Genomic DNA, 115343 nt, shown 5'->3' with positions numbered 1-115343 from the left:
TGTGCGCCTGCGTGCGCTGCTCAAGGAAATCCGCACCGAGAACCGCGGCCCGCAGCTGATCCTGTCGCGTACCGCGCCGGAAATGCTGATCGAGTTGTTCCGCATCGAAGTGCCGGAAATTGCCGAAGGCCTGATCGAAGTGATGGCTGCGTCCCGTGATCCGGGTTCGCGCGCCAAGATCGCCGTTCGCTCCAAGGACAAACGCATCGACCCGCAAGGCGCTTGCATCGGTATGCGCGGTTCGCGCGTCCAGGCAGTGTCGGGTGAGTTGGGCGGTGAGCGTGTTGATATCGTCCTGTGGGACGACAACCCGGCTCAGTTCGTGATCAACGCCATGTCCCCGGCCGAGGTTGCGGCAATTATCGTTGACGAAGATGCCCACGCAATGGACATCGCCGTTGGCGCAGACAATCTGGCTCAGGCCATCGGTCGCGGTGGTCAGAACGTGCGTCTGGCCAGCCAGTTGACTGGCTGGACCCTGAACGTGATGACCGAATCGGACATCCAGGCTAAGCAGCAAGCAGAAACCGGCGACATCCTGCGCAACTTCATCGACGAGCTGGAAGTCGACGAAGAGCTGGCTCAGGTGCTGGTTGATGAAGGCTTCACCAGCCTGGAAGAGATTGCCTACGTACCGTTGGAAGAAATGCTCAACATCGACGGCTTTGACGAAGACATCGTCAACGAGCTTCGCGCTCGTGCCAAGGATCGCTTGTTGACCAAAGCCATCGCTACTGAGGAAAAGCTGGCAGACGCCCATCCGGCCGAAGACCTGCTCTCGCTTGAGGGTATGGACAAGGATTTGGCGATGGAACTGGCGGTGCGCGGCGTAATTACCCGCGAAGACCTGGCCGAGCAGTCTATTGACGACCTGCTCGACATCGACGGCATTGACGATGATCGTGCCGGCAAGTTGATCATGGCCGCCCGAGCCCACTGGTTCGAGTAATTAGGCGCGGCCTGAGGAGAGAAGTGCATGACGCAAGTCACGGTGAAACAACTGGCCGATGAGGTCAAAACACCGGTAGAGCGCCTGTTGCAGCAGATGCGTGAGGCAGGTCTGCCGCACACCGCCGCCGAAGAAAGTGTGACTGACAGTGAGAAGCAATCGTTGCTGACTCACTTGAAAAGCAGCCACAAGGCGAAAGTGGAAGAACCACGCAAGATTACGCTGCAGCGTAAAACCACCAGCACCCTGCGTGTTGCTGGCAGCAAGAGCATCAGTGTTGAAGTACGCAAGAAGAAAGTCTTCGTACAACGCAGCCCGGAAGAAATCGAAGCCGAGCGCAAGCGTGAACTGGATGAACGTCGCGCAGTAGAAAATGCTGCACGTCAGAAGGCTGAAGAAGAAGCCAAGCGTCGCGCCGAAGAAGAAGCGCGTCGCCAGCCTGCTGCTGCGCCGACCGCTCCTGTTGACGCCGTTGCAGCGCCTGTTGCGGTTGCCGAGCCTGTGCGCGAAAGCGCTCCGGTTGTTGCGGCTGCCCCGGCTCCTGCCGCGGACACTCGCAAGCGTGACGAACAGCGTCGTCCGGACAAACCACGTGCCGACGACAACAATCGTCGCGGTGGCGGCGATGGCGAGCGCAAAAACGCTCCGCATCGTGCTTCGGTCAAGGAAAAGGCGCCAGCTCCACGCGTTGCCCCACGTACTACCGACGAAGAAAGCGATGGCTTCCGTCGTGGTGGTCGCGGCAAGGCCAAGCTGAAGAAGCGCAACGCCCACGGTTTCCAGAGCCCTACCGGCCCTGTCGTGCGCGAAGTGAAGATCGGCGAGACCATCACTGTTGGCGATCTCGCCCAGCAGATGTCGGTCAAGGCTGCTGAAATCATCAAGTTCATGTTCAAACTGGGTACCCCAGCGACCATCAACCAGGTACTGGACCAGGAAACTGCCCAGCTTGTGGCTGAGGAATTGGGCCACAAAGTGACCCTGGTCAGCGACACCGCCCTGGAAGATTCCCTGGCCGAGTCCCTGAAGTTTGAAGGTGAAGCGGTTTCCCGTGCGCCGGTCGTGACCGTAATGGGCCACGTTGACCACGGTAAGACCTCCCTGCTCGACTACATCCGTCGTGCCAAGGTGGCTGCTGGCGAAGCCGGTGGCATCACCCAGCACATCGGTGCGTACCACGTTGAAACCGACCGTGGCATGGTGACGTTCCTCGACACCCCTGGTCACGCCGCGTTTACCGCGATGCGTGCCCGTGGTGCCAAGGCGACCGACATCGTGATCCTGGTGGTTGCAGCGGACGACGGCGTAATGCCGCAAACCATCGAAGCTGTTCAGCACGCCCAGGCTGCTGGCGTTCCGCTGGTTGTCGCGGTGAACAAGATCGACAAGCCAGGCGCTGACCTCGATCGCATCCGTAGCGAACTGTCGGTACACGGCGTGACGTCGGAAGAGTGGGGTGGCGACACTCCATTCGTACCGGTTTCGGCGAAAATGGGTACTGGCGTCGACGAATTGCTCGAAGCGGTACTGCTGCAAGCCGAGGTCCTGGAACTGACTGCAACTCCGTCGGCTCCTGGCCGTGGTGTCGTGGTTGAGTCTCGTCTCGACAAGGGCCGCGGCCCGGTGGCTACCGTTCTGGTTCAGGACGGTACCCTGCGTCAGGGCGACATGGTCCTGGTCGGTTCGAACTATGGCCGCGTTCGCGCCATGCTCGACGAGAACGGCAAGCCAATCAAGGAAGCCGGTCCGGCCATCCCTGTCGAGATCCTCGGCCTGGACGGTACCCCGGACGCTGGCGACGAGATGAGCGTGGTTGCCGACGAGAAGAAGGCCCGTGAAGTGGCTCTGTTCCGTCAAGGCAAGTTCCGCGAAGTCAAGTTGGCTCGCGCTCACGCCGGCAAGCTGGAAAACATCTTCGAAAGCATGGGTCAGGAAGAGAAGAAGACGCTCAACATCGTCCTCAAATCCGACGTCCGTGGTTCGCTGGAAGCGTTGAACGGTGCCTTGAACGGCCTGGGTAACGACGAAGTGCAAGTGCGTGTGGTCGGTGGCGGTGTCGGTGGTATCACCGAGTCCGACGCCAACCTGGCACTGGCCTCCAACGCTGTACTGTTCGGCTTCAACGTGCGTGCCGATGCTGGTGCGCGCAAGATCGTCGAGCAGGAAGGTCTGGACATGCGTTACTACAACGTGATCTACGACATCATCGAAGACGTCAAGAAAGCCCTGACCGGTATGCTCGGCAGCGATGTTCGCGAGAACATCCTGGGTATCGCCGAAGTGCGTGACGTGTTCCGTTCGCCGAAGTTTGGCGCGATCGCCGGTTGCATGGTCATCGAAGGTGTTGTTCACCGTAACCGTCCAATCCGTGTACTGCGTGAAGACATCGTTATCTTCGAAGGCGAGCTGGAATCCCTGCGCCGCTTCAAGGATGACGCTTCCGAAGTGCGTGCCGGCATGGAATGCGGTATCGGCGTGAAGAGCTACAACGACGTCAAGGTCGGTGACAAGATCGAAGTCTTCGAGAAGGTGCAGGTTGCTCGCAGCCTCTAATTCGCGCACTTCAAGAGCCGTGACGGGTAGCCGCATGCAAGTGCGCCGCTCGTCACCCGGACTCTAAACGCAACGCCCGGTCTGGCTTTTGTCAGGCCGGGCGTTTGCCGCTTTCAGACCTTACGGGTTTCACCGTGAGGCAGTAACAGGTAACAATACATGGCAAAAGAATACAGCCGTACCCAACGTATCGGCGATCAGATGCAGCGCGAGCTGGCACAACTGATCCGTCGTGAAGTCAAAGACCCGCGCGTCGGCCTGGTCACCATTACCGCAGTGGAAGTCAGCCGTGACGTCGGTCACGCCAAGATCTTCATCACCGTGATGGGCCAGGACAGCGCCGAAGAAATCGCACAAAGCATCAAGGTGCTGAACTCTGCCGCCGGTTTCCTGCGCATGCAGCTGGCTCGCGAGATGAAGCTGCGCAGCGTTCCACAGCTGCACTTCCACTACGACGAAAGCGTCGTGCGTGGTGCGCATCTGTCGGCATTGATCGAGCGCGCAGTGGCTGAAGACAATCAGCATCCGGTTGCGGCAGAAGCCGAAGACACCAAGGAGTAATCGGTGGCTCAGGTCAAACGTATCCGTCGTAACGTCAGCGGCATTATCCTGCTCGACAAGCCGCTGGGGTTTACCTCCAATGCGGCCCTGCAGAAGGTTCGCTGGTTGCTGAACGCCGAAAAGGCCGGTCATACCGGTAGTCTCGACCCCTTGGCCACCGGCGTTTTGCCGTTGTGCTTCGGCGAGGCGACCAAGTTCTCGCAGTACCTGCTCGATTCCGACAAGGGTTATGAAACCCTGGCGCAGCTGGGCAAGACGACCACCACGGCGGATGCCGAAGGTGAAGTTTTGCAGGAGCGCCCGGTGACCGTTGGTCGCACCGATATCGAGGCTGTACTGCCGAAATTTCGTGGGCAAATCAGTCAGATACCGCCGATGTACTCGGCACTCAAGCGTGATGGCCAGCCGCTGTACAAGCTGGCTCGTGCAGGCGAAGTAGTGGAGCGCGAACCGCGTTCTGTTACTATTACGCGCTTGGAATTGCTGGCCTTCGAAGGCGATACTGTGCGGCTGGCGGTGGATTGCAGCAAAGGCACCTATATCCGTACCCTGGTGGAGGATATCGGTGAGCAACTCGGTTGTGGCGCTTACGTTGCAGAACTGCGACGTACCCAGGCCGGGCCATTCACCCTAGCGCAGACGGTTACCCTGGAAGAGCTGGAAGCGGTACATGCCGAAGGCGGCAACGAAGCGGTCGATCGCTTCCTGATGCCATCGGACAGCGGCCTGCTGGATTGGCCACTGTTGCAGTTCTCGGAAGCGAGCGCGTTCTACTGGCTCAACGGCCAGCCGGTACGTGCCCCGGAAGCTCCGAAGTTCGGCATGGTGCGGGTACAGGATCACAATGGTCGCTTCATCGGTATCGGTGAAGTGAGCGAAGACGGGCGTATCGCGCCGCGTCGACTGATTCGGTCAGAATGACCGGACGAGGGTGGCTGTTAACAGGCACGGTCACTACTCATTTTTAGATACAGGGATTTGTCCCTGGCCTGTTGAAACTGTTTTTTTGAAACAGTTTCCTGATAAAAGGATTGCCTCATGGCTCTCGACGTTCAAGAAAAAGCTCAAATCGTAGCTGACTACCAGCAAGCTGTTGGTGACACTGGTTCGCCAGAAGTGCAAGTTGCACTGCTGACCGCCAACATCAACAAACTGCAAGGTCACTTCAAGGCCAACGGTAAAGACCACCACTCCCGTCGTGGTCTGATCCGCATGGTTAACCAGCGTCGTAAGCTGCTGGACTACCTGAAAGGCAAGGACGTGAGCCGTTACAGCGCTCTGATCGCTCGCCTGGGTCTGCGTCGCTAATAAGCGATTGCGCTAGAGGTTGGTTGTCTGTCGTGCGTCAGCGGGTTTCCCGCCAGCGCATGGCAGGCGTCCAGCCTCAAGTTTTATCTGGATACCTGCTTTACCTGTGTGTACACCCCGGACAACCGGTCGGGCCGATTCCCGGCGTTGCCCAAGAATTTCGCAAGAAACCAGTTCCCCCAAGAGCCACAAAGAAGGTAGGACACCGTGAACCCGGTAATCAAAAAATTCCAGTTCGGTCAGTCGACCGTTACCCTCGAGACTGGCCGTATCGCCCGTCAGGCCTCCGGCGCAGTATTGGTCACCGTTGACGACGACGTCAGCGTATTGGTGACCGTAGTCGGTGCCAAGCAAGCCGATCCAGGCAAGGGCTTCTTCCCTCTGTCTGTTCACTACCAGGAAAAGACTTACGCTGCCGGTAAGATCCCTGGCGGTTTCTTCAAGCGCGAAGGCCGTCCTTCCGAGAAAGAAACCCTGACTTCCCGACTGATCGACCGTCCGATCCGTCCGCTGTTCCCTGAAGGTTTCATGAACGAAGTGCAGGTTGTCTGCACCGTCGTTTCCACCAGCAAGAAGACCGATCCGGACATCGCTGCGATGATCGGTACCTCGGCAGCCCTGGCTATCTCCGGCATTCCTTTCGATGGCCCGATCGGCGCTGCCCGCGTTGCGTTCCACGAAAGCACCGGCTACCTGCTGAACCCGACTTACGAGCAACTGGCTGCCTCGAGCCTGGACATGGTCGTCGCCGGTACTTCGGAAGCCGTCCTGATGGTTGAATCGGAAGCCAAAGAGCTGACCGAAGACCAGATGCTGGGCGCCGTACTGTTCGCCCACGACGAGTTCCAGGCTGTTATCCAGGCCGTCAAGGAGCTGGCTGCAGAAGCTGCCAAGCCAACCTGGACCTGGGCTCCACAAGCTGAAGCCACCGAACTGCTGGGCGCCATCCGTGCCGAATTCGGTGAAGCGATCTCCCAGGCCTACACCATCACCGTCAAGGCCGACCGTTACGCTCGCCTGGGCGAGTTGAAGGATCAGGTCGTTGCCAAGCTGTCCGGTGAAGAAGGCCAGCCTTCCGCCTCTGACGTCAAAGCGGCTTTCGGCGAAATCGAATACCGCACCGTTCGCGAAAACATCGTAAACGGCAAGCCACGTATCGACGGTCGCGACACTCGCACCGTGCGTCCGTTGAACATCGAAGTCGGCGTTCTGCCAAAAACCCACGGTTCGGCGCTGTTCACCCGTGGCGAAACCCAGGCTCTGGTAGTCGCGACACTGGGCACCGCCCGTGACGCACAGCTGCTGGACACCCTGGAAGGCGAGAAAAAAGACCCGTTCATGCTGCACTACAACTTCCCTCCGTTCTCGGTGGGCGAGTGTGGTCGCATGGGTGGCGCTGGTCGTCGCGAAATCGGTCACGGCCGTCTGGCCCGTCGTTCGGTTCAGGCCATGCTGCCTGCCGCTGACGTGTTCCCGTACACCATCCGTGTCGTGTCGGAAATCACCGAATCCAACGGCTCGAGCTCGATGGCTTCCGTTTGCGGTGCTTCCCTGGCCCTGATGGACGCTGGCGTTCCAATGAAGGCACCGGTTGCCGGTATCGCCATGGGTCTGGTTAAAGAAGGCGAGAAGTTCGCCGTCCTGACCGACATCCTGGGTGACGAAGACCACCTGGGCGACATGGACTTCAAGGTAGCCGGTACCGCCAAAGGCGTCACCGCGCTGCAGATGGACATCAAGATCAAGGGCATCACCGAAGAGATCATGGAAATCGCTCTGGGCCAAGCCCTGGAAGCGCGCCTGAACATCCTCGGCCAGATGAACCAGATCATCGGCCAGTCGCGTACCGAACTGTCGGCCAACGCTCCGACCATGATCGCGATGAAAATCGACACCGACAAAATCCGTGATGTCATCGGTAAAGGCGGCGCGACCATTCGTGCGATCTGTGAAGAGACCAAGGCTTCGATCGACATCGAAGACGACGGTTCGATCAAGATCTTCGGCGAAACCAAGGAAGCGGCTGAAGCAGCACGTCAGCGCGTTCTGGGCATCACCGCTGAGGCCGAAATCGGCAAGATCTACGTGGGCAAGGTTGAGCGCATCGTCGACTTCGGCGCATTCGTCAACATCCTGCCGGGCAAGGACGGTCTGGTTCACATCTCCATGCTGAGCGATGCTCGCGTCGAGAAAGTGACCGACATCCTGAAAGAAGGCCAGGAAGTGGAAGTGCTGGTACTGGACGTGGACAACCGCGGCCGTATCAAACTGTCCATCAAGGACGTGGCCGCGGCCAAGGCTTCGGGCGTTTAATCACCCCAAGGCTTTTGCGCAATGAAAATGCCCCGCCGTGAAAACGGCGGGGCATTTTTTTTGCTCGCGAACGATCAAGACATTGGGCAGAGTTGCCGACCTTCGAGACCAATGCTAGGTTTAGCCCACCGCCCGTGTAGCTCAGCCGGTAGAGCAGCGCACTCGTAACGCGAAGGTCGCAGGTTCGATTCCTGTCTCGGGCACCAGATCCCTTGGTTATTTCACCTTTCTGCTCAAATCCTCGACGGTACGCTTGAGGTTATCGAGTTCGCGGTCCTGATCGCTGACTTCCCGCTTCAAGCTGGAAATCTCGCTGCTGTTTGAACTGGAACTGGAGCCGCTATTGCGCTTGAGTTCTTCAACCTGCTTGCCGAGGTTGCTGATGTCGCGTTCCTGTTCGGCCACCGTGCGCTTGAGTTCGTCGATTTCCTTGCTGCTGGAGCTTGAGCTGGACCCGCTGCTGCGCTTGAGCTCTTCGATCTGCCGGGTCTGATTGTTGATCGTCTCCTTCATTTCTTTCAGATCTTCGACGCTGTATTCGCTTCTGATGAGTACCTCTTTGCCGTATTCATTGTGTATGACCGTGAACTTGTCTCCAGAGGACGCGTAGCCGCTACTCAATTCAACACTGGCCATTGCGGTTCCCGGCAGCGCCAGGGCCCCCAGCAAGGCTGTCATCACCGTTGCGGACAGAACAGACGAAACTTTCGAAAAGCTGCGCATCACCAGAATTCCTTGTGAAGTGCCGACATGGCACATTGCTATGACTTGGGGTTTGAATTTTTGTTCCCGCCGCCATCAGCGTGTCGTGTGCACAACTTTTTGTAGGGAGATGTAAAGAGTCGTGTAAAACGTCCGACAAACATCCTATATTCGGAGCCTGCATGAGCTTCGCCCAGCAGTTTTCAGATGATCCCGAATGGTTCTGAAGGCCAGACAGACCGGGCTACAGGCGGTTTTTCTGCGTCAGAGAGATCCTTGATGATCCAGATCCATCTTCCATTCCCCAGATCAGCGAGAACAACATGACCGTTAAAGAATTGAGCCAAGAAGCCCGACACGAAGAAGCCCTCAAGAAGTACGTGCTGGACGCCCCCGAATTGATGGATGAGATCAAGGACTTGAGTCCTGATGATCAGAAAGACCAGATCCAGTGGGCGTTCGAGGATGAAGCCGAAGCCCAGGGCCTGCAGCCGTGGGAGTTGACGCTCAAGTACACCTCCACCCCGGAAGAGTACGAGACTGAGCGCCTGAAGCTGCACAAAGAAGCAGCCGAAGTGCTGGGCGTCGAGTGGGAAGAGTACTGCGAGATGAACAATCTGGTGGTTTGACACTCATGCAGGAGCGAGCAAGCTCGCTCCTGCAGTTCGGCAACTCACATGCGTGTGATCAGAGACTCAGGCGCATCGACAGGTCGACCGCCTTCACATCCTTGGTCATTGCACCGATCGAAATGTAATCCACCCCGGTCTGCGCAATTGGCAGCAACGTGCTTTCGTTGATCCCGCCGCTGGCTTCCAGTTTGGCCTTGCCGGCATTCAGGCGCACGGCTTCGCGCATGTCGTCCAGGCTCAGTTCGTCAAGCATGATGATGTCGGCACCGGCTGCCAGCGCTTCTTTCAGTTCCTCCAGACTTTCCACTTCAATCTCGACCGGCTTGCCCGGGGCGATCCTGTGCGCGGCGGCAATGGCCTGCGCGATGCCGCCGCTGGCGGCGATGTGGTTTTCCTTGATCAGGAAGGCGTCATACAGGCCGATGCGGTGGTTGTGGCAACCGCCGCAGGTCACTGCGTACTTTTGCGCCAGGCGCAGCCCCGGCAGCGTTTTGCGGGTGTCGAGCAGCTTGACCTGAGTCTCGGCCACGAAGTCTGCCAGGGATTGCGCGCGGGTCGCCACGCCGGAAAGCATCTGCAGGAAGTTCAGGGCGCTGCGTTCGCCGGTCAGCAGCGAGCGTGCAGGGCCTTCGAGGTGGAACAGGATCTGGTTGGGCGTCACCCGTTCGCCGTCGGCAACTTGCCAGTGCACCGCCACCCGTGGGTCCAGTTGCCGAAACACGGCATCTACCCAGGCGGTGCCGCTGATGACGGCTGCGTCGCGGGTAATGATGGTGGCTTTGGCCAGGCGTTCGGCCGGGATCAGCTGCGCGGTGATGTCGCCGCTGCCGATGTCTTCACGCAACGCACGGCGCACGTTGGCTTCGATTTCGGCGGTCAGATCGGCGAGATGTAGGTTCGGCATAACGGACTCCACAAACAAAGTGGCTCGATTATAGGGCCATGGCACGGACCAACCCAAGGCATCGGAGCGCTACGTTGGCGTTGAAGTCTGTATTTGGTCGAATCCCTGGTGTTTCAGTCGTTGACCACCGTTGCCGAGCAAACGCCTGTTTGAGGGCGGATGCAGAGTCTTCTGGCGCAAAGGTGAGCTTTTACAAGATAATTCGCCTTGTATTTGACGTCATCACTTTGACGAGTCGAAGCATCACCGTTCCAGGGAGGCCGAATGCACAACGACGGGAATGTAGTGCCTTTGCACAAGGCAACTACCGACCAGGTGGCTCGCTCGCCACTCGCCCGACTGCCGGCGACTCTTCTCCAGGTTCGCGACAAGGCCGCGCAACAGCTGCGGCACGGATTGCAGGCGCTGTTCGATAACGCCGACAACTCGCTCTTCGAAATGGCTGACCGCGCTCGCTGCGACGTCGAGCAGAACATCTTCTTTCAAGCGATGCGCGATTTGCGCCTCAAGCGTAAAAGCATCGAGCGGGTGTTTCTCGAACAGCTATTCGACGCGTTTATCCGGCTTGCCCAATACGACACCGCGCTTGCGGCATTGCCCCTGGCCTTGGTGGCCGATGTCTCTTCGGCGCAATCGGAGGATGAGCGCGAGCGCACGGTCGCGGTGCAAGCAATGGTCAGCCGTGTACTGGACCGCGACGGTTTTTCCCTGGATCAACTGACGGCCCGATTCTGCGTCTTGCTGGGCAAGGAGTTGGGCGACCTGCGCAACCCCTTGGGCCCGGCGATGCTCTGCGAGTACTTTTTACAGGCCGCGCGCCAGTTGGGGCTGGAGATCAAGGTCAAGCTGATTGTCCTCAGGTTGTTCGAGCGTTATGTCCTCAGCGAAGTCGGCCAGCTTTACGCCGAAGCCAATCAGCTGCTGCTCGCCACCGGTGTGTTGCCCCACCTTAGGCCGATCCCGGCAGCCGTGGACGAATTCGACCTGCGCAACCAGCTCGAACAGTTACTGACCCGGGTCAGCGCCACAAGCGGCAGGTCGCGGGTTTTCGGGGCAGCCGATGAAGATGTGATCAACCTGGTTGTCTTGCTTTTCGAATCCATGCTGGGTGATCGCAACCTGCCGGACTCCCTCAAGGCACTGATCGGCAATCTCAAACGCGGCAAGTGATCGCGCCCCGGTGGATTATCGCGGCATACTGTGCCAACACAGTCGACGTTGAAGGATTCGGTATGCAGTTGGACCCCGCGAGCGGTTGGATTCAGGGCGTGCATGTCTGCCCCTCACCTAACTTCAATGCGCGCCCCACAGGCGAAATTTCCTTGTTGGTGATCCACAACATCAGCCTGCCGCCGGCACAATTCGCCACCGGCAAGGTGCAGGAATTTTTCCAGAATCGCCTGGATGTCACCGAACACCCCTATTTTGAGGGGATTGCGGATTTGCGGGTGTCCGCGCACTTTCTGATCGAGCGTGACGGTACCGTCACCCAATTTGTTTCATGCCTTGAACGTGCGTGGCATGCGGGGGTTTCCAGCTTCGAGGGACGGGAAACCTGTAACGATTTTTCCGTGGGCATCGAGCTCGAAGGCACGGATGATCTACCGTTCACCGACGCGCAATACAGCGCGTTGACGGCCCTGACCCGCCAGTTGCAACAGGCGTTCACGGCAATCACCACAGAGCGTATCTGCGGGCACAGCGACATTGCACCCGGGCGCAAAACCGATCCGGGTCCGGCGTTCGACTGGGCTCGCTATCGGGCCGCTCTGGCACAAGAGGAAGGGCAATGAGTTTTCTGGTGTTGCTGTTGGCGGTGTGGATCGAGAAGTTCTCGGCCCTGCGTCATCGGGTTCAGCGTGACAGTGGATGGATACACGAGCTGAACAAGCTTGAGTCCGGCCCGCGACTTTCGGATCGGCCATGGCTGGTGTTGGCGGTGCTGGTCTTGTTGCCGGTGGCGTTGCTGGGTTTGTTGCTGGTCGTCATCGAGCCGGTGGCCTACGGGTTGCTGGCGTTGCCGATCCATTTGCTGGTCGTGATCTACAGCCTGGGGCGCGGTGACCTGCTGGGCGATCTCGGGCCGTTCCGCGATGCCTGGCGTCGGGAGGACTTGCAAGCCGCGGCCCATGTCGCCAAGCGCGACCTGGATATCTGCGCAGACAGTGGCGAGCAACTGCTGGAACGGGTCGAAGGGCATTTGCTGTGGGAGGCGTACCACAGCTTTTTCGCGGTGATTTTCTGGTACTTCCTGCTGGGGCCGGTCGCGGCGCTGAGCTATCGGCTGCTGGCGCTGGCCGAAGAACACGGGAAAAATCCTGCAGTGGTCGAGCGCGCCGGGCAACTGCGTCATGCCTTCGACTGGGTGCCGGTGCGTCTGCTGGCGGCGAGCCTGGCGTTGGTCGGCAATTTTGTCGCGGTCAGCCGGGTCATGCTGCATGAGCTGCTGAACTGGAACATCAGCGCCGCGCAATTGATCGAGAAAGTCGGGCTGGTGGCCGGTGAAATTCCGGCACCGGTAGCCGGCGCAGAAGGGATCAACAACCTGGATCGCATCTGGGAACTGCTGCTGCGGGCCGCGGTGCTCTGGTATGCCAGTTTTGCGCTGTGGACGGTGCTGTCTTAGTCCAGCAGTTAATGCCCTTGTGGCGAGGGGGCTTGCCCCCGTTGGGTGGCGAAGCCGCCCTATGCGATTTGACAGTTGAGTCGGGGATCTACGACCTACGACTGCTGCGCAGCCGAACGGGGGCAAGCCCCCTCGCCACAATGTTTCATTTCACCCACGCAGGCGAAGTCTGTCGTTAACCTTAAGTTACAAAACCTCCTGCCGATTTAAGTTATACAGAGATAGCGCCGAATAGTGGCTATCTGCTCTCGGTCTGCGCCTGCCAATAAAAAAAATAAAAATCGAAGGGAGACATCCAGTGAAGAGCTTGCTCTATCCCGCTGTCGCACTGATGAACCGCCTGAGCTTCGGCATGAAGTTCAGTCTGATCAGCGTATTGTTCCTGGTGCCGATGCTGGTGACCAACTTCTATCTGGTGCGTGACTCCTACCGTGAATTCCAGGGCACGCGAATCGAACTGCAAAGTCTCGACCTGTTGGGCAGCAGCCTGACGCTACGGCGTGATCTGGAAACCCTGAACAACCTGGTGCAGATCAATGTCAGCCTCGGCCAATCCGGCAAGGCCGGCAATGTCGAATCGAAAATCAGCACCCTTGAGCAGAGTATTCTGACTCGCTTGCAAGGGCTGACGGCGATGACCAGCGACCCGGAGCAGGTCGCGGTGTTTGATGGCAAGCGTGATGAAATGATCGCCGCGTTCAAGGCCCAGCAATCGGAAACCTCCCTGCAAAGCAAAAGCGCCTTGATCGGCAAGCTGGTGGGTAGCGCGCAGATTTTCAGCCAGCTCATCACCAGTCAGGCCGGCCTCAGTCGCGACAATCAGAGTGACATGCGCCAGTTGAGCGAACTCGTCACTCTCGTCACACCACGTGTCACCCAGCTCCTGGGCGAAGGTCGGGCAATGGGCTCCTACTCGTTGGGGCAGGGGTTCATCAACTCGGCTTCGAGTACCCGTTTCGATGAATTGCTGGCGCAGATTGAAAAGCTCCAGGCCGAATATGGCTTGAAGTTGCAGGATGCCCTGGGTTCCAGCAAAGCCGCGCGCGATACCTTGGCCGCTCAGGCAGACAGCAGCCGGGCGTCCTTGAAGAAGGCCAGCGAGCTGTTCGAAGAACAAGTGGTCATGGCCGACACCCTCGATGCGCCGTGGCAGGGTTTTTACGATCAAGTCAGCGCCCTGATGGACCAGACTTACCAACTCAACGAAGCAACCCTGAAATATCTGGGCCCGCAGTTGCAGCAACGCCTGGAGCAGAACCGCACGCACATGGTCTTGCAGGCGGTGGCGTTGTCAGTCGTGTTTGTGTTGATCTTTTATCTCTACGGCGCTTTCTATGCCTCGACCCGCACCACGCTCAAGCGCCTGGGGGCGGTGATGGACAAGGTGGCCGCGGGGGATATGACCGTGACCTTCAGCGCCCACAGCCGCGATGAGCTGGGCGAGTTGGGCGAGGTGTTCAACGGCACGGTAAAAAAAATCCATGACCTGATCGAGCGCGTGGGGCAGACCGTCAGCGAAGTCGAGCGTCAGGCCGGGCAAGTGGAAAACGTGTCCGCGCAAAGCAACCAGGCCGTCGCCGGGCAGCGCACGCAGATCGAACAAGTGGCCACGGCCATGAACCAGATGTCGGCCACTTCCCAGGAAGTGGCGCGCAGTGCCGCGGCGGCGGTGAGCAGTGCCCACAGTGTCAACGATGAGACCATCAGTGGTCGCGGTCTGGTGGAGTCGCAGCAGGGCAGCATTGCCGCGCTGGCCAGCGAGATCGATCAGTCGGTGCTGGTGATCAATCAACTGGCCAGCGACAGCCAGTCCATCAGCCGCGTGCTCGAAGTGATCAAGAGCATCGCCGAACAGACCAACCTGCTGGCGCTCAATGCCGCCATCGAGGCGGCACGGGCCGGTGAGCAGGGCCGTGGTTTCGCCGTGGTGGCCGATGAAGTCCGCACCCTGGCCAAGCGAACCCAGCAATCGACCGAAGAAATCGAGCAGATGATCGCCAAGCTCCATGGCGGTGTCGGCGCGGCGGTCAAGGCCATGGGCACCAGCCATGAAATGGCCAACGGCACGGTGGGGCAGTCGGAGAAGGTCCAGCGGGCACTGGAAAACATTCTGGGCGCGGTCGGCATGATCGTCGACCAGAACCAGCAGATCGCCGCCGCGGTGGAGCAGCAGACTGCCGTGGCCCACGACATCGACCAGAACATCGTCGAGATCAATCGCGCCGGCGAGCGCACCGCTGAAGGTGCGCATCAGACTGAGGATGCCAGCCGGGCGTTGTCGGCTCAGGTCGTGGAGTTGAAACAATTGATCAGCGCATTCCGCGTCTGAAGGACTGTTCGGAAAACCTGTAGGACCAAGCCCTACAGGTTTGCTGTGCTGTCGGAAAATTTCGTAATACTTTTTCCCTTCTCATGTGGGGGGTTTCCTGATTCTCTCCGTGCGCTGGCTTTTGCATTTCAATCAAGGAAGATGTAACCGCTTAGTGCAAGGAGGAAACCCGCTTATGTCTGTTGCAGCAACAGGAGTCCAGGGACGCTGTGCGCATTGTCAGCGCACATTGCGGCTGCAACCCTGGCAACTCAATGCCATTGCGATCAATGAAGCGTTTGCCTGTGCCCACTGCCAGAAACAGGTTCAGTTACGTTGCCCGGAACAGATCAGGCGCTTCAAGTCGCTCGACTCGTTTTCACTCCTGCGCGCCAGCCTGCGGATGATGGTCTGCATCGCCTTGCTGGTGGCGTTGGTGATGGAGTGGGTCGGGATGCTCAGCGTCATTGAACAGCTGAATGCGTCGCTGATTGCCATATTCGTGTATTTCGCGGCGGTTCGTTACTTCCGCAGGCGCCAGCACCTGACGCTGATCCTCGAAGCCGCCAGGGCTCACGCCGACTGACTACCAGCCGAACACCTGGCAGCTGTTGGCGGTGCTGGCAGCCGCCAGTTGTTCCGGGCTGATTGCCATCCATTGCGCCAGCGCCGCGCAGATCGCCGGCAAATGTGCCGGGCTGTTGCGCTGGCCGGGGAACATGGCGGGCGCCATGTCCGGCGAGTCGGTTTCAAGCACCACCGAATCCAGCGGTAACTGCGCCAGCACGCGGTGCATGCGCAGCGCCTGGGGCCAGGTCGGGGCGCCGCCGAGGCCGAGCTTGAAGCCGAGCTTGATGTATTCGCGGGCCTCTTCCTGGCTCCCGGCGAAGGCGTGGATGATGCCGGCCCGTTTCAGGCGAAATCGCTTGAGCGTGGCAATCACCGCCGCATGGCTACGCCGCACGTGGATCAATGCCGGCAGATCGAAATCCGCCGCCAGTTGCAATTGCGCTTCGAACAACGCCTGCTGACGGTCGCGGTCCAGGGCTTCGATGAAGTAGTCCAGGCCGATCTCGCCCACCGCACACAGTTGCCGATGGCCGGCCAGGCGTGTCAGCCAGTCACCGAGCTCGCTCAAGTGTTGCGGTCGATGATCCTCCAGGTACACCGGATGCAACCCGAACGCCGCGTGCAGGTCGGGGTCGCTCTGCACCAGCTCCCAGACCCGCTGCCAATTGGCCTGATAAACCCCCAGCACCACGATCCGCCGCACCCCGAGGGCGCGGCTGTCAGCCAGCAGCGCCTGGCGGTCGGTGTCGAAGTCCGGAAAATCCAGATGGGTGTGGGTGTCGATCAGCTCCACGGTTCAATCCTGGCGAATACGCTGCTTGAACGTCCGCGCGATGGCTTGCACGCCGGGCCGGTAATCCGACTGCTCGATGGCTGCCAGGGCCAGTTCGAGGGCCTTGTCGGCGATCAGCTGGTGTTGCTGGGCCATGGCGTTTACCGGTAGTGGCAGGAAGTCCAGCAACTGGGTGTCGCCGAACGTGCCGAGGCGCAGCGGACGGTTTTTCAGCGGGAAGTCGTGCAGCGCATCGAACACGCCCTGTAGCAGCACGTAGGATGTGGTCACCAGGGCGTCGGGCAAATGCCCCAGGCGCTGCAGCAACTCTTCCATCAATTGTTTACCGCACTCGCGGCTGAAGGACTCACCTTCTTCGATCAGCACCTCACCATTGAACCCGGCGAGAGCCTCTTTGAAGCCAGCGGCACGTTCCCGGCTGATGCTCAGCTCCGGGCGGGCGCCGATCAACGCGATCTGCCTGGGCTGCGGCTCCAGCAGGCTGTGGGTCAGTTGCAGGCTGGCCTCGCGGTCGTCGCTGATCACCGAACAGAAATGCTCGGGCTCCATGACCCTGTCGATGGCGATGATCGGAATGCCCTTGGCCTGCAGTTGGCGATAACTGTCGTCGCCGGCCGGCAGGCAACTGGCAACGATCAGTGCGTCGCAACGCCGGGCGCGGAACAGTTGCAGCAATTGCCGCTCGCTGTCCGGTGCATCGTCGGAACTGGCGATCAGCAACTGATAACCCCGGGCCCGTGCGCCTTGCTCCAGCAATTTGGCGATTCGCGCGTAACTGGGGTTTTCCAGATCCGGCAGAATGAACCCCAGCGTGCGAGTGTGTCGGCTGCGCAAGCCAGCGGCCTGTGGGTTAGGCGTGAAGCCATGTTGTTCGACGACCGCGCGCACGCGTTCGACGGTGGCGCTGCTGATGCGCTGTTGTTCGGCCTTGCCATTGATGACATAGCTGGCGGTGGTGACGGACACACCGGCCAACTGGGCGATATCACTGAGTTTCAACCCGTTTTTTCCTTGTTTTTTCGAGATGGCCTCGACATTTTCGTCAATCCTAACCGATTAAGGCAGGTGACCATTGTCGCAACGCATCCGACAAGTTGAGCTTCAAGGATGGGACATTATCGAGTAACGTGCCATTCATTCTAGATTAAACGTTTCAGCAGGCGTATTTTCTACGTTATAGGTGCCTTTGGCCGGTCTGCCGTGAAACCGCCAAAAGTGACGACCAAGCGCCTGAGCTGGCTCAATCAAAACAATACCTGGCGCCCCGATGCGCCAAAAAGGAGAAAGCATGCTCGAGCTCACTGTAGAGCAGATTTCCATGGGCCAGTCGGCCGTGGACAAGTGCGCAGCACTGCAGCTGCTGGCCCGGCACCTGGTTGCCGACGGCCTGGTGGCCGAGGGTTATCTCGCCGGATTGCAGGCGCGGGAAGCCCAGGGCTCGACCTTTCTCGGTCAAGGTATTGCCATCCCCCACGGTACACCCGAAACCCGTGAGCAGGTGTTCACCACCGGTGTGCGCCTGATGCAGTTTCCTGACGGTGTCGACTGGGGTGACGGTCATGTCGTTTACCTGGCGATCGGTATCGCCGCCAAATCCGATGAGCATCTGCGCCTGTTGCAATTGCTGACCCGCGCGCTCGGCGAGACTGATCTGGGCCAGGCCCTGCGTCGTGCCGGTTCCGCCGAGGCATTGCTGAAGTTGCTGCAAGGCGCACCGCAGGAGCTGGCGCTGGATGCGCAGATGATCGGCCTTGGTGTCGCGGCCGAAGATTTCGAAGAGTTGGTCTGGCGCGGCGCACGGTTGTTGCGCCAGGCCGACTGCGTGAGCAACGGTTTCTCCGCCGTGCTGCAACAGGTTGAAGCGCTGCCGTTGGGCGATGGCCTGTGGTGGCTTCACAGCGAACAAACGGTGAAGCGCCCCGGCCTGGCCTTCGTAACCCCGGACAAGCCGTTGCGCTATCTCGGCCAGCCGCTCAATGGTCTGTTTTGCCTGGCCAGCCTCGGTGAGGCCCATCAAGCCCTGCTCGAGCGCCTGTGTGCGTTGTTGATCGAAGGGCGTGGCCATGAATTGGGGCGCGCCACCAGCAGTCGAAAAGTCCTCGAGGTGCTCGGCGGTGAAGTGCCCGCCGACTGGCCCAGCGCGCGAATAGCGCTGGCCAACGCCCACGGTTTGCATGCGCGGCCGGCGAAAATCCTCGCGCAACTGGCAAAGAGTTTTGAAGGAGACATCCGCGTGCGGATCGTCGATGGCCACGACAGCGCGGTGTCGGTAAAGAGCTTGAGCAAGTTGCTCAGCCTCGGCGCCCGTCGGGGACAGGTCCTGGAGTTCATCGCCGAGCCAGTCATTGCCGCCGATGCGTTGCCGGCCTTGTTGGCCGCCATCGAAGAAGGCCTCGGTGAGGAAGTCGAAGCGCTGCCGCCGGTAAGCCAGGCGCGCGAAGTCATTGCCGAGATGGCCGAAGTGGTCCTCGCCCCGGTGTCGGGCAGCGTGGTCCAGGCGATTGCCGCCGCGCCGGGGATCGCCATCGGGCCGGCCCATATTCAGGTGCTGCAAACCATCGACTACCCGTTGCGTGGTGAGTCCGCCGCCATCGAGCGTGAACGACTGCAGCACGCCCTGGCGCAGGTACGCCGCGACATTCAGGGCTTGATCGAGCGCAGCAAAAGCAAAGCCATACGCGAAATCTTCATCACCCACCAAGAGATGCTCGACGACCCGGAACTGACCGATGAGGTCGATACGCGCCTCAAGCAGGGCGAAAGCGCCGAGGCAGCGTGGATGGCTGTAATTGAAGCCGCGGCCCGACAGCAGGAAGCGTTGCAGGATGCCTTGCTCGCCGAGCGGGCAGCTGACTTGCGTGACATCGGGCGTCGGGTGTTGATGCAACTCAGCGGCATCGAGACCCCAAGCGAACCGGATCAACCGTACATTCTGGTGATGGACGAGGTCGGACCGTCCGATGTCGCACGTCTTGATCCGGCTCGCGTGGCGGGGATTCTCACCGCCCGGGGTGGCGCTACGGCGCACAGTGCGATTGTTGCCCGGGCGCTGGGCATCCCGGCACTGGTTGGTGCCGGCCCCGGCGTATTGCTGCTGGCACCGGGTACGCCGTTGCTGCTCGATGGCCAGCGTGGTCGTCTGCATGTGGACGCTGACGCGGCGACCTTGCAGCGCGCCACGGCTGAACGCGATACCCGCGAACAGCGCCTGAAGGCAGCCGCCGAACAGCGTCACCAACCGGCATTGACCACCGATGGTCACGCCGTCGAAGTGTTCGCCAATCTCGGTGAAAGCGCCGGCGTGGTGGGCGCGGTGGAGCAGGGTGCCGAAGGCATCGGCCTGTTGCGCACCGAACTGATCTTCATGGCCCACCCGCAAGCGCCCGACGAGGCAACCCAGGAAGCCGAGTACCGCCGCGTCCTTGATGGTTTGGCCGGGCGACCGCTGGTGGTGCGCACCCTCGATGTCGGTGGCGACAAACCGCTGCCGTACTGGCCGATCGCGAAGGAAGAAAACCCGTTTCTCGGCGTGCGCGGTATCCGCCTGACCCTGCAGCGCCCGCAGATCATGGAAGCGCAGTTGCGCGCCTTGCTGCGCGCGGCCGACAACCGGCCGCTGCGGATCATGTTCCCGATGGTGGGCAGCGTTGACGAGTGGCGCCAGGCCCGTGACATGACCGAACGTCTGCGTGAGGAAATTCCGGTTGCCGATCTGCAACTGGGGATCATGATTGAAGTGCCCTCGGCGGCATTGCTGGCGCCGGTGCTGGCCAGGGAAGTCGATTTTTTCAGCGTCGGCACCAATGACCTGACGCAATACACCCTGGCCATCGACCGTGGTCATCCGACGCTTTCGGCCCAGGCCGACGGCTTGCATCCGGCGGTGCTGCAACTGATCGACATCACCGTGCGCGCGGCCCATGCCCACGGCAAATGGGTCGGTGTGTGCGGCGAACTGGCGGCCGACCCGCTGGCGGTGCCGGTACTGATCGGCCTCGGCGTGGACGAACTCAGTGTCGGGGCGCGCAGCATTGCCGAGGTCAAGGCGCGAATTCGCGAACTGGGCTTCACTCAGACTCAAACCCTTGCCCGACAGGCCCTGGCCGTGGGCAGCGCCAATGAAGTGCGCGCACTCGTGGAGGCCCTGTAATGGCCCGGATTCTCACCCTGACCCTCAACCCGGCGCTGGACCTGACCGTCCAGCTGCCGCGCCTTGAAGCCGGCCAGGTCAACCGCAGCGATGTGATGCACACCCACGCCGCCGGCAAAGGCGTAAACGTGGCGCAAGTGCTGGCGGACCTCGGGCATCAGTTGACCGTCAGTGGTTTTCTCGGCGCGGACAATCAGCAGGCGTTTGAAACGCTGTTCGCCAGGCGCGGTTTTGTCGATGCCTTCATCCGCGTGCCGGGCGAGACCCGCAGCAACATCAAACTGGCGGAAAGTAACGGCCGCATCACCGACATCAATGGGCCGGGGCCGCAGGTCAGCGAGGCGGCGCAGCAGGCCTTGCTGGCGCGACTGGAGCAGATCGCGCCGGGGCACGATGCGGTGGTGGTCGCCGGCAGTTTGCCGTTGGGCGTCAGCGCGCAGTGGTTGCAGGCGTTGATTGTGCGCTTGAAGAACCTGGGCCTGAACGTCGCCCTCGACACCAGCGGCGAGGCGTTGCGCGAGGCACTCAAGGCCGGCCCGTGGCTGATCAAACCCAACACCGAAGAGCTGGCCGAGGTGCTGGACTGCGAGGTCGTCTCGGTCAGCGCCCAGGCCATAGCGGCAGAGCGTTTGCACACCCAGGGCATCGAGCATGTGGTGATCTCCCACGGAGCCGAAGGCGTGAACTGGTTCAGCGTCGGCTCGGCACTGCATGCCACGCCACCCAGGGTCAGCGTCGCCAGCACGGTGGGTGCGGGCGATTCATTGCTGGCGGGGATGCTCCACGGTTTGCTCAGTGCCGATACGCCGGAGCACACCTTGCGCACCGCCACGGCGATTGCCGCGATGGCAGTGACCCAGATCGGTTTCGGCATCGACGATGCAGCGCAACTGGCGCAGCTTGAACAGGGTGTGCGCGTGCGTCCCCTGACAGAACAATAAGAGGGTTTGTCATGAAGTTAGCCATTGTTACGGCCTGCCCGAACGGCATGGTCACCAGTGTGCTGTGTGCCCGGTTGCTCGATGCCGCGGCCCAGCGTCAGGGCTGGAGCACCAGTGTCGAAATCACCGATGCCGCGCATCCGGAAAAACAATTGTCGGCGGCCACCCTCGAAGCGGCCGAGTGGGTGCTGCTGGTGACCAGCGCACCTGTGGACAGGTCGCGGTTTGCCGGTAAGCGATTGTTCCAGAGCACCCCGGCCCAGGCCTTGCAAGACGTGGAGGCCGTGCTGCGGCGGGGTGCGCAGGAGGCTCAGGTTTACGTCGCTGAAGAAGCGGTCGTCGAACCTGTGGCCGTTAAACAAGACACGCCGCGACTGGTGGCCGTCACCGCGTGCCCGACGGGCGTAGCTCACACCTTCATGGCCGCCGAGGCCTTGCAGCAAGCGGCCAAGCGCCTGGGCTATGACCTGCAGGTGGAAACCCAGGGCTCGGTCGGCGCGCGAAATCCATTGAGCGCACAAGCGATTGCCGAGGCCGATGTGGTGCTGCTGGCGGCCGATATCGAAGTCGCCACCGAGCGTTTCGCCGGCAAGAAAATCTATCGCTGTGGTACAGGTATTGCCCTCAAGCAAGCGGAAGCGACCTTGGATAAAGCCTTGGCCGAAGGCCAGCAGGAAAGCACTGCGAGCGCTGCCAATACAACGGCCAAACAGGAAAAGACCGGTGTCTACAAACACCTGCTGACGGGCGTGTCGTTCATGTTGCCGATGGTGGTGGCTGGTGGCCTGATGATCGCCCTTTCGTTCGTGTTCGGCATCACCGCCTTCAAGGAGCAGGGCACACTGGCGGCGGCGTTGATGCAGATCGGTGGCGACACAGCATTCAAGCTGATGGTGCCACTGCTGGCAGGCTATATCGCCTATTCCATCGCTGATCGTCCGGGCCTCGCGCCGGGGATGATCGGTGGTTTGCTGGCGAGCACCCTGGGTGCCGGTTTCATCGGCGGGATCATTGCAGGTTTCCTCGCCGGCTATGCGGCCAGGGCGATCAACCGTTATGCGCGTTTGCCGCAAAGTCTCGAGGCGCTGAAGCCGATCCTGATCATCCCGCTGCTGGCGAGCCTGTTCACCGGACTGGTGATGATCTACGTGGTCGGCAAACCGGTCGCCGGGATGCTTGCGGGGCTCACGCATTTTCTCGACAGCATGGGCACCACCAACGCGATCCTGTTGGGGGTGTTGCTGGGGGGGATGATGTGCGTCGACCTTGGCGGGCCGATCAACAAGGCGGCCTATGCGTTCTCGGTCGGGTTGCTGGCGTCGCAGAGTTACGCGCCGATGGCGGCGACCATGGCGGCGGGCATGGTGCCGCCGATTGGCCTGGGTATCGCCACGTTCATTGCGCGGCGCAAGTTTGCCCAGACTGAGCGCGAAGCCGGCAAGGCAGCGCTGGTGCTGGGGCTGTGCTTCATTTCCGAAGGGGCGATTCCGTTTGCCGCGAAAGATCCGTTGCGGGTGATTCCGGCGAGCATCGCCGGCGGTGCGCTGACCGGTGCGCTGTCGATGTATTTCGGCTGCAAATTGATGGCGCCCCACGGAGGCTTGTTTGTGCTGGCGATCCCGAATGCGATCAACCATGCGCTGCTTTATTTGCTGGCGATTGTGGCGGGGAGCCTGTTGACGGCGGTGGCGTATGCGCTGGTGAAACGACCAGAGGTGGTGGAGTTGGCGGTAGAACCCGTCACCGCCTGACACCTGTCCCCTGTAGGAGCGAGCTCGCTCGCGATGGTCGCGAACGATAACGCGTCAAACCAGATGCCCAGCGGCGCCTATTGGTTTTTCGCGAGCGGGCTCGCTCCTGCAAGGTGGGGATGTCATGCCGGCTTCATCCAGCCATGCTTAAGTTTTTCCTTTTTCAGGGAGAACACCATGAGCGATTTCAACCTGGGGCGCCGTCGTGTCATGCAAGCGGTTGGTGCCGGGCTGCTGTTGCCAGGGCTGGCACCGGCGGTGATCGCTTCGGTCAAGGACCGGCCGCAACTCACTGACGGTGTGCAGTCCGGCGACCTGCTGGGCGACCGGGCGATCGTCTGGAGCCGCTGCGATCGCCCCGCACGGATGGTGGTGGAGTGGGACACCCGCAGCCTGTTTCCCAACCCGCGGCGATTCGTCTCGCCCCTGGCCGATGCGCGTACCGATTTCACCGCCCGGGTCGAACTTACCGGCCTGCCTGCCGACCAGGCAATTTTCTATCGGGTGCAGTTTGAAGACGCCCAGAGTGGCGTTGCCAGTGAACCCTGGTTCGGTCACTTGCGCAGCGTGCCGCAGACCCGGCGCGACCTGCGTTTTGTCTGGAGCGGCGACACTGTTGGCCAGGGCTTCGGCATCAACCCGGACATTGGCGGCATGCGCATCTACGAGGCGATGCGTCGACGCCTGCCGGACTTCTTTATCCACAGCGGCGACACCATTTACGCCGACAGCCCGATCCCGGCGCAGCTCATCACGGAAGGTGGCCGGGTGTGGCGCAACATCACCACCGAGGCCAAAAGCAAAGTCGCCGAGACCCTCGATGAGTACCGTGGCAATTACCGCTACAACCTGATGGACGAAAACCTCCGCCGTTTCAACGCCGAAGTCCCGCAGATCTGGCAGTGGGACGACCACGAAGTGGTGAACAACTGGTCGCCCGGCAAGCAGCTGGATGCGCGCTACCAGGACAAAGATATCCACAGCCTGGTGGGCCGCGCACGCCAGGCCTGGCTCGAATATGCACCGATGCGCTTGCAGAGCGCCGATGGCGGCGGGCGGATCTATCGCAAGCTCGGCTACGGGCCGCTGCTCGATGTGTTCGTGCTGGACATGCGCAGTTATCGCGGGGCCAATGACGACAATCTGGGCGAGGCCAAGCCGTTCCTCGGCCGTGAGCAGCTGGACTGGCTCAAGCGCGAAATGCAGGCCTCGAACGCGCAATGGAAAGTGATTGCCGCCGACATGCCCATCGGCCTTGGCGTACCCGACGGCGAGGCCAGCCCCGGTGTCACGCGGTGGGAAGCGGTGGCCAACGGTGACCCCGGCCCGGCTCAGGGGCGTGAGCTGGAAATCGCCGAGTTGCTTGGCTTTCTGCGGGCGCGGCAGGTGCGCAATTTCCTGTTCCTGACCGCGGATGTGCATTACTGCGCCGCCCATCACTACCACCCGGATCGGGCGGCGTTCCAGGATTTCGAACCGTTCTGGGAGTTTGTCGCGGGGCCGTTGAATGCCGGGAGTTTTGGACCCAATCCACTGGACATGACCTTTGGCCCGCAAGTGGTGTTCCAGAAGGCAGCGCCGGCGCAGAACGCGTCGCCGTTTGCCGGGTTTCAGTTTTTTGGCGAGGTGAATATCGACGGGCAGAGCGGGGAGATGAGTGTGGTGTTGCGCGATCTGGATGGAGTGGCGGTATTCGAGCAAAAACTGGCTCCATGTGATCCTGCAGTTGCTCGCTGTCTGGGAGGTGACTTTCGAGAAAAAACCTGATGCTGGAAGTTACTGCGGTTTTGTCTTTTGTTGGGCGTAAGTGCAAGCGGTAGGGTATTGGGTGTATGTGTTTGCTGGCAGTTTCAGCGGCTCCTGCGAGTCGCTGGCATTTAATAATCTGCCGGATTTTTTCTGAGATTGTAATTATCACATATTCATATATTTAATCGCTTGATTGATATAGGTGGGCGCCTTACTTTTTTGGTGCCACAGGGCTGGCTACCAAGCTAATAAATTTTGATGGTTTGGTGATAAGTTAAAAACTTTAGAAAGGAATCACTATGTCCACTGCATTGTGGGAAAAAAGTCTGGAAGGCAAAAACTACGATGAAGTTGCAACTCTTGCAGCTACTGTTCCCCAGTCACTGATGTCTTTGTCGACCGGGGCTGCGAATGAAGTAACTCGCGCCAACGGCTTGATACTGACCAAAGACCAAATCATATCCCTGCGAAGATACGAAGCCACCGGGCTGGCACTTCCGACCAACGAGCGAGCGCTTGAGACTTACCTGAATTTTGGTGACGAAGAAGGCGGGGAGGGTTTCACAAAAAAAGACTTTCTCATGTCTTTTACCAAGGTAAATGCCCACGCCAGTCTATGGTCGCCCCTGCGCTCGCGGATCATGCTGACGGGGACCCATTTGAAGCTGTTCGGTTCGAGCATGGGTGTATACCTTACTTCGGTCGAGGAAATTTTCGCTGACGTCAAGGCGGCGAATGCGCTGGACAGACACAAGATTACCAACTACGAGCAATTGCGCGAATGGGAAGTGAAAGAAGGCAAGCCGTTCCCGGATCTGGCGTTGGAAACGGACACCATCCCGGATCTGGGCGATGTTCTGGATCTGATCTTCGAACAGGTCAAGGACCATCTGCGCACTGCCGCTGAAATAAAATCCGATCTCGACTATTTTAGTCGGCAGCTGACCAACGATGTCATTCCAACTATCAAGTTGCTGTCACTGGCACTCGATAATAATACATACGCATCAGACATCGAGGTTCTGAATAACGAGATCAAGGGGCGAGCCAATCAAATTGATGAGTTGAATAAAGAGTACAAGGCACTGGTTTACAAGTCGCTTGAGTCGGTCACCTATCTTTCGCTTATAGGTTTGGGTATTGCCATCTATATCGGTGTTGAAGCTGAAGGGGTCCGATCCCGACGCAATGATCTCACCCGTGTTCAGGAAGCGGCCGTCAAGAGCCTCGAGAGCAAGTCCAAGGTCCTGGGGTCAATCGCACGGATCAGGAGTGACATGCAGAATATGCAGACCGTCGCGCTGGATGCTGAAGTGGCGACAAACAACGTGGTGCATACCTGGAATGTGCTCCATGCCTACATCGAGAGCTCCGAAAAAGCGGTATTGAAAATCGAAGACGGCGTCCGTTTACGGGCATTCCTCACTCAGTTTCGTTTGGTGGCGGCGCCTTGGGTTGCGATCGAGAAAAGCGCCGATGCGCTTGTTGAATTGTTCCACGAAGCGGAACAGCAATACCTGCTGGAATACGGTGTTCAAGGAAGAAAACCAATGAGGTCTCTGATGCAAATCGATAGTTATCCTGCAGTGAAAGCCCAAGTCCTTCGGGCCAGCAGTTCGGAACTGCGTAACCGTGCGGTGGAAGCAAAGCTGCTGTTCATGAAGACGGATTTTTTTCCGGACTTGAGTGAAAAATTTCAGGCGTTGCCGGTTAACGCCGTGAATGCTTCCAGGGAGGCTCAAGAGAAGGCACTGAAAACCGAGCTATCACTCAAGAGCGCGCTACAGCAGTTGCTGGCGCTCGATGAAGAGTTGAGCGAAGGCTCCGATGAGATTGAAGAAATTCATGACGAGCAGACGGCGCTTTTGCAGGAGGCAACGACGGCCGTCAGCGAGATGTCCATCTCCTTGGGAGAGAGTCTGAAACGGGTGAACATCGGTTACGACGAGACGGCCACGCAGGGATTCAAAAGCGAGCTGATGGTCGAAACGTCAACACATGAAGCGCAGCTGGAACGATTGAATTCCAGCCTGACAGATCTTGAAAAAAAGCGTGCAGTCATCAACCAGGCCGTAGATGAGCTCAATAAACTCGGCATTTCCGGTATTGCAAAGAGTGTCGAATTGAATCTCGAGGCGGTCAAAAAGCTCGGCGCCAAGCCATCTCAGATTGAACTGGTGCTGGCAGCGATCGAAAAAGTGAAACAGGATCTGCAGGGCGCGGTAAAGAGCGTTTCCTTTGTCTTGATGGTAAAGCAGAACCAGGTACTTCGAGACAAGACCCTGGAAGTGCAGACGCAAATCGCAGTTGAGAACCGCGCCGTGCAGATCACTGCAGACAAGATCAAGCTGATTGAGGTTTTTGCCCAAATGCATGAGCAACGCAAACTCTACGTGGCGGCGTTCGCGGAGATCGATGAAACAGTGGCCCGTATTTTGAACTCGATGAAGTCTGATTCTTCCTCGCCTTTGAACAAGCAGGTTTCAGACTTCATTGCTAGCGCCAATGGTTTTGTCGGTTACCTGAATCAGCTTTCGTATTTATAAACATTGTTTTTCATACCGTGTTTGACCGGTCGTGCGTCGAGTCTCTCGATGCACGGCTTTTCAATGGGTGTTTAGCACGGAATGGATATCTGCAGGAGGCAGGCATGAACGAAGAGAACAGGGACTTCATATTTTTTCAGGAAGATGACTTTATTTCGTTACGCGCCTACGAATTATTTTTGAACGAGGTGCTTCACAAGGATTTCATCACGCACTCCACCCCGGTTACCTCAGAGGTGTTGGGCGCCTATGCACAGGGCTTGAGCGAAGCGGCCGAGAGCAATCTCACCAGATTTTGGTCCCTGGTGGATGATGTGGAGGGTATACGTGCGCAAGTACGCATCTATGACAATCAGGTCCGCACCTTTCAGTACATATTCCTTGAGGCAAAGCCAACCGTGCCCCTCTACCGACGGGCGGCTGTTGATACGCTGGAGTGCGATCTGTTCGATTTAAATCAGAAAAACCTTGCGATTTGTAACACGTACAAGGTTTCCGGACTCGTGTCCGATCTCCTTGACAATTGCAAGGTCACCCTGAAAAACGTTGAACAGTACAGTTTCAATGTCAACTCAATGGAGCGAGAGGTCCACCCAATGTTCTACCGGATCCTCGCAGCAAGAAAGCAGCAGATAGAAGCCAATGGTTTTTCACCAGAAAAGCCTCCTGCAGGTTCCGGAACTTCCCCCTTCGATTTCAGGACACCCTTCCGAGCAGACCCTACCCCGCAAACGCTGGAGTTGTATCGGTTGACCCGGGTCTACGCTTGCGCTTCTTCCGCACTCTTCAATTTTGGCCATTTCCTGAACAGGGTTCAGCAGTTGTTCAGGGTGATGATTGACAGGCTTTCCCTGATCACGGCTTCGTCAACGTATTCGACTTTGCTACTGACGCTGAATCTGGTGGCCAGCCAGCTGACCCCACTGCAACTGCGAATGAACAGGTTGCAGGACTGGTCAGACTTCATACGTTACAGGGGTAAATATGCTGTAGAAGATTCATGAGCAAAGCGTGGGTGCAGCCGGATGAGATCCGGCTGCACGTCAATAGACGTCGCGCCGGTATCGATTTTGTTCGATCAGCTTTTCTACCTGCGCCGCTCCGAGGACTTCCTTGAGCACCTGATCCACTCCGCTTGCCATGCCCTGCAAACTGCCGCAAATAAAAATCACCGCACCCTCGGCCAGCCACTTTTTCAACTCTTCGGCGGACTCTCGCAACCGATCCTGCACGTAAACCTTCTCTGCCTGATCTCGCGAAAACGCCAGGTCCAGTCGCGCCAGATCGCCATTGATCAACCACTCTTCCAGCTCCGCCCGGCAGAGGAAATCGTGTTCACGATTACGTTCGCCGAACAGCAGCCAGTGACGCTGCTGACCGTCGGCGATCCGCGCCTTGAGCAGGCTGCGCAACCCGGCAAGGCCAGTGCCGTTGCCGAGCAAAATCATCGGCACCGGTTCGTTCGGCAAGTGGAATCCACTGTTGCGGCGTACGCGCAGGCTGATGCTGCCGCCTACCGGCGCATGCTCGGTCAGCCAGCCGGAACCGATGCCGAGGTTGCCATCGGCATGCACTTCCTGGCGCACGATCAGTTCGAGCATGCCATCGGCCGGGATCGACGCAATGGAGTACTCGCGCATGGCCAGCGGCACCAGGGCCTCTGCCAGCGCCTGTGCGTGCAGGCCGACCAGATGGGCGCGGTTCTGCGGCAGTTGGCGGCTGGCCAGGGCCTGTTCGAGGGTTTCCTCCAGGCCGTTGAGCTGCACCTTGGTCGCACCGTGAATCCCCAGGCCATCGAGGAAATGCTCGATGGCCCACGGGCAATTGCGCGGCAACACCTCCACCAGGTCACCGGCCAGCCAACTGCTGGTGGTTGGTGCACTGAGGCCCAGCAAGTACACAGGAGATCCGCTGCTGTCCGGGTTCAGCAGTTCACGACGGGCCAGGGTCCAGTTGTCGTAGCTGGGCGCTTGCCAGGTGTCGACGGGCGCGTGACCGGTCAGCAGGCCCAGTTGCTGTTGCCAGTGGCGCAAGGCGTAAGGATCGCCGCTATCGACTTCCACCGGGGCGAACAGGGTCTTGCCGCCGTGTTCGCCGAGCCAGGTGTGCAGGCGCTTGGCGAATCCGCAGAAGTGTTGATACTGCCGGTCACCGAGACCGAGGACTGCGTAGTTCAGGCGCTCAAGGCTCGGCGTGCGACCCAGTACCTTGCGTTCGAAGCCCCGGGTACTGTCCGGCGCTTCGCCGTCGCCGAAGGTGCTGACAACGAACAATGCGTTGTTCGAGTCCTGCAAGTCCTGCTCGCTGACGTCGGCCAGCGGCTGCACTTTCACCGACAGGCCAGCGGCCTGTAATTGCCCGGCAGTCTGCCACGCCAGCTGCTCGGCAAACCCGCTCTGGCTGGCGAAGCCGATCAGCCATCCGGGCGCGTTGCCGGCCGGTTGTTCGAGACCTTTGCGTGCGTCCTGAATCCGCTTTTTCTTGCGGCGACGATCCAGGTACAGCAGCCACCCGGTGATGAAAAACAGCGGCATGCACACGGCTGCGAGGGTGACGATGATCCGTCCAGCGAGGCCGAAATAGCTGCCGACATGCAGCGCATAGATGCTGGTCAGCAGTTGCGCCTTGAGGCTCTTGTCGCTGTAGCGGTCAACCCGTTTGACTACGCCTGTGGCCGGGTCGAGGGTGATCTGGTTCAGGGCCCGGTCGTGGGGCGAGGTTTTCAACAGGAAGTTGACGGTCGCTGGTTGGCCGGCCACTGGCGGCATGCGCACGTTATAGGCACTGAGTTGCGGGCCCGCCGCGCTGTAGATGCTGCTCCACATGGCCGCGTAATCGGCTGTCGGTGCCGGCCCTGCCGGCGCCGGGCCGCGTCCGCCGCGAACGCGTTCGTTCTGCGGTGAGTCGGAGAGCAACCGGGTCAGGCTCTTGTTGTACCACTCGTAGGACCATGACAACCCGGTCAGCGCCGCCAGGAGGTAAAACACCAGGCACCAGGTACCGGCCACCGAGTGCAGGTCCCAGTTGAAGCTGCGGCCCTTTTTCTTCCAGTCCAGGGTCAGCCAGGCGCGCCAGCTTTGCCACTGGCGAGGCCAGCGCAGGTACAGGCCGGACAGGCAGAAGAACACCAGGATCAGCGTGCACGCACCGGTGATCTGCCGACCCGTGTCGCCCATGGCGAGAAAACGGTGCAGTTGCAGCATCAGGCCGAAGAAGTCCTGGCCGGTGGCGTCGCCCAGGAACTCTCCTGTGTACGGGTCGAAGTAGCGCATCTCGCCACGGCGCTCACCCGGCGGCGGGGTGAACCACACTTTGGCGGCGTTGCCGCTGTCGGTTTCCACGGTGAGCATCGAGACCTTTTTGCCCGCCGCGGCTTCGATTCGCTCCACCAGTTCGGCGGGCGGCAGCACACCGGCGACCTGTTTTTCGACTTGCAACACGGACGGGTTGAGCGCGCTCAGGATTTCATCCTGAAACGACACCGTCGCCCCGGTGATGCCCATCAGGGCCAGGACCAGCCCGGCGCTGATGCCGAAAAACCAGTGCAACTGGAACAGGGTTTTCTTCAACACGTCGCTCGCCTTGTTCGTTCAAGTTGATTCATCACGGCGCGCATTATGCCGTGGGGTTGTCGAGAAGCATTCTTTTTTACACACGAAAGCCCCGTTCACCTGGATGAACGGGGCCGGGCCCAATGCCAACAATGTAGGAGCGAGCTCGCTCGCGATGGTCGTCAACGATAACGCGCAAAACCTGACACCCCGCGTCGTTCTCCGGTCCATCGCGAGCGAGCTCACTCCTACAGAAGGTTGTTGGTCACATTTCCATCAGAAGTGGAAGTTGGTGCTCAGCAATGCGGTACGACCGGCCGCCTGGTTGGCGAAGTGAGTCGAGAACGCCTTGTCGTAGTAGGTTTCGTCGGTCAGGTTCTGCACGTTCAGTTGCAGGTCGACGTTTTTGCTCAGCTTGTAGGCTGCCATTGCGTCGTAACGAACGTAGGAATCAACCATGGTGGTGTTGGCGGCACTGCCGAACACGTCATCGACATAGAACGCACCGCCACCGATGGTCAGCTTCGGCGTGACCTGGTAGGTCGTCCACAGGCTGGCGCTGTTTTTCGGCGTGTTAGGCAGTTCGTTGCCGTTGTTGGCCTTGTTTGCCGGCAGGTCACCACCGTCGATCTGCTCGCTGTCCATGTAGGCGTAACCGGCAAACACTTGCCATTTGTCGGTGAGCTTGCCGCTGGCCGACAGTTCGATACCTTGAACACGGGTTTTACCGATGTTTTCAAAGGTGGTGGTGTTGGTTTGCACACGAGCGTTTTCTTTCTCGGTGCGGAAGATGTCGGCGGTCAACGACAGGCGATCGTTCAGCAGATCCCACTTGGTACCGATTTCGTAGTTCTTGGTGGTTTCCGGCTCCATGTCGCTTTTGAGCAGGTTGCCGTTGCGATCCGGCGTGCCGCCCAGCGGGTTGCCTTCCGAACCTTCGCCCAGGGTGTTGCCCGGCGGAGTGGCAGACGTCGCGTAGGAGGCATAGATGCTGCCGTTTTCCGCGGGTTTGTACACCACACCGAACTGACCGGTGACGAATTCGCTGGTGTCATCGCCCTTGGCCGTGGTCACGCTGGAGCCGTCGAAGGTTTTGTATTTGGTATCGAAATGGTCGTAGCGCAGGCCCATGTTCACCAGCCACTGCTCGGACAACGTCAGGGTGTCGAACACATACAGCGCGTAGGTGTCGGCCTTGGTGTCGGTGCCAGCATAGTTGCGCGAGATGGCGCCGCTCCACGGATCATTCGGGTTCGGGTTGGACAGCGAGGTGCAGTTGTAGCCGCTTGGCGCGCCGATCAGTGCCGGCGAGCAGTTGGTGGTCGCCGCAGCTGTTCTCGGGGTGGTGTCCGTATTGACGTTGTACGAGGACTTTTCGCTTTCCTCGTGGGTGTATTCGACACCGGTGGAGAAGCTGTTCTTGAACCCGGCGATGTAGATATCACCAAACAGGTCGGTCTGGTTGGTGGTGGTCTCGGTGTTGCTCACGCGGGTGTTCGCGCGGCGCCAGACGCTGCCGTTGTTGACGTTGCCTTTACTGTCGTCCGGCTGGGTGAGGATGTAATCCTGCATGCTGGTGCCGTGACGCAGGGTGTTCTTGATGGTCAGCGAGTCGCTCAGGTCGTGCTCGATGGCGAAGGTCGCCGTGTCGGTGCGAGTCTTGCGGAAGTCGCGATTGTCCAGGCCATAGAAGTTGCTGCTGTCGCCACCGTCATTCGGCTTGTCCGGGTTGGCCTTGGTACGCGCCGCCGAGCCTGCGGTCGGGATGCTGTACGGAATGCCCGAGTCCGGCAGGTCGTTGCTTTCGAGATGGTAGTAGTCGAGGTTGACGCGGGTGTCGGTGCCCAGGCCGAAGGCCAGGGACGGTGCAACACCCCAACGGTCGTAGTTGACGCTGTCGCGCCCGGCGACGTTGCTCTCGTGGCTCAACAGGTTCAGACGGCCGGCAGCGGTGTCGGTGAACTGGTAGTTGCCGTCGAAGGTGTAGCGCTGGGTCTGGTCGGAACCCCAGGTGAAACCACCGTCGAGCGAGTCGCCCAGGTGCGCTTTCTTGCTGACCAGGTTGATGCTGCCGCCAGCAGCGCCACGGCCACCGATGGCGGAGTTCGGGCCTTTGCTGACTTCGATCGATTCAACAGCGAAGATCTCGCGGCTCTGGGAGCCGGTATCGCGCACGCCGTCCAGGTAGGTGTCGCCCTGGGCGTCGAAGCCGCGGATGAACGGGCGGTCGCCCTGCGGGTTGCCGCCTTCACCGGCACCGAAGGTGATGCCCGGAACGGTGCGCAGCGCATCCTGCAAGTTGAGCGAGCCGGTGTCTTTCAGGACTTGTTGCGGAACAACGGTCACCGAGCGCGGCGTGTCGATCAGCGGTGCGGTGTACTTGGGCGAGGAGGCTTTCTCGACGTTGTAGGTCGTCTCGTCATGGGCTTCACCGGTGATGGCGGTGGCGCCCAGCGAAATCACATTGTCCGGTGCTTTTTCGCCAGTTTTTTCCGCTGCGAAAACCATGTGGCCCGCGGAGCCGGCGGTAATCGCCATGCCGATGGCCGATGCGAGCAAACGTGGTGAACTGACCGGTACTTGTGGTTGTTGACGCGACATTTGAATTCCCCTCCCCAAGGATTTGAGGCGGCGGAATATAGGGTAAATACGTATTCGTAACAATTGCGAAACATTACTATTCGCACTGAATTTACATTCTTTACAATTTAACCTTACGGTTTTTGCTGACTCATTCGTCAGATGTGTTTTACACCGGCAATAAGAATCAATACCATTGGCGCCCCTTTGTTTTCAGGTGCCTTTGTCATGCTGCTGCACATTCCCGGCCTGTTCGAAAAAGACGAGGTGCAGCGCATTCGCGAGGCTCTGGAACAAGCCGATTGGGCTGATGGCAAGATCACCGCCGGCTACCAGTCGGCCAAGGCCAAGCACAATTTGCAGCTGCCTGAAGGGCATCCGCTGGCCAAGGAGATCGGTGCGGCGATGCTGGAGCGGCTGTGGAAAAACCCGCTGTTCATGTCGGCTGCACTGCCGCACAAAGTCTTTCCTCCGTTGGTGAACTGTTACACCGCCGGTGGCAGTTTCGACTTTCATATAGACAACGCGGTGCGTCAGCCCAAAGGCAGCATCGAGCGGGTGCGTACGGATTTGTCCGCCACGCTGTTCTTCAGCGAGCCGGAGGATTACGACGGCGGCGAACTGGAAATCCAGGACACCTTCGGCACCCAACGGGTAAAGCTGCCCGCCGGCGACATGGTGCTGTACCCCGGCACCAGCCTGCACAAGGTCAACGCGGTGACGCGCGGAACGCGACTCGCCTCGTTTTTCTGGACCCAGAGCCTGGTGCGCGAAGACAGCCAGCGCGCCCTGCTGTTCGAGATGGACGGGGCCATCCAGCAATTGACTCGCGACATGCCGGATCATCCATCGCTGGTCCGCCTGACCGGCACTTATCACAACCTGTTGCGTCGCTGGGTCGAGGTGTAAGTGGCGGACTTTCGTTTACGCCGTGAGGAAGTCCTCGACGGCGAACGTCTCAAATCCATGCTCGACGAAAGCCCGGCCCGTGCGGCCCAGGCGATCCTGATGGCCGCCCGCGAAGGTGAAATCGAGGCGCAAGCCTTGCTCGGGCAGATCCTGCTGGACGGGCAAGGTATCGCCCAGGACCCATCGCTGGCGCTGCGCTGGTTCGGGATCGCCGCCCGACAAGGGCACCTGATGGCGCGCAACATGCTTGGCCGCTGTCATGAGCATGGCTGGGGTTGCAGCGCGGATGCTTCGCTCGCGGCGCGGCATTATCGAATCGCCGCAGAGTCAGGGCTGGATTGGGCGATGTACAACTATGCCAACCTGCTCGCGACCGGTCGTGGGGTAAACAAGGATCAGGCACTGGCGCTCAGCTTCTATCAACGCGCGGCACACTTGGGCCATGCCAAGTCGATGAACCTGCTGGGGCGATACCTGGAAGAAGGGCGGGTGTGTCCCATGGATTTGCGCGCGGCGCGCGACTGGTATCGGCGTTCGGCCGAGGGTGGGGATTTTCGCGGGCAGTTCAGTTATGCCGCGGTATTGGCCCACACCGGTCATATCGACGAAGCGCTGGGCTGGCTGCGCAAGGCGCTGGCCGACGGCAACCCGAAGTTCCTGCGAGTGGCATGCAAGGCATTGTCAGCCGCCGATCATCCGCAGATTCAGGCTATGGCTGCGGATTACAAAGGTCGTGCCGACCAGTTGGAAACCTTGTAGGAGCAGCCGGTCGACGCTCGATTGCTCGCGATGGTCGTTAACGATGACGCGTTCATACAGGATGTGCGCGTTATCCTCAGGTTCATCGCGAGCAAGCTCGCTCCTACAGGGTGGGGTTACACGTAGAAAGACTTCAGCGGCGGGAAGCCATTGAACTCGACGGCACTGTAGCTGGTGGTGTACGCACCGGTCGACAGCCAGTACAGGCGATCACCGATGGCCAGGTTCAGCGGCAGGCCGTACTTGTAGTTTTCGTACATGATGTCGGCGCTGTCGCAGGTCGGGCCGGCGATGACCACTTCTTCCATCTCGCCTTTCTTCTCGGTCCAGATCGGGAACTTGATGGCTTCGTCCATGGTTTCGATCAGGCCGGAGAACTTGCCCACATCGGTGTACACCCAACGCTCTACCGCGGTACGGGATTTACGCGCGACCAGTACTACTTCACTGACCAGGATGCCGGCGTTGGCGATCAGCGAACGGCCCGGCTCCAGGATGATTTCCGGCAAGTCATCACCGAAGTCTTCTTTGAGGAAGCGGATGATTTCCTCGGCGTAGGTTTCCAGGCTGTTGGTGCGGGTGATGTAGTTGGCCGGGAAGCCGCCGCCCATGTTGATCAGCTTCAGGTGAATGCCGTCTTCTTCCTTCAGGCGTTCGAAGATCACCTTGACCTTGGCGATGGCTGCGTCCCAGACGCTGATGTCGCGCTGTTGCGAGCCGACGTGGAACGAGATGCCGTAAGGCACCAGGCCCAGGTCGCGGGCGAGGATCAGCAGGTCCATGGCCATGTCGGTCTGGCAGCCGAATTTGCGCGACAGTGGCCAGTCGGCAGTGGTCGAGCCTTCGGTCAGGATGCGGACGTAGACTTTTGCACCCGGTGCCGCCTTGGCGATGTTGCGCAGGTCGGCTTCGGAGTCGGTGGCGAACAGGCGCACGCCCTTCTCGTAGAAGTAGCGGATGTCCTTGGATTTCTTGATGGTGTTGCCGTAGCTGATGTGGTCCGGGCTGACGCCACGGCCCAGCACTTTGTCCAGCTCATAGATGGAGGCGATGTCGAAGCTCGAGCCTTTCTCCTTGAGCAGGTCGATGATCTCGACGGCCGGGTTGGCCTTGACCGCGTAGTAGACCTTGGCGAATTCGAAACCGGCGCGCAGGTCGTCATAGGCCTGGCTGATCATCGCGGTGTCGATCACCACGAACGGGGTTTCCTGCTTGTCGGCGAACGCCTTCATTTTCTGAAAGGTTTCGCGCGCGAAATAGTCTTCGACCTGGATCGACATACCTGGGAGCTCCTAAAGGCAAACGTTGTTAATCAATGGGTGCAAATGAACGTCCTCCGTATCCCCACTTTGGTTCGCCTACTTCCCAAGGCATGTCGCCGAAAGCAAAAAGGCCATGGGTCGCAGCCCTTGGCCTTGCTGTCTCGTCGTCAGTACTTGAGCCGGATGGATCGTTTCCAGCATGGACGTTCGGCGCGAACTTTAGGGCGTGAGGGGCCTGAGATCAACTAAAAATGTCGCGTTTTTGCACTCTTCTGACGTGCGTTGCGGACATCTCTCTTTGTAGCCGACCGAGATGACGGGCAGATGTTCCCCGATAATTTTCAGGTGTTAAAAATACCTGCACGTTCGACGCTTTTGTGTGCCAAGTCGTCGATAAGTACGATGGCTTCAACATCGGCGACGTTGGCCGCGAGAAGGTAGTCTGAAAGAGATTTAGGTTGTTTTGCGGGCTATTTATGACGGTGTTTCAGGCAGTCAGGTGTTGATATTCTTTTCCGCCTTGTAACAGATGAAAAAAACACTCGGATCCCGTGGGAGCGAGCCTGCTCGCGAAGGCATTTTCACAATCAATATCGTTGTTGACTGATATTGCGCATTCGCGAGCAGGCTCGCTCCCACAGGTTTTGCATTTTTACGCCACTACAGCCTCGGCAGGCGACACGATATTGGTCTTCATCCCTCGCGAGCGACCGGAGCTCAGGTAAGCCGCAATCGACTCCTGGGTGACTTCGCCGAGGAACACCCGCTCGGCATCCATCACCGGCAGCCACGCACGATTGAACTCGTACATGCGCGACAGCAGGATGCGCAAATGCTCGTCGTAGGCCGCCGTGGCGTTGAACTCGCGCAGGAATTGGCCGCATGTGCCGGTCTGGCGGTGCAGGTCGCGGCGGCGTACGTAACCCAGGGCTTTATTCTCGGTACAAGTGACCACCACATAACGCCGGTCATGCTCGTCCATCAACTCCAGCGCTTCGGCCACCGGGGTTTGCGGGCCTACGGAGGGTGCGTTGTCCGCCGCGTCTTCGGCTTTTACCAGCAGCAAGCGCTTGAGTGTGCTGTCCTGGCCAACGAAGTTGCTGACAAACTCGTCCACGGGATGGGCGAGCAGCGTGTCCGGGTGATCGATCTGCAACAGCTTGCCGGCGCGGAAGATCGCGATCTTGTCGCCGAGCTTGATCGCCTCGTCGATGTCGTGGCTGACCATGATCACGGTCTTGTTCAGCGCCCGTTGCATCTCGAAGAACTCGTTCTGGATCATTTCGCGGTTGATCGGGTCGACCGCGCCGAACGGTTCGTCCATCAGCAGCAGCGGCGCATCCGCCGCCAGTGCGCGAATCACGCCGATCCGCTGCTGCTGGCCACCGGACAACTCCCGTGGATAACGATGCAGGTATTGCTTGGGTTCGAGCTTGATCATGCTCATCAACTCGCGGGCGCGGTCGTGGCATTTCTGTTTGTCCCAGCCGAGCAACTTCGGTACGACCACGATGTTCTCTTCGATGGTCATGTTCGGGAACAGGCCGATCTGCTGGATCACGTAGCCAATGTTACGGCGCAGGGTCACTGCGTCGAGGCCGGTGGTGTCTTCGCCATTGATCAGGATCTTGCCCGAGGTCGGCTTGATCAGGCGATTGATCATTTTCAGCGTGGTGCTTTTGCCGCAACCCGACGGCCCGAGGAACACGCAGATTTCGCCTTCATTGACGGTCAGGCTCACCGAGTCCACGGCCTTGACGTCTTTGCCGTTGCTTTGGAAGGTCTTGCCGAGGTTTTGAAGTTCGATCATTTCAGGAGTCCTTTTGGAGTCAACGAGCGTTGCAGCCATTGCAAAAACAGGTCGGCGAAAATCGCCAGAAGACTGACCAGCAGCGCGCCGACGATCAGCATCGACATGTCGCTGCGGCTGATGGAGGCGAGGATGAGCACACCGAGGCCACCGGCGCCGATGGTCGCGGCGATGGTCATGACGCCGATGTTCATGACCACGGCGGTGCGCACACCGGCGAGGATCACCGGCACGGCGATGGGCAGTTCGACCATGCGCAGGCGCTGGCCGAAGGTCATGCCGATGCCGCGTGCGGCTTCACGGATGCCCGGCTCCACTCCGGTCAGCGCCAGATAGGTGTTGCGCATGATCGGCAGCAGTGAATAAAGGAACACGGCGGTGATCGCCGGCATCGGCCCCAGACCCTGGCCGAATGTCGAATAGAACGGCAACAGCAGGCCGAACAGTGCAATCGACGGCACGGTCAACAGCACCGTGGCGCTGGCCTGCAAGGGACCGGCGAGGCTCGGGAAGCGCGTCATCAATATGCCCAGCGGCACACCGGTGAGGATCGCCAGGCTGACGGCAATACCGACCAGCGTGATGTGTTGCCAGGTCAGGTGCAGTACCTGCTGCCAGTCGAGGTGGGAAAAGGCGTTCAGCAATTCCATGACTTTCCTCCTTAGTTCAGTGGATGCTGACGCAGGAAATCCGCGGCAACTTTCGACGGGCTTTGGTGATCGACATCGACCCGGGCGTTGAGCTGGCGCATGGTTTCGTCGTCGAACAGCTCGGCCAATGGCTTGAGTTGTTCGGCGAGTTTCGGATGGGCATCCAGGTACGCCTGACGCACCACCGGCGCGGCGGTGTAGTCGGGGAAGTAGTGCTTGTCGTCTTCCAGCAGCTTCAGGCCAAACGCATTGAGGCGACCGTCGGTGGTGTAGACCAGGCCGGTAAATACCTGGCCGTTGCGCAGCGCGGTATAGACGAGGCCCGCGTCCATCTGGCGGATGTTCTTGCGGGTCAGGTTCATGTCGTAGAGCTTGACCATGCCGTCCAGACCGTCGGAGCGGTTGGCGAACTCGGTGTCCAGCGCCACCAGGTGATGGGGCCTGGCTTCAGCGCGCAGGACCTCGTTCAACTGACTGATGTTGGTGACTTGCGGGTATTGCTCGGCCACGTTTTTCGGCAGGGCGAGGGCGTAGGTGTTGCTGAATTTCGACGGGGTCAGCCAGATCAGGCCTTTTTTACCGTCGAGCTCTTTCACCCGGGTGTAGGACTGTTCGCTGTCGAGTTTCTCGGTGACATGGTTGTAGGCCACCAGCGATACGCCGGTGTATTCCCAGAGCATGTCCAGTTGTCCGCTTTCATGGGCACTGCGGGCGAGATTGCTGCCCAGGCCACCGGTGACCTGGACGTCGTAGCCCTTGGTGCGCAAGTATTGGGAAGTGATTTCCGCCAGCAGGGTCTGTTCGGTGAACACCCGGGCGCCGATGCGCAGCAGTGGTTTTTCTGCGGCTTGGGCAAATCCTGCGAACAGCAGGACGCAGCCTAGTAAAAAGCTTGATGTCTTCATGAATATTCCTTTGCCGAAGGCTTAAGACGGGCGCAAACCGCGTTCCAGCCAGAGACGGCTGGCGAGGGTGACCACGCCATCGAGCAGCAGGGCCAGCAGCGCAGTGCACGCGGCGCCGAGCAGCAGTTGCGGCTGATTGTTCAGGGCGATGCCGGGGAAAATCAGGCTGCCGAGGCTGTTGGCGCCGATCAGGAACGCCAGTGGCGCCGTGCCGACATTGATCGCCAGTGCCACCCGTACGCCGCCGACGATGATCGGCACGGCGTTGGGCAGTTCGACTTTGCACAGCATCTGGCGCGGGGTCATGCCGATGCCGACGGCCGCTTCCTTGAGCGAGCCCTGGACGTTTTTCAGGCCTTCGTAGGTGTTGCGCACGATCGGCAGCAACGAAGCGAGGAACAAAGCGAAGATCGCCGGCCCACTGCCGATGCCGAGGATGCCCAGGGCAATGGCGAGCACGGCCAACGGTGGCACGGTATTGCCGATGTTGAAGATCTGCATGAAGCGTTCGGCGCGGCCGACCATGGTCGGGCGGCTCAGGAAGATGCCGGCGGGGAGGCCCACGACAAGGGCGGCCAGCATTGAAGCGAGGACGAGAATCAGATGAGCTTGCAGGTAAAACAACAAATCGTCGCGGTAGTGTTCGATCGTGTTGATGCCGATCCATTGGATCAGCAGGGCCAGGAGAGCGATTACCAGCGCGCCTCCCATCAGCCCTTTGCCATAGCGGATAGCCACAGGCGGACTCCTTTTTTTCAGTCGGCGAACACTTTTTCGTGTGGCAATGCCTTGCTTGGCTGCCGAAAAGTGATCGCGAGAAGCAGCTCGGCCGAACGTATTTCTCTGTAGGAGCGAGCTTGCTCGCGATGGGCGTCAACGATGACGCGTGCTGTCTGGATGCACACGTTGTCTGGACATTTCTCGCGAGCGAGCTCGCTCCTACAGAGGTGAATCCGTACGGCTTGTCGAGCCATGAGCACAGCCTCGTCAGGCTGAATTGCAGGTGTTTCAGGCCCCCGACGAGTGGTCGTTACGGGGGAGTGGACGTCTCCGTGCTTTAAAAGGTTCCCATCCGGGGCAGCATTTGGCCACCCCTAATGTGCTCAACGGTTCGGTTCTTCGATCAACTTGGGCTATAATCTGCGCCCTTTTTTGAATCACCTGCCAGGCGATTTCCCATGACCAACCAGGCCGCCGAAGTCGCGAAACGCCGCACTTTCGCCATTATTTCCCACCCCGATGCCGGTAAAACCACCATCACCGAGAAGCTCCTGCTGATGGGCAAGGCGATTGCGGTAGCCGGTACGGTGAAATCCCGTAAATCCGACCGCCATGCGACGTCCGACTGGATGGAGATGGAGAAACAACGGGGTATTTCCATTACCACGTCGGTCATGCAGTTCCCGTATCGCGAACACATGATCAACCTGCTCGACACCCCGGGCCACGAAGACTTCTCCGAAGACACCTACCGCACCCTGACCGCGGTGGACTCGGCCTTGATGGTTCTCGACGGCGGTAAAGGCGTCGAGCCTCGTACCATCGCGCTGATGGACGTCTGCCGTCTGCGTGACACGCCGATCGTCAGCTTCATCAACAAACTCGACCGTGACATCCGCGATCCGATCGAACTGCTCGACGAGATCGAAGCCGTCCTGAAGATCAAGGCTGCGCCGATCACCTGGCCGATCGGTTGCTACCGCGATTTCAAGGGCGTGTACCACCTGGCCGATGACTACATCATCGTCTACACCGCCGGTCACGGCCATGAGCGCACCGAAACCAAAATCATCGAGAAACTCGACTCCGACGAGGCGCGCGCGCACCTGGGCGATGAGTACGAGCGCTTCCTCGAACAGCTGGAACTGGTTCAAGGCGCTTGCCACGAGTTCAATCAGCAGGAGTTCCTCGACGGTCAACTGACCCCGGTGTTCTTCGGTACGGCACTGGGCAACTTCGGTGTCGACCATGTTCTCGACGCTGTGGTGGACTGGGCTCCACGCCCGCTGGCACGCGTGGCCAACGAGCGCACCGTGGAGCCGGTGGAAGAGAAGTTCTCGGGCTTCATCTTCAAGATCCAGGCGAACATGGACCCTAAACACCGCGACCGCATCGCCTTCATGCGCATTTGCTCCGGCAAGTACGAAAAAGGCATGAAGATGCGCCACGTGCGCACCGGCAAGGACGTGCGCATCGGCGACGCGCTGACTTTCTTCTCCTCCGAGCGTGAGCAGCTGGAAGAAGCCTTTGCCGGCGACATCATCGGCCTGCACAACCACGGCACCATCCAGATCGGCGATACCTTCAGCGAAGGCGAAGTCCTGGGCTTCACCGGCATCCCGCACTTCGCCCCGGAACTGTTCCGTCGCGTACGCCTGCGCGATCCGCTGAAATCCAAGCAACTGCGCCAGGGCCTGCAGCAACTGGCCGAAGAAGGCGCGACCCAGGTGTTCTTCCCGGAGCGCAGCAACGACATCATCCTCGGCGCCGTCGGTGTGCTGCAGTTCGATGTGGTCGCCAGCCGCTTGAAAGAGGAATACAAGGTCGAATGCTCCTACGAGCCGATCACCGTTTATTCCGCGCGCTGGATCGAATGCAGCGACAAGAAGAAGCTTGAGGAATTCTCCAACAAGGCTGTGGAAAACCTGGCACTGGACGGCGGCGGTCACCTGACCTACCTCGCGCCGACGCGGGTCAACCTGGCGTTGATGGAAGAGCGCTGGCCGGACGTGAAATTCCGCGCGACCCGTGAACATCACTAAGCGCTGAATGGCCACACCGCAAAGCCCACTGTGAAAGCAGTGGGCTTTTTTTTTGTGGATTGAAAGGGTGGTCGAGGTGATTGCGTAGGTCTTTTCCTGCGCACTTGTAGCTTGCTTCTGGTTTTGACCCATGGGGAGTTTGGCCGGCGACAAGTCTGTCGTTGGTGTTTAGTGTCCAAAGGACATTTCGCAAACTGTGGCCTTTTGATGATCAAGGGAGTGACGCGTCGGCTGACCCATCTGTTACGGCTGGATGGCTATTTCTGCATGATGGCCTGGGTGCTCGCGGCGCTGTTGTTCATCAATCGGCTAAGCAGCATGGTCAAGCTGTTCATGGCGCTGTACTTGCGTCAGGAGCTGGGGTTGGCGATTGAAACCGTCGGCTGGCTGCTGTCGGCCTACGGTGCCGGTCTGCTGGCCGGTTCGATGCTCGGCGGGTTGCTCAGCGATCATCTGCCCACGGCGCGGCTGACCGCGGTGCTGTTCTTCATTTCGGTGTGGGTGCTGATCTTGCTGGGGGGGGTCACGCAGGTGCCGCTGCTGGCCGGGTTGCTCTTGCTCAGCGGGGCAGTCGACGGGGCGATCCGAACGCTGCATCAACGGCTGATCATGGAGTATTGCGACGTTGCGCAGCGTTCCCGGGCACAGGCCTTGAGCCGGGTGGCTCGCAACCTCGGGATGGCCGCTGCCGGGGTGGCGGGCGGCGTGTTGGCGCAGACGGATTTCCGTTGGGTTTTCTTCGCCAGCGCGGTGATGACGTTGCTGGCCTTGCTGTGGTTTGTCCACACCACGTGGCGTCGACCGGTGCTGATCCCTGACGAGAAACCCGATACCACCCCAGGCTCAGGCCAGCCATATCGCGACAAACCATTCCTCTGGTTGCTGGCGGCAACGGTTCTGCTGGGTATGGCGTTCGACATGGTCTACAGCACTCTGGGCAACTATCTGCGTGATTACTATCGCTTGAGCACCGAGGCGATCGGCTGGCAGTTCGGGCTCAATGCGCTGCTGGTGGTGTCGTTGCAGATTCCATTGTCGCACTGGGGCGAACGCTGGGGAATGCGCCGGCAACTGGTGGCCGGCAGTCTGTTGCTGGCCTGCGGGCTCGGCATGTTGCCGTTGGGGGCCGGGCTGTTTTACGCCTGCCTGTCGACGGTGATCTGGACGTTGGGCGAAGCGCTGTTCATGCCGCCGCTGAATATGCTGGTCATGCGGCACGCGCAAAGCGGAAAGAGCGGGCAGTACTTTGGCCTGTTTTTTATGAGCTGGAGCGCGAGCGCGCTGTTGTCGCCAGTGCTTGGCGGTCAGTTATACGGTCATTTTGGCGGGCACAGTGTGTGGCTGCTTGGCGCGACGCTGGCGCTGATGTCCATACCGCTGATTTATCAGGCTACCCGCTCGCGTGAGCCGGGTGCACTTTGCGAGCAAACACGCAAAGCCGACTCGCTTAGTTGATCCGGTAATCGGGCTTATTCGAAACCAGTCTTTCCATCCATGGCATTTCCGGCCGCTCGTTAGCGTCCTATCTGGTGAACCCGGCTGATCGGAACTAGATTTCACAGAGCGCCAGCCAGGCACTTGGGTTCACCTGAAAGAGGATGGAATCGATCATGAAAAACAGGTTGCTACGCGTTTTACTGCTGTTGAAAGTGATGGTGATGCTGTCCCTCGGCACCGCAACGGCCTGGGCCGAATGTGAGAATCACGATACTCAGGCATTCAGCGGGCAGGTGGGGCATAGCGGATTGATGCTCGCCAAGTCCGAGTCCGAGCCGGGCGATCAGGGGCAGGGTGGGGCTGACAATGGCGATGACTCGACCACTGACGAGCCGGACTCCGATGATGAAGAAGAGGGCGACAGCCAGACCTGATCGATGAATGGCCGGCAAAAGAAAACCCCTTCTGCCTCGACTGATGCGCAATCGAAGTGGAAGGGGTTGGGTTGATTCGTGAATCCCCGCAGGAGCGAGCAAGCCCGCTCCTGCGGTTTTTTATGCCGCGCCGTCGAGGAACTGCTCGGCGTGATGGCAAGCCACCTGGCGGCTGTCGAGCAGGCGCAGGGCTGGCTCCTCAGTGCTGCAACGCGCGGTGGCGTACGGGCAGCGCTTGTGGAACGCGCAGCCGGGTGGCGGGTTCAGCGGGTTGGGCAACTCGCCGACGATCTTGATTTTCGGCTTGTTCGGGTCCGGGTGAATCGTCGGCGTGGCCGACAACAGTGCCTGGGTGTAAGGGTGCAGAGGACGTTCGTAGATGTCGTTCTTCGGACCCATTTCGACCGGGCGCCCGAGGTACATCACCATCACGTCATCGGCAACGTGCTGCACCACCGCCAGGTTGTGGGAAATGAACACATAGGCGGTGTTGAACTCTTGCTGCAGATCCATGAACAGGTTGAGCACCTGAGCCTGGATCGACACGTCCAGTGCCGATGTCGGTTCGTCCGCCACCAGCACTTTCGGTTGCAGCATCATGGCGCGGGCCAGGGCGATCCGCTGGCGCTGACCGCCGGAGAACATGTGCGGATAACGCTGGTAGTGCTCGGGACGCAAGCCCACCTGCTTCATCATCGCCTGGACTTTCTCACGGCGTTCCGCGGCGCTCAGGTTGGTGTTGATCAATAATGGCTCTGCAAGCTGATCACCGACTTTCTGCCGTGGGTTCAACGAGGCGTACGGGCTCTGGAACACCATCTGCACGTCTTTGCGCAGTTGCTTGCGCTGGGCCTTGTCGGCACCGGCGACTTCCTGTCCGGCAATTTTCAGGGAGCCGGAGGACGGCTCTTCGATCAGGGTCAGGGCACGGGCCAGGGTGGATTTGCCGCAGCCCGATTCACCAACGACGGCTAGGGTCTTGCCGGCTTCCAGTTCGAACGATACGCCATTGAGGGCGCGCACGGTGGCGTGTCCCTTGAACAGTCCTCGGGACACATCGTAGTGACGGGTCAGGTCGCGGGCGGTAAGAACGACGGCCATTACGCCACCTCCTGGTTCAGCGGGTAGAAGCAGCGAGCGAGGCTGTTGCTTTTCGGGTCAAGCGCGGGACGTTGTTGACGGCAGTTGTCTTTCACGTAGGGGCAGCGTGGCGACAGCAGGCAACCCTGCGGACGGTCGTAGCGACCGGGAACGATGCCCGGCAGGGTCGACAGGCGCGAGGCACCCAGGCTGTGTTCCGGAATCGCCTTGAGCAGCGCTTCGCTGTACGGGTGTGCCGGAATGTCGAACAGTTGCGGCACCTGACCGACTTCGACTGCTTGCCCTGCGTACATTACGCACACGCGCTGGGCGGTTTCGGCCACGACGGCGAGGTCGTGGGTGATCAGTACCAGGCCCATGTTCTGCTCTTTCTGCAACGCCAGCAGCAGATCCATGATCTGCGCCTGAATCGTCACGTCCAGCGCCGTGGTCGGTTCGTCGGCGATCAGCAGTTTTGGCTCGCCGGCAATCGCCATGGCGATCGCGACACGCTGGCTCATACCACCGGACAGTTGATGCGGGTAGGCGTCCATACGGCTGGCGGCACCCGGGATTTCAACTTTTTCCAGCAGTTCGATGGCGCGCTTGCGGGCAGCCTTGCCGGACATTTTCAGGTGCAGGCGCAGGACTTCTTCGATCTGGAAGCCGACGGTGTAGCTCGGGTTCAGCGCGGTCATCGGATCCTGGAAGACCATGGACAGGTCTTTGCCGACGATCTGCCGACGCTGGCGATTGTTGAGCTTGAGCATGTCCTTGCCGTCAAAGATGAGCGAGTCGGCGGTGACGATGCCTGGATGCTCGATCAGCCCCATCAGCGCCATCATGGTCACGGATTTGCCGGAACCGGACTCGCCAACGATGGCCAGTACTTCGCCCTTGTCCACTTTCAGGTCGAGGCCGTCGACGACTGGCGTGGCGTTTTTGTCGCCGAAGCGAACGTTGAGATTCTTGATTTCTAACAGTGACATGGGAATCTCCTCAGGCGGCATTCTTGAGTTTCGGGTCCAGCGCATCGCGCAGGCCGTCGCCCATCAGGTTGATTGCCAGCACGCTGAGCAAAATGGTCAGACCAGGCAGGCTCACCACCCACCAGGCGCGTTCGATGTAGTCGCGGGCCGAAGCCAGCATGGTGCCCCACTCAGGGGTTGGCGGTTGTACGCCAAGGCCGAGGAAGCCCAGTGCGGCGGCATCGAGGATCGCCGAAGAAAAGCTCAGGGTGGCCTGGACGATCAGCGGCGCCATGCAGTTGGGCAGCACGGTGACGAACATCAGACGCGGCAGGCCGGCACCGGCCAGGCGCGCGGCGGTCACGTAGTCGCGGTTCAGCTCGCCCATTACCGCAGCGCGGGTCAGACGAACATAGGACGGCAGGGATACCACGGCGATGGCGATCACGGTGTTGATCAGGCCAGGGCCGAGGATGGCGACGATCGCCACGGCCAGCAGCAGGGACGGCAGGGCCAGCATGATGTCCATCAGACGCATGATGGTCGGGCCGACTACGCGCGGGAAGAACCCGGCGAACAGACCCAGCAGGATCCCCGGGATCAGCGACATGACAACCGACGACAGGCCGATCATCAAGGACAGGCGCGAACCGGAGATCAGGCGCGACAGCAGGTCGCGGCCCAGTTCGTCGGTGCCGAGCAGGAACTGGATCTGCCCACCTTCCAGCCAGGCCGGCGGGGTCAGCAGGAAATCACGGTACTGCTCGCTCGGGTTGTGAGGCGCAACCCACGGGGCAAAGATGGCGCAGAAAATCACCAGCAGCATGAACATCAGGCCGGCGACGGCACCTTTGTTCTTGGAGAACGCTTGCCAGAATTCTTTGTACGGGGACGGGTACAGCAGGCTTTGATCGACTGCTACCGATGGAATTGGAGTGGTCATGGTCATGATCTCAGCGCTGATGACGGATGCGTGGGTTGGCAAAGCCGTAGAGGATGTCCACTACGAAGTTGACCACAATCACCAGGCAGGCGATTAACAGGATGCCGTTTTGCACGACGGGATAGTCTCGGGCACCAATGGCTTCGATCAGCCATTTGCCGATGCCGGGCCACGAGAAGATGGTTTCGGTCAGGACCGCACCGGCCAGCAGGGTGCCGACTTGCAGGCCGACCACTGTCAGTACCGGAATCAGCGCGTTACGCAGACCGTGCACGAACACCACGCGCGACGGCGACAGGCCCTTGGCCTTGGCGGTGCGAATGTAGTCTTCACGCAGCACTTCGAGCATCGAAGAGCGGGTCATCCGCGCGATTACCGCCAACGGGATGGTACCCAGCACGATGGCTGGCAGGATCAGGTGGTGCAGGGCATCGAGGAACGCGCCGACGTCATCGGCCAGCAGCGTGTCGATCAGCATGAAGCCGGTGCGTGGCTCGATGTCGTAGAGCAGGTCGATCCGCCCGGACACCGGGGTCCAGCCCAGGCTCACCGAGAAGAACATGATCAGGATCAGGCCCCACCAGAAGATCGGCATCGAGTATCCCGCCAGGGAGACCCCCATCACCCCATGGTCGAACAGGGACCCTCGCTTGAGTGCCGCGATCACCCCGGCCAGAAGGCCCAGGACGCCGGCGAACAACAGGGCGGCCATGGACAGTTCCAGGGTCGCGGGGAACAGGGAGGTGAATTCGGTCCAGACGCTTTCACGGGTTCGCAGGGACTCACCGAGGTCGCCGTGGGCCAGTTTGCCGATGTAATCCAGGTACTGGGCATACAGGGGTTTGTTCAGACCTAGGCGTTCCATTGCCTGAGCGTGCATTTCCGGGTCGACTCTGCGTTCGCCCATCATGACTTCCACGGGGTCGCCAGGGATCATGCGAATCAACGCGAATGTCAGCAAGGTGATGCCGAAAAACGTGGGGATCAGTAACCCCAGTCGGCGGGCAATAAAACTAAACATCGTAAGGTGTACCTCATCAGCCGGTTAGGCGTGCCCGGCATACCTGGGTCAGGCATGCCGGGAGTTTTCTTATCTACTTCACCTGGGTGGTGGCGAAGTTATTCGTGGTGAGGGGGCTAATGTTATAGCCCTCTACGTTGTTGCGCATTGCGGTAAACATTCTAGTGTGTGCCATGCTGATCCATGGCTGGTCCTGGTTGAAAATAACCTGGGCCTGCTCGTAGAGCGCTGCACGCTCGGCTGGATCGGTTTTTTCCCGGGCCTGGTCGATCAGCGCCTGGAACTTGTCACTGCACCAGCGGGCGTAGTTTTCTCCGTTCTTGGCCGCTTCACAACTGAGCATAGGCGTCAGGAAGTTATCCGGGTCGCCGTTATCGCCCGCCCATCCGGCGGAAACCATGTCGTGCTCGCCGTTTTTCGCGCGTTTGAGCATTTCGCCCCATTCCATCACGCGGATGTCGATCTTGATCCCGACCTTGGCCAGGTCGGCTTGCATCATCTGCGCGCCGAGCATCGGGTTGGGGTTGGTCGGACCGCCACCGTTGCGGGTGAACAGGGTGAACGTGGTGCCTTCCGGTACGCCGGCTTCCTTGAGCAGGGCGCGAGCCTTGTCCAGGTCACGTGGCGGGTTTTTCAGGCTGTGGTTAAAGCCCAGCAGGGTATCCGGGAACGGGTTGACGCCCACCGTGGCATTGCCCTTGCCGAACAGTGCGTTGACATAGGCTTCTTTGTCGAAGGCGATGTCGATGGCTTTGCGCACGCGCACGTCGCTCATGTACTTGTGCTGGGTGTTCATGGCGATATACGAAACGGTCATGGCATTGAGTTCATCGACCTTCAGCTTCTGGTCTTTCTTGATGCTCGGGATGTCATCCGGCTTCGGATACAGCGCGACCTGGCACTCGTTGGCCTTGAGTTTCTGCAAGCGCACGTTGTTGTCGGTCGCGATGGCCAGGATCAGCGAGTCGGCCGGTGGCTTGCCACGGAAGTAGTCCGGGTTGGCCTTGAAACGAACCTGGGCATCCTTGTTGTAACGCTGGAAGACAAAGGGGCCGGTGCCGATCGGCTTGCTGTTGAGGTCGCCGGTCTTGTTGGCCTTGAGCAACTGGTCGGCGTATTCGGCCGGGTAGATCGAGGAGAAGGCCATGGCGATGTCGGCCAGGAACGGCGCTTCGCGACGGGTCAGGGTGAACTTGACCGTGTTGTCGTCGACTTTCTCTACGCTCTTGAGCAGCTCTTTGAAGCCCATGCTTTCAAAGTACGGGAAGCCCACGCTCGACAGCTTGTGCCACGGGTGATTCGGGTCCAGCTGACGCTGGAAGCTCCAGACCACGTCGTCGGCGTTCATGTCGCGGGTCGGCTTGAAGTATTCGGTGGTGTGGAACTTGACGCCTTTACGCAGATGGAAGGTGTAGTTCAGGCCGTCTTCGCTGATGTCCCAGGATTCGGCCAGCGCCGGAATCACTTCGGTGGTACCGGGCTTGAAGTCCGCCAGGCGATTGAAGATGGTTTCGGCCACGGCATCGGCGGTGACTGCAGTCGTGTACTGGACCATGTCGAAGCCTTCGGGGCTGGCTTCGGTGCAAACCACCAGGGGTTTGGCCGAGACACCGACAGCGACACTGAGCAAAGCAGCCGCGATGGCCGCACGTAGGGGAAGCATTTTCATCAAGAACCCTCTGCAATCAGTTTAAGGAAAAGAGCCGAACGGCCGATTCATCGCTGAACCTGCCGTTCGGCAGCGGTATTACAGGATGTTGAACGGAACCGTGGTCACGAGACGGAACTCGTTGATGCTGCCGTCAGCCTGGTTTTCGCTGGCACGGTGAGCGGTGTAGGTGCCGCGGATCGTGGTGGCCTTGAGCGGGCCGCTCTGCACGGCGTAGGTCGCGCCGATGCCGTATTCATAATGGGTTTCGCCATCCTGGATCTGGATGCCGTCGTAACCCTTGCCTGCCACGCCACCGTTGCCGGTGTAGTGAGTACCGTCGATGCCCCAGCCGCGAGCCTGGTAGATGTTGAACTTCAGGCCCGGTACGCCGTATTCAGCCATGTTCAGACCGTAGGCAACCTGGAACGATTTTTCGTTCGGGCCGTTGAAGTCCGACAGCAGGGAGTTGGCCAGGTAGATGCCGTTGGTTTCGTGCAGGTAGTCGAAGTACTCGTTACCGTTCACTTCCTGGTACGAGAAGGTCAGGCTGTGCGCCTGGTGGGTCAGGCCCAGCGAAAGCGAGTAGGTATCGTTGTCGATGTCACCGATCAGGGCCTTGCCGGTTTCCTTGGTTTTGTAGTAGTTCAGGCCGGTGGTCAGGCTCAGTACCTGGCTATCGCCCAGTACGTGAGAGGCGCCGAAGTAGTACTGGTTCCAGATGTCTTCAGCCTGGGTCGCCCAGAGGCTGGTGGTCAGGCTGGCGAGCGGGTTGTAGGTGATACCGCCGGTGTAGACGTGGTCGGTTTCAACGATGCCATTGGCATATTCGGTGCGGAATTTGCGCTGGCTTTCTTCGGTACGCGGTGAGTTGCGGTCGAAGGTGGCCAGGTCGAAGGCCAGGTTGTTCAGCTCTTCGCTGTGGATGGCCACACCTTCGAAGCTCGAAGGCAGAGCACGGTTGCCGATCACGTCGACCATCGGGCTGCTGAAGTTCATGCGGCCGGCGGTCAGGGTGGTGTTGGAGACACGGGCCTTGACGTTGGCCAGGCCCAGTTTGCTCCACTGGCCTTGAGCGTCGCCGCCTTCCTTGGTCAGGGTACGGTTGTTGCCCGCGCCCGGGCGAGTGCCCGGTGCGCCACCGTTGTTGGACGCCAGGTCCTTGCGGTCGCGATCCAGGGCGATCGCGTTGTAGGCCGCCACTTCAGTGCTGAAGCCGACAGTGCCTTCGGTGAAGCCCGAGTTGTACTTGAGGATGGTGCCCTGGACCCAGTTGATCCGGCGATCGGTCGGGGTCGAAACGCCGTCCTTCTTGTAGGCGAACTTGGCGCCGCGTTGCAGTTGCTCGTTGGCGTACCAGTTACGCGTAGTGCCGGTGAGCGACTGGCCTTCGACAAAGCCGGTGGCTTCGCTCTGGGCGTTTTTCTCGTTCACGGTAACCGGGGAGAAAGCCTGGCTTTGGGTTTCTGCGTAAGCCGTGGCGGTTACGCTGCTGATGGCCAGGGCCAATAACGCGGTGCTGCTCAGTTTCATGGGTAAAGCTCCTTACTTTCTTTTTTTATGCCGGTCTTTTTTTGTGATCCGGCTATTGGTTTAGAACTCGTTCATGGCTTCGCAAACGTTTGCTGTCGGCCAAATTGGCGAAAGACGGCAAAGCGTCTGCGTGAGGGCGGAAAAATCCGCCCCCTGGCATTTCTGGCTAATCGGTTATTTTTCTATGCTGACACCCGAGAAAACATTGCGGCCGAACGGGCTCACCTTGAACCCTTCGATTTTTGCGCTCAGCGGCTGGTTGACCGTTGAGTGGGCGACTGGCGTGATCGGCACTTGCTGTTTGAGCAACTGCTGCGCCTGTTTGTAGAGCAGGGTGCGCTGGTCACGGTCGGTGACGACCTTGGCCTGCTTGACCAGCTTGTCATAAGCCGGATCACACCACATCGAGTAGTTGTTGCCGCCAATGGCGTCGCAGCTGTAGAGCGTGCCCAGCCAGTTGTCCGGATCACCATTGTCACCGGTCCAGCCGATCAGGCTGATGTCGTGTTCGCCATTCTTGGTGCGCTTGATGTACTCGCCCCACTCATAGCTGACGATCTTGACCTTGAGGCCGATCTTCGCCCAGTCGGCCTGGAGCATTTCGGCCATCAACTTGGCGTTGGGGTTGTACGGGCGCTGCACCGGCATGGCCCAGAGGGTGATTTCAGTGCCTTCCTTGACGCCGGCAGCCTTGAGCAATTCCCGGGCTTTTTCCGGGTTGTAGGCGGCGTCCTTGATGGTGTCGTCGTAGGACCACTGGGTCGGTGGCATGGCGTTGACCGCCAGTTGTCCCGCGCCCTGGTAAACGGCATTGAGAATGCCTTGCTTGTTCACCGCCATGTCCAGCGCCTGACGCACTTCGAGCTGGTCGAACGGCTTGTGGCGCACGTTGTAGGCGATGTAGCCGAGGTTGAAACCCGGCTTCTCGATCAATTGCAGGGCCGGGTCGTTCTTCAGCGCGGTCACGTCGGCAGGGCGCGGATGCAGGGTGATCTGGCACTCGCCGGCCTTGAGTTTCTGCACGCGCACCGAGGCGTCGGTGTTGATGGCGAAAATCAGGTTGTCGAGCTTGACCCGGCTCGGGTCCCAGTACTGCTTGTTGCCGGTGTAACGGATGTTCGAGTCTTTCTGGTAGCTCTTGAACACGAACGGCCCGGTGCCGATCGGCTTCTGGTTGATGTCGCTCGGTTTGCCTTGCGCCAGCAGCTTGTCGGCGTATTCGGCCGAAAGGATGGCGGCAAAGCTCATGGCGATATTCTGGATGAACGCGGCGTCCACGCTATTGAGCGTAAAGACCACGGTCAGCGGTCCGGTCTTTTCAACCTTGGCGATATTCTTGTTCAGGCTCATGCCGTTGAAGTACGGAAACTCTGTCGGATAAGCCTTACGAAAGGGTTGTTGCGGGTCGAGCATGCGGTTGAACGTGAACAGCACGTCATCGGCATTGAAATCACGGGTCGGCGTGAAGTATTTGGTGGTATGAAACTTCACCCCTTCGCGCAGGTGGAAGGTGTACTTGAGGCCGTCCTCGGAAATATCCCAGCTCGTGGCCAGGCCCGGTACGACGTTGGTCGCGCCTTTCTCAAACTCTGCCAACCGGTTGTACAGCGGCTCGGCGGCGTCGTTGTCGGTCGCAGTGGTGTACTGCGCCGTATCGAAACCGGCGGGGCTGCCTTCGGAGCAGAACACCAGGCTGTTGTTGGCGGCCTGGCTGATGGAAGTGGCGGCCAACAGACCGGTGCCCAGCAATGCGGATAAAACCAAGGTATGGCGCATAACGCTCCCTTTCTCTCAAAGTGTTGTCAATGAGCCGCCGTCCTGTCAGCAGACGTAGAGGCATCACTGATTTCAAGCCATGCACGCAGCAGTAACCGATGACCCACGCGTGCACTGGTCGGATCCCGACGGTATGAGTCACGGGTCCGGCAGTAAATGCGTAGAGTCCTAAAGACTCGTAGGAAATGGCAACGCGTCCTCGCCCGATGCTGTAGTCAGCTGCGGATCTGGATGTAGGCGAATTCCTGCTTTTCGGTAGATAAAGCAACGGCGACGTCAAAAACGTCGCCGTTGCAAAACCTTATTTGCTGACGCTGACACCGTAGAAGGAGTTCAAGCCAAACGGGCTGATCTTGAAGTCCTGTACTTCGGCACGCATGGGTTGGAACACCGTCGAGTGAGCGATAGGTGTGTATGGCACTGCATCTTTGAGGACGTGTTGCGCCTCTTTGTACAGCTCGGTGCGCTTGGCCTGGTCCGGAGTGCGTTTGGCTTGCTTGACGATGCCGTCAAACTTCTTGTCGCACCACTTGGAGAAGTTATTGCCTTCCAGCGAGTCGCAGCCGAACAGCACGTTCAGCCAGTTGTCGGGATCACCATTGTCACCGCTCCAGCCAATCAGCATCGCCTGGTTCTCGCCACCTTTGGAGCGCTTGATGTACTCGCCCCACTCGTAGCTCTGGATCTTGACCTTGAGGCCGATCTTGGACCAGTCGGACTGCAGCATTTCTGCCATCAGCTTGGCGTTCGGGTTGTACGGACGCTGTACCGGCATCGCCCAGAGAACGATTTCGGTGCCTTCCTTCACGCCAGCTTCCTTGAGCAGCTCCTTGGCTTTCTCAGGGTCGTACTTGGCGTCCTTGATGGTGGTGTCGTAGGACCACTGGGTCGGCGGCATGGCGTTGACGGCCAGTTGACCGGCGCCCTGGTACACGGAGTCGATGATCTGCTGCTTGTTGACCGCCATGTCCAGCGCCTGGCGAACCTTCAGGTCGGCCAGCGGGTTGGCATCGGTTTGCCCCTTGACCTTGGGCATCACGTTGTAGGCGATGTAGCCGAGGTTGAAACCAGCCTGGTCAGGCACCTTCAGGGTCTTGTCTTCCTTCAGCGCCTTCAGGTCGGCCGGACGCGGGAACAGCGTGATCTGGCACTCGCCCTTTTTCAGCTTCTGGATACGTACCGACGGGTCGGTGGTGATGGCGAAGATCAGGTTGTCGATCTTCACGTCATCCGGCTTCCAGTAGTCCTTGTTCCCGGTGTAGCGGATGTTGGAGTCTTTCTGGTAGCTCTTGAACACGAACGGACCAGTGCCGACCGGCTTCTGGTTGATGTCGGCGGCCTTGCCTTCCTTGAGCAGCTGGGCGGCGTACTCGGCGGACTGGATCGAGGCGAAGCTCATGGCCATGTTCTGGATGAACGCGGCATCCACGTCCTTGAGGGTGAACTTGACGGTGTGGTCGTCGACTTTGTCGATCTTGGTGATGTTGGTGTCCATCCCCATGTCGGTGAAGTACGGGAATTCGGTCGGGTACGCCTTACGGAACGGATCATCCTTGTTGATCATGCGATTGAAGGTGAACAGTACGTCGTCGGCGTTGAACTCACGAGTCGGCTTGAAGTACGGGGTGGTGTGGAACTTGACGCCTTCACGCAGGTGGAAGGTGTAGGTCAGGCCGTCATCGGAGACGTCCCACTTGGTTGCCAGGCCAGGAATAACGGCGGTACCGCCGCGCTCGAACTGGGTGAGGCGGTTGAACATGGTTTCTGCAGAGGCGTCGAAGTCGGTTCCGGTGGTGTATTGACCTGGATCGAAACCGGCCGGGCTCCCTTCGGAGCAGAACACCAGGTTAGTCGCTGCTTGGGCGAACGGTGCGCTGGCTAACAAGCTTGCGCCAACTAAAAACGGAATGACCGCGTGTTTAAGCATGGTGGCCTCATGATTTGTTGTCATTTTTGGAATTAGAGGACGACCTCGTGAGTCGTGCCTGCGGATACTTATGCAGGGGCCATACCCATTGCAAGATCCAGAGTGACTACAAGCCTTAAACGGTGGCACGAACGTACCTTAATGTCGCATTTGTATAAATCCTGACGCATTTGACCGTTTGCGTGGCTTTTTTATGGTGCAAGCGACGCACTTTTAGGGTGCGTCCTGAACGCTGGGTGCTCCCGATCAGGGCGGGGTGTTACTTATTTATACCCCGTTCTGTGCGGTGGGTATGGCGTGAATAAGAGTGGTTATTGTTGCACCGATAGTGGCCAATCAATCTCAGTTGCACCCGGTGCAACTGCCGGCTTTTCTCGGTGGACAATTCATTTATAGCTCATGCCTGAAAACTGCCCAAAAAAAACGGCGATCACGTGAGTGACCACCGTTTTTTGTTTACGGGCTATCGACTCAAGGCATCAGCACTTCAATCGAACCATCGGCGGTCATGCTGACCTGGCTGGTGCCGGCTTCGACATCCGGTGTCACCGGTGCGGCGTCCATTGCGGCGGCTTTCATCATCATCGGCGCGCGCAGGTAAGGTTGTGGGTAACCGTTGCTGTTGAGGTTCAGGTTGACGATCTTGTAGCCCTTGCCGCCCAGAGCATCAGTCGCAAGCTGGGCGCGGGCCTTGAAGGCGGTCACGGCGTCCTTGAGCAGGGCGTCTTCGCTGGCTTTGCGGGTCGGGGTGGCGATGGCGAAGTCCATGCCGCCCATTTTCAGGTCGGTGAGCAGTTCGCCGGTCAGCTTCGACAGCGCGGCGAAGTCCGGGCTTTCCAGGCGCAGTTCGGCGCGCTCGCGCCAGCCGGTGATTTTCTGGCCCTTGGTGTCGTAGATCGGGTAACTGTTGCGACTGCCCTGGCGCAGGGTGACGTCCTTGACTTGCCTGGCCTGGGCCAGCGCCTTGTTCATGGTGGTGCTGACGTCGGCGGCAAGTTTGGCCGGGTCGCTGTTCTGTTCTTCGGTGTAGAGCGTCACGATCATCAGGTCGCGGGCCACTTCCTGGCTGACTTCGGCGCGCAGGGAAATCTGGTTGTAATGAAGCTCGTCGGCGGCCAGGGCCGGGAGGCTGGCGACGGTGCCAACGCTCAGGGCGAGGAGGGCGGCGCTGCGGCGGAATGTGTGCATGAAGGCTCCTTGAAAGGTGCGCAGGGGTTCGGTCCTAGCCTGCGTGAAACCATCAGACTCTAGCTTTTATGCGCTGGTTCGCACAGTTACAACTTCTATACAGATGGCATGCGGTGGCCGCTTCGCGAGCAGGCTCGCTCCCACTGGAGCGCGCATTCCAAAGGTGGGAGCGAGCCTGCTCGCGAAGGCGGCGGTACTGTCGCAGTAGAACCGACAGCCATGTGGCCGTTTGCCGCAGTTTTGCCTGCCGGCCCCCGTGCTTGGTTATACTCCCGGTGATCCGCCTGGAGCGCTCATCAGGAGAGCTCATGCTCGCCCCCGTTCAAATCACTTCCGCTACTCGCCAGAACCTCTGGCGGCTGACGTTCATCCGCACGTTGGTGCTGGCCGCCCAGGCCGGTTCCGTGGGCCTGGCCTACTGGCTCGAATTGCTGCCGTTGCCCTGGTTTCAACTGGCAGCGACCCTCGGCTGTTCGATGCTGTTGTGCGTGTTCACGGCGATCCGCCTGCGCACCTCGTGGCCGGTGACCGAGCTTGAATACGCCGTGCAACTGGCCTGCGACCTGTTTATCCACAGCGCATTGCTGTATTTCTCCGGTGGCTCGACCAACCCCTTCGTTTCCTATTACCTGGTGCCGCTGACCATTGCCGCGGTGACGTTGCCATGGCGTTATTCGGTGATCCTGTCGGGTATCGCGCTGACGATGTACACGCTGTTGCTGGCACAGTTCTACCCGCTGCAAACCTTCCCGATCGCTCGGGAAAACCTGCAGGTATACGGAATGTGGTTGAGCTTCGCCCTCGCTGCCGCCGTGATCACGTTCTTCGCTGCGCGCATGGCCGAAGAGCTGCGCCGTCAGGAAGAACTGCGCGCCATTCGTCGCGAAGAAGGCCTGCGCGACCAGCAACTGTTGGCCGTCGCCACCCAGGCCGCCGGTGCGGCCCATGAGCTGGGCACGCCACTGGCGACCATGAGTGTGCTGCTCAAGGAAATGCGTCAGGACCACCCTGATCCGATGTTGCAGGACGACCTGAGCGTATTGCAGGATCAGGTCAAGCTGTGCAAGGAAACCCTGCAGCACCTGGTGCGCGCCGCAGAGGCCAATCGCCGATTGGCGGTGGAGATGCAGGACGTCACCGACTGGCTGGATGAGGCCCTCAATCGCTGGCACCTGATGCGCCCGGAAGCCAGTTATCGCTTCCAGCGCCTGGGCCAGGGCGCAGTACCGCGCATGGCGCCGCCGCCGGACTTGACCCAGGCGTTGCTGAATCTGTTGAACAACGCCGCCGACGCCTGCCCCGAAGGGCTGCAAGTGACGCTGGACTGGGATTGGGAAAACCTCACCATCAGCATTCGTGACCATGGTGCCGGCGTGCCGCTGGCCATCGCCGAGCAAATCGGCAAACCGTTTTTTACCACCAAGGGCAAAGGCTTCGGCCTGGGCCTGTTTTTGAGCAAGGCCAGCGTGACACGCGCCGGCGGCTCAGTGAAACTCTACAGTCATGAGGAAGGCGGTACGCTCACCGAGCTGCGCCTGCCCCGTGTCGCCCGAGGAGACGAACATGAGTGACGAGATCCAAGTCGAAGGCGAAGAACTGCCGCATTTGTTGCTGGTCGATGACGACGCCACATTCACCCGCGTCATGGCTCGCGCCATGGCCCGCCGCGGTTTTCGCGTCAGCACTGCCGGTTCCGCCGAAGAAGGCCTGGAGCTGGCCAAGGCCGACCTGCCGGATTACGCCGCCCTGGACCTGAAGATGGACGGCGATTCGGGCCTGGTGCTGCTGCCCAAGTTGCTGGAAATGGACCCGGAAATGCGCGTGGTGATCCTCACCGGTTATTCGAGCATTGCCACTGCCGTCGAGGCGATCAAGCGTGGTGCCTGCAACTACCTGTGCAAACCGGCGGACGCCGACGACGTGCTGGCGGCGCTGCTGTCCGAACACGCCGACCTCGACAGCCTGGTGCCGGAAAACCCGATGTCCGTGGACCGCCTGCAGTGGGAACACATCCAGCGCGTGCTGACCGAGCACGAAGGCAATATCTCCGCCACGGCCCGCGCCCTGGGCATGCACCGCCGCACCCTGCAGCGCAAACTGCAGAAGCGTCCTGTTCGCCGCTGAACCGGTGCTGAACGAATGCGGGCCGTCTGTCGCGACAAACCGAACCGATCATCTATGATCGGTTCGTGCGTGTTCTTTTCTTTATCGAGCCTTATCCATGAATCAGAACGCTGAGTATTCCGCGGTCAACGACGCCGTGCGCGGGCAGTTTTTTCGCAAAGTGTGGGCGATGATCACGCCTTACTGGCGCAGTGAAGAGAAGGTCAAGGCCTGGACACTGCTGATCGCGGTGATTGCGTTGTCGCTGATCAGCGTGGGCATCTCGGTGTGGTTCAACACCTGGTACAAGGACTTCTACAACGCCCTGCAAAAGAAGGACGAGGCCGCGTTCTGGCAACTGATCCTGTATTTCTGCGCGATTGCGGCGGTGGCGATCGTCGGCGCGGTGTATCGGCTCTACCTGACGCAGATGCTGACGATCCGCTGGCGGGCATGGCTCACCGAAAAGCATTTCACCCGCTGGCTGGGTGAGAAAAACTACTACCAGCTGGAGCAGGGCGGTTACACCGATAACCCGGACCAGCGGATTTCCGAAGACCTCAACAACTTCACCTCCAACACCCTTGAACTGGGTATCGGGTTGCTGCGCAATATCGTCAGCCTGGTGTCGTTCTCGATCATTCTGTGGGGCGTGTCGGGCAGCATTGAAGTATTTGGCATCACCATCCCCGGCTACATGTTCTGGTGCGTGCTGGTTTACGCCGTAGTGGGCAGTTGGCTGACACATTTGATCGGTCGTCGCCTGATCGGCCTGAACAACCAACAACAACGCTTCGAAGCCGACCTGCGTTTCTCCATGGTGCGGATTCGTGAAAACGCCGAAAGCATTGCGTTGTACAACGGCGAGCCAAACGAAAATCGCCGCTTGAGCAATCGCTTCGGGATGGTCTGGCATAATTTCTGGGACATCATGAAGGTGTCCAAACGCCTGACGTTCTTCACCGCCGGCTACAGCCAGGCCGCCATCATCTTCCCGTTCATCGTTGCCTCGCCGCGCTACCTTGCCGGCAAGATCGAGCTCGGCGAACTGATGCAGATCAGCTCGGCATTCGGCAATGTGCAGGAAAGCTTCAGCTGGTTTATCAGTGCGTACCAGAACCTCGCTTCCTGGCGCGCTACCTGCGATCGTTTGCTGAGCTTCCACCAGGCCATGAGTGACAACGAAGGGCGTGCGCCGGCCATCGACGTACAGAATTCGGGCTCAGCGCTGAAGGTGCACAACCTGGGCCTCGACCTGGCTGAAGGGCGTCACCTGCTGAGCAACGCCGACATGACCGTGGAGGAGGGTGACCGTGTGATGCTCAGCGGTCGTTCCGGCAGTGGCAAGTCGACTTTGCTGCGGGCGATGGGGCATCTGTGGCCGACCGGCCATGGCAGTATTCGCCTGCCTTCGGCGCGCTATCTGTTCCTGCCGCAAAAGCCGTATTTGCCGATTGGCACCCTGCGTGATGCGCTCAGTTATCCACAGCCCGGCGATACCTATCCGAAGGAGCGCTACGTGCATGTGCTGGAAACCTGTCGCCTGCCGCACCTGATTGCCCGTCTCGACGAAGCCAACCACTGGCAGCGCATGCTGTCGCCGGGGGAGCAGCAGCGCCTGGCCTTTGCCCGCGCGCTGCTGTATGCACCGCAATGGCTGTATATGGACGAAGCGACCTCGGCGATGGACGAAGAAGACGAGGCCACGCTGTATCAGGCGCTGATCGATGAGTTGCCGGGGCTGAGCATTGTCAGCGTCGGCCATCGCAGCAGTCTGAAGCGCTTCCATCCACGGCACATTCGTATCGAGAATGGCCATCTGGTGGACCAGACCGTGACCGCATAAGCACCACCGCTCCTACAGGGGTAAGGTGATCGTACAACCGTGTTGCGCTATGATGCGCGTTACAGCAGCCGAACTTTTCGAGACAGATGTTCACCATGGAAAACCCGAACGACGCACCACGCCTCCCACGCAAGCGCCGCAGCCTCGCTCAGGAACTGGTGACGGTGCTGTCCGAACAGATCCGCGATGGTCATCTCAAGCGTGGTGACAAACTGCCCACGGAGTCGGCCATCATGGATGCCCATGGTGTCAGCCGCACGGTGGTGCGCGAAGCGATTTCCCGTTTGCAGGCGGCAGGCCAGGTGGAAACCCGCCATGGTATCGGCACCTTTGTGCTCGACACGCCGAGCCCGAGCGGCTTTCGGATCGACCCGGCCACCGTGGTGACCTTGCGCGATGTACTGGCGATCCTGGAACTGCGCATCAGTCTCGAAGTGGAGTCGGCCGGGCTGGCGGCGCAACGTCGCAGTCCGGAGCAACTGGCCAACATGCGCGCCGCCCTCGATGCGTTGAATGAAAGCGCCGCTCACGCCAGTGATGCCGTGGCGTCGGACTTCGCCTTCCACCTCGAGATCGCGCTGTCCACCGGTAACCGCTACTTCACCGACATCATGACCCACCTGGGCACCAGCATCATTCCGCGCACACGGCTGAACTCCGCGCGCCTGGCCCATGACGACCAGCAGCACTACATGGGGCGCCTGAGTCGTGAGCACGAGGAAATCTACGACGCCATTGCTCGTCAGGATTCCGATGCGGCCCGAGCGGCGATGCGCCTGCACCTGACCAACAGCCGCGAGCGGTTGCGTCATGCCCATGAAGAGGCTGAGGCGCAGCGAGGGTAGGTAGTCTGCCCTTGTTCTCCATCGACTGAACTACCGCTATCGCGAGCCTGCTCGCGATAGGGCCGTAACCTATAAAACAAATCCAGTAGTTTTCTCGCATCTTCCGACAACGTATCTCTTAAGTGACCGTTTATCACGGTTCTCGCAACTGTCCTTCCTCCGCTGAAACCCGCTAAAAATCAGGCCAACAGCCTTTCTTGTCGAACAATTTTCACCCTGCGCGATGAAATGCAGTTGACGGTTGTATTTTAAGTTGTACGATGACCTACAACTTCAGCGCAGGCTGAACGGTTTTCTCACACAACGTCGCTATCCAGGGTGTTCGAATAATGAATCCACAAGAACTGAAGTCCATCCTCTCTGCCGGTCTGCTGTCTTTCCCGGTCACCGATTTCAATGCTCAGGGCGACTTCAATCGCGCGGGTTACATCAAGCGTCTCGAATGGCTGGCCCCATACGGCGCCTCGGCGTTGTTCGCCGCGGGTGGCACCGGTGAGTTCTTCTCCCTGGCGGCCAGTGAATATTCGGAAATCATCAAGACCGCCGTCGACACCTGTGCCACCAGCGTGCCGATCCTGGCCGGCGTGGGCGGTTCGACCCGCCAGGCTATCGAATACGCACAGGAAGCCGAGCGTCTGGGTGCCAAAGGCCTGCTGCTGCTGCCGCACTACCTGACCGAAGCCAGCCAGGACGGCGTTGCCGCCCACGTTGAAGCCGTGTGCAAATCGGTCAACATCGGCGTGGTGGTCTACAACCGTAACGTTTGCCGCCTGACCGCACCGCTGCTGGAACGTCTGGCCGAACGCTGCCCGAACCTGATCGGCTACAAGGATGGCCTGGGTGATATCGAGTTGATGGTGTCGATTCGTCGCCGCCTCGGTGATCGCTTCAGCTACCTGGGTGGCTTGCCGACCGCCGAAGTCTATGCCGCGGCCTACAAGGCCCTGGGCGTACCGGTCTACTCCTCGGCGGTGTTCAACTTCATCCCGAAAACCGCGATGGACTTCTACCACGCCATCGCTCGTGAAGATCACGCCACCGTTGGCAAGATCATCGATGACTTCTTCCTGCCGTACCTGGACATCCGTAACCGCAAGGCCGGTTATGCGGTGAGCATCGTCAAGGCCGGGGCAAAAATTGCCGGCTACGACGCAGGTCCCGTGCGTGCGCCGCTGACCGACCTGACCGGCGAAGAGTACGAAATGCTCGCCGCGCTGATCGACAAGCAGGGCGCGCAATAACAACGATCAAACCGGAGCCGCTGAGCGATCAGCGGCTTTTTGCATGAGGAGAACGACTCGTGACAAAGCGCTACGACAACTACATCAACGGTGAATGGGTCGCCGGTGCCGATTACTCGGCCAACATCAACCCGTCCGAACTGAGCGACACCATCGGCGATTACGCCAAGGCTGACCTGGCTCAGGTCCACGCTGCCATCGATGCCGCCCGTGCCGCATTCCCGGCGTGGTCGGTTTCGGGCATTCAGGCCCGTCACGATTCGCTGGATAAAATCGGTACCGAGATCCTCGCCCGTCGCGAAGAGCTCGGCACCCTGCTGGCCAGGGAAGAGGGCAAGACCCTGCCTGAAGCCATTGGTGAAGTGACCCGTGCCGGCAACATCTTCAAATTCTTCGCCGGCGAGTGCCTGCGTCTGTCCGGCGACTATCTGCCGTCGGTGCGTCCGGGCGTCAACGTTGAAGTCACTCGCGAAGCCTTGGGCGTGGTCGGTCTGATCACCCCGTGGAACTTCCCGATTGCCATCCCGGCATGGAAAATCGCCCCGGCCCTGGCCTACGGCAACTGTGTCGTGCTCAAGCCTGCCGACCTCGTACCGGGCTGCGCCTGGGCCCTGGCCGAAATCATCTCTCGTGCCGGCTTCCCGGCCGGTGTGTTCAACCTGGTGATGGGCAGCGGTCGCGTGGTAGGCGATGCACTGGTCAACAGCCCGAAGGTCGATGGCATCAGCTTCACCGGTTCCGTCGGTGTGGGCCGTCAGATCGCGGTCAGCTGTGTGTCGCGCCAGGCCAAGGTCCAGCTGGAAATGGGCGGCAAGAACCCGCAGATCATTCTCGACGACGCCGACCTCAAGCAAGCGGTCGAGTTGTCGGTGCAGAGCGCGTTCTATTCCACTGGCCAGCGTTGCACCGCATCGAGCCGCTTCATCGTTACCGCCGGCATCCACGACAAATTCGTCGAAGCCATGGCCGAGCGCATGAAGTCGATCAAGGTCGGCCATGCCTTGAAGTCAGGTACCGACATCGGTCCGGTGGTCTCGCAAGCCCAGCTTGAACAGGACATGAAATACATCGACATCGGCCAGTCCGAAGGTGCGCGCCTGGTCAGCGGCGGCGGTTTGGTGACCTGCGACACCGAAGGCTACTTCCTCGCGCCAACCCTGTTTGCCGACAGTGAAGCTGCGATGCGCATCAGTCGTGAAGAGATCTTCGGTCCGGTGGCCAACATCGTTCGCGTAGCCGATTACGAAGCCGCACTGGCCATGGCCAACGACACCGAATTCGGTCTGTCGGCGGGCATTGCCACCACGTCGTTGAAGTACGCCAACCACTTCAAGCGCCACTCCCAGGCCGGGATGGTGATGGTCAACCTGCCGACCGCCGGTGTGGATTACCACGTTCCGTTCGGTGGGCGTAAAGGTTCATCCTATGGATCACGTGAGCAAGGTCGCTATGCGCAGGAGTTCTACACGGTCGTGAAGACCAGCTACATCGGCTCGTAACAGGAAACACCGCGGTATCGGCAACGATACCGCGCCCCCCTGTAGGAGCGAGCTTGCTCGCGATGGTCGCAAGGACGCGGCGGTAAACCTGATGCCCCGCGTCATCGTTGACCACCATCGCGAGCAAGCTCGCTCCTACAGAACACCGTTATTACCCGCATAAAAATAATCAGTGGGAGTACGTCCACATGCAATCGACCAAGCCGACTCACGTCCGCTATCTGATCCTGCTCATGCTGTTCCTGGTGACCACGATCAACTACGCCGACCGCGCTACCATCGCTATCGCCGGCTCCAGCCTGCAGAAAGACCTGGGCATTGACGCCGTTACCCTCGGCTACATCTTTTCCGCATTCGGTTGGGCCTACGTGGCCGGGCAAATCCCCGGCGGCTGGCTGCTCGACCGCTTCGGTTCGAAAAAAATCTACGCGCTGAGCATCTTCACCTGGTCGCTATTTACCGTGCTGCAGGGCTATGTCGGCGAGTTCGGCATGTCCACGGCCATCGTTGCGCTGTTCATGCTGCGCTTCCTGGTGGGCCTGGCAGAAGCGCCATCCTTCCCCGGCAATGCCCGTATCGTGGCGGCCTGGTTCCCGACCGCTGAACGCGGCACTGCCTCGGCAATCTTCAACTCCGCGCAGTACTTCGCCACCGTGCTGTTCGCGCCGCTGATGGGCTGGATCGTCTTCACGTTCGGCTGGCAGCACGTGTTCATTGTGATGGGTGCGATCGGCATTGTGTTCTCGCTGGTCTGGCTGAAAGTTATCCACAGTCCGCGCCAACACCCGATGATCAACGATGCCGAGTTCAAGCACATCGCCGACAACGGCGGCATGGTCGACATGGATCAGGACAAGGCCAAAGGTTCGGCCAAGCGCAGCGAAGGTCCGAAATGGGACTACGTGCGTCAGTTGCTGACCAATCGCATGATGCTTGGCGTGTACCTGAGCCAGTATTGCATCAACGCCATCACTTATTTCTTCCTGACCTGGTTCCCGGTGTACCTGGTACAGGAACGCGGCATGACCATTCTCAAGGCCGGTTTCATCGCCTCGCTGCCGGCGATCTGCGGCTTCATCGGCGGGGTGCTCGGCGGCGTGATTTCCGACTACCTGCTGCGCAAGGGGCACTCCCTGACCTTCGCCCGCAAGGCGCCGATCATTGCCGGCCTGCTGGTTTCCAGCAGCATCGTGGCCTGTAACTATGTGGATATCGAATGGATGGTCGTGGGTTTCATGGCCCTGGCGTTCTTCGGTAAAGGCGTGGGCGCGCTGGGTTGGGCCGTGGTGTCCGACACCTCGCCCAAGCAGATCGCCGGCCTGAGTGGCGGCCTGTTCAACATGTTCGGCAACATAGCCTCGATCACCACCCCGATCGTCATCGGCTACATCATCAGCTCCACCGGTTCGTTCAAGTGGGCGCTGGTGTTCGTCGGTTGCAACGCCTTGGTCGCGGTGTTCAGCTATCTGGTCATCGTGGGCCCGATCAAGCGTGTGGTGCTCAACGAGCCACCAGCGAATGGTTCTCAAGCCCCTGGCAAATTGTCTCAAGCGCATTCCTGAGGAGCGGCGTCATGCAGTTGATTGAACATTCCGACTCGCCGCGCTACATCCGCCTGCACGAGCGGGATAACGTGGTGATCGTGGTCAACGATCAGGGGGTTCCGGCCGGTACCGAGTTTTCGGACGGCCTGGTCACCGTGGATTTCGTACCACAGAGCCACAAGGTCACCCTGGCGGATATTCCCGAAGGTGGCCAGGTGATTCGTTACGGCCAGGTCATTGGCTACGCCTTGCAGCCGATTCCCCGTGGCAGTTGGGTCAAGGAAGATCAACTGCGCATGCCGACCGCGCCGCCGCTGGACAGCCTGCCGCTGTCCACGGACGTGCCGGCTGCGCAAGCACCGCTGGAAGGCTTCACTTTCGAGGGTTATCGCAACGCCGACGGCACCGTCGGTACGCGCAACATTCTCGGCATCACCACCACTGTGCAGTGTGTGACCGGGGTGCTCGATCATGCGGTCAAGCGCATCAAGGCCGAGTTGCTGCCCAAATACCCGCACGTCGATGACGTGGTGGCGCTGACCCACAGCTACGGCTGCGGCGTGGCCATCACGGCCACCGACGCCTACATCCCGATTCGCACCGTACGCAACCTGGCGCGCAACCCGAACCTGGGTGGCGAAGCCCTGGTGATCAGCCTGGGCTGCGAGAAATTGCAGGCCGGGCAGGTGATGCACGACAACGATAGCTCGGTGGATCTCAGCGAGCCGTGGTTGTACCGCTTGCAGGATTCCAGCCACGGCTTCACCGAGATGATCGAGCAGATCATGGAGCTGGCCGAAGTCCGCCTTAAGAAGCTTGATCAACGCCGTCGCGAAACCGTGCCCGCATCCGAGCTGATCCTCGGCATGCAGTGCGGCGGTAGCGATGCGTTCTCCGGCATCACCGCCAACCCGGCACTCGGCTATGCCTCGGACCTGCTGCTGCGGGCCGGTGCGACAGTGATGTTTTCCGAAGTCACCGAAGTGCGCGATGCCATTTATCTGCTGACCTCCCGCGCGGAAAACCAGGACGTCGCCCAGGAACTGGTGCGGGAAATGGACTGGTACGACCGTTACCTGGCCAAGGGCGAAGCCGATCGCAGTGCCAACACCACGCCGGGCAACAAGAAGGGCGGGTTGTCGAACATTGTCGAGAAGTCATTGGGCTCGATCGTCAAGTCCGGCAGCAGCGCGATCAATGGCGTGCTTGGCCCTGGCGAGCGTTTCAAGCGCAAAGGCCTGATCTTCTGTGCGACCCCGGCCAGCGATTTTGTCTGCGGGACGTTGCAGTTGGCGGCGGGGATGAACCTGCATGTATTCACTACCGGTCGCGGCACGCCTTACGGGCTGGCCATGGCGCCGGTGGTGAAGGTATCGACGCGCACCGAGCTGGCGCAACGCTGGCCGGACCTGATCGACATCGACGCCGGGCGCATTGCCACCGGGCGTGCGTCCATCGAGGAGCTTGGCTGGGAGCTGTTCCACTACTACCTGGACGTGGCCAGCGGCAAGCAGCAGACGTGGGCGGAGAAGCACAAGCTGCATAACGACATCACCCTGTTCAACCCGGCGCCGATCACCTGAGACCGAGTCGCCTGCTTCGCGAGCAAGCCCGCTCCCACACTGGATTTTTTGCCGTGCACAGATTTTGTGTTCGACACTGAGCAAATGTGGGAGCGGGCTTGCTCGCGAAGGCGATCCAGCAGGCGCCGAAGTCTTCAGTGGCTTATCATTAGCCCCCTAACGACGCCCACCCCCAAGGTCCTCCCGGCATGCTGGCAATTTTCCTCGAAACCCTGAACATCACCGCGCCGGTGTTTGCCATGCTGTTTCTGGGGGTGCTGCTCAAACGCATCGACTGGATCAACGACAACTTCATCCACACCGCGTCGTCACTGGTGTTCAACGTCACCATGCCGGCGCTGCTGTTTCTTGGCATCCTGCATGCCGATCTGCACGCGGCGTTGCAGCCGGCACTGCTGATCTACTTCTCCCTGGCAACCCTGGTGTGTTTTGCCATCGCCTGGGGCTGGGCGATCTGGAAGTGCCCGCGGGAAGATCGGGGGATCTACACCCAGGGTGCCTTTCGCGGTAACAACGGGGTCATCGGCCTGGCGCTGGCGGCAAGCATGTATGGCGACTACGGGATTTCCCTCGGGGCGATCCTCGCGGCGCTGGTGATCCTGTTCTACAACACGCTGTCGACCATCGTGCTGGCGGTGTACAGCCCGGTGATCAAGTCCGATCCGTGGAGCATCTGCAAAAGCGTGTTCAGCAATCCGCTGATCATCAGCGTGATTGCGGCTGCACCGTTCGCCTACTTCAAGATCGGCTTGCCGGGATGGCTCGAGACCTCCGGCCAGTATCTGGCGCAAACCACCTTGCCGCTCGCATTAATCTGTATCGGCGGCACGCTGTCGCTGGCGGCGCTGCGCAAAAGCGGCAACATGGCGCTGAGTTCCAGCCTGGTGAAGATGATCGGCCTGCCGGTGCTGGCGACGCTGGGCGCATGGCTGTGTGGTTTTCGTGGTGCGGAACTGGGGATTCTGTTTCTGTACTTCGGCAGCCCGACTGCCGCTGCGAGTTTCGTCATGGCCCGGGCGGCGGATGGTAACCATGAATTGGCGGCGGCGATCATCGTGATCACCACGCTGATGGCGGCGGTCACCACCAACGTCGGGATTTTCTTTTTGCAGTGGGGTGGGTGGATCTAGCGTCAGGATTTGCGGTGAATTGAAGGGCCCCTTCGCGAGCAAGCCCGCTCCCACAGGGGGAATGCATTGCAAATGTGGGAGCGGGCTTGCTCGCGAAGACGGCGCAACCAACACTGCAACTTTCGGATAGTTACTCTGGCTTCTGGTAACTGTCGATCACTTCCTGCGCCGCGCGAAACGCATCGATCGCCGCCGGCACACCGGCATACACCGCGCAATGCAGCAGCGCTTCGCGAATCTCTTCCACGGTACAGCCGTTGTTCAGCGCACCGCGCACGTGACCTTTCAACTCCTGCGGGCACTTGAGCGCGGTCAGTGCAGCGAGGGTGATCAGGCTGCGGGTTTTCAGCGGCAACCCTTCGCGATTCCACACACCACCCCAGGCGTGTTCATTGACGAAATCCTGCAGGGGTTGAGTGAACTCGGTGGCGTTGCCCAGTGCGCGGTCGACGAAGGCGTCGCCCATCACTTGGCGGCGGACTTCAACGCCGGGTTTTTTATTCTCGGTCATGGGGCTTCCTTCTTATGGTGTTGGCGACGCCAGGCGCGCAGCGACGTGAACAGCAAGAACGCCACCAGCGCCGGCAGGACGAAAAACAGCATCAAGTGTTCGAGCTTGCCGGCCAGTGGCATGCCGGTGGTGAACGACACCACGTGCAGCCCGTATGCCAGGTACAAGCCCAGAAACAGCAGGCCTTCGGCGCGGGTCACCCGGTAGCCGGAGTAGAACACCGGCAGGCACAGCGCCGCGACGCCAAGCATCACCGGCAGGTCGAAATCCAGGGCATTGGGCGACACCGACAGCGGTGATGGTGCCACCAGCGCGGTAAAGCCGAGCACGCCCAGCAGGTTGAACAGGTTGCTGCCAATCACGTTGCCCACGGCAATATCACGCTCGCCGCGCGTCGCGGCGATCAATGACGTGGCGAGCTCAGGCAGTGATGTGCTGACGGCGACGATGGTCAGGCCGATGATCCGCTCCGACAACCCGAGATCGGTGGCGACCGCAACGGCTGCACCCAGCAGCAAGTGCCCGGCGTACACCAGCATCGCCAACCCGACGACAATCATCAGCAGGCTGCTCAGCCATGGCGCTTGTGCATGGTGGTCATGGCTCGATACCGGCCGCGCCGAATGCCGTGACTGGCGCAGCAACAAACCCAGGTAGATCGCCAGTGCCGTCAGCAGCATCACGCCGTCGGCACGGGTCAGTTCTTCATTCCAGGCGAGTACGAACACCAACAGGCTGGCGCCGATCATCAGCGGGATATCCAGGCGCACCAGTTGCCGGGAAACCCGCAACGGGATGATCAGCGCGGACAAGCCGAGGGTGACGAGGATGTTGAAAATGCTGCTGCCGATCACGCTGCCGACGGCAATGTCGGCGTTATGCGCCAGGGTCGCTTGCAGGCTGACCGCCATTTGCGGTGCGCTGCTGCCGAGAGCGACGATGGTCAGGCCGATGATCAGTGGGCGTATGTGCAACCGCGCGGCGATGCGTACAGCAGCGCGTACCATCAATTCGGCACCGACGATCAGCAGGAACAAGCCGCTGAGCAATTCGATCACGCTGATCAGGGGTAAATCGGCTAATCCGAAAATGGTCGGGGCTCCATCGGTCAGTCGTCGAGGGCCTGGACCCGCACCCGGGCCGTGCCGCTTTTGAGCATGCCCAGGCGTGCGGCGGCTTCGTGGGACAGGTCGATCAGCCGGCCGCGGGTGTGTGGCCCACGATCATTGATGCGCACCACGCAGGATTTGTCGTTATTGAGATTGGTCACCTTCACCCGCGTACCGAAGGGTAGCTGGCGATGGGCGGCGGTCATGGAATTCTTGTCGAAACGCTCGCCATTGGCGGTGCGTTTGCCTTGGTGTTTGGCGCCGTAGTACGAAGCCACGCCGGTTTTGTCGTAGCCATGCGGATCGACGGTGTCGGTGCTGGCGCAACCGGCCAGGAGCGAGAGGAGGGCGCAGGCGCCGAGCAGACGTATCATTCGAAGGTTTCCCGAAATAACTGCAGGATAGAGCCAATGTGGCGAGGGGGCTTGCCCCCGTTGGACTGCGTAGCAGTCCCTAAACCTGAATCCTCGGTTCATCAAATGGATCCCGATTTCAGATAATGGGGCCGCTCCGCGACCCAACGGGGGCAAGCCCCCTCGCCACAGAAGCTCGCTCCTACAAGGTTTTGAGCCAGGACTGAAATCCGGCTCCATTTCTATCAACCTTCGAGCTTGCTTTTGAGCAATTCGTTCACTTGTTGCGGGTTGGCCTTGCCTTTGGAAGCTTTCATGGCCTGGCCGACGAAGAAGCCGAACATCTTGCCGCGCTTGGCTTCGTCTGCCGCGCGGTATTGTTCGACCTGCTCGGCGTTGGCCGCAAGCATTTCGTCCAGCACCGCCGAGATGGCGCCGGTGTCGGTCACTTGCTTGAGGCCGCGCTTGTCGATGATCTCGTCCGCGCTGCCTTCGCCGTTGGCCATCGCTTCGAACACCACCTTGGCGATTTTGCCGGAGATGGTGTTGTCCTTGATGCGCAGCAACATGCCGCCCAGGAGCTCCGCGGAAACCGGCGACTGTTCGATGTCCAGGCCTTGCTTGTTGAGCAGGCTGCCCAACTCGACCATCACCCAGTTCGCCGCCAGTTTGGCGTCGCCACCGATGCTCGCGACTTTCTCGAAGTAATCGGCTTGTTCGCGGCTGGTGGCCAGCACGCTGGCGTCGTAGACCGACAGACCGAATTGTTCCTGGAAGCGCTCGCGCTTCTGCGGTGGCAGTTCCGGCAGAGTGGCGCGCACGTCGTCGAGGAACGAGTTCTCGATGACCACCGGCAGCAGGTCCGGATCGGGGAAGTAACGGTAGTCGTTGGCTTCCTCTTTGCTGCGCATCGGACGGGTCTCGTCCTTGTTCGGATCGTACAGGCGGGTCTGCTGGATCACTTTGCCGCCGTCTTCGATCAATTCGATCTGACGCTGGATTTCGCTGTTGATCGCCTTCTCGATGAAACGGAACGAGTTGACGTTCTTGATCTCGCAACGGGTACCGAACTCGACCTGGCCCTTTGGACGGATCGACACGTTGCAGTCGCAACGCAGCGAACCTTCGGCCATGTTGCCGTCGCAGATGCCCAGGTAACGCACCAGCGCGTGGATCGCCTTGACGTAAGCCACGGCTTCCTTGGCGCTGCGCATGTCCGGTTCGGAAACGATTTCCAGCAACGGCGTGCCGGCACGGTTCAGGTCGATGCCGCTGGCGCCGCTGAATTCTTCGTGCAGGCTCTTGCCGGCGTCTTCTTCCAGGTGCGCCCGGGTGATGCCGACACGCTTGACCGTGCCGTCTTCCAGGGCGATGTCCAGGTGGCCCTTGCCGACGATCGGCAATTCCATCTGGCTGATCTGGTAGCCCTTGGGCAGGTCCGGGTAAAAGTAGTTTTTACGGGCGAACACGTTGTGCTGGCCGATCTCGGCGTCAATCGCCAGACCGAACATCACCGCCATGCGTACCGCTTCCTGGTTCAGCACCGGCAGCACGCCGGGCATGCCCAGGTCTACCAGGCTGGCCTGGGTGTTCGGTTCGGAACCGAAGGTGGTGGAACTACCGGAAAAGATTTTCGACCGGGTGGTGAGCTGGGTGTGAATCTCCAGCCCGATCACGACTTCCCATTGCATGTGTGTCTCCTCAGAAGCCGGTTGGGGTGCGGGTGTGCCAGTCAGTGTTCAACTGGTACTGGTGCGCAACGTTGAGCAAGCGGCCTTCCTGGAAATACGGGGCGAGCAGTTGCACGCCGACCGGCAGACCGTCGACGAAACCGGCCGGCATCGACAGGCCTGGCAGGCCCGCGAGGTTGGCGGTGATGGTGTAGACGTCTTCCAGGTACGCAGCGACCGGGTCGCTGTTCTTGGCGCCGAGCTTCCAGGCCGGGTTCGGCGTGGTTGGGCCGAGGATGATGTCGACCTCATTGAAGGCGGCCATGAAGTCGTTCTTGATCAGGCGACGAATCTTCTGTGCCTTCAGGTAGTAGGCGTCGTAGTAACCGGCCGACAGGGCGTAGGCACCCACCATGATGCGGCGCTGCACTTCTGTGCCGAAACCTTCGCCACGGGAGCGCTTGTACAGGTCTTCGAGGTTTTTCGGGTCTTCGCAGCGATAGCCGAAGCGCACGCCGTCGAAACGCGACAGGTTGGAAGAGGCTTCCGCCGGGGCGATCACGTAGTACGCAGGAATTGCGTGCTGCATGTTCGGCAGGCTGATTTCCTTGACCACGGCACCGAGCTTTTTCAGCTCTTCGACGCTGGCCATGACCAGGTCGGCAATGCGCGGGTCGAGGCCGGCGCTGAAGTACTCTTTCGGCACGCCAATGCGCAGGCCTTGCAGCGAGCCGTTGAGGCTGGCGCTGTAGTCCGGCACGGGCTCGTCGATGCTGGTGGAGTCGTTCGGATCGAAGCCGGCCATACCTTGCAATAAAATTGCGCAGTCTTCAGCGGTGCGTGCCATCGGGCCGCCCTGATCGAGACTGGAGGCGTAGGCGATCATGCCCCAGCGCGATACACGACCGTACGTCGGTTTCAGGCCGGTGAGGTTGGTCAATGCGGCGGGCTGACGAATGGAGCCGCCGGTGTCGGTGCCGGTGGCGGCAGGCAGCAGACGGGCGGCCACTGCAGCAGCGGAGCCGCCGGACGAACCGCCTGGCACGTGTTCCAGGTTCCACGGGTTTTTCACCGCACCGTACCAGCTCGACTCGTTGGCCGAACCCATGGCGAATTCGTCCATGTTGGTCTTGCCCAGGGTCACGGTGCCGGCAGCAGCCAGTTTGGCGACGACGGTGGCGTCGTACGGGGCCTTGAAGTTGTCGAGCATCTTCGAGCCACAGCTGGTGCGAATGCCCTGGGTGCAGAACAGGTCCTTGTGGGCGATCGGCGCGCCGAGCAGGGCGCCGCTCTCACCATTGGCCCGACGGGCGTCAGCGGCTTTCGCCTGCGTGAGCGCCAGGTCCTCGGTGAGGCTGATGAAACTGTTGAGCTGTGGATCGAGCTGGGCGATGCGCGCCAGCAGGACTTTGGTCAGCTCTTCGGAGGAAAACTTTTTATCGGCGAGTCCGCGGGCGATCTCGGCCAGAGTCAATTGATGCATTGCAGGCTCTTTCCCTTTAGTCGATGACTTTCGGAACCAGGTACAGGCCGTTTTCGACCGCTGGTGCGATGGACTGGTAGGCCTCGCGGTTATTGGTCTCGGTCACGACGTCTGCACGCAGGCGCTGGCTGGCTTCCAGCGGGTGGGCCAGCGGTTCGATACCGTCGGTATCGACCGCCTGCATTTCGTCGACCAGCCCGAGAATGCTGTTGAGGGCCGAAGTGATGTGTGGAAGATCGGCATCATTGAGGCCAAGGCAGGCCAGATGAGCGATTTTTTCCACGTCGGAGCGTTCTAGCGCCATTGGGATTCTCCAGTGGAAAACAAAACGGACGGCGTCCGTGTGTTAGATTGTCGGAACACTACCGCACTTCTACGGTCATAAGGCCGCGATTGTGGGGCTTGGTGCACAGAAAAGCGGCCAATTTAACATATTGGCGCCTTGCCCAAAATCCCTGTCGTTGTTAGAGTTTGCCGCACTTTTTTACCCACGCGTTGCCTAGGGTCCCTTTCCCATGTTCAAGAAACTGCGTGGCATGTTTTCCAGCGATCTTTCCATTGACCTGGGCACTGCCAACACCCTTATTTACGTGCGCGAGCGCGGTATCGTCCTGAATGAGCCCTCCGTTGTGGCCATTCGGACACACGGTAACCAGAAAAGTGTCGTTGCTGTCGGCACCGAAGCCAAGCGCATGCTCGGCCGTACACCGGGCAACATCGCTGCCATTCGTCCGATGAAGGACGGCGTGATCGCCGACTTCAGCGTGTGCGAAAAAATGCTGCAGTACTTTATCAACAAGGTTCACGAAAACAGCTTCCTGCAGCCTAGCCCTCGCGTGTTGATCTGCGTTCCATGCAAATCCACCCAGGTCGAGCGTCGTGCCATCCGCGAATCGGCCCTCGGTGCCGGTGCCCGCGAAGTATTCCTGATCGAAGAACCAATGGCCGCTGCCATCGGTGCCGGCCTGCCGGTTGAAGAAGCTCGCGGCTCGATGGTCGTGGATATCGGTGGCGGTACCACCGAAATCGCGCTGATCTCCCTGAACGGTGTGGTTTACGCCGAATCCGTGCGCGTTGGCGGCGACCGCTTCGACGAAGCGATCATCACCTATGTACGTCGCAACTACGGCAGCCTGATCGGTGAGTCGACTGCAGAGCGCATCAAGCAGGAAATCGGTACCGCCTACCCGGGCGGCGAAGTTCGCGAAGTCGACGTTCGTGGCCGTAACCTGGCCGAAGGCGTTCCACGCGCATTCACCCTGAACTCCAACGAAGTGCTGGAAGCTCTGCAAGAGTCCCTGGCGACCATCGTTCAGGCCGTGAAAAGCGCCCTGGAGCAATCGCCTCCGGAACTGGCTTCCGACATCGCCGAGCGCGGCCTGGTACTGACCGGTGGCGGCGCCTTGCTGCGCGACCTGGACAAGTTGCTGGCCCAGGAAACCGGTCTGCCGGTGATCGTTGCCGAAGACCCGCTGACCTGCGTTGCTCGCGGCGGTGGCCGTGCATTGGAAATGATGGATAAACACACCATGGACCTGCTTTCCAGCGAATAAGTCGCCGGATCGCCTCTATGCTGTTGAGCGCGCAGGCGGCACTTTGCAGTGCTGCCTGTTCGCGTTTATCTTCTGTCAGTCTGCATCCAGGCCGGATTGCTGCCGTATGAATAAACAGAACATTTGCCTGGGAGGAGCGGCTTATTAAACCGCTTTTCACCAAGGGCCCTTCACTGGGCGTGCGCCTGTTGGTGCTGGTCGTGCTATCGATCGCGCTGATGGTGGTCGATGCCCGTTTCAGTCTGCTCAAGCCTGCACGCAGCCAGATGTCGCTGGTGCTGATGGACGCCTACTGGATCACCGACCTGCCCGGACGACTGTGGGATGGCGTTGCCAGTCAGTTTGGCAGCCGGACCGAACTCGTCGCCGAAAACGAAAAACTCAAGACTGAAAACCTGCTGTTGCAGGGGCGCATGCAAAAACTTGCCGCCCTGACCGAGCAGAACGTTCGGCTGCGCGAGTTGCTCAACTCTTCGGCGCTGGTCAACGAGAAAGTCGAAGTGGCCGAGTTGATCGGCATGGACCCCAACCCCTTCACCCATCGCATCATCATCAATAAAGGTGAGCGCGACGGCGTGGTCCTCGGTCAGCCGGTACTCGATGCCCGCGGCCTGATGGGCCAGGTGGTCGAGTTGATGCCCTACACCTCCCGCGTCCTGCTGCTGACCGATACCACCCACAGCATTCCGGTGCAGGTGAACCGTAACGGTTTGCGGGCGATTGCCAGCGGCACCGGCAACCCGGAGCGCCTGGAGTTGCGTCATGTGGCCGATACCGCCGACATCAAGGAAGGCGACTTGCTGGTCAGCTCCGGCCTCGGCCAACGTTTCCCGGCCGGTTACCCGGTGGCGACGGTCAAGGAAGTGATTCACGATTCCGGCCAGCCGTTTGCCATTGTCCGCGCCATTCCGACCGCCGCCTTGAACCGCAGCCGCTACTTGCTGCTGGTATTCAGCGACAACCGTACTGCCGAAGAGCGTGCCAACGACGCCGCCCAGGCCCAGGAGAACCTGGATGCGCAGGGCGGTGGTCCGATCATTCCGGCGACGGTTCCGAAACTGGTCAATCCCGCAGCCACCGCTGCACCGGCCGCCGCACCGGCGACTCCTGCTACGGCGGCGCCTGCAGCCACGGCGCCAGCCAAGCCAGCCACCACGCCAGCCAAGCCTGCGGCCACGCATCCTGCGGCAGCTAAACCCGCTGCCGCGAAGCCTGTCGCCAAGCCGCCGGTCTCCGCGCCGGCCACTCCAGTGGGGAGAGAATAATGGGCGGTGTAAAAGCATCCCGAAACGGCTGGATAGTCTGGGTGACGTTTGCCGTTGGCCTGCTGCTGAGCGTTTCACCCCTGCCGCAATTCATGGAAATCCTGCGCCCGCTGTGGCTGGCCTTGCTGCTGGCCTTCTGGGCGTTGAACATGCCGCAGACAGTGGGGATGGTGACCGCGTTTTGCCTGGGACTGGCTGAAGACGTGCTCTACGGCACCTTGTTGGGACAGAACGCATTGATCCTGACGCTCATCACCTACCTCGTACTGGCGCTGCAACAACGCCTGCGGATGTTCCCGATGTGGCAACAGAGCCTGGTGATACTGGTGATCTTCGGCCTGGCGCAACTTGTACAGCTATGGCTCAGCGCCTTGACCGGCAATCGTCAGCCAACGCTGGCGCTGGTGCTGCCGGCACTGGTCAGTGCATTGCTCTGGCCCTGGATCAGTTTCGGTTTGCGCGGATTGCGTCGACGCTACAAAATCAATTGATTCGGTCAGGCATTAGACAGGGAGAGGTCTTGATGAAACGGTTGTACCTCGCCTCTGGCTCGCCCCGTCGACGTGAATTGCTCACGCAGATCGGCGTTCCGTTCTCCGCGGTCAGTGCGGACATCGATGAAACCCCTTTACCTCAAGAATCCCCTTCGGCCTACGTCGAGCGCCTGGCGCGCGGCAAAGCCGAAGCGGGGCGCGACGCTGTCGTGTCCGATGTCCCGTTCTGCGTGCTCGGCGCCGATACCGCCGTGGTATTCGACGGAAAAATTCTCGGCAAACCGGTTGATCAAGCGGATGCGTGCACCATGCTGATGATGTTGTCAGGGTGTGAGCATGAGGTCCTGACCGCGATTGCCGTGCTCGATGGCGAACGTTGCGAGTCCCGGGTTGTCAGCAGTCGGGTGCGTTTTCGTGATATCAGTCGTGCAGAAGCCGCCGCCTACTGGGCCAGCAGTGAGCCAAGGGACAAGGCGGGCGGCTATGGCATTCAAGGACTGGGTGCGGTGTTTGTCGCCGGGCTCAATGGAAGTTATTCGGCGGTGGTCGGACTACCGCTTTGCGAAACCGCGCAACTGCTCGGCCATTTCGGCATACCCTGTTGGCAACCCCTGGGCGCGCTTTAAGCGTCGTCCTGAACAGATGCGGCCATTATCGTGAACATGCCTGAACGAGACCCTGCCATGAGTGAAGAGATCCTGATCAACATCACGCCGATGGAGTCGCGCGTGGCGGTGGTCGAAAACGGTGTCCTGCAAGAGGTCCATGTCGAGCGTACGCAAAAGCGCGGGATCGTCGGCAACATCTATAAAGGCAAAGTCGTGCGGGTATTGCCGGGGATGCAGGCGGCATTCGTCGACATCGGCCTGGATCGTGCCGCGTTCATTCATGCGTCGGAAATTTCCCTGCGCGAAGGCCCGGCGGTCGAGAGCATCAGTGCCCTGGTGCACGAAGGCCAGAGCCTGGTGGTGCAAGTGACCAAGGACCCGATCGGCTCCAAAGGCGCACGCCTGACCACTCAGTTGTCGATCCCTTCGCGTTACCTGGTGTACATGCCACGCACGGCCCACGTCGGCATTTCCCTGAAGATCGAAGACGAAGCCGAGCGCGAACGCCTCAAGCAAGTGGTCACCGATTGCGTGGCCAAGGAAGGCATCAAGGAGGCCGGCGGTTTCATCCTGCGCACGGCAGCCGAAGGCGCCGGCGCCGATGAAATCCTCATGGACATCCGCTACCTGCGCAGGCTTTGGGATCAGATCAGCGCCCAGATCAAAACCATCAGCGCGCCCAGCGTGATCTACGAAGACCTCGGTCTGGCGCTGCGCACCCTGCGTGACCTGGTGAGCCCGAAAATCGAGAAGATCCGTATCGACTCACGGGAAACCTTCCAGAAAACCACGCAGTTCGTCGCCGAATTGATGCCCGAGATTGCCGACCGTCTGGAACATTACCCGGGCGAGCGGCCGATTTTCGACCTGTATGGCGTCGAAGACGAAATCCAGAAGGCGCTCGAGCGCAAGGTCCCGCTCAAGTCCGGCGGTTATCTGGTGGTCGACCCGGCGGAAGCCATGAGCACGATCGACGTCAACACCGGGGCGTTCGTCGGCCATCGCAACCTCGAAGAAACCATCTTCAAGACCAACCTCGAAGCCGCGACGGCCATCGCCCGTCAATTGCGCCTGCGTAACCTCGGCGGAATCATCATCATCGACTTCATCGACATGGAAGATGAAGAACACCAGCGCCAGGTGTTGCGCACGCTCGAAAAGCAACTGGAGCGCGATCACGCCAAGACCAACATCATCGGCATCACCGAACTGGGCCTGGTGCAGATGACCCGCAAGCGCACCCGCGAAAGCCTTGAGCAAGTGTTGTGCGAGCCGTGCAACGCCTGTCAGGGGCGCGGCAAGCTCAAGACCCCGGAAACCGTTTGCTACGAAATCTTCCGCGAAATCCTGCGTGAGGCTCGCGCCTATCAGGCGGAAGGCTATCGTGTATTGGCGAACCAGAAAGTGGTGGACCGCCTGCTCGACGAAGAGTCGGGCAACGTCGCCGAGCTGGAAGGGTTTATCGGGCGCACCATTCGCTTCCAGGTCGAAACCATGTATTCCCAGGAACAATACGACGTGGTGTTGCTCTGAAGCGATTCACATTGATTGTTCGAGAACGGCTGGCCTCAGCTTTTTGCAAACTTTTTGCCATGGGAGCCACCTGACATGGACCGTCTGACACGCATTTTGGCCACACTGACCCGCTGGGGTCTGGGCCTGTGCGCGTTGGTTTTGGTGTTGATGGCGCTCTACGTCAGCCTTGGCCGGGAGCTGTCGCCGCTGGTCGCCGAGTACCGTGCCGACATCGAAACCAAAGCCAGCGATGCCTTGGGCATGCCGTTGCAGATCGGCGAGCTCGAAGGCAGCTGGAGTGGGTTTGCCCCCATATTGATGGCGCACGATGTGACGGTCGGCGAGGGCGCCAATGCCTTGCACCTGGATCAGGTGCGAGCGGTGCCGGATCTTTGGGCCAGCCTGCTGGCCCGTCAGGTACGCATCGCTCACCTGGAGCTCAGCGGCCTGAAGATCAGCGTCAAGGAGGGTAACGACGGTCAATGGGCGCTGGAAGGTTTGCCGGTGCAGCAGGACCAGCCAACTGATCCGGAACAGTTGCTCAATCGCATGCAAATGATCCAGCAACTGTCGGTGCTGGACAGCCAGGTAACCTTGCAGCCGTTTGGCCAGTCGCCACTGACACTGACGTATGTTGGCCTGAACCTGAAAACAGGTGCTGCCCGGCAGCGACTCGACGCCCGCCTGACCCTGCCCGACGGCCAACCTGTGGCCATGAGCCTGCGCACCCGCATTCGTGCCAGCCAGTGGAAGGACGGTGATGCCGAGGTCTACCTGAGCCTGCCGCAAAGCGACTGGTCGAAGTGGTTGCCCGAGCGCGTGACCCAGGAGTGGAGCTTTCCCGAGATCAAGGCCGGTGGCGAGCTGTGGGCGACCTGGGGCAAAGGCACCCTGCAAAGCGCTGCAGTGCGCTTGAACGCGCCACAAATCAAGGGCGCCTACGCCGAGCGCAAGCCGATCCAGATCAATAACCTGGCGCTCAATGGATACTTCCAGCGCAGCGCCGAAGGCGTGTCGGTGACGCTGGATTCCCTGGCGATGAACCTGGGCGAGACCCGCTGGGAAACGCATTTGCAGCTCAAGCAAAGCGCGGCCACTGATAAAACCGAAGAAATCTGGCACCTGCAGGCCGACCGGGTTGATCTCACTCCGCTTACCCCGCTGCTCAATGCCATGGCGCCGTTGCCGGAAGGTTTTGCCACGGTCGTCGAGCGGCTGAAGGTCACGGGTGGATTGCGCAATGTGCTGGTTGACTTGCGCCCGAATGCCGTCGATGACAGCAAGTTCAGCTTTGCCGCCAACCTCGACCAGGTAGGCTTCGATGCCTATCACGGTGCACCGGCGGCCCGAAACGTCAGCGGCAGCATCAGCGGTGACCTGGGGCATGGCGAACTGCGCATGGACAGCAAGGACTTCATGCTGCACCTGGACCCGATTTTCGCCAAGCCATGGCAGTACATTCAGGCCAATGCACGGCTGACCTGGAAACTCGATAAAGAAGGTTTCACCCTGATCGCGCCGTACCTGAAAGTGCTGGGAGAGGAAGGCAAGATCGCCGGCGACTTCCTGATTCGCCTGCATTTCGACCACACCCAGGAAGACTACATGGACCTGCGGGTCGGCCTGGTGGACGGTGACGGTCGCTACACCGCCAAGTACTTGCCGGCGGTTCTCAGCCCGGCGCTGGACGAATGGCTGCGCACGGCGATTCTCAAGGGCGCGGTGGACCAGGGTTTCTTCCAGTATCAAGGGTCGCTCAACCACGGTGCCGCAGACGAGGATCGCAGCATCAGCCTGTACTTCAAGGTTCACGATGCCGAACTGGCCTTCCAGCCGGGCTGGCCCCATGTCAGCAAGGTCAGCGGCGATGTGTTCGTCGAAGACAGCGGCGTGCGGATTCTGGCCAGCAAGGGCCAATTGCTCGACACCCAGGTCAGCGATGTCTACGTCAACATTCCCCATGTGCCCGCCGGGCAGAACGTTCATTTGTTCCTCGATGGCGGATTTGCCGGCGGTTTGGGCGATGGCCTGAAAATCCTCCAGGAAGCGCCGATCGGTACCGGGGCAACGTTCGCCGGCTGGGAAGGCGAGGGGGACCTGCAAGGCAAGCTGAAGCTGGACATACCACTGGCAAAAGGCGAGGAGCCGAAGATCCTCGTCGATTTCAAGACCGCCAAGGCGCGCTTGAAACTGGCCGAACCTGTGCTGGAGCTGACCCAGCTCAAAGGTGATTTCCGTTTCGACAGCGCCAAGGGCCTGAGCGGGCAGAACATCAGCGCACGGGCATTCGACAAGCCGGTCACCGCACAGATTTTTGCTGATGGCAGCCCGGGTAAACTCAATACCCGGGTGACTGCGTCGGGCCAGGTCGAAGTGAAGAAACTGACCGACTGGCTGAAGGTAACCCAGCCGCTGCCGGTGAGTGGCGTGATCCCTTATCAACTGCAACTGACCCTGAACGGCGCCGACAGCCAGTTGCAGGTCAATTCCAGCCTCAAGGGCGTGGCCGTCGATTTGCCGGCACCGTTCGGCATGACCGCCGATACGGGACGCGACACGATGTTCCGCATGACCTTGCAGAGCGACGAACGGCGTTATTGGGGCAGCTACGGGGACCTGGCGAGCTTCACGTTCGCGGCCCCGGCCAGCAATTTCGCCGACGGCCGCGGGGAGTTGTCCCTCGGTGGCGGCGAGGCGGTGTTGCCTGGCAGCAAAGGCCTGCGGGTGCGAGGCGTGCTGTCGGAGCTGGACGTTGGCCCGTGGAAGGATCTGGTGGATAAATACGCCGGCCAGGACCCTGGCGGCAGCGCCAGGCAATTGCTCAGCGGCGCTGATTTCAAGGTGGGCAAGCTCAGCGGTATCGGTACTACGCTCGATCAGGCCTCGATCCAGCTGACGCGCAAGGCTTCCGCCTGGGCGCTGCAACTCGACAGCCAGCAGATCAAGGGCAACGCCAACCTGCCCGATGCGAGCGCGGTGCCGATCACGATCAATCTGCAAACCGTGCGCTTGCCCGCACCGGACCCGGCCGTGCAGGCCGATGAAAACTCGCCGGATCCGCTGGCGTCGGTGGACCCGTCGAAAATCCCGGCGATGGACATCACCATCAATCAGTTGTTCCAGGGCCAGGATCTGGTGGGCGGCTGGTCGCTGAAAATTCGCCCGACGGCCAAGGGCATCGTATTCAACGCGCTGGACCTGGGCCTCAAGGGCATTCTGCTGGTGGGCAGCGGTGGCTGGGAAGGCGTGCCCGGCGCCAGCTCAAGCTGGTACAAGGGACGCATCAGCGGCAAGAACCTCGCCGATGTGCTCAAGAACTGGGGGTATGCTCCGAGCGTCACCAGCCAGGACTTTTATATGGATGTCGATGGCCGCTGGCCCGGGTCGCCGGCCTGGGTGGCGACCAAACGTTTCTCCGGCTCGCTCGATGCGACGCTCAATCAGGGCCAGTTCGTCGAGGTGGAAGGCAGTGCCCAGGCGCTGCGGGTATTCGGTTTGCTCAACTTCAACTCCATCGGCCGGCGCCTGCGCCTGGACTTCTCCGACCTGTTCGGCAAGGGCCTGAGTTATGACAAGGTCAAAGGGCTGTTGGTCGGGACTAATGGCGTGTATGTCACCCGTGAGCCGATCCGGCTGACGGGGCCGTCGAGCACCATTGAGCTCGACGGCACCCTGAACATGGTGGCCGATCAGATCGATGCAAAACTGCTGGTGACCTTGCCGGTGACCAATAACCTGCCGATCGCCGCACTGATCGTCGGTGCACCGGCGGTCGGCGGGGCACTGTTCCTGATCGACAAGTTGATTGGCGATCGGGTCTCCCGCTTCGCCAGTGTGAAATACACCGTAAACGGGCCATGGAAAGAACCGAAAATCACCTTCGACAAGCCTTTTTGAAACGCCATCCCTCGAGCCTATGGAGTAGCATGGCCGTTGCGGCTCGCCCCCTGTAGGAGCGAGCTCGCTCGCGATGAGTTTGGACGCGACGCGTTTTTTCAGACAGCCTGCGTCATCGTTCACGTCCATCGCGAGCAAGCTCGCTCCTACACGGTCTGTGTTGATTTCAATAAGGAAAAGGTCATGTCTGTCGCGGTGATTCAAATGGTCAGCCAGAGCGATGTGCTGGCCAATCTGGCCCAGGCCCGTCGGTTGCTTGAACAAGCGGCAGCAGGTGGTGCGAAACTGGCGGTATTGCCGGAAAACTTCGCCGCCATGGGTCGGCGTGACATTGCCGACATCGGGCGCGCCGAAGCACTGGGCGAAGGCCCGATCCTGCCCTGGTTGAAACAGACCGCACGCGACCTCAAGTTATGGATAGTGGCCGGCACGTTGCCGTTGCCGCCGGTGGATCAGCCGAGCGCCAAAGTGCATGCCTGTTCGTTGCTGGTCGACGACCAGGGCGAAACGGTGGCGCGCTACGACAAGCTGCACCTGTTCGACGTCGATGTGGCGGACAATCGTGGCCGTTATCGTGAATCCGATGACTATGCTTATGGCAACGGGGTGGTCGTGGCGGACACACCGGTCGGCCGGGTTGGCCTGACGGTCTGCTATGACCTGCGCTTTCCCGAGCTTTACAGCGAATTACGCGCGGCCGGGGCCGAACTGATTACCGCGCCATCGGCCTTTACCGCCGTGACCGGCGCTGCGCACTGGGACGTGCTGATTCGCGCGCGGGCCATCGAAACCCAGTGTTATGTGCTCGCGGCTGCCCAAGGCGGGACGCATCCGGGGCCGAGGGAAACATTCGGGCATGCCGCCATCGTCGACCCGTGGGGGCGTGTGCTGGCGCAGCGGGACCAAGGCGAAGCCGTGCTGCTGGCCGAACGCGACAGCAGCGAACAGGCGTCCATCCGGGCGCGGATGCCGGTGTCCAGTCACCGGCGCTTTTTCTCGCAGGGCGCCCAGCGGCCTGCATCAGAACGACGAATTTAAGGCGTAAAGCATATGAGCGAGTTGTTGTCCTCAGTCAGTGAACACCTGTTGGCGCCCGGTGGCGTCACGATCGAGAGCCTGCAAGGCGTGCTCGGCGATCTGGCCGGGCCGGGCATCGATGCCGCCGACCTGTATTTCCAGGGGCAGATCTCCGAGTCCTGGGCGCTGGAAGACGGCATCGTCAAGGAAGGCAGCTTCAACCTTGACCAGGGTGTGGGCGTGCGTGCGCAATCGGGTGAAAAAACCGGTTTTGCCTACAGCAATGCCATCACGCTTGAGGCCCTTGGCGCAGCGGCGCGTGCCGCCCGTTCGATTTCCCGGGCCGGGCAGCACGGCACGGTACAGGCATTCACCAGCCAGGACGTCGCGCAGTTGTATGCGCCGGACAATCCCCTGGAAGTGCTGACCCGTGCCGAGAAAGTCGATTTGCTCAAGCGAGTCGACGCCGCGACCCGTGCCCTCGACCCGCGCATCCAGCAAGTCACCGTGAGCATGGCCGGTGTCTGGGAGCGGATTCTGGTGGCTTCCACCGACGGCGGCCTGGCGGCGGATGTGCGGCCGCTGGTGCGTTTCAATGTCAGCGTGATCGTCGAACAGAACGGTCGCCGCGAGCGCGGCGGTCATGGCGGTGGCGGTCGGACCGACTACCGTTATTTCCTCGGCGAAGACCGCGCCATGGGTTATGCCCGTGAAGCGTTGCGCCAGGCGCTGGTCAACCTTGAGGCCATCCCGGCACCGGCCGGTACCTTGCCGGTGGTGCTCGGTTCCGGCTGGTCGGGCGTGCTGCTGCACGAAGCGGTCGGCCACGGTCTGGAAGGCGACTTCAACCGCAAGGGCAGCTCTGCCTATAGCGGGCGCATGGGCGAGATGGTTGCGTCGAAGCTGTGCACCATCGTCGATGACGGCACCCTGGCCGGTCGCCGCGGCTCGTTGAGCGTCGATGATGAAGGCACGCCGACCGAGTGCACCACGCTGATCGAAAACGGCGTGCTCAAAGGCTACATGCAGGACAAGCTCAACGCTCGTCTGATGGGCGTGGCTCGCACCGGTAATGGCCGTCGCGAGTCCTACGCGCACCTGCCGATGCCGCGCATGACCAATACCTACATGCTCGCCGGTGAAAGCGATCCGGCGGAAATCATCGCCTCGGTGAAACGCGGCATCTACTGCGCCAACCTGGGTGGCGGTCAGGTGGACATCACCAGCGGCAAGTTCGTGTTTTCCACCAGCGAGGCGTACCTGATCGAGGACGGCAAGATCACGGCACCGGTCAAAGGCGCAACGCTGATCGGCAACGGGCCGGAAGCCATGAGCAAGGTGTCGATGGTCGGTAATGACCTGTCGCTGGACAGTGGCGTGGGCACGTGTGGCAAGGATGGGCAGTCGGTGCCGGTGGGTGTCGGCCAGCCAACGCTGAAGATTGATGCGATCACCGTGGGTGGCACGGGCGCGTAAGCGGCTTTTGCAACAGTGGAGCTTCGGGTGAGTTGCAGGGCAACTCACCCGATCAGGGATTCAACGCAGGCCGCGTTGAGTCTCGTCCAGCTCACGGATGTACTTGAAGATTTTACGGCTGGAAGCAGGAGGCTTGTTTTGCGCAACCTCATGCTGGGCCTGACGGATCATGGAACGCAGTTGCTGGCGATCGGCGTCAGGGTAGTCGACGACGAATTTTTCCAGAACGGCATCGTCACCGGCAATCAGGCGATCTCGCCAGCGCTCCAGGTTGTGGAAACGCTCGTTGTACTGGCGAGTGGAGGCATCGAGTTGATCGAGCAAGACCAGAATGGCGTCAGTGTCCTGATCGCGCATCAGCTTGCCGATGAACTGAAGGTGTCGCTTACGCGCGATGTTCGCGGTGTGCTTGGGCGCATCGGCCAGGGCCCGGCGCAAGGCGTCGGTCAAGGGCAGCTTTGCAACCAAGTCAGGCTTGAGTGTTGTAAGGCGCTCGCCAAGGTCAACCAGAGCATGAAGCTCGCGTTTAACCTGGGATTTGCTTTTTTCTCCCGTATCGAGGGAGTCGTCGTAAGAATCAACCATGGTGGCAGTCCGCAAAGAAACGCCGCCATGATAACCAGTCGGGGGCCGCTTGTCCGGCCCGGTCGCTCGATGACCGTTACCGAAAGCAGAATTTGAGTGGAGAACAGCATGAGTGCAGTTGAAAGCGTCGGCCCACAAGCGTTGCCGGCACTGCAGGAACAAGTCGAGCAGATCATCGCTGAAGCCAGACGCCAAGGGGCCAGTGCCTGTGAAGTGGCGGTGTCACTGGAGCAGGGTTTATCGACTTCGGTGCGCCAGCGTGAAGTCGAAACGGTCGAATTCAACCGCGATCAGGGGTTTGGCATCACCTTGTACGTCGGCCAGCGCAAAGGCTCGGCCAGCACTTCGGCCAGTGGTCCGGAAGCGATCCGCGAAACGGTTGCCGCTGCACTGGCCATCGCCAGGCACACTTCGGAAGACGAAGCCTCGGGCCTGGCGGATGCTGCGCTGATGGCGCGGGACATTCAGGATTTCGACCTGTTCCACCAGTGGGACATTACTCCGGAACAAGCCATCGAACAGGCCCTGGCCTGCGAAGCCGCGGCGTTTGCCGCCGACAGCCGGATCAAGAACGCCGACGGCACGACCCTCAGTACCCATCAGGGCTGCCGCGTTTATGGCAACAGCCACGGGTTCATCGGCGGTTACGCATCGACTCGTCACAGCTTGAGCTGCGTGATGATCGCCGAAGCGGACGGCCAGATGCAGCGCGATTACTGGTATGACGTGAACCGCCAGGGCAATCTGCTCGCCGACCCGGTCAGCATCGGCCAGCGCGCTGCGCAACGGGCGGCGAGCCGTCTGGGCGCGCGTCCGGTGCCGACTTGCGAGGTGCCGGTGTTGTTTTCCGCAGAGTTGGCCGGGGGGCTGTTCGGCAGTTTCCTGTCGGCGATTTCCGGTGGCAGCCTGTATCGCAAGTCTTCGTTCCTTGAGGGTACTCTCGGCCAGAAACTGTTTCCGGAGTGGCTGACCATCGACGAGCGTCCGCACCTGATGCGTGCCATGGGCAGCGCAGCGTTCGACGGTGACGGCTTGGCAACCTACGCCAAACCATTCGTCGAAAAAGGCGAGCTGGTGTCATACATCCTCGGTACCTACTCCGGTCGCAAGCTGGGCATGCCGAGCACGGCCAACGCCGGCGGCGTGCACAATCTGTTCGTCACCCATGGTGATGAAGACCAGGCGGCCTTGCTGCGGCGCATGGGGCGCGGCTTGTTGGTCACCGAGTTGATGGGCCAGGGGCTGAACATGGTCACGGGCGATTACTCCCGGGGTGCGGCGGGATACTGGGTCGAGAACGGCGAAATCCAGTTCGCGGTCCAGGAAGTGACCATCGCCGGCAACATGCGCGACATGTTCAAGCAGATCGTCGCGGTCGGTAATGATCTCGAACTTCGCAGCAACATCCGCACCGGTTCGGTGCTGATCGAGCGGATGACCGTAGCGGGCAGTTAATCTCCCGTGACAAAAAAGGCGCGCCACCCAATGGGTGGCGCGCCTTTTTTATGGTTCTTCACGGAGTCTGGAGAAACAAAGAAACAAGAACGCCGATTTGCTTGATGATGGTGATGGATACGGCGCCCCCTCACCACAAAGCCGCGGCGTTTACTCGCCTTCGTCGAAGTAATTGTTGATCAGGGCTACCAGCGCATCCATCGCTTCCTGTTCCTGCTCGCCTTCCGTGCTCAGATGGATTTTCGTGCCCTTGCCGGCAGCGAGCATCATCATGGCCATGATGCTTTTTCCATCGACGGTGGATTCCGGGGTGCGACCCACGCGGATCGTGCAATCCTTGAATTGGCCGGCAACACCAACGAATTTTGCCGACGCCCGGGCATGCAAACCCAGTTTATTGATGATTTCGATTTCCAGAGCAGGCATCGCGATGTGAATCCTTTAGCTGAGGTCGCGGTGGCGAACCTGGACGTTCTTCAGGGATTTTTGCAGCGTCTGCCCCAGACGCTCGGTCAGGTAGACGGAGCGGTGATGTCCGCCAGTGCAGCCAATGGCAATGGTGACGTAGGCGCGGTTGCTGGCGGCAAAACGAGGCAGCCACTTTAGCAGGTATGTGGAAATGTCCTGGAACATCTCTTCGACATCCGGCTGTGCCGCCAGATATTCGGCAACCGGTTGATCAAGCCCTGACTGCTCGCGCAATTCCGGTTTCCAGTAAGGGTTGGGCAGGCAACGCACATCGAACACCAGGTCGGCGTCCACCGGCATGCCGCGTTTGAACCCGAAGGATTCCACCAGGAACGCAGTGCCGGGTTCCGGCTGATTCAACAGGCGCAGCTTGATGGCATCGCGCAGTTGATACAGGTTCAGGTTGGTGGTGTTGATCTTGAGATCGGAGAGGTCGGCAATCGGCCCGAGCAGCACGCTCTCGACGTTGATGGCTTCGGCCAGCGAGCGATTGGCGTTGCTCAGGGGGTGGCGCCGGCGGGTTTCCGAGAAGCGCTTGAGCAGGGTTTCTTCGTCGGCGTCCAGGTACAGGACATCGCACTGGATATGGCGGTTGCGGACTTCTTCGAGCAGGTCGGGGAAGCGTGACAGGTGGCTGGGCAGGTTGCGGGCGTCAATGGAGACGGCGACCAGCGGCTGCAACAGTTCGGTATGAATCAGCGCTCGTTCGGCCAGTTCCGGCAGCAGGCCGGCAGGCAGATTGTCGATGCAGTAGTACCCGTTGTCCTCAAGGACGTTGAGGGCGGTACTTTTACCTGAGCCGGAACGGCCACTGACGATGATCAAGCGCATGATTACTGACCGTTTTGCTCGTCCAGGACAACCTGATACAGGGCTTCATTGCTTGGGGCGCTGCGCAGTTTGTCGCGCACGTCCTTGCGGTCGAGCATGCTGGCGATCTGGCGCAGCAGCTCAAGGTGCGCATCGGTGGCGGCTTCCGGGACCAGCAGCACGAACAGCAGGTCAACCGGCGCGCCGTCGATGGCGTCGAAATCGATCGGGGCGTCCAGGTGCATCAAGGCGCTGATGGGCGAAACACAGCCCCTGAGACGGCAGTGTGGAATAGCGATGCCGTTGCCAAAACCTGTGGAACCGAGTTTTTCACGGGCAATCAGCGCCTCGAAGACATCTTGCATCTCCAGAGCCGGCACTTCGCGGGCGATCAGATTGGCAATTTGTTCGAGGGCTTTCTTTTTACTGCCACCCGGCACGTTCACCAGGGAACGGCCGGGGGTCAGGATACTTTCAAGTCGGATCATGGGTTGGGAGTGTTAACGACCGGTTGCGCCCTGAAGGAGGCTCTGGGTCTTTTCCTTATGCTTTTTGAGTTGTTTATCCAGCTTGTCGGTGAGTGCATCGATCGCGGCGTACATATCGGTATGTTCCGCGTTTGCGACCACTTCATTCCCGGGAATATGCAGCGTGGCTTCGATTTTCTGCTTCAGTTTTTCGACGGTCATCGTGACCTGCACGTTAGTGATCTTGTCGAAATGACGCTCCAATCGTTCGAGTTTTTCGCCGATGTAGGAGCGAAGAGGTTCGGTCACTTCCAGTTGGTGTCCACTGATGTTGACTTGCATACAGCTTCTCCTTCGTTGCCAGTGCATAAAGCGGTAGACCAGATGATCTACCACTGGAACGCTGTGGCGTGGCCCTACATCAACCGCTTGCGTTCGCTCGAAGGCGCGATCCCGAGGGATTCGCGGTACTTGGCGACGGTGCGGCGGGCCACCTGAATGCCTTGTGCCTCCAGTAAACCAGCGATCTTGCTGTCACTCAACGGCTTTTTCTGATTTTCCGCGGCAACCAGTTTTTTGATAATCGCCCGGATCGCCGTGGACGAGCATTCGCCGCCTTCGGAGGTGCTTACGTGACTTGAGAAAAAGTATTTCAGTTCATAAATGCCCCGGGGGGTGTGCATGAACTTCTGGGTGGTCACCCGTGAAATCGTCGACTCATGCATGCCGACCGCTTCGGCGATGTCATGCAGGACCAGCGGCTTCATGGCTTCGTCGCCATATTCGAGGAACCCGCGCTGATGCTCGACGATCTGGGTGGCAACCTTCATCAGGGTCTCGTTACGGCTTTGCAGGCTCTTGATGAACCAGCGGGCCTCCTGCAACTGATTGCGCATGAAGGTGTTGTCGGCACTGGTGTCGGCGCGGCGCACGAACCCGGCGTACTGGGCGTTGACCCGCAGCCGTGGCACCGACTCCTGATTCAGCTCCACCAGCCAGCGCTCGTTGTCCTTGCGCACGATGACGTCAGGCACGACGTATTCGGCTTCGGTGGACTCGATCTGCGAGCCCGGACGCGGATTGAGGCTCTGGACCAGTTCGATGACCTGGCGCAGCTCGTCTTCCTTGAGCTTCATGCGGCGCATCAACTGGCTGTAGTCGCGACTGCCGAGCAAGTCGATGTAGTCGGTGACCAGGCGCTTGGCCTCGGCCAGCCAGGGGGTCTTGGCCGGCAGCTGGCGCAATTGCAGCAGCAGGCATTCGCCCAGGTTGCGGGCGCCGATGCCGGCGGGCTCGAATTGCTGGATGCGGTGCAGGACGGCTTCGATTTCGTCCAGTTCGATGTCCAGTTCCGGATCGAAGGCTTCGAGGATCTCCTCGAGGGTTTCGTCCAGATAGCCCTGATTGTTGATGCAGTCGATCAGGGTCACGGCGATCAGGCGATCGGTATCGGACATCGGAGCCAGGTTCAGTTGCCACAGCAAATGACTTTGCAGGCTTTCGCCGGCCGAGGTGCGGGTGGTGAAGTCCCACTCGTCGTCATCGTTGCTGGGCAGGCTGCTGGCGCTGGTCTGGTAAACGTCTTCCCATGCGGTGTCGACGGGGAGTTCGTTGGGAATGCGCTCGTTCCAGTCGCCCTCATCGAGGTTATCCACCGTCGGCGCGCTTTCCTGGTAGGAGGGTTCCTGGATGTCGGTGTTGGGCTTTTGTTCGGCGTTGTCGGCCAGGGGGTCGGAATTGTCGAAGTCGTCGCCTTCTTCCTGGCGTTCGAGCATCGGATTGGACTCCAGGGCCTCCTGGATTTCCTGTTGCAGGTCCAGGGTCGACAATTGGAGCAGGCGGATGGCCTGTTGCAGCTGCGGTGTCATCGTCAGCTGCTGGCCCATTCTCAAGACTAGCGATGGTTTCATGGCTGGGGCTTAACACCTTATTCGCCGGCGCACATGCGCCATCCACTACAGGGCGCCGGGGCGCCAAACATAAGCAAATTATATGCCCGAAACTGCAGCGTTTGCCTAGAGCGCTGTAACAATAAAAAAGTGTTGATTTTTTATCGGGACAAGCGCTCGGGCGACCTGCCAGATGCCGCTGCCTTTACAGGCGGAACTCATGGCCCAGATACACTTCCTTGACCAGGTTGTTGGCCAGGATGGTCTCTGCGTCACCTTCGGCGATCAGTTGGCCGTCGTTGACGATATAGGCGGTTTCACAGATATCCAGGGTTTCACGAACGTTGTGGTCCGTGATCAGCACGCCAATGCCCTTGGCCTTGAGGTGGTGAATGATCTGCTTGATGTCCCCGACCGAAATCGGGTCCACGCCGGCGAAGGGTTCGTCGAGGAGGATGAATTTCGGGTTGGTGGCCAGGGCCCGGGCGATTTCCACACGCCGGCGCTCGCCGCCGGACAGGCTCATGCCGAGGTTGTCGCGGATGTGGCTGATGTGGAATTCCTGCAGCAGGCTTTCCAGCTCCTTGCGACGGCCGGCCTTGTCGAGTTCCTTGCGGGTCTCGAGGATGGCCATGATGTTGTCGGCCACCGACAGTTTGCGGAAGATCGATGCTTCCTGCGGCAAGTAGCCGATGCCGGCCTTTGCGCGGCCGTGCATCGGCTGGTGGCTGACGTCCAGGTCGTCGATCAGGACGCGGCCCTGGTCGGCTTGCACCAGGCCGACGATCATGTAGAAGCAAGTGGTCTTGCCGGCACCGTTCGGGCCAAGCAGGCCGACGATCTGGCCGCTGTCGATGGACAGGCTGACATCACGCACGACCTGGCGGCTCTTGTAGCTCTTGGCCAGATGCTGAGCTTTCAGAGTTGCCATTACTGGGCCTTTTTCTCGTCGGTTTTCTTCTTCGGCTGGATCACCATGTCGATACGCGGACGTGGTGCGGTCACGGAGGCACCGGTCGCACGGCCGGCCGTAGCAACCTGTTTTACCGTGTCGTAGACGATTTTCTCGCCTTCGGTGGTGCTGCCGTCATCACTGATGACCTTGGCCTGGTCGATCAGCACGATGCGGTTTTGCTGGGCATGGTACTGAATGGTCTTGCCGTAGCCCTGGATCGGTTTCGGCGAGTCGACTTTCTGCTTCTGCTCGAAATACGCCAGGTTGCCCACCGAAGTCACGACATCGATGTCGCCAGCCGGAGTGCGGGTGAGCGTGACGGTATTGCCTTTAACAATCATCGAGCCCTGGGTGATGATCACATCGCCCTTGTACGTGGCAACGCCTTGCTTGTCGTCCAGCTGGGCGTCGTCCGCCTGGACGCGAATGGGTTGTTCACTATCGTTCGGCAGAGCCCAGGCGCTCACGCTTCCCAGTGCTGCGCCCAGACTGAGCAAAATCGGGAGGGTTTTAACGAGCCTCATACTGTCCTCTTACGTTCGATAGCAGGTGTATCCTGCTTTCTTTCAAATACGCTTTCATTCCCTTGCCAGTCGATACACCGCCAGCGCCGTCGATTCTAACGTCTTGCTCGGTCTGCGCATATTGCTGCTGCGGGAACACGGTCATGCGGGTGCTGGTGATCAGGGTTTTACGGTTTTTCTCGTCGAAGCGCGTGATGCGCACGTCATCGATCAGTTCTACCTGTGTGCCGTCAGGGTTGACCTCGCCCTGCAGGCTCTGGACGTGCCACGGGAATTCAGTGCCGCGGAACACGTTCAGGTCGGGGTTGGTCAGCAAAGTCACCTCGGTCGCCTTCAGGTGCTCGACCTTGTCGGACACCAGATCATATTGCAGCTTGCCGTCCGGCAGGTACTGCACGCTGTGGGCGTTGATGGCGTAATAGTCGATCATGCTTTCATCGATCGGCGTTACCGGCTTGTCGAGGAAGCGTTCCGGGCTGATGTTCCAGTAGCCAGCCGCAGCGAATATCGCCGCGACGCAACTGTACAGTAGGGTGTTGCGAAACTTTTTGCTCAGCATAATGGGCTCACAGGTACGCCGCATTGGCCGCATCGAGGCGGTCCTGGGCGCGCAGGATCAATTCGCAGAATTCGCGAGCGGCACCTTCGCCGCCACGGGCGAGGGTGATGCCGTGAGCGTGTTCACGCACGAAGCTGGCGGCATTGGCCACCGCCATGCCGAGGCCGACGCGGCGAATCACCGGCAGGTCCGGCAGGTCGTCGCCGAGGTAGGCCACTTGCTCATAGCTCAGGTCCAGCTGGGCCAGCAGCTCGTCGAGCACCACCAGTTTGTCTTCGCGTCCCTGATAAAGATGCGGGATGCCGAGGTTCTTCGCTCGCCGCTCGACCACCGGGGTCTTGCGACCACTGATGATGGCGGTTTGCACGCCGGCGGCCATCAGCATCTTGATGCCCTGGCCGTCGAGTGTGTTGAACGTCTTGAATTCGCTGCCGTCTTCGAGGAAGTACAGGCGTCCGTCGGTCAGCACGCCATCGACATCGAACACCGCCAGTTTGATCTGTTTGCCACGTTGCAACAGGTCCGCACTCATTACATTACTCCTGCGCGCAGCAAATCGTGCATGTTCAAGGCGCCGACCGGGCGGTCCTGGCTGTCGACCACCACCAGTGCGTTGATTTTATGGTCTTCCATGATTTTCAGGGCTTCGGCGGCGAGCATTTCGGCGCGTGCGGTCTTGCCATGGGCCGTCATGACCTGGTCGATGATAGCGTTGTGGATATCGATGCTGCGGTCCAGTGTGCGGCGCAAATCACCGTCGGTGAAGATTCCCGCCAGTCTGCCGTCGGATTCCAGGATGACGGTCATGCCCAGGCCCTTGCGGGTCATTTCCATCAGGGCATCCTTGAGCAGGGTGCCGCGCTGGACCTGCGGCAGTTCCTGGCCTGCGTGCATGACATTTTCCACTTTCAGCAGCAAGCGTCGGCCGAGGGCGCCGCCGGGATGGGAAAAGGCGAAGTCTTCGGCGGTAAATCCGCGGGCTTCCAGCAGCGCGACGGCCAGGGCGTCGCCCATGACCAGGGCGGCGGTGGTCGACGAAGTGGGTGCCAGGTTCAACGGGCAGGCTTCATGTTCGACGTGAACATTCAAATTGACCTCGGCGGCCTTGGCCAGCGGCGAGTCGGGGTTGCCGGTCACGCTGATCAGTTGAATGCCCAGGCGCTTGATCAGTGGCAGCAGGGTAACGATTTCATTGGTGGAGCCGGAGTTCGAGAGCGCCAGAATGATGTCGTCGCGGGTAATCATGCCCATGTCACCGTGGCTGGCTTCAGCCGGGTGCACGAAAAATGCCGTGGTGCCGGTGCTGGCCAGGGTGGCGGCGATCTTGTTGCCGATATGCCCCGACTTGCCCATGCCGACCACGACCACGCGGCCTTTGCTGGCCAGAATCATCTCGCAAGCGCGTACGAAATCTGCGTCGATATGGGGCAGCAGGCCTTGCACGGCTTCTACCTCGAGGCGGATGGTGCGTTGTGCTGATTGAATCAGGTCGCTGGATTGGCTCATGTCAGAAATCGTATAGCCTGATGAAAAGGCGGCGATTATAGCGGTAATGATCGAATCCCTCACGCAAGTTCGTCGCGCATTGTCATTCCCGGTTACCGAAAACCGTCTAAACGGGGCTTTCAACCTGTCATGCAGGTGAAGTTGGCCGGCTTTGGCCTTGGGCGCGTAGCCTTTGCAGTGATATAGTTCGCCGCCAGTTCGGCCTGCCCGGGAGGTATGTGCTTTTGTCAGAAAGCCAGGCGTCCGAGTGAGAGGCTGCATCGCAAGGAGTTTAGATGAGTGCCGATAACGCCTACGCGGTCGAGCTGAAGGGACTGTCCTTCAAGCGCGGTGCGCGCAGCATTTTCAACAATGTCGATATCCGTATCCCGCGCGGTAAGGTCACCGGCATCATGGGGCCTTCCGGGTGTGGCAAGACCACGCTTTTGCGCCTGATGGGCGCCCAGTTGCGGCCCACCAAGGGCGAAGTCTGGGTCAACGGTCAGAATCTGCCAAAACTGTCGCGCAGCGACCTGTTCGATGCGCGCAAGCATATGGGTGTGCTTTTCCAGAGTGGCGCACTGTTTACCGATCTCGATGTCTTCGAGAACGTCGCCTTTCCGTTGCGGGTTCATACGCAACTGCCGGATGAAATGATCCGCGACATCGTCCTGCTCAAACTGCAGGCCGTGGGCTTGCGCGGTGCCATCGACCTGATGCCCGACGAGCTTTCCGGCGGCATGAAGCGCCGTGTCGCGCTGGCCCGGGCGATTGCGCTCGACCCGCAGATTCTCATGTACGACGAACCCTTTGTCGGTCAGGACCCCATCGCAATGGGTGTCCTGGTACGCCTCATTCGTTTGCTCAACGATGCGCTGGGCATCACCAGTATCGTGGTATCCCACGACCTGGCCGAGACTGCGAGCATTGCCGATTACATTTATGTGGTGGGCGATGGTCAGGTGTTGGGGCAGGGGACTCCGGACGAGTTGATGAACTCGGATGAGCCGCGCATTCGTCAGTTCATGACCGGCGAACCCGACGGCCCGGTTCCGTACCACTTTCCAGCGACGGATTACCGCGCAGATCTCCTGGGGAAGCGCTGATGCGCAGAATTTCATTGATAGAGCGCGTTCGCCGCTTCGGTCAGGCCGGCATCGATGCGCTGGCGGTGTTCGGGCGTTCGACGTTGTTCCTGTTCCATGCCTTGCTGGGCCGGGGCGGCATCGGTGGCGGCTTCGGGCTGCTGATCAAGCAGCTGCATTCGGTGGGCGTGATGTCCCTGGTGATCATCGTGGTCTCCGGGGTGTTCATCGGCATGGTGCTGGCGCTGCAGGGCTTCAACATTCTTTCCAGCTATGGTTCAGAGCAGGCTGTCGGGCAAATGGTTGCCCTGACCCTGCTGCGTGAACTGGGGCCGGTGGTGACCGCCTTGCTGTTCGCCGGGCGCGCCGGTTCGGCGCTGACCGCCGAAATCGGCAACATGAAGTCCACCGAGCAACTGTCCAGCCTGGAAATGATCGGGGTTGACCCGCTCAAGTACATTATCGCGCCACGCTTGTGGGCCGGTTTCATTTCCCTGCCGGTGCTGGCGATGATTTTCAGCGTGGTGGGAATCTGGGGCGGCTCGTGGGTAGCTGTCGACTGGCTGGGCGTCTATGAAGGTTCCTACTGGTCGAACATGCAGAACAGCGTGACGTTCTCCGACGATGTGCTCAACGGGATCATCAAAAGTGTCGTCTTTGCCTTTGTCGTGACCTGGATCGCCGTATTCCAAGGCTATGACTGCGAACCCACTTCCGAGGGGATCAGTCGTGCCACTACCAAGACCGTTGTATATGCCTCGTTGGCAGTGCTCGGCCTGGACTTTATTCTGACCGCCTTGATGTTTGGAGATTTCTGATGCAAAACCGCACCCTGGAAATCGGTGTCGGCCTTTTCTTGCTGGCCGGCATCCTGGCTTTGCTCTTGTTGGCGTTGCGGGTCAGTGGCCTGTCCCCGAGTCCGAGCACCGACACCTATAAACTTTACGCCTACTTCGACAATATCGCCGGTTTGACTGTCAGAGCTAAGGTGACCATGGCCGGTGTGACCATCGGCAAGGTCACGGCCATCGATCTGGATCGCGACAGCTTTACCGGTCGGGTGACCATGCAGCTGGAAAAACGCATCGATAATCTGCCGGCGGACTCTACTGCATCTATCCTGACCGCTGGCCTGTTGGGTGAGAAGTACATCGGTATCAGCGTGGGCGGGGAAGACACCCTGCTCAAGGATGGTGGAACCATTCATGACACGCAGTCATCGCTGGTGCTCGAAGACCTGATCGGTAAATTCCTGCTCAATACCGTTAGCAAAGACGCCAAATGAGGAGTGTATAAATGATCTCTATCTTGCGACGTGGCCTGTTGGTACTGCTCGCGGCGCTGCCGCTGGTGGCCAACGCCGTGGCGGCGCCTTCGGCGCATGAACTGGTACAGGACACTACCAACCGTTTGCTCGCCGACCTGGCGGCCAACAAGGAAAAGTACAAGCAGGACCCGCAGGACTTTTATACGGCGCTGGACACCATCGTCGGGCCGGTTGTGGATGCCGAGGGTATTTCCAAGAGCATCATGACGGTCAAGTACTCGAAGAAAGCTTCGCCGGCGCAGATGAAGGCCTTCGAAGAGAACTTCAAGAAGGGGTTGTTCCAGTTCTATGGCAATGCCTTGCTGGAGTACAACAACCAGGGCATCACCGTTGATCCGGCCAAGGACGAGTCGGGCGACCGCACCAGCGTCGGCATGACCGTCAAGGGCAGCAACGGCGCGATCTATCCAGTGTCCTACACCATGGAAAAGATCAACGGCCAGTGGAAGCTGCGTAACGTCATCATCAACGGCATCAATATTGGCAAGCTGTTCCGCGATCAGTTCGCCGATGCGATGCAGCGCAATGGCAATGACCTGGACAAGACCATCAATGGTTGGGCCGGGGAAGTCGCCAAGGCCAAGGAATCCACCGAGAAAAAGACCCAATGAGTGAGTCGGCAGTCCAGATGGACGAAGCGGGCGAGCTGCGACTCAGCGGCGTGCTGGATTACCGCACTGGCCCTGGCCTGCGCGAGCGGGGCAAAACGCTGATCAAGGCCAGCAAGGCTGCAGCGCTGGTGGTCGATTGCTCGGCGGTGACCAAGTCCAGCAGTGTCGGTTTGTCGTTGCTGCTGTGCTTCATCCGCGATGCACAGGCGGCCGGCAAGGCCCTGAGCATCCGCGGGATGCCGGAAGACATGCGTGAAATCGCTCAGGTCAGCGAGCTGACCGAGCTGTTGGCGCAACCCTGAACCGCATCTATAAGGAAGCCCCCCGTCCGAGTCCTGCTTGGCGGGGTTCGCAGGCGCGGGGCTTTTTTTGTATGATGTCCGACCCGCGCGCACAGGGCGCCGATTGAGGTTGAGCATGCAGGCCAACGAAGTTAAGAGCTTTCTTGAAGGAAAGCTGTCCGAGACGCTTTTATCAGTGCAGGTAGAAGTCGAGGGCGAAGGCTGCAATTTCCAGCTGAACGTGATTAGCGATGAACTGGCGGCGTTGAGCCCGGTCAAGCGTCAGCAGCAGATCTATGCCCATTTGAACCCATGGATCACCGATGGCAGCATCCATGCGGTCACTATGAAATTTTTCAGCAGCGCGGCCTGGGCCGAGCGCACCTGAGCCCAAGGGCGTCGAGATTCTTATGGATAAATTGATTATTACCGGTGGCGCTCGTCTTGATGGCGAGATCCGCATTTCCGGGGCAAAGAACTCTGCCCTGCCGATCCTGGCTGCCACGTTGCTGTGCGATGGCCCGGTGACCGTGGCCAACCTGCCGCACCTGCACGACATCACCACCATGATCGAGCTGTTCGGTCGCATGGGCATTGAACCGGTGATCGACGAGAAACTCGCCGTCGAAATCGACCCGCGTTCCATCAAGACCCTGATCGCACCGTACGAGTTGGTTAAAACCATGCGTGCGTCGATTCTGGTGCTGGGCCCGATGGTTGCCCGTTTCGGTGAAGCCGAAGTCGCCTTGCCTGGCGGTTGCGCCATCGGTTCGCGTCCGGTTGACCTGCACATCCGTGGCCTGGAAGCCATGGGCGCGGTCATTGACGTCGAAGGCGGCTACATCAAGGCCAAGGCGCCTGAAGGCGGCCTGCGCGGTGCGCACTTCTTCTTCGATACCGTCAGCGTGACCGGTACTGAAAACATCATGATGGCCGCTGCCCTGGCCAAGGGCCGCAGCGTCCTGCAAAACGCCGCTCGCGAGCCTGAAGTAGTCGACCTGGCGAACTTCCTGAACGCCATGGGCGCCAAGGTTTCCGGCGCCGGTACCGATACCATCACCATCGATGGCGTCGAGCGTCTGCACACCACCACTTATAAAGTGATGCCTGACCGTATCGAAACCGGCACCTACCTGGTTGCCGCAGCCGTGACTGGCGGTCGTGTGAAGGTCAAGGATACGGATCCGACCATCCTTGAAGCCGTACTGGAAAAACTCCGCGAGTCCGGTGCCGAAATCACCACCGGCGAAGACTGGATCGAGCTGAACATGCACGGCAAGCGGCCTAAAGCCGTGAACGTGCGGACCGCTCCGTACCCGGCGTTCCCGACTGACATGCAGGCGCAGTTCATCTCCCTCAACGCCATTGCCGAAGGCACTGGCGCGGTGATCGAGACGATCTTCGAAAACCGTTTCATGCACGTCTACGAACTGCACCGCATGGGCGCCAAGATCCAGGTCGAGGGCAATACCGCGATCGTTACCGGCACCGAAAAGCTCAAGGGCGCGCCAGTCATGGCGACCGACCTGCGCGCTTCGGCCAGCCTGGTGATCTCGGCCCTGATCGCCGACGGCGACACGCTGATCGATCGCATCTACCACATAGACCGTGGCTACGAGTGCATCGAAGAGAAACTGCAGATGCTGGGCGCCAAGATCCGTCGCGTTCCGGGCTAGTTTCTGCTGCATGGGCACAGGGAGGTGCCCGTTGAATTGTTGTAGAGGTCGAGCCGGTTTCCGGCTCGACGCGTGTCCGGCGCCGATTGCGACCGGGCATAAGATTCCTGATTAAGGCGTTTCCCATGCTGACTATCGCACTGTCCAAGGGCCGCATCCTTGACGACACCTTGCCGCTTCTGGCTGAAGCGGGCATCGTGCCGACCGAGAATCCGGACAAGAGCCGCAAGCTGATCATTCCCACGACCCAGGAAGACGTACGTCTGCTGATCGTGCGTGCCACCGACGTGCCGACCTATGTCGAACATGGTGCTGCCGACCTCGGTGTCGCCGGTAAAGACGTGCTGATGGAATACGGCGGCCAGGGCCTGTACGAGCCCCTGGACCTGCAGATTGCCCAGTGCAAGCTGATGACCGCCGGCAAAGTAGGCGCGATCGAGCCCAAGGGCCGTCTGCGTATCGCCACCAAGTTCGTCAACGTTGCCAAGCGCTACTATGCCGAACAGGGCCGTCAGGTCGATATCATCAAGCTCTACGGCTCGATGGAACTGGCGCCGCTGATCGGTCTGGCGGACAAGATCATCGACGTGGTCGACACCGGTAACACGCTGCGGGCCAACGGCCTGGAGCCACAGGATTTCATTGCGGCCATCAGCTCCCGGTTGATCGTCAACAAGGCTTCGATGAAGATGCAGCACGCCCGTATCCAGGCGTTGATCGACACCCTGCGCAAGGCAGTGGAGTCTCGACACCGCGGCTGATTCACCTGCGCGACGTTAAGTCGCGCCCGTCTATCCGCCTCATAGCCAGAATTCTCAGGTGCCCAAGCGGAAACGACTGGCAGGGGAAGGTGCGCTGACGTTTAATAACGACCGCGCCTTACTCCAAAAGGCAATTTTCAGTAGTAGAAAAAATTACTCAGAAATAAAGATCGCGCAGTGTCCTGCCTTTTGGAGCAAGGCCCTGCGGGTTGGCACTGTGCCCGCGCCATGCTGCGTTGGGGGACTCGGTAAGGAAACAACCCTTACCTTCGTCCCGCGCCTTGCCTGGCACGACCACAGTACCAACGCGATCGTTGTTAAACGTCAGCGCACCTTCGGGCGCCTGAGTTTTTGCCATTCCTATGAGGCTCTCGCTATGACCGCACTGACTGCAATTCGCCGACTCAACGCTGCTGACCCGGATTTCGCACATCATCTGGATCATCTGCTGAGCTGGGAAAGTGTGTCTGATGACTCGGTCAATCAGCGGGTGCTGGACATCATCAAGTCTGTGCGTGAGCGTGGCGACGCGGCACTGGTGGATTACACCCGCCAGTTCGACGGCCTGGACGTGAAGTCCATGGCCGACCTGATCCTGCCGCGTGAGCGTCTGGAGCTGGCGCTCACCCGCATCTCCGTGGCCCAGCGTGAAGCCCTGGAAGTCGCCGCGGCTCGTGTGCGCAGCTACCACGAAAAACAGAAGCAGGACTCCTGGAGCTACACCGAGGCCGACGGCACCGTGCTGGGCCAGAAAGTCACGCCGCTGGACCGCGCCGGTCTGTACGTACCGGGCGGCAAGGCGTCGTACCCGTCGTCGGTGCTGATGAACGCGATTCCGGCCAAGGTCGCCGGTGTCACCGAAGTGGTCATGGTCGTACCGACCCCGCGCGGTGAAATCAACGAGCTGGTACTGGCCGCCGCCTGCATCGCCGGTGTCGACCGCGTGTTCACCATCGGCGGCGCCCAGGCTGTCGCGGCCCTGGCCTACGGCACCGAAAGCGTGCCGCAGGTCGACAAGGTCGTCGGCCCGGGCAACATCTATGTGGCGACCGCCAAGCGCCACGTGTTTGGCCAGGTCGGGATCGACATGATCGCCGGCCCTTCGGAAATCCTCGTGGTGTGCGACGGCCAGACCGATCCGGACTGGATCGCCATGGACCTGTTCTCCCAGGCCGAGCACGACGAAGACGCCCAGGCCATCCTGGTCAGCCCGGACGCCGAGTTCCTCGACAAGGTCGCCGCCAGCATCGCCAAACTGCTACCGACCATGGAGCGTGCCGCGATCATCGAAACCTCGATCAACGGCCGTGGTGCCTTGATCAAGGTTCGTGACATGGAACAGGCCATCGAAGTCGCCAACCGCATCGCGCCGGAGCACCTCGAATTGTCCGTTGCCGATCCACAGGCCTGGCTACCGCAAATCCGCCACGCCGGCGCAATCTTCATGGGTCGTCACACCTCCGAAGCCCTGGGCGACTACTGTGCAGGCCCGAACCACGTGTTGCCGACCTCCGGCACCGCGCGGTTCTCCTCGCCGCTGGGCGTGTACGACTTCCAGAAACGCTCGTCGATCATTTACTGCTCCGAGCAGGGCGCATCCGAACTGGGCAAGACCGCTTCCGTGCTGGCCCGTGGTGAGTCGCTGACCGCGCACGCGCGAAGCGCCGAATACCGCATCGTTGACGATAAGCAGGGGAACTGAGCATGAGTAAATTCTGGAGCCCGTTCGTCAAGAATCTGGTGCCTTACGTACCGGGCGAACAGCCTAAGCTGACCAAACTGGTCAAGCTCAATACCAACGAAAACCCGTACGGCCCATCGCCAAAAGCGCTGGCCGCAATGCAAACCGAACTGAATGACAACCTGCGTCTGTACCCGGACCCGAACAGCGATCTGCTCAAGCAAGCCGTCGCCAGGTACTACGGTGTGCAAGGCAATCAGGTGTTCCTCGGCAACGGTTCCGATGAAGTGCTGGCGCACATCTTCCACGGTTTGCTGCAGCACGATCAGCCGCTGCTGTTCCCGGACATCAGCTACAGCTTCTACCCCGTCTACTGCGGGTTGTACGGCATCCAGTTCGACGCGGTGCCGCTGGACGAGCAATTCCAGATCAACCCGGCGGACTACGCCAAGCCGAACGGCGGGATCATTTTCCCCAATCCGAATGCGCCGACCGGCTGCCTGTTGGCGCTGGAAGCGGTGGAGCAGATTCTCAAGGCCAGCCCGGATTCGGTGGTCGTGGTGGATGAGGCTTACATCGATTTCGGCGGCGAGACGGCAATCACGCTGGTCGACCGTTACCCGAACCTGCTCGTGACCCAGACCCTGTCCAAGTCCCGTTCCCTGGCCGGCCTGCGGGTTGGCCTGGCGGTCGGGCATCCGGACCTGATCGAGGCGCTGGAGCGGATCAAGAACAGCTTCAACTCCTATCCGCTGGATCGTCTGGCGATTGTGGGGGCGGCGGCTGCGTTCGAAGATCGCGAGTACTTCGACAAGACTTGCGCGATGGTGATCGAAAGCCGCGACAAGGTCGTCGGGCAATTGCAGGCCAAGGGTTTTGAAGTGTTGCCCTCGGCGGCGAATTTCATTTTCGCCCGTCACCCCCGGCATGATGCGGCGGGCCTGGCAGCGAAGTTGCGTGAGCAAGGCGTGATCGTGCGGCACTTCAAGCAGGAGCGGATTGCCCAGTTCCTGCGGATCTCCATCGGCACGCCAGAGCAGAATCAGGCGTTGATCGACGGCCTCGGCGACCTCTAAACCATCGCCGCCCCCCCTGTAGGAGCGAGCTTGCTCGCGATGGAGTGTCAGGTTAAACGGTGTCACTGACACACCACCTTCGGATCGCCGCCCGGAGCAAGCACGCTCCTACAGAGGGATTGTATTAGCCGCTTACTCTGCTTCTTCCTTGTCTTGGGCCGGTGCCGGTGGCGGACGCAAACCGATTTCCGCGGTCAGCTTGAGTTCCTTGCCGTTGCGCATCACCTGGATCGCAACCTTGTCGGTCGGCTTGATCCGCGCCACCTGATTCATCGAGCGACGGCCATCACCGGCCGGTTCGCCATCGATGGCGAGAATCACATCACCCAACTGCAGGCCGGCCTTCTGTGCCGGACCGTCGCGGAAAATCCCCGCCACGACAATGCCTGGGCGCCCGGACAAGCCAAACGACTCGGCCAGTTCCTGGGTCAGCGGCTGCACTTCGATACCCAGCCAGCCACGAATCACCTGGCCGTGCTCGATGATCGACTTCATCACTTCCATCGCCAGTTTCACCGGGATCGCGAAACCGATGCCCTGGGAACCCCCGGACTTGGAGAAAATCGCGGTGTTGATGCCGGTCAGGTTGCCGACGGCATCCACCAGCGCACCGCCGGAGTTGCCGGGGTTGATGGCGGCGTCGGTCTGGATGAAGTCCTCATAGTTGTTCAGGCCCAGCTGATTGCGGCCGGTGGCGCTGATGATGCCCATGGTCACGGTCTGGCCGACGCCGAACGGGTTGCCGATGGCCAGCGCGACGTCGCCGATGCGGATGTTGTCGGAACGCCCCACGGTGATCGACGGCAGGTTTTTCAGGTCGATTTTCAGCACCGCGAGGTCGGTCTCCGGGTCGCTGCCGATCACCCGCGCCAGGGTTTCCCGGCCGTCCTTGAGCGCCACCACGATCTGGTCAGCGCCGCTGGTCACGTGGTTGTTGGTCAGGATGTAGCCTTCCGGGCTCATGATCACGCCGGAGCCCAGGCTCGACTCCATGCGTTTCTGCTTGGGCGAGTTGTCGCCGAAGAAGCGCCGGAACTGCGGATCTTCGAACAACGGATGGTTGGGTTTGTTGATGACTTTGGTGGTGTACAGGTTCACCACCGACGGCGCCGCGGTGGTTACCGCGTCGGCATAGGACACCGGGCCCTGCTGCATGCTGGTGGTTTGCGGCGCTTGTTGCAGATTGACGTCGAGGCTCGGGAGCCCGACCCACTGCGGGTAACGCTGGATTATCAAAAGAGCGACAAGCACGCCGGCCAACAGCGGCCAGCCGGTAAAACGCAGCGCCTTGAGCATTAAGCACTTCCTGAGAGAGTTGCAGGCGGTCTGGGACCGCTCATAATGACGCGCATTATACGAGGCCGCACGCGCCTCTGAACGGGATATTTAGGAGTCTTTTATGGCCGTCGCCCTGAACACCCTGGTCGAAGAAGCCGACCGCTACCTTAACAGTGCCAGGATTGCCGATTATTGCCCCAATGGCCTGCAGGTCGAGGGGCGCCCGCAAGTGATGCGCATTGTCAGTGGCGTCACCGCGAGCCAGGCTTTGCTCGACGCCGCCGTGGAGGCCAATGCCGACCTGGTGCTGGTGCATCATGGCTACTTCTGGAAGGGTGAGAATCCGTGCATCACCGGCATGAAACAGCGCCGCCTGAAGACCTTGCTCAAGCATGACATCAGCCTGTTGTCCTATCACCTGCCGCTGGATCTGCACCCGGACGTGGGTAATAACGTACAGCTCGCGCGACAGCTCGATATCACCGTCGAAGGTCCGCTGGACCCGGACAACCTGAAGATTGTCGGCCTGGTCGGCTCGCTGAATGAGCCGATGATGCCCCGGGATTTCGCCCGCCGCGTGCAGGAAGTCATGGGCCGTGAGCCGCTGTTGATCGAAGGCAGCGCCATGATCCGCCGCGTCGGCTGGTGCACCGGCGGCGGCCAGGGTTACATCGATCAGGCCATTCTGGCTGGCGTCGATCTGTACCTCAGCGGCGAAGCTTCCGAGCAAACTTTCCACAGCGCCCGGGAAAACGACATCAGCTTCATTGCCGCCGGTCACCATGCGACGGAACGCTACGGCGTTCAGGCGCTGGGGGATTACCTGGCGCGGCGGTTTGCGCTGGAGCACATCTTCATCGATTGCCCTAACCCTATCTGACAGCCAAACGCTGTCCCTGTAGGAGCGAGCCTGCTCGCGATGGTCGTCAACGATAACGCTGGAAGTCTGACTCCCCGTGGTGTTCTCAGGTTGATCGCGAGCAGGCTCGCTCCTACAGGGGGGGGCGCGTTTTGCCCAAACGCACGAGCATATTCATATGCTCTTTCGATCTAGTTGGCGTCCTGATTAGAAGAGGTCGCTGTGCTAGGATCCCCGCTCGAACACGGCCCGCTGGCCGTTCATAAGAAAGCTTTCGTGAGTAGCCATGGTCGACAAACTGACGCATCTGAAACAGCTGGAGGCGGAAAGCATCCACATCATCCGCGAGGTGGCCGCCGAGTTCGACAACCCGGTGATGCTGTACTCCATCGGTAAAGACTCTGCCGTGATGCTGCATCTGGCACGCAAGGCGTTCTTCCCGGGCAAGCTGCCGTTTCCGGTGATGCACGTCGACACTCGCTGGAAATTCCAGGAGATGTATGCCTTCCGTGACAAGATGGTCGCCGAGCTGGGCCTGGACCTGATCACCCACGTCAACCCGGACGGCGTGGCGCAAAACATCAACCCGTTCACCCACGGCAGCGCCAAGCACACCGACATCATGAAGACCGAGGGCCTGAAGCAGGCACTCGACAAGTATGGTTTCGACGCAGCTTTTGGCGGCGCCCGTCGCGATGAAGAGAAATCCCGCGCCAAGGAGCGTGTGTACTCGTTCCGCGACAGCAAGCACCGCTGGGATCCGAAGAACCAGCGTCCAGAGTTGTGGAATGTCTACAACGGCAAGGTCAACAAGGGCGAGTCGATCCGCGTCTTCCCGTTGTCGAACTGGACCGAGCTGGACATCTGGCAGTACATCTACCTTGAAGGCATCCCGATCGTTCCGCTGTACTTCGCCGCCGAGCGTGAAGTCATCGAGAAGAACGGCACGCTGATCATGATTGACGACGAGCGCATCCTCGAACACCTGAGCGATGAAGACAAAGCCCGTATCGTCAAAAAGAAAGTGCGTTTCCGTACCCTTGGTTGCTACCCGTTGACGGGCGCGGTGGAGTCCGAGGCCGAAAGCCTCACGGACATCATTCAGGAAATGCTCCTGACGCGAACTTCCGAGCGCCAGGGCCGGGTCATCGACCACGATGGCGCAGGCTCGATGGAAGACAAAAAACGTCAGGGTTATTTCTAAGGGGTTGTCATGTCGCACCAATCTGATTTGATCAGCGAGGACATCCTCGCCTACCTGGGCCAGCACGAACGTAAAGAGCTGCTGCGCTTCCTGACTTGCGGTAACGTCGACGACGGCAAGAGCACCCTGATCGGGCGCCTGCTGCACGACTCCAAGATGATCTACGAAGATCACCTGGAAGCGATTACCCGCGACTCGAAAAAAGTCGGCACCACCGGTGAGGACATCGACCTGGCGTTGCTGGTCGACGGCCTGCAGGCCGAGCGTGAACAAGGCATCACCATCGATGTCGCGTACCGCTATTTCTCCACCGCCAAGCGCAAATTCATCATCGCCGACACCCCCGGCCATGAGCAGTACACCCGCAACATGGCCACCGGTGCTTCCACCTGTGACCTGGCGATCATCCTGGTCGACGCCCGTTACGGCGTGCAGACCCAGACCCGTCGCCACAGCTTCATCGCCTCCTTGCTGGGCATCAAGCACATAGTCGTGGCCATCAACAAGATGGACCTCAAGGACTTCGACCAGGGCGTGTTCGAGTCGATCAAGGCCGACTACCTGCAGTTCGCCGAAGGCTTGAAGATGAAGCCGACCAGCATGCACTTCGTGCCGATGTCGGCCTTGAAGGGCGACAACGTCGTGAACAAGTCCGAGCGCTCGCCGTGGTACACCGGTCAGTCGCTGATGGAAATCCTCGAGACCGTGGAAGTGGCGGGCGATCGCAATTTCACCGACCTGCGTTTCCCGGTGCAGTACGTCAACCGTCCGAACCTTAACTTCCGTGGTTTCGCCGGTACGCTGGCCAGCGGCATCGTCAAGAAAGGCGACGAAGTCGTGGTGCTGCCGTCGGGCAAGAGCAGCCGCGTGAAGTCCATCGTCACCTTCGAAGGCGAGCTGGAACATGCAGGTCCAGGTCAGGCAGTCACGCTGACCATGGAAGACGAAATCGACATCTCCCGTGGCGACCTGTTGGTTCACGCCGACAACGTGCCGCCGGTGACCGACAGCTTCGAAGCCATGCTGGTGTGGATGGCTGAAGAGCCGATGCTGCCAGGCAAGAAATACGACATCAAACGCGCCACCAGTTACGTGCCGGGCTCCATCGCCAGCATCGTCAACAAGGTCGACGTGAACACCCTGGAAGAAGGCCCGGCCAGCGCGTTGCAGCTGAACGAAATCGGCAAGGTCAAGATCGCGCTCGATGCGCCGATTGCCCTCGACGGTTATGACAGCAACCGCACCACCGGCGCCTTCATCATCATCGACCGCCTGACCAACGGCACCGTTGGCGCCGGCATGATCGTCGCCCAGCCTTTGGCGCACGGCAGCGCCACGCACCACGGAAAACTGGCCCACGTTGCCACCGAAGAACGCGCACAGCGCTTCGGCCAGCAACCGGCCACCGTGTTGTTCAGCGGTTTGTCCGGCGCGGGCAAAAGCACCCTGGCCTATGCGGTCGAGCGCAAGCTGTTCGACCTGGGTCGTGCGGTATTCGTGCTCGATGGCCAGAACCTGCGTCACGACCTGAACAAAGGTCTGCCACAGGATCGCGCCGGGCGTACCGAAAACTGGCGTCGTGCCGCGCACGTGGCGCGTCAGTTCAACGAAGCCGGCCTGCTGACCCTGGCGGCGTTCGTTGCACCGAGTGCCGAAGGCCGTGAACAGGCTCGGGAACTGATCGGCAAGGAGCGTCTGCTGACGGTCTACGTCCAGGCTTCGCCAACGGTCTGCGCCGAGCGTGATCCGCAAGGCCTGTACGCGGCGGCCGGGGATAACATCCCGGGCGAATCCTTCCCGTACGACGTACCGCTGGATGCCGACCTGGTCATCGACACCCAGTCCGTGTCGCTGGAAGACGGCGTCAAGCAAGTGCTGGGTCTGCTGCGCGAGCGTGGGGCGATCTAAGCCCTAGCCGCAAAAAAGAAACCCGCCGATGAGTAATCACCGGCGGTTTTTTTTGTGTTTGGGAGGACGCCTTCGCGAGCAGGCTCGCTCCCACAAGGTCAGAGTTCACCAAAGATCAACTGTGGGAGCGAGCCCGCTCGCGAAGAGGCCGGAACATTCACCGAACTACTTGGCTGGATACTCGCGATGCATCTGCGCAAGCAGCGCATCCTTGTCCTGCCACATCTGGTTGATCCAGCCCTGAAATTGCAGGCGGTACTCACCGTCCTGGTCGTAGTTCTTGCCAATGAACTGTGGCGGAATCCTCAGCTCATCAAAGTGCACCACCACGTCCGCTACGTTCCCGCACAACAAATCCCAGAAACCGGGACGCCCGGCGGGGTAGTGGATGGTCACGTTAACGATCGATTCCAGCTGCTCGCCCATCGCATCCAGCACAAAGGCAATGCCGCCGGCCTTGGGCTTGAGCAGGTACTTGAACGGCGATTGCTGCTGGGCATGCTTGCCCTCGGTGAAGCGCGTGCCTTCGACGAAGTTGAAAATGCCCACCGGGTTGTCGCGGAACTTCGCACAGGTCTTGCGGGTGGTTTCCAGGTCCTTGCCTTTCTTTTCCGGGTGCTTCTCCAGGTACGCCTTGGAGTAGCGCTTCATGAACGGAAAGCCCAGCGCCCACCAGGCCAGACCGATCACCGGGACCCAGATCAGCTCCTGCTTGAGAAAGAACTTCAGCGGCTGGATGCGTCGGTTGAGCACGTATTGCAGCACCAGTATGTCGACCCAGCTCTGGTGGTTGCTGGTGATCAGGTACGAGTGCCGGTAGTCGAGACCCTGCAGGCCGCTGATATGCCAGCGGGTGCGACGGACCAGGTTCATCCAGCCTTTGTTGATGCTGATCCAGGCTTCATGGGTATGGCTCATCAGCCAGCGTGCGATGCGCTGGGTGAGGGCGAACGGCAACGCCTTGACCAGCGCCACGCAGAACAGGAACGAGCAGAGCAATATCGTGTTCAGTGCCAACAGCAGCGCGGCGATCACGCCGCGCAACGGGGCAGGTAGAAAATCCAGCATTTACACATCCATAGGTCGGTTGGCGGCTTGAATCGCAGTCAGGGCGATGGTGTAGACGATGTCATCGACCTGCGCGCCGCGCGGCAAATCGTTCACCGGTTTGCGCAGGCCTTGCAGCATCGGCCCGAGGCTGACGCAGTCGGCGCTGCGCTGCACGGCCTTGTGCGTGGTGTTGCCGGTGTTGAGGTCGGGGAACACGTACACCGTGGCGCGGCCAGCCACCTGACTGTTCGGTGCCAATTGGCGGGCGACGTTTTCGTTGGCGGCGGCGTCGTACTGCAAGGGGCCGTCGATCAGCAGCGAGTGCTGTTGTTCGTGGGCGAGCAGGGTCGCCTCGCGGACTTTCTCGACCTCTTCACCGCTGGCTGAATCGCCACTGGAGTAGCTGATCATCGCCACCCTTGGCGTGATGCCGAATGCGGCGGCCGAGTCAGCGCTTTGCAGGGCGATCTCGGCCAGTTCGCTGGCGCTTGGGTGCGGGTTCATCACGCAGTCGCCATAAACCAGCACTTCTTCCGGAAACAGCATGAAGAACACCGACGACACCAGGGTGCAGCCCGGCGCCGTCTTGATCAGCTGCAGGGCCGGGCGGATGGTGTTGGCGGTGGTGTTGATCACGCCCGATACGAGGCCGTCGACTTCATCCAGGGCCAGCATCATGGTGCCGATCACCACGGTGTCTTCCAGTTGTTGCTCGGCCATCGGCGCGTTGAGGCTTTTGCTTTTGCGCAGCGCGACCATCGGCTCGACATAGCGCTCGCGAATCAAGTCCGGATCGATGATCTCAAGGCCCGGAGGCAATTCGATGCCCTGGGCACGGGCGACAGCCTGCACGTCCTCGGGCTTGGCCAGCAACACACAGCGAGCGATGCCACGGGCCTGGCAGATCGCGGCGGCCTGCACGGTGAACGGCTCGCTGCCTTCGGGCAACACGATGCGCTTGTTGGCCGCCTGGGCGCGCTGGATCAATTGATAGCGGAACACCGCTGGCGACAGGCGCATCTCCCGTGGTGTGCCACAGCGCTGGTGCAACCAGTTGGCATCGAGGTGGCTGGCGATGAAATCGGTGATGATTTCGGCGCGCTCGCGGTCATCGATGGGGATTTCCTTGTTAAGGCCATTGAGCAGGTTGGCAGTGTCGTAGGAGCCGGTACTCACCGACAGCACCGGCAACCCGGCCTGCAGGGCGCCGCGACACAGGTCCATGATGCGTGGGTCGGGCAGGGTGTCGCTGGTCAGCAGCAGGCCGGCCAGCGGCACGCCGTTCAAGGCCGCGAGGCTGACGGCGAGAATGATGTCGTCGCGGTCGCCGGGGGTCACCACCAGCACGCCAGGCTTGAGCAACTCCACGGTGTTGCGCATGGTGCGGGCGCAAATGATGATCTTGGTCATGCGCCGGGTTTCATAATCGCCGGCGTTGAGCACTTGCGCACCCATCAGGTCGGCGACGTCACGGGTGCGCGGGGCGTTCAGTTCCGGCTGGAACGGAATGCAGCCGAGCAAGCGGAAATCACCGCTGCGCAGCAACGGCGAATGCTCCTTCAGGCGCGTGGCGAAGGCCTCCATGCTTTCTTCGGTCTTGACCTTGTTGAGGATCACGCCGAGGACTTTCGGGTCTTTCGGGCCACCGAACAATTGCGCCTGCAACTCGACGCGGCCGGAGAGCTCGGTCAGCACTTCGTTTTCCGGCGCCGAGACCAGGATCACCTCGGCGTCCAGGCTCTTGGCCAGGTGCAGGTTGACCCGCGCGGCGTAACTGGCGCTGCGGGTCGGCACCATGCCTTCGACGATCAGCACATCCTTGCCGATGGCGGCCTGCTGGTACAGGGTGATGATTTCTTCGAGCAACTCATCGAGCTGACCGTCGCCGAGCATGCGCTCGACATGGGCCAGGCCCAATGGCTGAGGCGGTTTCAAGCCGTGGGTACGCGCCACCAGTTCGGTGGAGCGTTCCGGGCCCGTGTCGCCTGGATGCGGTTGGGCAATCGGTTTGAAAAAGCCGACCTTGAGCCCGGCCCGTTCAAGGGTGCGCACCAGCCCGAGGCTGATGGAGGTCAGACCCACACCAAAATCGGTGGGCGCGATAAAAAAAGTTTGCATGCGGATTCTCTAAGGGAGCAGGCAATGGTGAGCGCCTATGACTGGCGATCTACCGAAATTCAGTCGCCAAGGTTATCGCTAACCGAGCCTTGTGCGCACCAACCGCAGGCAAAGGGTTGGCCTATTTTTTCCTGGCGCTGCGCAGGGTCCGTGACCCAGGCGCGGGATTGCCAGGGCGGCTGGTGGCGCAGGTGCTGGGTGTGGCCGCAGGAAAGCTCGGCCACCCAATGCCCATCCGCGTCCTGATGAAAGCCTGTGACCGTCGAAATCCGTCTGTCCGGGTTGTGTTCGCTTTCGGACGATTGCTTCGCTAAACTTGGCCCTTCAATCTTCTTATGCAAAAGGTCTCGCCCCATGCTGATCGCCGCCAATAAGGCTGTCTCCATCGACTATACCCTGACCAACGACGCTGGTGAGGTCATCGACAGCTCCGCCGGCGGCGCGCCGCTGGTCTACCTGCAAGGCGCAGGCAACATCATCCCGGGTCTGGAAAAGGCTCTGGAAGGCAAGGCTGTCGGCGACGAACTGACCGTAGCCGTTGAACCGGAAGACGCTTACGGCGAATACGCTGCAGAACTGGTCAGCACCCTGAGCCGCAGCATGTTCGAAGGCGTCGACGAACTGGAAGTGGGCATGCAGTTCCACGCTTCCGCTCCGGACGGCCAGATGCAGATCGTGACCATCCGTGATCTGGACGGCGACGACGTCACCGTTGACGGCAACCACCCGTTGGCCGGTCAGCGCCTGAATTTCCAGGTCAAGATCGTTGCTATCCGTGACGCCAGCCAGGAAGAAATCGCTCATGGCCACGTCCATGGCGAAGGTGGCCATCACCACTGATTTCTGCGCTAAGCTCAGATAACTGGAGAGGCGCCCTGTGGGCGCCTTTTTAGTCTGCGGCTGTCCCTGACGACACCGCCAAGTGGCTGTTTCGAAAAGAACACGGGAATCTGGAGTACGTCATGAGTGCTTTTCACGACCTTAAATTGACAGCCCTGGATGGTCAGGAGCTACCTCTGGCGCCTTTCAAGGGCAAAGTCGTGCTGGTGGTCAACGTCGCTTCCAAATGCGGCTTGACCCCGCAGTACGCGGCGCTGGAAAACCTCTACCAGCAATTCAAAGGCAAAGGCTTCAGTGTGCTGGGCTTGCCGTGCAACCAGTTTGCCGGGCAGGAACCGGGAACCGAGCAGGAGATCAAGGATTTCTGCAGCCTCAACTATGGCGTGACGTTCCCGTTGTCCAGCAAGCTGGAAGTCAATGGGCATGACCGTCATCAGTTGTACCGTTTGCTGGCGGGTGAGGGCGCGGAATTTCCCGGCGATATCACCTGGAACTTCGAGAAGTTCCTGCTGGGAAAGGACGGCCGTGTACTGGCACGGTTCTCGCCACGCACGGCGCCGGATGATCCGACCATTGTTCACGCGATCGAAAAAGCCCTGAGCTGACATCCCCCCTCTCTCTGTAGGAGCGAGCTTGCTCGCGATGGTTGCAGGAACACCGCGGGGCATCAGACCGCCTGCGTTATCGTTGACCACCATCGCGAGCAAGCCTGCTCCTGCATCACCGAAATCAATAATGCTGTTCAAGCAGCGGCTCTCTCCATATTATCGCCGTCATAAAGTTAACTCCCGTGGAGCGTCCCATGCCCGTCAAAGCCCTGTTCAAACCGTTCCACCTCGGCACCCTCGAACTGCCGACCCGCGTCGTCATGGCGCCGATGACCCGCTCCTTTTCTCCGGGCGGCGTGCCGAACTCCAAGGTGATCGAATACTACCGTCGCCGTGCCGCTGCGGGCGTCGGCCTGATCATCACCGAAGGCACTACCGTCGGTCACAAGGCTTCCAACGGCTACCCCAACGTTCCGCATTTCTACGGTGAAGCGGCCCTGGCCGGCTGGAAGAAAGTCGTCGACGCCGTTCACGCCGAAGGCGGCAAGATCGTGCCGCAGTTGTGGCATGTGGGCAGCGTACGTCGTATCGGCACCGAGCCGGACGCCAGCGTGCCGGGTTATGGCCCGTCGGAAAAAGTGAAGGAAGGTCAGGTCGTGGTGCACGGCATGACCAGGCAGGATATCCAGGACGTGATCGCCGCGTTCGCCCAGGCCGCCAAGGATGCGCAGAGCATCGGCATGGACGGCGTGGAAATCCACGGTGCCCACGGTTACCTGATCGACCAGTTCTTCTGGGAAGGCAGCAACCAGCGTACCGACGAATACGGCGGCAGCCTGGCCAACCGCTCGCGCTTCGCCATTGAATTGATTCAGGCCGTGCGTGCCGCGGTCGGTGAAGGTTTCCCGATCATCTTCCGTTTCTCCCAGTGGAAGCAGCAGGACTACACCGCGCGGTTGGTGCAAACCCCGGAAGCCTTGGGCGAGTTCCTCAAGCCGTTGGCCGATGCGGGTGTGGATATTTTCCACTGCTCGACCCGCCGCTTCTGGGAGCCGGAGTTCGACGGTTCCGAGTTGAACCTGGCCGGCTGGACCCGCCAACTCACCGGTAAACCAACCATCACCGTGGGCAGCGTCGGCCTGGACGGCGAGTTCCTGCAGTTCATGGTCAACACCGACAAGGTCGCCCAACCGGCCAGCCTGGAAAAACTGCTGGAGCGCCTGAACAACGACGAGTTCGACCTGGTGGCGGTCGGTCGTGCGTTGCTGGTGGACCCGGACTGGGCGCAGAAAGTGCGCGACGGTCGCGAGGAAGACATTCTTCCGTTCAGCCGTGATGCGTTGATGACGCTGGTTTAAGCAGAAACCGGAACAGCCCTTTCGCGAGCAGGCTCGCTCCCACAGTGGTTAAGCGTTATGCACAAATCCTGTGGGAGCGAGCCTGCTCGCGAAGACTGACTCAAGGTCACAAGGATTTACGGCAAGGTCGGTGCATTCGGCACCACCGCCTCCCCGGCACAAGCCCCGCGCAACTGTCCCTCGAACTGCTCGATGATCGTCGCCCAACCCTGGCGACTGGCATGCTGGCGCGCATTGAGACGCACATTGCGCAAGGTTTCCCTTTCTTCCAGCAGCCATGCCGCTGCGTCGCAAAACGCTTCTTCATCTCCCGGCATCGCCAGCACTCCGTTGTAGCCATGGCGTAAATGCTGGGCCGCTGCTGCCTGATCGTAGGCTACTACGCCGAGCCCCGAGGCAAGTGCTTCAAGCACCACATTGCCGAACGTTTCGGTCAGGCTCGGAAACAGAAACACGTCGCCTGACGCGTAGTGGCACGCCAGGGCTTCACCCCGTTGGGTGCCGCAGAAAATGGCCTCGGGCATTTCGTTTTGCAGTTCCTGGCGCAGCGGGCCGTCGCCGACCACGATCAGTTTCAGGATGCGCTGGGGATAACTCGCCTTGAGGGTATTGAAAGTGCGCTTGAGCAGTCCGAGGTTTTTTTCCGCGGCCAGGCGTCCGACATGAATGACGGCGATGTCTTCCTCGGCCAGCCCCCATTGCTCACGCAGGGCATTCAAACGTTTGGCCGGGTGAAACAATTCGCTGTCGACCCCTCTGGACAGCAACGCCAGTCGCTCGAAATGCCGTCGCTCCAGCTCCATGCGCTGACTGATGCTGGGCACCAGGGTCATGGTCGAGCGGTTGTGGAACCAGCGCAGGTAGTGAGTCAGCAGGCGCGTGAGCAAACCAAGCCCGTACTGGTTGGAGTACTGCTGGAAATTGGTATGGAAACCACTGACCACGGAAATCCCCAGTCTTCGTGCTGCCCGCAAGGCCGACAGGCCCAGCGGGCCCTCGGTGGCGATGTAGAGCACGTCCGGGCGATGACGCGTCCAGCGCCGCAGCAATTTGTGCATCGACGACTGGCCCCATTGCAAACCGGGATAACCCGGTAGCGGCCAGCCGCGGCACAGCAGCAATTCATCGTCGCTGCCCAACTGCTGGTCGCAGCCCTGGCGCGGTCGCACCAGTTCCACTTGATGCCCGCGCGCGCGCAAGCCGTCGCACAAGCGACCAAGGGTATTGGCCACGCCATTGATTTC

General features: G+C 60.2%; 99 protein-coding genes, 1 tRNA gene and 2 pseudogenes (2 of these 102 only partly in view). 59 read left to right on the top strand and 43 right to left on the bottom strand.

The window, feature by feature from the left end; translation table 11 throughout:
• The 7 genes from nusA to ACLD1X_RS12685 all read left to right on the top strand — a co-directional run.
• A protein-coding gene (gene nusA / locus ACLD1X_RS12715) for a transcription termination factor NusA (protein ID WP_047537517.1) crosses the window boundary here: on the top strand, positions 1–949 show its 3' portion. Its footprint begins 533 nt before the window's first position; 949 of the gene's 1482 nt are visible here — the last part of the coding sequence; its start codon lies beyond the left edge, outside the window; it ends in the stop codon at positions 947–949.
• 27 nt (positions 950–976) lie between these two features.
• Positions 977–3502 carry a translation initiation factor IF-2 gene (gene infB / locus ACLD1X_RS12710; RefSeq protein WP_429368058.1) on the top strand — a complete coding sequence of 842 codons (2526 nt, stop codon included), beginning with the start codon at positions 977–979 and terminating at the stop codon, positions 3500–3502.
• Between the two features lie 159 nt (positions 3503–3661).
• Positions 3662–4063 carry a 30S ribosome-binding factor RbfA gene (gene rbfA / locus ACLD1X_RS12705; RefSeq protein WP_007973108.1) on the top strand — a complete coding sequence of 134 codons (402 nt, stop codon included), beginning with the start codon at positions 3662–3664 and terminating at the stop codon, positions 4061–4063.
• A gap of 3 nt (positions 4064–4066) precedes the next feature.
• Positions 4067–4984, top strand: a complete 918-nt coding sequence (gene truB, locus ACLD1X_RS12700) for a tRNA pseudouridine(55) synthase TruB (RefSeq protein ID WP_429368055.1) — start codon at positions 4067–4069, stop codon at positions 4982–4984.
• A 117-nt stretch (positions 4985–5101) separates the two neighbouring features.
• Complete coding sequence (gene rpsO, locus ACLD1X_RS12695) at positions 5102–5371, top strand: 30S ribosomal protein S15 (RefSeq protein ID WP_011332409.1); 270 nt, start codon at positions 5102–5104, stop codon at positions 5369–5371.
• Between the two features lie 207 nt (positions 5372–5578).
• Positions 5579–7684 carry a polyribonucleotide nucleotidyltransferase gene (pnp, locus tag ACLD1X_RS12690; protein WP_429368053.1) on the top strand — a complete coding sequence of 702 codons (2106 nt, stop codon included), beginning with the start codon at positions 5579–5581 and terminating at the stop codon, positions 7682–7684.
• A gap of 130 nt (positions 7685–7814) precedes the next feature.
• Positions 7815–7890, top strand: a tRNA-Thr gene (locus ACLD1X_RS12685).
• A gap of 10 nt (positions 7891–7900) precedes the next feature.
• On the opposite strand, the gene ACLD1X_RS12680 is transcribed toward ACLD1X_RS12685, so the two are convergent.
• Complete coding sequence (locus tag ACLD1X_RS12680) at positions 7901–8407, bottom strand: hypothetical protein (RefSeq protein WP_429368180.1); 507 nt, start codon at positions 8405–8407, stop codon at positions 7901–7903.
• 302 nt (positions 8408–8709) lie between these two features.
• Here ACLD1X_RS12680 and ACLD1X_RS12675 point away from each other — a divergent pair, with 302 nt between their 5' ends.
• Positions 8710–9015 carry a DUF6388 family protein gene (locus ACLD1X_RS12675; protein WP_429368050.1) on the top strand — a complete coding sequence of 102 codons (306 nt, stop codon included), beginning with the start codon at positions 8710–8712 and terminating at the stop codon, positions 9013–9015.
• Positions 9016–9073: 58 nt separating this feature from the next.
• Here ACLD1X_RS12675 and nadC read toward each other — a convergent pair whose 3' ends face one another.
• Positions 9074–9922 carry a carboxylating nicotinate-nucleotide diphosphorylase gene (nadC, locus tag ACLD1X_RS12670; RefSeq protein WP_429368048.1) on the bottom strand — a complete coding sequence of 283 codons (849 nt, stop codon included), beginning with the start codon at positions 9920–9922 and terminating at the stop codon, positions 9074–9076.
• Between the two features lie 264 nt (positions 9923–10186).
• On the opposite strand from nadC, the pseudogene ACLD1X_RS12665 reads away from it, so the two are divergent.
• The 6 genes and pseudogenes from ACLD1X_RS12665 to ACLD1X_RS12640 all read left to right on the top strand — a co-directional run.
• Positions 10187–11080: pseudogene (locus ACLD1X_RS12665) on the top strand (DUF1631 family protein); the annotation flags it as partial.
• A 74-nt stretch (positions 11081–11154) separates the two neighbouring features.
• Positions 11155–11715 carry a 1,6-anhydro-N-acetylmuramyl-L-alanine amidase AmpD gene (ampD, locus tag ACLD1X_RS12660; RefSeq protein WP_429368046.1) on the top strand — a complete coding sequence of 187 codons (561 nt, stop codon included), beginning with the start codon at positions 11155–11157 and terminating at the stop codon, positions 11713–11715.
• Positions 11712–12548: a regulatory signaling modulator protein AmpE gene (gene ampE, locus ACLD1X_RS12655; RefSeq protein WP_429368044.1), complete on the top strand. Its 837-nt coding sequence runs from the start codon at positions 11712–11714 to the stop codon at positions 12546–12548. The genes ampD and ampE overlap by 4 nt, the downstream gene beginning before the upstream one ends.
• Positions 12549–12879: 331 nt before the next feature.
• Positions 12880–14019: pseudogene (locus tag ACLD1X_RS12650) on the top strand (HAMP domain-containing protein); the annotation flags it as partial.
• Positions 14020–14163: 144 nt separating this feature from the next.
• Complete coding sequence (locus ACLD1X_RS12645; protein WP_429368178.1) at positions 14164–14877, top strand: methyl-accepting chemotaxis protein; 714 nt, start codon at positions 14164–14166, stop codon at positions 14875–14877.
• Positions 14878–15052: 175 nt separating this feature from the next.
• A complete protein-coding gene (locus tag ACLD1X_RS12640; protein WP_429368042.1) occupies positions 15053–15442 on the top strand; it encodes a hypothetical protein in 390 nt (129 codons plus the stop codon).
• Here ACLD1X_RS12640 and ACLD1X_RS12635 read toward each other — a convergent pair whose 3' ends face one another.
• The 3 genes from ACLD1X_RS12635 to ACLD1X_RS12625 all read right to left on the bottom strand — a co-directional run bounded on the left by ACLD1X_RS12635 (position 15443) and on the right by ACLD1X_RS12625 (position 17509).
• Positions 15443–16219, bottom strand: a complete 777-nt coding sequence (locus ACLD1X_RS12635) for a TatD family hydrolase (RefSeq protein WP_429368040.1) — start codon at positions 16217–16219, stop codon at positions 15443–15445.
• Positions 16220–16222: 3 nt separating this feature from the next.
• On the bottom strand, positions 16223–17218 hold the full coding sequence (gene cra, locus ACLD1X_RS12630) for a catabolite repressor/activator (protein WP_429368038.1): 996 nt from the start codon (positions 17216–17218) through the stop codon (positions 16223–16225).
• A 135-nt stretch (positions 17219–17353) separates the two neighbouring features.
• Positions 17354–17509, bottom strand: a complete 156-nt coding sequence (locus ACLD1X_RS12625) for a hypothetical protein (protein ID WP_429368036.1) — start codon at positions 17507–17509, stop codon at positions 17354–17356.
• On the opposite strand from ACLD1X_RS12625, the gene ptsP reads away from it, so the two are divergent.
• From ptsP to ACLD1X_RS12595, 6 genes are all read left to right on the top strand, one after another.
• Positions 17508–20369, top strand: coding sequence for a phosphoenolpyruvate--protein phosphotransferase (gene ptsP, locus ACLD1X_RS12620; RefSeq protein WP_429368034.1), 2862 nt, complete (start codon positions 17508–17510; stop codon positions 20367–20369). The two genes, ACLD1X_RS12625 and ptsP, sit on opposite strands and share 2 nt — an antisense overlap.
• Complete coding sequence (gene pfkB, locus ACLD1X_RS12615) at positions 20369–21310, top strand: 1-phosphofructokinase (RefSeq protein ID WP_429368032.1); 942 nt, start codon at positions 20369–20371, stop codon at positions 21308–21310. The genes ptsP and pfkB overlap by 1 nt, the downstream gene beginning before the upstream one ends.
• A gap of 11 nt (positions 21311–21321) precedes the next feature.
• The gene (locus tag ACLD1X_RS12610; protein WP_429368030.1) at positions 21322–23061 is read left to right on the top strand and encodes a PTS fructose-like transporter subunit IIB; all 1740 of its coding nucleotides are present in this window, start codon (positions 21322–21324) and stop codon (positions 23059–23061) included.
• A gap of 177 nt (positions 23062–23238) precedes the next feature.
• Positions 23239–24828, top strand: a complete 1590-nt coding sequence (locus tag ACLD1X_RS12605; RefSeq protein WP_429368028.1) for an alkaline phosphatase D family protein — start codon at positions 23239–23241, stop codon at positions 24826–24828.
• Between the two features lie 281 nt (positions 24829–25109).
• On the top strand, positions 25110–27356 hold the full coding sequence (locus ACLD1X_RS12600) for an alpha-xenorhabdolysin family binary toxin subunit A (RefSeq protein ID WP_429368026.1): 2247 nt from the start codon (positions 25110–25112) through the stop codon (positions 27354–27356).
• A 104-nt stretch (positions 27357–27460) separates the two neighbouring features.
• The gene (locus ACLD1X_RS12595) at positions 27461–28360 is read left to right on the top strand and encodes a hypothetical protein (RefSeq protein WP_429368024.1); all 900 of its coding nucleotides are present in this window, start codon (positions 27461–27463) and stop codon (positions 28358–28360) included.
• Between the two features lie 39 nt (positions 28361–28399).
• Here the strand turns inward: ACLD1X_RS12595 and ACLD1X_RS12590 are convergent, their stop codons facing one another.
• Together ACLD1X_RS12590 and ACLD1X_RS12585 are read right to left on the bottom strand one after the other, a co-directional pair.
• Positions 28400–30928 (bottom strand): PepSY domain-containing protein, encoded by a 2529-nt coding sequence (locus ACLD1X_RS12590; RefSeq protein ID WP_429368022.1) that lies wholly within the window; start codon positions 30926–30928, stop codon positions 28400–28402.
• A 255-nt stretch (positions 30929–31183) separates the two neighbouring features.
• The gene (locus ACLD1X_RS12585; RefSeq protein ID WP_429368020.1) at positions 31184–33508 is read right to left on the bottom strand and encodes a TonB-dependent receptor; all 2325 of its coding nucleotides are present in this window, start codon (positions 33506–33508) and stop codon (positions 31184–31186) included.
• Positions 33509–33715: 207 nt separating this feature from the next.
• Between ACLD1X_RS12585 and ACLD1X_RS12580 the strand changes: the two genes are divergently transcribed.
• Both ACLD1X_RS12580 and ACLD1X_RS12575 read left to right on the top strand, forming a co-directional pair.
• Positions 33716–34396: a Fe2+-dependent dioxygenase gene (locus ACLD1X_RS12580; protein ID WP_429368018.1), complete on the top strand. Its 681-nt coding sequence runs from the start codon at positions 33716–33718 to the stop codon at positions 34394–34396.
• Positions 34397–35155, top strand: coding sequence for a tetratricopeptide repeat protein (locus ACLD1X_RS12575; protein ID WP_429368016.1), 759 nt, complete (start codon positions 34397–34399; stop codon positions 35153–35155).
• 116 nt (positions 35156–35271) lie between these two features.
• Here ACLD1X_RS12575 and ACLD1X_RS12570 read toward each other — a convergent pair whose 3' ends face one another.
• The 5 genes from ACLD1X_RS12570 to ACLD1X_RS12550 all read right to left on the bottom strand — a co-directional run bounded on the left by ACLD1X_RS12570 (position 35272) and on the right by ACLD1X_RS12550 (position 40493).
• Positions 35272–36435, bottom strand: a complete 1164-nt coding sequence (locus ACLD1X_RS12570) for a type III PLP-dependent enzyme (RefSeq protein ID WP_096513488.1) — start codon at positions 36433–36435, stop codon at positions 35272–35274.
• 634 nt (positions 36436–37069) lie between these two features.
• Positions 37070–38227: a betaine/proline/choline family ABC transporter ATP-binding protein gene (locus ACLD1X_RS12565; RefSeq protein ID WP_429368013.1), complete on the bottom strand. Its 1158-nt coding sequence runs from the start codon at positions 38225–38227 to the stop codon at positions 37070–37072.
• On the bottom strand, positions 38224–38877 hold the full coding sequence (locus ACLD1X_RS12560) for an ABC transporter permease (RefSeq protein WP_429368011.1): 654 nt from the start codon (positions 38875–38877) through the stop codon (positions 38224–38226). Before ACLD1X_RS12560 ends, ACLD1X_RS12565 begins: the two co-directional genes overlap by 4 nt.
• Positions 38878–38888: 11 nt before the next feature.
• Positions 38889–39782 carry a glycine betaine ABC transporter substrate-binding protein gene (locus ACLD1X_RS12555; protein WP_429368009.1) on the bottom strand — a complete coding sequence of 298 codons (894 nt, stop codon included), beginning with the start codon at positions 39780–39782 and terminating at the stop codon, positions 38889–38891.
• A gap of 21 nt (positions 39783–39803) precedes the next feature.
• Positions 39804–40493 (bottom strand): ABC transporter permease, encoded by a 690-nt coding sequence (locus tag ACLD1X_RS12550; RefSeq protein WP_429368176.1) that lies wholly within the window; start codon positions 40491–40493, stop codon positions 39804–39806.
• 467 nt (positions 40494–40960) lie between these two features.
• Here ACLD1X_RS12550 and ACLD1X_RS12545 point away from each other — a divergent pair, with 467 nt between their 5' ends.
• From ACLD1X_RS12545 to ACLD1X_RS12535, 3 genes are all read left to right on the top strand, one after another.
• Complete coding sequence (locus ACLD1X_RS12545) at positions 40961–42544, top strand: peptide chain release factor 3 (RefSeq protein WP_008018754.1); 1584 nt, start codon at positions 40961–40963, stop codon at positions 42542–42544.
• Between the two features lie 219 nt (positions 42545–42763).
• On the top strand, positions 42764–43999 hold the full coding sequence (locus ACLD1X_RS12540) for an MFS transporter (protein ID WP_429368007.1): 1236 nt from the start codon (positions 42764–42766) through the stop codon (positions 43997–43999).
• Between the two features lie 155 nt (positions 44000–44154).
• Positions 44155–44415, top strand: coding sequence for a hypothetical protein (locus tag ACLD1X_RS12535; protein ID WP_413426915.1), 261 nt, complete (start codon positions 44155–44157; stop codon positions 44413–44415).
• A gap of 120 nt (positions 44416–44535) precedes the next feature.
• Here the strand turns inward: ACLD1X_RS12535 and ACLD1X_RS12530 are convergent, their stop codons facing one another.
• From ACLD1X_RS12530 to ACLD1X_RS12490, 9 genes are all read right to left on the bottom strand, one after another.
• Entirely contained in the window at positions 44536–45516 is a 981-nt protein-coding gene (locus ACLD1X_RS12530) for a peptide ABC transporter ATP-binding protein (protein WP_429368005.1), read from the bottom strand.
• Positions 45516–46484: an ABC transporter ATP-binding protein gene (locus tag ACLD1X_RS12525; RefSeq protein ID WP_429368003.1), complete on the bottom strand. Its 969-nt coding sequence runs from the start codon at positions 46482–46484 to the stop codon at positions 45516–45518. The genes ACLD1X_RS12530 and ACLD1X_RS12525 overlap by 1 nt, the downstream gene beginning before the upstream one ends.
• Positions 46485–46494: 10 nt before the next feature.
• Positions 46495–47406 carry an ABC transporter permease subunit gene (locus ACLD1X_RS12520; RefSeq protein ID WP_429368001.1) on the bottom strand — a complete coding sequence of 304 codons (912 nt, stop codon included), beginning with the start codon at positions 47404–47406 and terminating at the stop codon, positions 46495–46497.
• 10 nt (positions 47407–47416) lie between these two features.
• Positions 47417–48427, bottom strand: a complete 1011-nt coding sequence (locus ACLD1X_RS12515; protein ID WP_429367999.1) for an ABC transporter permease subunit — start codon at positions 48425–48427, stop codon at positions 47417–47419.
• A gap of 73 nt (positions 48428–48500) precedes the next feature.
• Positions 48501–50096: an ABC transporter substrate-binding protein gene (locus ACLD1X_RS12510; RefSeq protein ID WP_429367997.1), complete on the bottom strand. Its 1596-nt coding sequence runs from the start codon at positions 50094–50096 to the stop codon at positions 48501–48503.
• A 78-nt stretch (positions 50097–50174) separates the two neighbouring features.
• Entirely contained in the window at positions 50175–51608 is a 1434-nt protein-coding gene (locus tag ACLD1X_RS12505) for an OprD family porin (protein ID WP_429367995.1), read from the bottom strand.
• Positions 51609–51782: 174 nt separating this feature from the next.
• Positions 51783–53384 carry an ABC transporter substrate-binding protein gene (locus ACLD1X_RS12500; protein WP_429367993.1) on the bottom strand — a complete coding sequence of 534 codons (1602 nt, stop codon included), beginning with the start codon at positions 53382–53384 and terminating at the stop codon, positions 51783–51785.
• Between the two features lie 301 nt (positions 53385–53685).
• On the bottom strand, positions 53686–55311 hold the full coding sequence (locus tag ACLD1X_RS12495; RefSeq protein ID WP_429367991.1) for an ABC transporter substrate-binding protein: 1626 nt from the start codon (positions 55309–55311) through the stop codon (positions 53686–53688).
• A 471-nt stretch (positions 55312–55782) separates the two neighbouring features.
• On the bottom strand, positions 55783–56499 hold the full coding sequence (locus ACLD1X_RS12490) for an SIMPL domain-containing protein (RefSeq protein WP_429367989.1): 717 nt from the start codon (positions 56497–56499) through the stop codon (positions 55783–55785).
• Between the two features lie 308 nt (positions 56500–56807).
• Between ACLD1X_RS12490 and ACLD1X_RS12485 the strand changes: the two genes are divergently transcribed.
• The 9 genes from ACLD1X_RS12485 to ACLD1X_RS12445 all read left to right on the top strand — a co-directional run bounded on the left by ACLD1X_RS12485 (position 56808) and on the right by ACLD1X_RS12445 (position 68290).
• A complete protein-coding gene (locus ACLD1X_RS12485) occupies positions 56808–58070 on the top strand; it encodes an ATP-binding protein (protein WP_429367987.1) in 1263 nt (420 codons plus the stop codon).
• A complete protein-coding gene (locus tag ACLD1X_RS12480) occupies positions 58063–58623 on the top strand; it encodes a response regulator transcription factor (protein WP_034148296.1) in 561 nt (186 codons plus the stop codon). Before ACLD1X_RS12485 ends, ACLD1X_RS12480 begins: the two co-directional genes overlap by 8 nt.
• Before the next feature lie 97 nt (positions 58624–58720).
• Positions 58721–60448 carry an ABC transporter ATP-binding protein/permease gene (locus ACLD1X_RS12475; protein WP_429367985.1) on the top strand — a complete coding sequence of 576 codons (1728 nt, stop codon included), beginning with the start codon at positions 58721–58723 and terminating at the stop codon, positions 60446–60448.
• 95 nt (positions 60449–60543) lie between these two features.
• Positions 60544–61293, top strand: a complete 750-nt coding sequence (locus tag ACLD1X_RS12470) for a FadR/GntR family transcriptional regulator (RefSeq protein ID WP_223467498.1) — start codon at positions 60544–60546, stop codon at positions 61291–61293.
• A gap of 329 nt (positions 61294–61622) precedes the next feature.
• A complete protein-coding gene (gene kdgD, locus ACLD1X_RS12465; protein WP_007981458.1) occupies positions 61623–62534 on the top strand; it encodes a 5-dehydro-4-deoxyglucarate dehydratase in 912 nt (303 codons plus the stop codon).
• A 59-nt stretch (positions 62535–62593) separates the two neighbouring features.
• Positions 62594–64033, top strand: coding sequence for an aldehyde dehydrogenase family protein (locus ACLD1X_RS12460; RefSeq protein WP_429367982.1), 1440 nt, complete (start codon positions 62594–62596; stop codon positions 64031–64033).
• Between the two features lie 188 nt (positions 64034–64221).
• Positions 64222–65595 carry an MFS transporter gene (locus ACLD1X_RS12455; RefSeq protein ID WP_429367980.1) on the top strand — a complete coding sequence of 458 codons (1374 nt, stop codon included), beginning with the start codon at positions 64222–64224 and terminating at the stop codon, positions 65593–65595.
• 11 nt (positions 65596–65606) lie between these two features.
• Positions 65607–67160 carry a galactarate dehydratase gene (gene garD, locus ACLD1X_RS12450; RefSeq protein ID WP_429367978.1) on the top strand — a complete coding sequence of 518 codons (1554 nt, stop codon included), beginning with the start codon at positions 65607–65609 and terminating at the stop codon, positions 67158–67160.
• A 188-nt stretch (positions 67161–67348) separates the two neighbouring features.
• A complete protein-coding gene (locus ACLD1X_RS12445; RefSeq protein ID WP_429367976.1) occupies positions 67349–68290 on the top strand; it encodes an AEC family transporter in 942 nt (313 codons plus the stop codon).
• A 130-nt stretch (positions 68291–68420) separates the two neighbouring features.
• On the opposite strand, the gene ACLD1X_RS12440 is transcribed toward ACLD1X_RS12445, so the two are convergent.
• The 6 genes from ACLD1X_RS12440 to gatC all read right to left on the bottom strand — a co-directional run bounded on the left by ACLD1X_RS12440 (position 68421) and on the right by gatC (position 73720).
• On the bottom strand, positions 68421–68801 hold the full coding sequence (locus ACLD1X_RS12440; RefSeq protein ID WP_057716435.1) for a carboxymuconolactone decarboxylase family protein: 381 nt from the start codon (positions 68799–68801) through the stop codon (positions 68421–68423).
• Positions 68798–69859 (bottom strand): calcium/sodium antiporter, encoded by a 1062-nt coding sequence (locus ACLD1X_RS12435; RefSeq protein WP_429367974.1) that lies wholly within the window; start codon positions 69857–69859, stop codon positions 68798–68800. The genes ACLD1X_RS12440 and ACLD1X_RS12435 overlap by 4 nt, the downstream gene beginning before the upstream one ends.
• A gap of 50 nt (positions 69860–69909) precedes the next feature.
• The gene (locus ACLD1X_RS12430) at positions 69910–70284 is read right to left on the bottom strand and encodes a septal ring lytic transglycosylase RlpA family protein (RefSeq protein WP_429367972.1); all 375 of its coding nucleotides are present in this window, start codon (positions 70282–70284) and stop codon (positions 69910–69912) included.
• A gap of 224 nt (positions 70285–70508) precedes the next feature.
• Positions 70509–71954 carry an Asp-tRNA(Asn)/Glu-tRNA(Gln) amidotransferase subunit GatB gene (gene gatB / locus ACLD1X_RS12425; protein ID WP_008057516.1) on the bottom strand — a complete coding sequence of 482 codons (1446 nt, stop codon included), beginning with the start codon at positions 71952–71954 and terminating at the stop codon, positions 70509–70511.
• A 10-nt stretch (positions 71955–71964) separates the two neighbouring features.
• On the bottom strand, positions 71965–73416 hold the full coding sequence (gene gatA / locus ACLD1X_RS12420; protein ID WP_429367970.1) for an Asp-tRNA(Asn)/Glu-tRNA(Gln) amidotransferase subunit GatA: 1452 nt from the start codon (positions 73414–73416) through the stop codon (positions 71965–71967).
• Positions 73417–73432: 16 nt separating this feature from the next.
• The gene (gene gatC, locus ACLD1X_RS12415; protein WP_024011606.1) at positions 73433–73720 is read right to left on the bottom strand and encodes an Asp-tRNA(Asn)/Glu-tRNA(Gln) amidotransferase subunit GatC; all 288 of its coding nucleotides are present in this window, start codon (positions 73718–73720) and stop codon (positions 73433–73435) included.
• Positions 73721–73931: 211 nt separating this feature from the next.
• On the opposite strand from gatC, the gene mreB reads away from it, so the two are divergent.
• From mreB to tldD, 8 genes are all read left to right on the top strand, one after another.
• Positions 73932–74969: a rod shape-determining protein MreB gene (gene mreB / locus ACLD1X_RS12410; RefSeq protein ID WP_002555108.1), complete on the top strand. Its 1038-nt coding sequence runs from the start codon at positions 73932–73934 to the stop codon at positions 74967–74969.
• Positions 74970–75112: 143 nt separating this feature from the next.
• Entirely contained in the window at positions 75113–76234 is a 1122-nt protein-coding gene (mreC, locus tag ACLD1X_RS12405) for a rod shape-determining protein MreC (RefSeq protein WP_429368174.1), read from the top strand.
• Positions 76234–76725, top strand: a complete 492-nt coding sequence (mreD, locus tag ACLD1X_RS12400; RefSeq protein WP_429367967.1) for a rod shape-determining protein MreD — start codon at positions 76234–76236, stop codon at positions 76723–76725. The genes mreC and mreD overlap by 1 nt, the downstream gene beginning before the upstream one ends.
• Positions 76726–76757: 32 nt before the next feature.
• Positions 76758–77354 carry a Maf family protein gene (locus tag ACLD1X_RS12395; RefSeq protein ID WP_429367965.1) on the top strand — a complete coding sequence of 199 codons (597 nt, stop codon included), beginning with the start codon at positions 76758–76760 and terminating at the stop codon, positions 77352–77354.
• 57 nt (positions 77355–77411) lie between these two features.
• The gene (rng, locus tag ACLD1X_RS12390; RefSeq protein WP_007970246.1) at positions 77412–78869 is read left to right on the top strand and encodes a ribonuclease G; all 1458 of its coding nucleotides are present in this window, start codon (positions 77412–77414) and stop codon (positions 78867–78869) included.
• A gap of 75 nt (positions 78870–78944) precedes the next feature.
• Complete coding sequence (locus ACLD1X_RS12385) at positions 78945–82748, top strand: YhdP family protein (RefSeq protein WP_429367963.1); 3804 nt, start codon at positions 78945–78947, stop codon at positions 82746–82748.
• Between the two features lie 183 nt (positions 82749–82931).
• Positions 82932–83786, top strand: coding sequence for a carbon-nitrogen hydrolase family protein (locus ACLD1X_RS12380; RefSeq protein WP_429367961.1), 855 nt, complete (start codon positions 82932–82934; stop codon positions 83784–83786).
• Positions 83787–83798: 12 nt separating this feature from the next.
• Positions 83799–85241 (top strand): metalloprotease TldD, encoded by a 1443-nt coding sequence (tldD, locus tag ACLD1X_RS12375; protein ID WP_218429285.1) that lies wholly within the window; start codon positions 83799–83801, stop codon positions 85239–85241.
• Between the two features lie 60 nt (positions 85242–85301).
• On the opposite strand, the gene yjgA is transcribed toward tldD, so the two are convergent.
• Positions 85302–85826, bottom strand: coding sequence for a ribosome biogenesis factor YjgA (yjgA, locus tag ACLD1X_RS12370; RefSeq protein ID WP_008018722.1), 525 nt, complete (start codon positions 85824–85826; stop codon positions 85302–85304).
• Positions 85827–85934: 108 nt separating this feature from the next.
• Between yjgA and pmbA the strand changes: the two genes are divergently transcribed.
• Entirely contained in the window at positions 85935–87281 is a 1347-nt protein-coding gene (pmbA, locus tag ACLD1X_RS12365; RefSeq protein WP_429367958.1) for a metalloprotease PmbA, read from the top strand.
• A gap of 150 nt (positions 87282–87431) precedes the next feature.
• Here pmbA and ACLD1X_RS12360 read toward each other — a convergent pair whose 3' ends face one another.
• From ACLD1X_RS12360 to ACLD1X_RS12315, 10 genes are all read right to left on the bottom strand, one after another.
• Positions 87432–87707, bottom strand: a complete 276-nt coding sequence (locus ACLD1X_RS12360) for an HPr family phosphocarrier protein (protein ID WP_008018720.1) — start codon at positions 87705–87707, stop codon at positions 87432–87434.
• 15 nt (positions 87708–87722) lie between these two features.
• Complete coding sequence (rapZ, locus tag ACLD1X_RS12355) at positions 87723–88580, bottom strand: RNase adapter RapZ (protein WP_429367955.1); 858 nt, start codon at positions 88578–88580, stop codon at positions 87723–87725.
• Positions 88581–88582: 2 nt separating this feature from the next.
• Positions 88583–89047, bottom strand: coding sequence for a PTS IIA-like nitrogen regulatory protein PtsN (gene ptsN / locus ACLD1X_RS12350; RefSeq protein WP_429367953.1), 465 nt, complete (start codon positions 89045–89047; stop codon positions 88583–88585).
• A gap of 12 nt (positions 89048–89059) precedes the next feature.
• On the bottom strand, positions 89060–89368 hold the full coding sequence (hpf, locus tag ACLD1X_RS12345; RefSeq protein WP_008018717.1) for a ribosome hibernation-promoting factor, HPF/YfiA family: 309 nt from the start codon (positions 89366–89368) through the stop codon (positions 89060–89062).
• Positions 89369–89442: 74 nt separating this feature from the next.
• Positions 89443–90936, bottom strand: a complete 1494-nt coding sequence (locus ACLD1X_RS12340; RefSeq protein WP_015093497.1) for an RNA polymerase factor sigma-54 — start codon at positions 90934–90936, stop codon at positions 89443–89445.
• A 184-nt stretch (positions 90937–91120) separates the two neighbouring features.
• Positions 91121–91846, bottom strand: a complete 726-nt coding sequence (lptB, locus tag ACLD1X_RS12335) for an LPS export ABC transporter ATP-binding protein (protein WP_093226717.1) — start codon at positions 91844–91846, stop codon at positions 91121–91123.
• Entirely contained in the window at positions 91846–92394 is a 549-nt protein-coding gene (gene lptA, locus ACLD1X_RS12330; RefSeq protein ID WP_429367950.1) for a lipopolysaccharide transport periplasmic protein LptA, read from the bottom strand. The genes lptB and lptA overlap by 1 nt, the downstream gene beginning before the upstream one ends.
• Positions 92381–92953 carry an LPS export ABC transporter periplasmic protein LptC gene (lptC, locus tag ACLD1X_RS12325; protein ID WP_429367948.1) on the bottom strand — a complete coding sequence of 191 codons (573 nt, stop codon included), beginning with the start codon at positions 92951–92953 and terminating at the stop codon, positions 92381–92383. Before lptC ends, lptA begins: the two co-directional genes overlap by 14 nt.
• 7 nt (positions 92954–92960) lie before the next feature.
• Positions 92961–93485, bottom strand: a complete 525-nt coding sequence (locus ACLD1X_RS12320) for a KdsC family phosphatase (RefSeq protein WP_429367946.1) — start codon at positions 93483–93485, stop codon at positions 92961–92963.
• Entirely contained in the window at positions 93485–94459 is a 975-nt protein-coding gene (locus ACLD1X_RS12315; protein WP_429367944.1) for a KpsF/GutQ family sugar-phosphate isomerase, read from the bottom strand. The genes ACLD1X_RS12320 and ACLD1X_RS12315 overlap by 1 nt, the downstream gene beginning before the upstream one ends.
• A 275-nt stretch (positions 94460–94734) precedes the next feature.
• Between ACLD1X_RS12315 and ACLD1X_RS12310 the strand changes: the two genes are divergently transcribed.
• The 10 genes from ACLD1X_RS12310 (at position 94735) to hisC (ending at position 102936) form a co-directional block, all read left to right on the top strand.
• Positions 94735–95544 (top strand): ATP-binding cassette domain-containing protein, encoded by an 810-nt coding sequence (locus tag ACLD1X_RS12310; RefSeq protein WP_008018709.1) that lies wholly within the window; start codon positions 94735–94737, stop codon positions 95542–95544.
• Positions 95544–96341 (top strand): lipid asymmetry maintenance ABC transporter permease subunit MlaE, encoded by a 798-nt coding sequence (mlaE, locus tag ACLD1X_RS12305; protein ID WP_429367941.1) that lies wholly within the window; start codon positions 95544–95546, stop codon positions 96339–96341. The genes ACLD1X_RS12310 and mlaE overlap by 1 nt, the downstream gene beginning before the upstream one ends.
• Positions 96341–96808, top strand: coding sequence for an outer membrane lipid asymmetry maintenance protein MlaD (gene mlaD, locus ACLD1X_RS12300; protein WP_429367939.1), 468 nt, complete (start codon positions 96341–96343; stop codon positions 96806–96808). Before mlaE ends, mlaD begins: the two co-directional genes overlap by 1 nt.
• Before the next feature lie 11 nt (positions 96809–96819).
• Complete coding sequence (locus tag ACLD1X_RS12295; RefSeq protein WP_429367937.1) at positions 96820–97461, top strand: MlaC/ttg2D family ABC transporter substrate-binding protein; 642 nt, start codon at positions 96820–96822, stop codon at positions 97459–97461.
• Positions 97458–97763, top strand: coding sequence for an STAS domain-containing protein (locus tag ACLD1X_RS12290; protein ID WP_429367935.1), 306 nt, complete (start codon positions 97458–97460; stop codon positions 97761–97763). Before ACLD1X_RS12295 ends, ACLD1X_RS12290 begins: the two co-directional genes overlap by 4 nt.
• A gap of 115 nt (positions 97764–97878) precedes the next feature.
• The gene (locus ACLD1X_RS12285; protein ID WP_019691904.1) at positions 97879–98130 is read left to right on the top strand and encodes a BolA family protein; all 252 of its coding nucleotides are present in this window, start codon (positions 97879–97881) and stop codon (positions 98128–98130) included.
• A gap of 22 nt (positions 98131–98152) precedes the next feature.
• Positions 98153–99418 (top strand): UDP-N-acetylglucosamine 1-carboxyvinyltransferase, encoded by a 1266-nt coding sequence (gene murA, locus ACLD1X_RS12280; protein WP_429367933.1) that lies wholly within the window; start codon positions 98153–98155, stop codon positions 99416–99418.
• 125 nt (positions 99419–99543) lie between these two features.
• Positions 99544–100179: an ATP phosphoribosyltransferase gene (hisG, locus tag ACLD1X_RS12275; RefSeq protein WP_095193897.1), complete on the top strand. Its 636-nt coding sequence runs from the start codon at positions 99544–99546 to the stop codon at positions 100177–100179.
• Between the two features lie 376 nt (positions 100180–100555).
• A complete protein-coding gene (gene hisD / locus ACLD1X_RS12270; protein WP_429367930.1) occupies positions 100556–101881 on the top strand; it encodes a histidinol dehydrogenase in 1326 nt (441 codons plus the stop codon).
• A gap of 2 nt (positions 101882–101883) precedes the next feature.
• Entirely contained in the window at positions 101884–102936 is a 1053-nt protein-coding gene (hisC, locus tag ACLD1X_RS12265; protein ID WP_429367928.1) for a histidinol-phosphate transaminase, read from the top strand.
• Positions 102937–103068: 132 nt separating this feature from the next.
• Here the strand turns inward: hisC and algW are convergent, their stop codons facing one another.
• Positions 103069–104232, bottom strand: coding sequence for a Do family serine endopeptidase AlgW (gene algW / locus ACLD1X_RS12260; protein ID WP_429367926.1), 1164 nt, complete (start codon positions 104230–104232; stop codon positions 103069–103071).
• Between the two features lie 103 nt (positions 104233–104335).
• On the opposite strand from algW, the gene ACLD1X_RS12255 reads away from it, so the two are divergent.
• The 3 genes from ACLD1X_RS12255 (at position 104336) to cysN (ending at position 108185) form a co-directional block, all read left to right on the top strand.
• Positions 104336–105094, top strand: coding sequence for a Nif3-like dinuclear metal center hexameric protein (locus tag ACLD1X_RS12255; RefSeq protein WP_429367924.1), 759 nt, complete (start codon positions 104336–104338; stop codon positions 105092–105094).
• Between the two features lie 265 nt (positions 105095–105359).
• The gene (cysD, locus tag ACLD1X_RS12250; protein ID WP_007986727.1) at positions 105360–106277 is read left to right on the top strand and encodes a sulfate adenylyltransferase subunit CysD; all 918 of its coding nucleotides are present in this window, start codon (positions 105360–105362) and stop codon (positions 106275–106277) included.
• Between the two features lie 9 nt (positions 106278–106286).
• Positions 106287–108185 carry a sulfate adenylyltransferase subunit CysN gene (gene cysN / locus ACLD1X_RS12245; protein WP_429367921.1) on the top strand — a complete coding sequence of 633 codons (1899 nt, stop codon included), beginning with the start codon at positions 106287–106289 and terminating at the stop codon, positions 108183–108185.
• 165 nt (positions 108186–108350) lie between these two features.
• On the opposite strand, the gene ACLD1X_RS12240 is transcribed toward cysN, so the two are convergent.
• Genes ACLD1X_RS12240 through ACLD1X_RS12230 form a run of 3 tightly spaced genes read right to left on the bottom strand, consistent with a single transcriptional unit; the run spans position 108351 to position 111739 of the window.
• The gene (locus tag ACLD1X_RS12240) at positions 108351–109253 is read right to left on the bottom strand and encodes an acyltransferase (RefSeq protein WP_429367919.1); all 903 of its coding nucleotides are present in this window, start codon (positions 109251–109253) and stop codon (positions 108351–108353) included.
• Positions 109254–111353: a phosphate acetyltransferase gene (gene pta, locus ACLD1X_RS12235; RefSeq protein ID WP_429367917.1), complete on the bottom strand. Its 2100-nt coding sequence runs from the start codon at positions 111351–111353 to the stop codon at positions 109254–109256. It abuts the gene before it with no gap.
• Between the two features lie 59 nt (positions 111354–111412).
• Positions 111413–111739: a DUF3565 domain-containing protein gene (locus ACLD1X_RS12230; protein ID WP_429367915.1), complete on the bottom strand. Its 327-nt coding sequence runs from the start codon at positions 111737–111739 to the stop codon at positions 111413–111415.
• Between ACLD1X_RS12230 and ACLD1X_RS12225 the strand changes: the two genes are divergently transcribed.
• The 3 genes from ACLD1X_RS12225 (at position 111708) to ACLD1X_RS12215 (ending at position 114099) form a co-directional block, all read left to right on the top strand.
• On the top strand, positions 111708–112193 hold the full coding sequence (locus ACLD1X_RS12225) for an FKBP-type peptidyl-prolyl cis-trans isomerase (protein ID WP_007942189.1): 486 nt from the start codon (positions 111708–111710) through the stop codon (positions 112191–112193). The genes ACLD1X_RS12230 and ACLD1X_RS12225 overlap by 32 nt on opposite strands.
• Before the next feature lie 122 nt (positions 112194–112315).
• On the top strand, positions 112316–112798 hold the full coding sequence (locus tag ACLD1X_RS12220; protein WP_008023220.1) for a glutathione peroxidase: 483 nt from the start codon (positions 112316–112318) through the stop codon (positions 112796–112798).
• A 197-nt stretch (positions 112799–112995) separates the two neighbouring features.
• A complete protein-coding gene (locus tag ACLD1X_RS12215) occupies positions 112996–114099 on the top strand; it encodes an NADH:flavin oxidoreductase (protein ID WP_429367912.1) in 1104 nt (367 codons plus the stop codon).
• 116 nt (positions 114100–114215) lie between these two features.
• On the opposite strand, the gene ACLD1X_RS12210 is transcribed toward ACLD1X_RS12215, so the two are convergent.
• Positions 114216–115343, bottom strand: the 3' portion of a protein-coding gene (locus ACLD1X_RS12210) for a glycosyltransferase family 4 protein (protein WP_429367910.1). Its footprint extends 72 nt past the window's final position; the window shows 1128 of its 1200 coding nt (coding positions 73–1200); its start codon lies off the right edge, out of view; its stop codon occupies positions 114216–114218.

It is taken from the genome of Pseudomonas sp. 18173 (genome assembly GCF_050432945.1).
In the GTDB taxonomy this organism is placed as follows: Bacteria; Pseudomonadota; Gammaproteobacteria; order Pseudomonadales; family Pseudomonadaceae; genus Aquipseudomonas.
The sequence above is the reverse complement of the archived record's forward strand: the minus strand, read 5'-3'. Positions and strand labels throughout refer to the sequence as shown.

What these genes read in the sequence shown, in the direction of transcription:
- gatA (WP_429367970.1), bottom strand. Translation starts at nt 73,416, where the DNA reads ATGCATCAATTGACTCTGGCCGAGATCGCCCGCGGACTCGCCGATAAA.
- ACLD1X_RS12595 (WP_429368024.1), top strand. Translation starts at nt 27,461, where the DNA reads ATGAACGAAGAGAACAGGGACTTCATATTTTTTCAGGAAGATGACTTT.
- rapZ (WP_429367955.1), bottom strand. Translation starts at nt 88,580, where the DNA reads ATGCGCTTGATCATCGTCAGTGGCCGTTCCGGCTCAGGTAAAAGTACC.
- ACLD1X_RS12220 (WP_008023220.1), top strand. Translation starts at nt 112,316, where the DNA reads ATGAGTGCTTTTCACGACCTTAAATTGACAGCCCTGGATGGTCAGGAG.
- kdgD (WP_007981458.1), top strand. Translation starts at nt 61,623, where the DNA reads ATGAATCCACAAGAACTGAAGTCCATCCTCTCTGCCGGTCTGCTGTCT.
- ACLD1X_RS12430 (WP_429367972.1), bottom strand. Translation starts at nt 70,284, where the DNA reads ATGATACGTCTGCTCGGCGCCTGCGCCCTCCTCTCGCTCCTGGCCGGT.
- ACLD1X_RS12600 (WP_429368026.1), top strand. Translation starts at nt 25,110, where the DNA reads ATGTCCACTGCATTGTGGGAAAAAAGTCTGGAAGGCAAAAACTACGAT.
- ACLD1X_RS12310 (WP_008018709.1), top strand. Translation starts at nt 94,735, where the DNA reads ATGAGTGCCGATAACGCCTACGCGGTCGAGCTGAAGGGACTGTCCTTC.
- mlaE (WP_429367941.1), top strand. Translation starts at nt 95,544, where the DNA reads ATGCGCAGAATTTCATTGATAGAGCGCGTTCGCCGCTTCGGTCAGGCC.
- ACLD1X_RS12585 (WP_429368020.1), bottom strand. Translation starts at nt 33,508, where the DNA reads ATGTCGCGTCAACAACCACAAGTACCGGTCAGTTCACCACGTTTGCTC.
- rpsO (WP_011332409.1), top strand. Translation starts at nt 5,102, where the DNA reads ATGGCTCTCGACGTTCAAGAAAAAGCTCAAATCGTAGCTGACTACCAG.
- pta (WP_429367917.1), bottom strand. Translation starts at nt 111,353, where the DNA reads ATGCAAACTTTTTTTATCGCGCCCACCGATTTTGGTGTGGGTCTGACC.
- ACLD1X_RS12510 (WP_429367997.1), bottom strand. Translation starts at nt 50,096, where the DNA reads ATGAAAATGCTTCCCCTACGTGCGGCCATCGCGGCTGCTTTGCTCAGT.
- ACLD1X_RS12570 (WP_096513488.1), bottom strand. Translation starts at nt 36,435, where the DNA reads ATGTCGATCCAGGTCGAAGACTATTTCGCGCGCGAAACCTTTCAGAAA.
- lptC (WP_429367948.1), bottom strand. Translation starts at nt 92,953, where the DNA reads ATGCTGAGCAAAAAGTTTCGCAACACCCTACTGTACAGTTGCGTCGCG.
- ACLD1X_RS12445 (WP_429367976.1), top strand. Translation starts at nt 67,349, where the DNA reads ATGCTGGCAATTTTCCTCGAAACCCTGAACATCACCGCGCCGGTGTTT.
- ACLD1X_RS12315 (WP_429367944.1), bottom strand. Translation starts at nt 94,459, where the DNA reads ATGAGCCAATCCAGCGACCTGATTCAATCAGCACAACGCACCATCCGC.
- rng (WP_007970246.1), top strand. Translation starts at nt 77,412, where the DNA reads ATGAGTGAAGAGATCCTGATCAACATCACGCCGATGGAGTCGCGCGTG.
- lptA (WP_429367950.1), bottom strand. Translation starts at nt 92,394, where the DNA reads ATGAGGCTCGTTAAAACCCTCCCGATTTTGCTCAGTCTGGGCGCAGCA.
- ACLD1X_RS12565 (WP_429368013.1), bottom strand. Translation starts at nt 38,227, where the DNA reads ATGATCGAACTTCAAAACCTCGGCAAGACCTTCCAAAGCAACGGCAAA.
- mreD (WP_429367967.1), top strand. Translation starts at nt 76,234, where the DNA reads ATGGGCGGTGTAAAAGCATCCCGAAACGGCTGGATAGTCTGGGTGACG.
- mlaD (WP_429367939.1), top strand. Translation starts at nt 96,341, where the DNA reads ATGCAAAACCGCACCCTGGAAATCGGTGTCGGCCTTTTCTTGCTGGCC.
- ACLD1X_RS12240 (WP_429367919.1), bottom strand. Translation starts at nt 109,253, where the DNA reads ATGCTGGATTTTCTACCTGCCCCGTTGCGCGGCGTGATCGCCGCGCTG.
- ACLD1X_RS12480 (WP_034148296.1), top strand. Translation starts at nt 58,063, where the DNA reads ATGAGTGACGAGATCCAAGTCGAAGGCGAAGAACTGCCGCATTTGTTG.
- gatC (WP_024011606.1), bottom strand. Translation starts at nt 73,720, where the DNA reads ATGGCGCTAGAACGCTCCGACGTGGAAAAAATCGCTCATCTGGCCTGC.
- ACLD1X_RS12470 (WP_223467498.1), top strand. Translation starts at nt 60,544, where the DNA reads ATGGAAAACCCGAACGACGCACCACGCCTCCCACGCAAGCGCCGCAGC.
- ACLD1X_RS12640 (WP_429368042.1), top strand. Translation starts at nt 15,053, where the DNA reads ATGTCTGTTGCAGCAACAGGAGTCCAGGGACGCTGTGCGCATTGTCAG.
- ACLD1X_RS12455 (WP_429367980.1), top strand. Translation starts at nt 64,222, where the DNA reads ATGCAATCGACCAAGCCGACTCACGTCCGCTATCTGATCCTGCTCATG.
- ACLD1X_RS12525 (WP_429368003.1), bottom strand. Translation starts at nt 46,484, where the DNA reads ATGTCACTGTTAGAAATCAAGAATCTCAACGTTCGCTTCGGCGACAAA.
- hisC (WP_429367928.1), top strand. Translation starts at nt 101,884, where the DNA reads ATGAGTAAATTCTGGAGCCCGTTCGTCAAGAATCTGGTGCCTTACGTA.
- ACLD1X_RS12485 (WP_429367987.1), top strand. Translation starts at nt 56,808, where the DNA reads ATGCTCGCCCCCGTTCAAATCACTTCCGCTACTCGCCAGAACCTCTGG.
- ACLD1X_RS12380 (WP_429367961.1), top strand. Translation starts at nt 82,932, where the DNA reads ATGTCTGTCGCGGTGATTCAAATGGTCAGCCAGAGCGATGTGCTGGCC.
- ACLD1X_RS12645 (WP_429368178.1), top strand. Translation starts at nt 14,164, where the DNA reads ATGAACCAGATGTCGGCCACTTCCCAGGAAGTGGCGCGCAGTGCCGCG.
- ptsP (WP_429368034.1), top strand. Translation starts at nt 17,508, where the DNA reads ATGCTCGAGCTCACTGTAGAGCAGATTTCCATGGGCCAGTCGGCCGTG.
- rbfA (WP_007973108.1), top strand. Translation starts at nt 3,662, where the DNA reads ATGGCAAAAGAATACAGCCGTACCCAACGTATCGGCGATCAGATGCAG.
- murA (WP_429367933.1), top strand. Translation starts at nt 98,153, where the DNA reads ATGGATAAATTGATTATTACCGGTGGCGCTCGTCTTGATGGCGAGATC.
- hpf (WP_008018717.1), bottom strand. Translation starts at nt 89,368, where the DNA reads ATGCAAGTCAACATCAGTGGACACCAACTGGAAGTGACCGAACCTCTT.
- nadC (WP_429368048.1), bottom strand. Translation starts at nt 9,922, where the DNA reads ATGCCGAACCTACATCTCGCCGATCTGACCGCCGAAATCGAAGCCAAC.
- ACLD1X_RS12605 (WP_429368028.1), top strand. Translation starts at nt 23,239, where the DNA reads ATGAGCGATTTCAACCTGGGGCGCCGTCGTGTCATGCAAGCGGTTGGT.
- ACLD1X_RS12295 (WP_429367937.1), top strand. Translation starts at nt 96,820, where the DNA reads ATGATCTCTATCTTGCGACGTGGCCTGTTGGTACTGCTCGCGGCGCTG.
- ACLD1X_RS12495 (WP_429367991.1), bottom strand. Translation starts at nt 55,311, where the DNA reads ATGCTTAAACACGCGGTCATTCCGTTTTTAGTTGGCGCAAGCTTGTTA.
- ACLD1X_RS12490 (WP_429367989.1), bottom strand. Translation starts at nt 56,499, where the DNA reads ATGCACACATTCCGCCGCAGCGCCGCCCTCCTCGCCCTGAGCGTTGGC.
- ACLD1X_RS12520 (WP_429368001.1), bottom strand. Translation starts at nt 47,406, where the DNA reads ATGACCACTCCAATTCCATCGGTAGCAGTCGATCAAAGCCTGCTGTAC.
- ACLD1X_RS12215 (WP_429367912.1), top strand. Translation starts at nt 112,996, where the DNA reads ATGCCCGTCAAAGCCCTGTTCAAACCGTTCCACCTCGGCACCCTCGAA.
- hisD (WP_429367930.1), top strand. Translation starts at nt 100,556, where the DNA reads ATGACCGCACTGACTGCAATTCGCCGACTCAACGCTGCTGACCCGGAT.
- tldD (WP_218429285.1), top strand. Translation starts at nt 83,799, where the DNA reads ATGAGCGAGTTGTTGTCCTCAGTCAGTGAACACCTGTTGGCGCCCGGT.
- ACLD1X_RS12395 (WP_429367965.1), top strand. Translation starts at nt 76,758, where the DNA reads ATGAAACGGTTGTACCTCGCCTCTGGCTCGCCCCGTCGACGTGAATTG.
- ACLD1X_RS12385 (WP_429367963.1), top strand. Translation starts at nt 78,945, where the DNA reads ATGGACCGTCTGACACGCATTTTGGCCACACTGACCCGCTGGGGTCTG.
- garD (WP_429367978.1), top strand. Translation starts at nt 65,607, where the DNA reads ATGCAGTTGATTGAACATTCCGACTCGCCGCGCTACATCCGCCTGCAC.
- algW (WP_429367926.1), bottom strand. Translation starts at nt 104,232, where the DNA reads ATGCTCAAGGCGCTGCGTTTTACCGGCTGGCCGCTGTTGGCCGGCGTG.
- ACLD1X_RS12625 (WP_429368036.1), bottom strand. Translation starts at nt 17,509, where the DNA reads ATGCTTTCTCCTTTTTGGCGCATCGGGGCGCCAGGTATTGTTTTGATT.
- ACLD1X_RS12515 (WP_429367999.1), bottom strand. Translation starts at nt 48,427, where the DNA reads ATGTTTAGTTTTATTGCCCGCCGACTGGGGTTACTGATCCCCACGTTT.
- ACLD1X_RS12505 (WP_429367995.1), bottom strand. Translation starts at nt 51,608, where the DNA reads ATGAAACTGAGCAGCACCGCGTTATTGGCCCTGGCCATCAGCAGCGTA.
- ACLD1X_RS12230 (WP_429367915.1), bottom strand. Translation starts at nt 111,739, where the DNA reads ATGGAGACAGCCTTATTGGCGGCGATCAGCATGGGGCGAGACCTTTTG.
- infB (WP_429368058.1), top strand. Translation starts at nt 977, where the DNA reads ATGACGCAAGTCACGGTGAAACAACTGGCCGATGAGGTCAAAACACCG.
- ACLD1X_RS12530 (WP_429368005.1), bottom strand. Translation starts at nt 45,516, where the DNA reads ATGGCCGTCGTTCTTACCGCCCGCGACCTGACCCGTCACTACGATGTG.
- ampD (WP_429368046.1), top strand. Translation starts at nt 11,155, where the DNA reads ATGCAGTTGGACCCCGCGAGCGGTTGGATTCAGGGCGTGCATGTCTGC.
- ACLD1X_RS12360 (WP_008018720.1), bottom strand. Translation starts at nt 87,707, where the DNA reads ATGCCTGCTCTGGAAATCGAAATCATCAATAAACTGGGTTTGCATGCC.
- ACLD1X_RS12440 (WP_057716435.1), bottom strand. Translation starts at nt 68,801, where the DNA reads ATGACCGAGAATAAAAAACCCGGCGTTGAAGTCCGCCGCCAAGTGATG.
- ACLD1X_RS12550 (WP_429368176.1), bottom strand. Translation starts at nt 40,493, where the DNA reads ATGGGAGGCGCGCTGGTAATCGCTCTCCTGGCCCTGCTGATCCAATGG.
- ACLD1X_RS12500 (WP_429367993.1), bottom strand. Translation starts at nt 53,384, where the DNA reads ATGCGCCATACCTTGGTTTTATCCGCATTGCTGGGCACCGGTCTGTTG.
- ptsN (WP_429367953.1), bottom strand. Translation starts at nt 89,047, where the DNA reads ATGATCCGACTTGAAAGTATCCTGACCCCCGGCCGTTCCCTGGTGAAC.
- ACLD1X_RS12535 (WP_413426915.1), top strand. Translation starts at nt 44,155, where the DNA reads ATGAAAAACAGGTTGCTACGCGTTTTACTGCTGTTGAAAGTGATGGTG.
- ACLD1X_RS12340 (WP_015093497.1), bottom strand. Translation starts at nt 90,936, where the DNA reads ATGAAACCATCGCTAGTCTTGAGAATGGGCCAGCAGCTGACGATGACA.
- gatB (WP_008057516.1), bottom strand. Translation starts at nt 71,954, where the DNA reads ATGCAATGGGAAGTCGTGATCGGGCTGGAGATTCACACCCAGCTCACC.
- yjgA (WP_008018722.1), bottom strand. Translation starts at nt 85,826, where the DNA reads ATGGTTGATTCTTACGACGACTCCCTCGATACGGGAGAAAAAAGCAAA.
- ACLD1X_RS12320 (WP_429367946.1), bottom strand. Translation starts at nt 93,485, where the DNA reads ATGAGTGCGGACCTGTTGCAACGTGGCAAACAGATCAAACTGGCGGTG.
- ACLD1X_RS12610 (WP_429368030.1), top strand. Translation starts at nt 21,322, where the DNA reads ATGAAGTTAGCCATTGTTACGGCCTGCCCGAACGGCATGGTCACCAGT.
- ACLD1X_RS12680 (WP_429368180.1), bottom strand. Translation starts at nt 8,407, where the DNA reads ATGCGCAGCTTTTCGAAAGTTTCGTCTGTTCTGTCCGCAACGGTGATG.
- ACLD1X_RS12475 (WP_429367985.1), top strand. Translation starts at nt 58,721, where the DNA reads ATGAATCAGAACGCTGAGTATTCCGCGGTCAACGACGCCGTGCGCGGG.
- ACLD1X_RS12555 (WP_429368009.1), bottom strand. Translation starts at nt 39,782, where the DNA reads ATGAAGACATCAAGCTTTTTACTAGGCTGCGTCCTGCTGTTCGCAGGA.
- ACLD1X_RS12285 (WP_019691904.1), top strand. Translation starts at nt 97,879, where the DNA reads ATGCAGGCCAACGAAGTTAAGAGCTTTCTTGAAGGAAAGCTGTCCGAG.
- ACLD1X_RS12675 (WP_429368050.1), top strand. Translation starts at nt 8,710, where the DNA reads ATGACCGTTAAAGAATTGAGCCAAGAAGCCCGACACGAAGAAGCCCTC.
- lptB (WP_093226717.1), bottom strand. Translation starts at nt 91,846, where the DNA reads ATGGCAACTCTGAAAGCTCAGCATCTGGCCAAGAGCTACAAGAGCCGC.
- pfkB (WP_429368032.1), top strand. Translation starts at nt 20,369, where the DNA reads ATGGCCCGGATTCTCACCCTGACCCTCAACCCGGCGCTGGACCTGACC.
- pmbA (WP_429367958.1), top strand. Translation starts at nt 85,935, where the DNA reads ATGAGTGCAGTTGAAAGCGTCGGCCCACAAGCGTTGCCGGCACTGCAG.
- ACLD1X_RS12545 (WP_008018754.1), top strand. Translation starts at nt 40,961, where the DNA reads ATGACCAACCAGGCCGCCGAAGTCGCGAAACGCCGCACTTTCGCCATT.
- ACLD1X_RS12225 (WP_007942189.1), top strand. Translation starts at nt 111,708, where the DNA reads ATGCTGATCGCCGCCAATAAGGCTGTCTCCATCGACTATACCCTGACC.
- ampE (WP_429368044.1), top strand. Translation starts at nt 11,712, where the DNA reads ATGAGTTTTCTGGTGTTGCTGTTGGCGGTGTGGATCGAGAAGTTCTCG.
- ACLD1X_RS12560 (WP_429368011.1), bottom strand. Translation starts at nt 38,877, where the DNA reads ATGGAATTGCTGAACGCCTTTTCCCACCTCGACTGGCAGCAGGTACTG.
- cysN (WP_429367921.1), top strand. Translation starts at nt 106,287, where the DNA reads ATGTCGCACCAATCTGATTTGATCAGCGAGGACATCCTCGCCTACCTG.
- hisG (WP_095193897.1), top strand. Translation starts at nt 99,544, where the DNA reads ATGCTGACTATCGCACTGTCCAAGGGCCGCATCCTTGACGACACCTTG.
- mreB (WP_002555108.1), top strand. Translation starts at nt 73,932, where the DNA reads ATGTTCAAGAAACTGCGTGGCATGTTTTCCAGCGATCTTTCCATTGAC.
- ACLD1X_RS12255 (WP_429367924.1), top strand. Translation starts at nt 104,336, where the DNA reads ATGGCCGTCGCCCTGAACACCCTGGTCGAAGAAGCCGACCGCTACCTT.
- ACLD1X_RS12290 (WP_429367935.1), top strand. Translation starts at nt 97,458, where the DNA reads ATGAGTGAGTCGGCAGTCCAGATGGACGAAGCGGGCGAGCTGCGACTC.
- ACLD1X_RS12580 (WP_429368018.1), top strand. Translation starts at nt 33,716, where the DNA reads ATGCTGCTGCACATTCCCGGCCTGTTCGAAAAAGACGAGGTGCAGCGC.
- cysD (WP_007986727.1), top strand. Translation starts at nt 105,360, where the DNA reads ATGGTCGACAAACTGACGCATCTGAAACAGCTGGAGGCGGAAAGCATC.